This is a genomic window from Azospirillum sp. B510 (genome assembly GCF_000010725.1).
In the GTDB taxonomy this organism is placed as follows: Bacteria; Pseudomonadota; Alphaproteobacteria; order Azospirillales; family Azospirillaceae; genus Azospirillum; species Azospirillum lipoferum_B.
The window spans coordinates 167,932-280,431 of the sequence record NC_013858.1; the positions used below are offsets into that span (position 1 = coordinate 167,932).

General features: G+C 69.2%; 105 protein-coding genes and 2 tRNA genes (2 of these 107 cut by a window edge). 44 read left to right on the top strand and 63 right to left on the bottom strand.

The features are described 5' to 3' along the window. Positions 1–640: the 5' portion of a 2-dehydro-3-deoxy-D-gluconate 5-dehydrogenase KduD gene (kduD, locus tag AZL_RS28075; RefSeq protein WP_042446038.1), read on the bottom strand. 158 nt of this gene lie to the left of the window's left edge; only the first 640 of its 798 coding nucleotides appear in the window; the start codon lies at positions 638–640; the stop codon falls past the left edge of the window. Positions 641–655: 15 nt separating this feature from the next. Then, the gene (gene kduI / locus AZL_RS28080; protein ID WP_012977780.1) at positions 656–1,492 is read right to left on the bottom strand and encodes a 5-dehydro-4-deoxy-D-glucuronate isomerase; all 837 of its coding nucleotides are present in this window, start codon (positions 1,490–1,492) and stop codon (positions 656–658) included. A gap of 236 nt (positions 1,493–1,728) precedes the next feature. On the opposite strand from kduI, the gene AZL_RS28085 reads away from it, so the two are divergent. Continuing rightward, positions 1,729–2,190, top strand: a complete 462-nt coding sequence (locus tag AZL_RS28085) for a methylglyoxal synthase (RefSeq protein WP_012977781.1) — start codon at positions 1,729–1,731, stop codon at positions 2,188–2,190. A gap of 12 nt (positions 2,191–2,202) precedes the next feature. Here AZL_RS28085 and AZL_RS28090 read toward each other — a convergent pair whose 3' ends face one another. From AZL_RS28090 to AZL_RS28110, 5 genes are all read right to left on the bottom strand, one after another. Next, positions 2,203–2,958: a GntR family transcriptional regulator gene (locus tag AZL_RS28090; protein ID WP_042446041.1), complete on the bottom strand. Its 756-nt coding sequence runs from the start codon at positions 2,956–2,958 to the stop codon at positions 2,203–2,205. A gap of 168 nt (positions 2,959–3,126) precedes the next feature. Next, positions 3,127–4,143: an ABC transporter substrate-binding protein gene (locus tag AZL_RS28095; protein ID WP_012977783.1), complete on the bottom strand. Its 1,017-nt coding sequence runs from the start codon at positions 4,141–4,143 to the stop codon at positions 3,127–3,129. A 54-nt stretch (positions 4,144–4,197) separates the two neighbouring features. Further along, on the bottom strand, positions 4,198–5,313 hold the full coding sequence (locus AZL_RS28100; RefSeq protein ID WP_012977784.1) for an ABC transporter permease: 1,116 nt from the start codon (positions 5,311–5,313) through the stop codon (positions 4,198–4,200). Further along, positions 5,310–6,194 (bottom strand): ABC transporter permease, encoded by an 885-nt coding sequence (locus AZL_RS28105; protein ID WP_012977785.1) that lies wholly within the window; start codon positions 6,192–6,194, stop codon positions 5,310–5,312. The genes AZL_RS28100 and AZL_RS28105 overlap by 4 nt, the downstream gene beginning before the upstream one ends. After that, a complete protein-coding gene (locus AZL_RS28110; RefSeq protein WP_012977786.1) occupies positions 6,184–6,981 on the bottom strand; it encodes an ABC transporter ATP-binding protein in 798 nt (265 codons plus the stop codon). The genes AZL_RS28105 and AZL_RS28110 overlap by 11 nt, the downstream gene beginning before the upstream one ends. Positions 6,982–7,391: 410 nt before the next feature. On the opposite strand from AZL_RS28110, the gene AZL_RS28115 reads away from it, so the two are divergent. Further along, positions 7,392–8,045, top strand: a complete 654-nt coding sequence (locus AZL_RS28115; RefSeq protein ID WP_012977787.1) for a MarC family protein — start codon at positions 7,392–7,394, stop codon at positions 8,043–8,045. 2 nt (positions 8,046–8,047) lie between these two features. Here AZL_RS28115 and paaK read toward each other — a convergent pair whose 3' ends face one another. From paaK to AZL_RS28170, 11 genes are all read right to left on the bottom strand, one after another. Further along, positions 8,048–9,325 carry a phenylacetate--CoA ligase PaaK gene (gene paaK / locus AZL_RS28120; RefSeq protein ID WP_042446296.1) on the bottom strand — a complete coding sequence of 426 codons (1,278 nt, stop codon included), beginning with the start codon at positions 9,323–9,325 and terminating at the stop codon, positions 8,048–8,050. 164 nt (positions 9,326–9,489) lie between these two features. After that, on the bottom strand, positions 9,490–9,936 hold the full coding sequence (gene paaI / locus AZL_RS28125; protein ID WP_012977789.1) for a hydroxyphenylacetyl-CoA thioesterase PaaI: 447 nt from the start codon (positions 9,934–9,936) through the stop codon (positions 9,490–9,492). Continuing rightward, a complete protein-coding gene (gene paaH / locus AZL_RS28130; RefSeq protein ID WP_012977790.1) occupies positions 9,933–11,486 on the bottom strand; it encodes a 3-hydroxyacyl-CoA dehydrogenase PaaH in 1,554 nt (517 codons plus the stop codon). Before paaH ends, paaI begins: the two co-directional genes overlap by 4 nt. Further along, a complete protein-coding gene (gene paaG, locus AZL_RS28135) occupies positions 11,486–12,280 on the bottom strand; it encodes a 2-(1,2-epoxy-1,2-dihydrophenyl)acetyl-CoA isomerase PaaG (RefSeq protein WP_012977791.1) in 795 nt (264 codons plus the stop codon). The genes paaH and paaG overlap by 1 nt, the downstream gene beginning before the upstream one ends. Next, entirely contained in the window at positions 12,277–13,956 is a 1,680-nt protein-coding gene (gene paaN / locus AZL_RS28140) for a phenylacetic acid degradation protein PaaN (RefSeq protein ID WP_042446044.1), read from the bottom strand. Before paaN ends, paaG begins: the two co-directional genes overlap by 4 nt. A 26-nt stretch (positions 13,957–13,982) precedes the next feature. Then, positions 13,983–15,062, bottom strand: a complete 1,080-nt coding sequence (gene paaE / locus AZL_RS28145) for a 1,2-phenylacetyl-CoA epoxidase subunit PaaE (protein WP_012977793.1) — start codon at positions 15,060–15,062, stop codon at positions 13,983–13,985. A 50-nt stretch (positions 15,063–15,112) separates the two neighbouring features. Then, complete coding sequence (gene paaD, locus AZL_RS28150; protein WP_012977794.1) at positions 15,113–15,634, bottom strand: 1,2-phenylacetyl-CoA epoxidase subunit PaaD; 522 nt, start codon at positions 15,632–15,634, stop codon at positions 15,113–15,115. Positions 15,635–15,641: 7 nt separating this feature from the next. Next, the gene (gene paaC, locus AZL_RS28155) at positions 15,642–16,406 is read right to left on the bottom strand and encodes a 1,2-phenylacetyl-CoA epoxidase subunit PaaC (protein WP_012977795.1); all 765 of its coding nucleotides are present in this window, start codon (positions 16,404–16,406) and stop codon (positions 15,642–15,644) included. A gap of 16 nt (positions 16,407–16,422) precedes the next feature. Beyond that, positions 16,423–16,710, bottom strand: coding sequence for a 1,2-phenylacetyl-CoA epoxidase subunit PaaB (gene paaB, locus AZL_RS28160; protein WP_012977796.1), 288 nt, complete (start codon positions 16,708–16,710; stop codon positions 16,423–16,425). A 40-nt stretch (positions 16,711–16,750) separates the two neighbouring features. Next, on the bottom strand, positions 16,751–17,752 hold the full coding sequence (gene paaA / locus AZL_RS28165) for a 1,2-phenylacetyl-CoA epoxidase subunit PaaA (protein WP_012977797.1): 1,002 nt from the start codon (positions 17,750–17,752) through the stop codon (positions 16,751–16,753). Between the two features lie 362 nt (positions 17,753–18,114). After that, positions 18,115–18,945 (bottom strand): Crp/Fnr family transcriptional regulator, encoded by an 831-nt coding sequence (locus tag AZL_RS28170; RefSeq protein ID WP_371304262.1) that lies wholly within the window; start codon positions 18,943–18,945, stop codon positions 18,115–18,117. Positions 18,946–19,196: 251 nt separating this feature from the next. Here AZL_RS28170 and AZL_RS28175 point away from each other — a divergent pair, with 251 nt between their 5' ends. Further along, positions 19,197–19,442: a hypothetical protein gene (locus AZL_RS28175; RefSeq protein WP_042446049.1), complete on the top strand. Its 246-nt coding sequence runs from the start codon at positions 19,197–19,199 to the stop codon at positions 19,440–19,442. A gap of 58 nt (positions 19,443–19,500) precedes the next feature. Here AZL_RS28175 and AZL_RS37560 read toward each other — a convergent pair whose 3' ends face one another. The 6 genes from AZL_RS37560 to rimO form a co-directional block, all read right to left on the bottom strand. After that, on the bottom strand, positions 19,501–21,819 hold the full coding sequence (locus AZL_RS37560) for a hybrid sensor histidine kinase/response regulator (protein WP_148219699.1): 2,319 nt from the start codon (positions 21,817–21,819) through the stop codon (positions 19,501–19,503). Positions 21,820–21,827: 8 nt separating this feature from the next. Further along, complete coding sequence (locus AZL_RS28185; protein WP_247894534.1) at positions 21,828–22,949, bottom strand: ABC transporter substrate-binding protein; 1,122 nt, start codon at positions 22,947–22,949, stop codon at positions 21,828–21,830. Positions 22,950–23,205: 256 nt separating this feature from the next. Beyond that, positions 23,206–23,457, bottom strand: a complete 252-nt coding sequence (locus AZL_RS28190; RefSeq protein ID WP_012977802.1) for a hypothetical protein — start codon at positions 23,455–23,457, stop codon at positions 23,206–23,208. A 119-nt stretch (positions 23,458–23,576) separates the two neighbouring features. Next, positions 23,577–23,768, bottom strand: a complete 192-nt coding sequence (locus AZL_RS28195) for a hypothetical protein (RefSeq protein WP_042446052.1) — start codon at positions 23,766–23,768, stop codon at positions 23,577–23,579. Between the two features lie 71 nt (positions 23,769–23,839). Beyond that, complete coding sequence (locus AZL_RS28200) at positions 23,840–24,187, bottom strand: HNH endonuclease (protein WP_042446055.1); 348 nt, start codon at positions 24,185–24,187, stop codon at positions 23,840–23,842. Between the two features lie 22 nt (positions 24,188–24,209). Next, a complete protein-coding gene (rimO, locus tag AZL_RS28205; protein ID WP_247894535.1) occupies positions 24,210–25,580 on the bottom strand; it encodes a 30S ribosomal protein S12 methylthiotransferase RimO in 1,371 nt (456 codons plus the stop codon). A 309-nt stretch (positions 25,581–25,889) separates the two neighbouring features. Here rimO and AZL_RS28215 point away from each other — a divergent pair, with 309 nt between their 5' ends. After that, complete coding sequence (locus AZL_RS28215; RefSeq protein WP_247894536.1) at positions 25,890–26,462, top strand: MarR family winged helix-turn-helix transcriptional regulator; 573 nt, start codon at positions 25,890–25,892, stop codon at positions 26,460–26,462. 42 nt (positions 26,463–26,504) lie between these two features. Here AZL_RS28215 and AZL_RS28220 read toward each other — a convergent pair whose 3' ends face one another. The 4 genes from AZL_RS28220 to dnaE all read right to left on the bottom strand — a co-directional run bounded on the left by AZL_RS28220 (position 26,505) and on the right by dnaE (position 32,438). After that, positions 26,505–27,464 (bottom strand): DUF1624 domain-containing protein, encoded by a 960-nt coding sequence (locus AZL_RS28220; protein WP_042446060.1) that lies wholly within the window; start codon positions 27,462–27,464, stop codon positions 26,505–26,507. 84 nt (positions 27,465–27,548) lie between these two features. Continuing rightward, positions 27,549–27,950 (bottom strand): hypothetical protein, encoded by a 402-nt coding sequence (locus tag AZL_RS35920; RefSeq protein WP_148219700.1) that lies wholly within the window; start codon positions 27,948–27,950, stop codon positions 27,549–27,551. Between the two features lie 85 nt (positions 27,951–28,035). After that, positions 28,036–28,938 carry a hypothetical protein gene (locus tag AZL_RS28225; protein WP_012977806.1) on the bottom strand — a complete coding sequence of 301 codons (903 nt, stop codon included), beginning with the start codon at positions 28,936–28,938 and terminating at the stop codon, positions 28,036–28,038. Then, positions 28,935–32,438: a DNA polymerase III subunit alpha gene (gene dnaE / locus AZL_RS28230; RefSeq protein ID WP_012977807.1), complete on the bottom strand. Its 3,504-nt coding sequence runs from the start codon at positions 32,436–32,438 to the stop codon at positions 28,935–28,937. The genes AZL_RS28225 and dnaE overlap by 4 nt, the downstream gene beginning before the upstream one ends. Positions 32,439–32,574: 136 nt before the next feature. Between dnaE and AZL_RS28235 the strand changes: the two genes are divergently transcribed. The 7 genes from AZL_RS28235 (at position 32,575) to AZL_RS28265 (ending at position 38,387) form a co-directional block, all read left to right on the top strand. Beyond that, on the top strand, positions 32,575–33,243 hold the full coding sequence (locus AZL_RS28235) for a hypothetical protein (protein WP_042446063.1): 669 nt from the start codon (positions 32,575–32,577) through the stop codon (positions 33,241–33,243). Between the two features lie 76 nt (positions 33,244–33,319). Then, complete coding sequence (locus AZL_RS28240; RefSeq protein ID WP_247894551.1) at positions 33,320–33,814, top strand: nuclear transport factor 2 family protein; 495 nt, start codon at positions 33,320–33,322, stop codon at positions 33,812–33,814. A 100-nt stretch (positions 33,815–33,914) separates the two neighbouring features. Next, positions 33,915–34,796, top strand: a complete 882-nt coding sequence (locus AZL_RS28245; RefSeq protein ID WP_012977809.1) for an EamA family transporter — start codon at positions 33,915–33,917, stop codon at positions 34,794–34,796. 84 nt (positions 34,797–34,880) lie between these two features. Further along, positions 34,881–35,192 carry a YgaP family membrane protein gene (locus AZL_RS28250; protein WP_042446069.1) on the top strand — a complete coding sequence of 104 codons (312 nt, stop codon included), beginning with the start codon at positions 34,881–34,883 and terminating at the stop codon, positions 35,190–35,192. A 200-nt stretch (positions 35,193–35,392) separates the two neighbouring features. Then, positions 35,393–37,177: a gamma-glutamyltransferase gene (gene ggt / locus AZL_RS28255; RefSeq protein ID WP_012977811.1), complete on the top strand. Its 1,785-nt coding sequence runs from the start codon at positions 35,393–35,395 to the stop codon at positions 37,175–37,177. A gap of 203 nt (positions 37,178–37,380) precedes the next feature. Continuing rightward, positions 37,381–37,776 (top strand): hypothetical protein, encoded by a 396-nt coding sequence (locus tag AZL_RS28260; RefSeq protein ID WP_012977812.1) that lies wholly within the window; start codon positions 37,381–37,383, stop codon positions 37,774–37,776. Between the two features lie 179 nt (positions 37,777–37,955). Continuing rightward, positions 37,956–38,387: a hypothetical protein gene (locus tag AZL_RS28265; protein ID WP_247894553.1), complete on the top strand. Its 432-nt coding sequence runs from the start codon at positions 37,956–37,958 to the stop codon at positions 38,385–38,387. Positions 38,388–38,401: 14 nt separating this feature from the next. Here AZL_RS28265 and AZL_RS28270 read toward each other — a convergent pair whose 3' ends face one another. Beyond that, positions 38,402–39,463 carry an HD domain-containing phosphohydrolase gene (locus AZL_RS28270; protein WP_012977814.1) on the bottom strand — a complete coding sequence of 354 codons (1,062 nt, stop codon included), beginning with the start codon at positions 39,461–39,463 and terminating at the stop codon, positions 38,402–38,404. Then, entirely contained in the window at positions 39,460–39,957 is a 498-nt protein-coding gene (locus tag AZL_RS28275; RefSeq protein ID WP_012977815.1) for a response regulator, read from the bottom strand. Before AZL_RS28275 ends, AZL_RS28270 begins: the two co-directional genes overlap by 4 nt. A gap of 301 nt (positions 39,958–40,258) precedes the next feature. Between AZL_RS28275 and AZL_RS28280 the strand changes: the two genes are divergently transcribed. From AZL_RS28280 to AZL_RS28290, 3 genes are all read left to right on the top strand, one after another. After that, the gene (locus AZL_RS28280; protein WP_012977816.1) at positions 40,259–40,981 is read left to right on the top strand and encodes a LuxR C-terminal-related transcriptional regulator; all 723 of its coding nucleotides are present in this window, start codon (positions 40,259–40,261) and stop codon (positions 40,979–40,981) included. Positions 40,982–41,144: 163 nt separating this feature from the next. After that, complete coding sequence (locus AZL_RS28285) at positions 41,145–42,935, top strand: two-component hybrid sensor and regulator (RefSeq protein ID WP_012977817.1); 1,791 nt, start codon at positions 41,145–41,147, stop codon at positions 42,933–42,935. Continuing rightward, positions 42,935–46,342 carry a PAS domain S-box protein gene (locus AZL_RS28290; protein WP_012977818.1) on the top strand — a complete coding sequence of 1,136 codons (3,408 nt, stop codon included), beginning with the start codon at positions 42,935–42,937 and terminating at the stop codon, positions 46,340–46,342. The genes AZL_RS28285 and AZL_RS28290 overlap by 1 nt, the downstream gene beginning before the upstream one ends. Positions 46,343–46,621: 279 nt before the next feature. On the opposite strand, the gene AZL_RS28295 is transcribed toward AZL_RS28290, so the two are convergent. Beyond that, a complete protein-coding gene (locus AZL_RS28295) occupies positions 46,622–47,422 on the bottom strand; it encodes a cupin domain-containing protein (protein ID WP_012977819.1) in 801 nt (266 codons plus the stop codon). Next, a complete protein-coding gene (locus AZL_RS28300) occupies positions 47,419–48,048 on the bottom strand; it encodes a sigma-70 family RNA polymerase sigma factor (protein ID WP_012977820.1) in 630 nt (209 codons plus the stop codon). Before AZL_RS28300 ends, AZL_RS28295 begins: the two co-directional genes overlap by 4 nt. A gap of 216 nt (positions 48,049–48,264) precedes the next feature. Here AZL_RS28300 and AZL_RS28305 point away from each other — a divergent pair, with 216 nt between their 5' ends. From AZL_RS28305 to AZL_RS28320, 4 genes are read left to right on the top strand one after another with little or no spacing between them, the layout of a single operon-like run. Then, entirely contained in the window at positions 48,265–49,662 is a 1,398-nt protein-coding gene (locus AZL_RS28305; RefSeq protein WP_012977821.1) for an NAD(P)/FAD-dependent oxidoreductase, read from the top strand. Next, positions 49,662–50,477, top strand: coding sequence for a DUF1365 domain-containing protein (locus AZL_RS28310; RefSeq protein ID WP_012977822.1), 816 nt, complete (start codon positions 49,662–49,664; stop codon positions 50,475–50,477). The genes AZL_RS28305 and AZL_RS28310 overlap by 1 nt, the downstream gene beginning before the upstream one ends. A 24-nt stretch (positions 50,478–50,501) precedes the next feature. Next, positions 50,502–51,752: an SAM-dependent methyltransferase gene (locus AZL_RS28315; protein WP_012977823.1), complete on the top strand. Its 1,251-nt coding sequence runs from the start codon at positions 50,502–50,504 to the stop codon at positions 51,750–51,752. 30 nt (positions 51,753–51,782) lie between these two features. After that, positions 51,783–52,310 carry a DUF3833 domain-containing protein gene (locus tag AZL_RS28320; protein WP_012977824.1) on the top strand — a complete coding sequence of 176 codons (528 nt, stop codon included), beginning with the start codon at positions 51,783–51,785 and terminating at the stop codon, positions 52,308–52,310. Here the strand turns inward: AZL_RS28320 and AZL_RS28325 are convergent. Both AZL_RS28325 and AZL_RS28330 read right to left on the bottom strand, forming a co-directional pair. Next, positions 52,273–52,734 carry a nuclear transport factor 2 family protein gene (locus tag AZL_RS28325; RefSeq protein WP_012977825.1) on the bottom strand — a complete coding sequence of 154 codons (462 nt, stop codon included), beginning with the start codon at positions 52,732–52,734 and terminating at the stop codon, positions 52,273–52,275. The genes AZL_RS28320 and AZL_RS28325 overlap by 38 nt on opposite strands. Then, the gene (locus AZL_RS28330) at positions 52,731–53,510 is read right to left on the bottom strand and encodes an SDR family NAD(P)-dependent oxidoreductase (RefSeq protein ID WP_012977826.1); all 780 of its coding nucleotides are present in this window, start codon (positions 53,508–53,510) and stop codon (positions 52,731–52,733) included. Before AZL_RS28330 ends, AZL_RS28325 begins: the two co-directional genes overlap by 4 nt. A 430-nt stretch (positions 53,511–53,940) precedes the next feature. On the opposite strand from AZL_RS28330, the gene exbB reads away from it, so the two are divergent. The 3 genes from exbB to AZL_RS28345 are packed head-to-tail and all read left to right on the top strand — an operon-like array spanning position 53,941 to position 56,200. Next, entirely contained in the window at positions 53,941–54,870 is a 930-nt protein-coding gene (exbB, locus tag AZL_RS28335) for a tonB-system energizer ExbB (protein WP_063828257.1), read from the top strand. 5 nt (positions 54,871–54,875) lie between these two features. Then, positions 54,876–55,304: a TonB system transport protein ExbD gene (gene exbD, locus AZL_RS28340; protein ID WP_012977828.1), complete on the top strand. Its 429-nt coding sequence runs from the start codon at positions 54,876–54,878 to the stop codon at positions 55,302–55,304. Continuing rightward, a complete protein-coding gene (locus AZL_RS28345; RefSeq protein ID WP_012977829.1) occupies positions 55,301–56,200 on the top strand; it encodes an energy transducer TonB family protein in 900 nt (299 codons plus the stop codon). Before exbD ends, AZL_RS28345 begins: the two co-directional genes overlap by 4 nt. A 29-nt stretch (positions 56,201–56,229) precedes the next feature. On the opposite strand, the gene AZL_RS28350 is transcribed toward AZL_RS28345, so the two are convergent. From AZL_RS28350 to AZL_RS28365, 4 genes are all read right to left on the bottom strand, one after another. Then, positions 56,230–56,754: a hypothetical protein gene (locus tag AZL_RS28350; protein ID WP_012977830.1), complete on the bottom strand. Its 525-nt coding sequence runs from the start codon at positions 56,752–56,754 to the stop codon at positions 56,230–56,232. Positions 56,755–56,892: 138 nt separating this feature from the next. Then, positions 56,893–57,714 carry a phosphatase PAP2 family protein gene (locus AZL_RS28355; RefSeq protein WP_012977831.1) on the bottom strand — a complete coding sequence of 274 codons (822 nt, stop codon included), beginning with the start codon at positions 57,712–57,714 and terminating at the stop codon, positions 56,893–56,895. A gap of 26 nt (positions 57,715–57,740) precedes the next feature. After that, the gene (locus AZL_RS28360; RefSeq protein WP_012977832.1) at positions 57,741–58,694 is read right to left on the bottom strand and encodes a D-2-hydroxyacid dehydrogenase family protein; all 954 of its coding nucleotides are present in this window, start codon (positions 58,692–58,694) and stop codon (positions 57,741–57,743) included. Positions 58,695–58,709: 15 nt separating this feature from the next. Beyond that, positions 58,710–59,702 carry a phosphoribosylaminoimidazolesuccinocarboxamide synthase gene (locus AZL_RS28365; protein WP_012977833.1) on the bottom strand — a complete coding sequence of 331 codons (993 nt, stop codon included), beginning with the start codon at positions 59,700–59,702 and terminating at the stop codon, positions 58,710–58,712. A gap of 104 nt (positions 59,703–59,806) precedes the next feature. Here AZL_RS28365 and AZL_RS28370 point away from each other — a divergent pair, with 104 nt between their 5' ends. Then, complete coding sequence (locus AZL_RS28370) at positions 59,807–60,571, top strand: 4'-phosphopantetheinyl transferase family protein (RefSeq protein ID WP_012977834.1); 765 nt, start codon at positions 59,807–59,809, stop codon at positions 60,569–60,571. Between the two features lie 15 nt (positions 60,572–60,586). Here the strand turns inward: AZL_RS28370 and AZL_RS28375 are convergent, their stop codons facing one another. From AZL_RS28375 to AZL_RS28400, 6 genes are all read right to left on the bottom strand, one after another. After that, positions 60,587–62,014, bottom strand: a complete 1,428-nt coding sequence (locus AZL_RS28375) for a S41 family peptidase (protein ID WP_042446074.1) — start codon at positions 62,012–62,014, stop codon at positions 60,587–60,589. Between the two features lie 287 nt (positions 62,015–62,301). Then, positions 62,302–62,970, bottom strand: coding sequence for a sugar transferase (locus tag AZL_RS28380; RefSeq protein ID WP_052293797.1), 669 nt, complete (start codon positions 62,968–62,970; stop codon positions 62,302–62,304). Positions 62,971–63,156: 186 nt separating this feature from the next. Continuing rightward, positions 63,157–64,203, bottom strand: a complete 1,047-nt coding sequence (hypE, locus tag AZL_RS28385; RefSeq protein ID WP_012977837.1) for a hydrogenase expression/formation protein HypE — start codon at positions 64,201–64,203, stop codon at positions 63,157–63,159. Positions 64,204–64,249: 46 nt separating this feature from the next. Then, positions 64,250–64,492 (bottom strand): HypC/HybG/HupF family hydrogenase formation chaperone, encoded by a 243-nt coding sequence (locus tag AZL_RS28390; RefSeq protein ID WP_012977838.1) that lies wholly within the window; start codon positions 64,490–64,492, stop codon positions 64,250–64,252. Positions 64,493–64,508: 16 nt separating this feature from the next. After that, the gene (gene hypB, locus AZL_RS28395) at positions 64,509–65,573 is read right to left on the bottom strand and encodes a hydrogenase nickel incorporation protein HypB (protein WP_012977839.1); all 1,065 of its coding nucleotides are present in this window, start codon (positions 65,571–65,573) and stop codon (positions 64,509–64,511) included. Positions 65,574–65,680: 107 nt separating this feature from the next. Next, positions 65,681–66,877, bottom strand: coding sequence for a nickel-dependent hydrogenase large subunit (locus AZL_RS28400; RefSeq protein WP_148219701.1), 1,197 nt, complete (start codon positions 66,875–66,877; stop codon positions 65,681–65,683). A gap of 273 nt (positions 66,878–67,150) precedes the next feature. Here AZL_RS28400 and AZL_RS28405 point away from each other — a divergent pair, with 273 nt between their 5' ends. The 6 genes from AZL_RS28405 to AZL_RS28430 all read left to right on the top strand — a co-directional run bounded on the left by AZL_RS28405 (position 67,151) and on the right by AZL_RS28430 (position 71,861). Continuing rightward, on the top strand, positions 67,151–67,750 hold the full coding sequence (locus AZL_RS28405; protein WP_012977841.1) for a HupE/UreJ family protein: 600 nt from the start codon (positions 67,151–67,153) through the stop codon (positions 67,748–67,750). 193 nt (positions 67,751–67,943) lie between these two features. Continuing rightward, a complete protein-coding gene (locus tag AZL_RS28410; RefSeq protein ID WP_012977842.1) occupies positions 67,944–68,777 on the top strand; it encodes a DUF3618 domain-containing protein in 834 nt (277 codons plus the stop codon). 11 nt (positions 68,778–68,788) lie between these two features. Continuing rightward, on the top strand, positions 68,789–69,850 hold the full coding sequence (locus AZL_RS28415; protein ID WP_012977843.1) for a YihY/virulence factor BrkB family protein: 1,062 nt from the start codon (positions 68,789–68,791) through the stop codon (positions 69,848–69,850). A gap of 281 nt (positions 69,851–70,131) precedes the next feature. Continuing rightward, positions 70,132–70,332 carry a hypothetical protein gene (locus AZL_RS35925; RefSeq protein WP_042446076.1) on the top strand — a complete coding sequence of 67 codons (201 nt, stop codon included), beginning with the start codon at positions 70,132–70,134 and terminating at the stop codon, positions 70,330–70,332. Between the two features lie 198 nt (positions 70,333–70,530). Beyond that, positions 70,531–71,229, top strand: coding sequence for a hypothetical protein (locus tag AZL_RS28425; RefSeq protein WP_012977845.1), 699 nt, complete (start codon positions 70,531–70,533; stop codon positions 71,227–71,229). Positions 71,230–71,288: 59 nt separating this feature from the next. Continuing rightward, a complete protein-coding gene (locus AZL_RS28430) occupies positions 71,289–71,861 on the top strand; it encodes a HutD/Ves family protein (protein WP_012977846.1) in 573 nt (190 codons plus the stop codon). 124 nt (positions 71,862–71,985) lie between these two features. On the opposite strand, the gene AZL_RS28435 is transcribed toward AZL_RS28430, so the two are convergent. Together AZL_RS28435 and AZL_RS28440 are read right to left on the bottom strand one after the other, a co-directional pair. Then, positions 71,986–73,317: a GH1 family beta-glucosidase gene (locus AZL_RS28435; RefSeq protein ID WP_012977847.1), complete on the bottom strand. Its 1,332-nt coding sequence runs from the start codon at positions 73,315–73,317 to the stop codon at positions 71,986–71,988. Between the two features lie 29 nt (positions 73,318–73,346). After that, positions 73,347–73,685, bottom strand: coding sequence for an acyl carrier protein (locus AZL_RS28440; RefSeq protein ID WP_012977848.1), 339 nt, complete (start codon positions 73,683–73,685; stop codon positions 73,347–73,349). Between the two features lie 294 nt (positions 73,686–73,979). Here AZL_RS28440 and AZL_RS28445 point away from each other — a divergent pair, with 294 nt between their 5' ends. Then, positions 73,980–75,347: a nucleobase:cation symporter-2 family protein gene (locus tag AZL_RS28445; protein WP_042446079.1), complete on the top strand. Its 1,368-nt coding sequence runs from the start codon at positions 73,980–73,982 to the stop codon at positions 75,345–75,347. Here the strand turns inward: AZL_RS28445 and AZL_RS28450 are convergent. From AZL_RS28450 to AZL_RS36715, 4 genes are all read right to left on the bottom strand, one after another. Further along, positions 75,344–76,282 (bottom strand): aromatic amino acid exporter YddG, encoded by a 939-nt coding sequence (locus AZL_RS28450; protein ID WP_012977850.1) that lies wholly within the window; start codon positions 76,280–76,282, stop codon positions 75,344–75,346. The two genes, AZL_RS28445 and AZL_RS28450, sit on opposite strands and share 4 nt — an antisense overlap. A gap of 132 nt (positions 76,283–76,414) precedes the next feature. Next, positions 76,415–78,481, bottom strand: a complete 2,067-nt coding sequence (locus tag AZL_RS28455) for a putative bifunctional diguanylate cyclase/phosphodiesterase (RefSeq protein WP_012977851.1) — start codon at positions 78,479–78,481, stop codon at positions 76,415–76,417. Positions 78,482–78,818: 337 nt separating this feature from the next. Further along, positions 78,819–79,451 (bottom strand): LysE family translocator, encoded by a 633-nt coding sequence (locus AZL_RS28460; RefSeq protein WP_012977852.1) that lies wholly within the window; start codon positions 79,449–79,451, stop codon positions 78,819–78,821. A 173-nt stretch (positions 79,452–79,624) separates the two neighbouring features. Continuing rightward, positions 79,625–81,841: a hypothetical protein gene (locus AZL_RS36715; protein ID WP_012977853.1), complete on the bottom strand. Its 2,217-nt coding sequence runs from the start codon at positions 81,839–81,841 to the stop codon at positions 79,625–79,627. Positions 81,842–82,163: 322 nt separating this feature from the next. Between AZL_RS36715 and AZL_RS28470 the strand changes: the two genes are divergently transcribed. Then, entirely contained in the window at positions 82,164–82,973 is an 810-nt protein-coding gene (locus AZL_RS28470) for a DUF1194 domain-containing protein (RefSeq protein WP_042446082.1), read from the top strand. 27 nt (positions 82,974–83,000) lie between these two features. Here the strand turns inward: AZL_RS28470 and AZL_RS28475 are convergent, their stop codons facing one another. Continuing rightward, entirely contained in the window at positions 83,001–83,189 is a 189-nt protein-coding gene (locus AZL_RS28475) for a hypothetical protein (RefSeq protein WP_042446084.1), read from the bottom strand. Positions 83,190–83,445: 256 nt separating this feature from the next. On the opposite strand from AZL_RS28475, the gene AZL_RS28480 reads away from it, so the two are divergent. The 3 genes from AZL_RS28480 to eat all read left to right on the top strand — a co-directional run bounded on the left by AZL_RS28480 (position 83,446) and on the right by eat (position 87,076). Next, entirely contained in the window at positions 83,446–84,837 is a 1,392-nt protein-coding gene (locus tag AZL_RS28480; RefSeq protein ID WP_012977855.1) for an ethanolamine ammonia-lyase subunit EutB, read from the top strand. Further along, the gene (eutC, locus tag AZL_RS28485) at positions 84,837–85,601 is read left to right on the top strand and encodes an ethanolamine ammonia-lyase subunit EutC (protein ID WP_012977856.1); all 765 of its coding nucleotides are present in this window, start codon (positions 84,837–84,839) and stop codon (positions 85,599–85,601) included. Before AZL_RS28480 ends, eutC begins: the two co-directional genes overlap by 1 nt. Positions 85,602–85,663: 62 nt before the next feature. Further along, the gene (eat, locus tag AZL_RS28490; RefSeq protein ID WP_012977857.1) at positions 85,664–87,076 is read left to right on the top strand and encodes an ethanolamine permease; all 1,413 of its coding nucleotides are present in this window, start codon (positions 85,664–85,666) and stop codon (positions 87,074–87,076) included. Between the two features lie 78 nt (positions 87,077–87,154). On the opposite strand, the gene AZL_RS28495 is transcribed toward eat, so the two are convergent. The 3 genes from AZL_RS28495 to AZL_RS28505 form a co-directional block, all read right to left on the bottom strand. After that, a complete protein-coding gene (locus AZL_RS28495; protein WP_042446086.1) occupies positions 87,155–88,381 on the bottom strand; it encodes a polyhydroxyalkanoate depolymerase in 1,227 nt (408 codons plus the stop codon). Between the two features lie 252 nt (positions 88,382–88,633). Further along, a complete protein-coding gene (locus AZL_RS28500; protein ID WP_012977859.1) occupies positions 88,634–89,443 on the bottom strand; it encodes an endonuclease/exonuclease/phosphatase family protein in 810 nt (269 codons plus the stop codon). Then, positions 89,440–91,650 carry a VTT domain-containing protein gene (locus AZL_RS28505; protein ID WP_247894538.1) on the bottom strand — a complete coding sequence of 737 codons (2,211 nt, stop codon included), beginning with the start codon at positions 91,648–91,650 and terminating at the stop codon, positions 89,440–89,442. The genes AZL_RS28500 and AZL_RS28505 overlap by 4 nt, the downstream gene beginning before the upstream one ends. Before the next feature lie 351 nt (positions 91,651–92,001). Between AZL_RS28505 and AZL_RS28510 the strand changes: the two genes are divergently transcribed. The 4 genes from AZL_RS28510 to AZL_RS28525 all read left to right on the top strand — a co-directional run bounded on the left by AZL_RS28510 (position 92,002) and on the right by AZL_RS28525 (position 96,498). After that, complete coding sequence (locus AZL_RS28510) at positions 92,002–92,754, top strand: ABC transporter permease subunit (RefSeq protein WP_247894539.1); 753 nt, start codon at positions 92,002–92,004, stop codon at positions 92,752–92,754. A 29-nt stretch (positions 92,755–92,783) separates the two neighbouring features. After that, the gene (locus AZL_RS28515; RefSeq protein ID WP_012977862.1) at positions 92,784–93,584 is read left to right on the top strand and encodes an ABC transporter permease subunit; all 801 of its coding nucleotides are present in this window, start codon (positions 92,784–92,786) and stop codon (positions 93,582–93,584) included. 10 nt (positions 93,585–93,594) lie between these two features. Next, the gene (locus AZL_RS28520; RefSeq protein WP_012977863.1) at positions 93,595–95,301 is read left to right on the top strand and encodes an ABC transporter ATP-binding protein; all 1,707 of its coding nucleotides are present in this window, start codon (positions 93,595–93,597) and stop codon (positions 95,299–95,301) included. A 99-nt stretch (positions 95,302–95,400) separates the two neighbouring features. After that, on the top strand, positions 95,401–96,498 hold the full coding sequence (locus AZL_RS28525) for a sensor histidine kinase (protein WP_052293798.1): 1,098 nt from the start codon (positions 95,401–95,403) through the stop codon (positions 96,496–96,498). A gap of 57 nt (positions 96,499–96,555) precedes the next feature. Here AZL_RS28525 and AZL_RS37565 read toward each other — a convergent pair whose 3' ends face one another. After that, positions 96,556–97,167 (bottom strand): cold-shock protein, encoded by a 612-nt coding sequence (locus AZL_RS37565; protein WP_012977865.1) that lies wholly within the window; start codon positions 97,165–97,167, stop codon positions 96,556–96,558. A gap of 256 nt (positions 97,168–97,423) precedes the next feature. Next, positions 97,424–97,921 (bottom strand): YchJ family protein, encoded by a 498-nt coding sequence (locus AZL_RS28535; RefSeq protein WP_042446092.1) that lies wholly within the window; start codon positions 97,919–97,921, stop codon positions 97,424–97,426. Positions 97,922–98,102: 181 nt separating this feature from the next. On the opposite strand from AZL_RS28535, the gene AZL_RS28540 reads away from it, so the two are divergent. The 4 genes from AZL_RS28540 (at position 98,103) to lhpI (ending at position 101,350) form a co-directional block, all read left to right on the top strand. Further along, entirely contained in the window at positions 98,103–98,768 is a 666-nt protein-coding gene (locus tag AZL_RS28540) for a ribonuclease HII (RefSeq protein WP_012977867.1), read from the top strand. A gap of 89 nt (positions 98,769–98,857) precedes the next feature. After that, positions 98,858–99,940: a site-specific DNA-methyltransferase gene (locus AZL_RS28545; protein WP_012977868.1), complete on the top strand. Its 1,083-nt coding sequence runs from the start codon at positions 98,858–98,860 to the stop codon at positions 99,938–99,940. A gap of 86 nt (positions 99,941–100,026) precedes the next feature. Next, a complete protein-coding gene (locus AZL_RS28550; RefSeq protein WP_042446334.1) occupies positions 100,027–100,410 on the top strand; it encodes a dihydroneopterin aldolase in 384 nt (127 codons plus the stop codon). A 37-nt stretch (positions 100,411–100,447) separates the two neighbouring features. Then, the gene (gene lhpI / locus AZL_RS28555; RefSeq protein WP_012977870.1) at positions 100,448–101,350 is read left to right on the top strand and encodes a bifunctional Delta(1)-pyrroline-2-carboxylate/Delta(1)-piperideine-2-carboxylate reductase; all 903 of its coding nucleotides are present in this window, start codon (positions 100,448–100,450) and stop codon (positions 101,348–101,350) included. A gap of 72 nt (positions 101,351–101,422) precedes the next feature. On the opposite strand, the gene AZL_RS28560 is transcribed toward lhpI, so the two are convergent. Beyond that, positions 101,423–102,001, bottom strand: coding sequence for a hypothetical protein (locus AZL_RS28560; protein WP_173380530.1), 579 nt, complete (start codon positions 101,999–102,001; stop codon positions 101,423–101,425). A 163-nt stretch (positions 102,002–102,164) separates the two neighbouring features. After that, complete coding sequence (locus tag AZL_RS28565; protein ID WP_012977872.1) at positions 102,165–103,352, bottom strand: hypothetical protein; 1,188 nt, start codon at positions 103,350–103,352, stop codon at positions 102,165–102,167. A gap of 303 nt (positions 103,353–103,655) precedes the next feature. Between AZL_RS28565 and AZL_RS28570 the strand changes: the two genes are divergently transcribed. From AZL_RS28570 to AZL_RS28580, 3 genes are all read left to right on the top strand, one after another. Next, a tRNA-Asn gene (locus AZL_RS28570) sits at positions 103,656–103,731 on the top strand. 4 nt (positions 103,732–103,735) lie between these two features. Further along, positions 103,736–103,812: transfer RNA gene (locus AZL_RS28575), tRNA-Asp, on the top strand. Positions 103,813–103,985: 173 nt separating this feature from the next. Further along, positions 103,986–104,732 (top strand): glucose 1-dehydrogenase, encoded by a 747-nt coding sequence (locus AZL_RS28580; RefSeq protein WP_012977873.1) that lies wholly within the window; start codon positions 103,986–103,988, stop codon positions 104,730–104,732. Between the two features lie 17 nt (positions 104,733–104,749). Here the strand turns inward: AZL_RS28580 and AZL_RS28585 are convergent, their stop codons facing one another. From AZL_RS28585 to hppD, 5 genes are all read right to left on the bottom strand, one after another. Continuing rightward, a complete protein-coding gene (locus tag AZL_RS28585) occupies positions 104,750–105,547 on the bottom strand; it encodes a phytochelatin synthase family protein (RefSeq protein WP_148219704.1) in 798 nt (265 codons plus the stop codon). Between the two features lie 188 nt (positions 105,548–105,735). Continuing rightward, on the bottom strand, positions 105,736–108,888 hold the full coding sequence (locus AZL_RS28590) for a carbohydrate-binding domain-containing protein (protein ID WP_012977875.1): 3,153 nt from the start codon (positions 108,886–108,888) through the stop codon (positions 105,736–105,738). 185 nt (positions 108,889–109,073) lie between these two features. Next, positions 109,074–109,562: a glycosyltransferase gene (locus AZL_RS34915; RefSeq protein WP_148219705.1), complete on the bottom strand. Its 489-nt coding sequence runs from the start codon at positions 109,560–109,562 to the stop codon at positions 109,074–109,076. A gap of 397 nt (positions 109,563–109,959) precedes the next feature. After that, positions 109,960–112,131, bottom strand: coding sequence for a M48 family metallopeptidase (locus tag AZL_RS28600; RefSeq protein ID WP_148219706.1), 2,172 nt, complete (start codon positions 112,129–112,131; stop codon positions 109,960–109,962). A 154-nt stretch (positions 112,132–112,285) separates the two neighbouring features. Continuing rightward, positions 112,286–112,500: the 3' end of a 4-hydroxyphenylpyruvate dioxygenase gene (gene hppD, locus AZL_RS28605; protein ID WP_012977878.1), read on the bottom strand. Its footprint extends 859 nt past the window's final position; only the last 215 of its 1,074 coding nucleotides appear in the window; its start codon lies beyond the right edge, outside the window; it ends in the stop codon at positions 112,286–112,288.

Below are 112,500 nucleotides of genomic sequence, written 5' to 3' on the forward strand. Positions count from 1 at the left end.
CGGCGCGCAGGGCCGTGGTGTTGTTGGTCTCGACATAGCCCGGCGCGATGGCGTTCACATTGATGCCCTTGCCCGCCCATTCGCAGGCCAGGAGCTTGGTGAGGCCGGCGACGCCGCTCTTGGACGCCGTGTAGGACGGCACCCGGATGCCGCCCTGGAAGGACAGCATCGACGCGATGTTGATGATCTTGCCCTTGGCCTCGCTCTTGCCCCCGCCCTCGGCGGGCTGGCCCCGCGCCTGGCGGTCGAAGACGTGACGGCCGAAGGCCTGGCACAGGAAGAAGGTCGACTTGAGGTTGACCGTCATCACCTCGTCCCAATCGGCCTCGGTGAAGTCGACGGACTCGGCGCGGCGGATGATGCCGGCATTGTTGACCAGGATGTCGACCTGGCCCAGCCCGGCGATCGCCTCCGCCATGATGCGGGGGATCGGCTCGATGCTGGTGAAGTCGGCGGCGATGGAGACGAAGCGCCGGCCGGTCTCCTCCACCAGCGCCCGGGTCTCGTCGGGCGGGGTGCGGCCGGCGACCGCGACATCGGCGCCGGCCCGCGCCAGCGCCACGGCGATGGCCTGCCCGATGCCGGTATTGGCGCCGGTGACCAGCGCCGTCCGGCCGGAAAGATCGAAGGGGTTGATCATGGTGGCGGGCATCCTTCAGCGCAGGCGGTCGATGGCGACGAAGTCCATGTCGGTGAAGTCCTGGTTGTCGCCACCCATCGCCCAGATGAAGCTGTAGTTGCGGGTGCCGACGCCGGAATGGATCGACCAGGGCGGGGAGATCACCGCCTGCTCGTTGGCGACGACGATATGGCGGGTCTGCTCCGGCTCGCCCATCAGATGGATGACGCGGGCATCGTCCGGCAGGTCGAAATAGAAATACACCTCGCAGCGCCGGTCATGGGTGTGGCACGGCATGGTATTCCACATGTTGTTCGGCTTCAGCACCGTCAGGCCCAGCACCAGCTGCGCCGTGCGCACCACGTCCGGGTGGATGATCTGGTGGATGGTGCGCTCGTTCGACTGGGCCGGATCGCCCATATGCACCGCCTTGGCCTGGCCGATCGAGATCCTCATCGTCTCGAACCGGGCATGGGCGGGGGTGCTGTTCAGGTAGAATTTGGCCGGCTCGCGGCGGTCCAGGCTTTCGAAGGCGACGTCCTTGCTGCCCATCGCGACATAGAGGGCGTCGCGCGGCGCCAACTCGTACACCGCGCCATCGACCGTCACCCGGCCGGCGCCACCGACATTGACCACGCCCAGCTCGCGCCGGTCGAGGAAGTTCGGCGAGCCGATCTCCTTGGACGACTCCAGCCTGACCGGGCCGGCGACCGGCATGGCGCCGCCGACGACGAAGCGGTCGACCTGGCTGTAGGTGAAGACCGTCTCGTCCGCCTCGAACAGGGTGGGGACCAGGAAATGGTCGCGCAGGGTCCCGGTGTCGAAGCCGCGCACCGCATCGGGGTGGGAGGCGTGCCGGACGGAGATCTTCATGGCGGAGGTCCTTCGGAACTGTGCGGCGCCGGGGCGGCCGGCGTGATCCGGCGCCATAATACTAATATACCAGTAAGCCGGGCAAGGACTTATGGTTGAGGTCGGGACATTTCACCGGACGGAGGGTGCGACAAAGTCGTCCGCGATGGATGGGGGCGCGGCCATGGCTGGCGGCGCGTTGCGTTGCACGCTGTAGTAATATACTAGGGAGCGGTCCTTGACCGGAGTGTCCGTCCATGACCAGCCAGCAGACGAGCGGCCCGCAATCCCGCAAGCGCATCGCCCTTGTCGCCCACGATGCCCGCAAGGCGGATCTCATCGCCTGGATCGGCGCCAACATCGGGGTGCTGGACGGTCACGCCTTCTGGGCGACCGGCACCACCGGCAAGAAGGTGAAGGATGCCCATCCCGGCCTGGAGGTGACGCCGCTGAAGAGCGGCCCGCTGGGCGGCGACCAGCAGATCGGCGCGATGATCGCCGAGGGGCGGATCGACCTGCTGGTCTTCTTCGTCGATCCGATGACCGCCCAGCCGCATGATGTGGACGTGAAGGCGCTGACCCGGCTGGCGACGCTCTACAACATCCCAATGGCCTGCAACGAGGCCACCGCCGACATGATCGTCTCCTCCGCCCATTTCGCCAGCGGCTACGCCCCGCGCGCCACCAGCTTCACCGACTATGAGACGCGCAAGGTCTGAACCGATCGCGCTCTACGCCGTGAAATACTGCGGATAGCTGCGCTGGACGTCGGCGATGCCCAGTTGCAGGTCGGTCAAATGGTGGCGCAGTTCGCCGACGGCGCGGTCGGGGTCGCGGGCGGCGACGGCCTCGACGATGGCGGCATGCTCGCCCAGCGCCTTGTCCATCCGCCCGGCCGCCGGCAGCGTCAGATGGCGGTAGCGGTCGACCTGCCGCTTGACCTGCTGGGTCACCGCCCAGAAGCCGGGATAGCCGGAGATCTCGGCCAGCAGCGCGTGGAACGCCTCGTCGGCCTCGTGGAAGCCGTCGAGAGCGCCGGCCTCCTTCATCTCGCGCTGAAGCTCCAGATTGGCGCGCAGCCGGGCGATCTGGCTGCCGGTCGCCTGTTCGGCGGCATAGCGCACCGTCGCCTCCTCCAGCGCGCGGCGGATGACGATGGCCTCCGGCAGGGCGCTGACGGGGATGCGGGCGACGAAGGTGCCGGACTGCGGGAACACCTCGACCAGACCTTCGTCGGCCAGCTTCAGCATCGCCTCGCGCACGGGGGTGCGGCTGACGCCATAGCTCTCCGCCACCTCCTTCTCGATCACCGGCTCGCCCGGCTTGCGGCGCAGGGAAACGATGTCGTCGCGCAGATCGCGATAGATGGCGCCCGACACGGTGGCGCCGCGACTGGCGGGCCTTGCGCTGGCGCTGGCGGGCTGGCGGCGCCGGCGGCGGCGCGCCGGTGCGGCCACCCTGTTCGAATCGCCCGCGTTGGAATCCATGCTCGTCCCATTCATCTCGTGGGCGGCCGGTACCATCGGCCCTGAGCGCTAATATATCGCTGGGGTTTCGCGGGCGGGAAGCTTTTTGCCGTGGGCATTTCCGGGCGGCGGCGGCGGTTCCCTCCCCCGCGGGAGCGGGGGAGGGTTAGGGTGGGGGCGATACCCCCCTTACAGCTTCGCCGCCGCGTCGAACACCGCGTGGCTGTAGGCGCCTTCCGGCTTCTTGGAGATCACCGGGGCCGAGGCGCCCGACATCAGGATGCCGACGGTGCGGTCGAAATCGGCCGGGTCGAGATAGCCGGTGCCCTTGGCCCCGCCCTCGATCAGCTTGGCGACCTCCTGCATCATGGTGGTCTGGTGCTCCTCGGTCTGGGCGCCGGTGGTGTCGTTCTCCAGCACGATCTTCACCGCTTCGGCCTGGTTCTTGGCGGCGTACTCCCAGCCCTTGGCCGAGGCCTTGACGAACTTCGCCAGCTTCTCGACGGTCGTGGGGTCGGACAGCGCCTTCTCCGTCGCGTAGAGGCCGTCCTCCAGGGTGGCGACGCCCTGGTCCTGATATTTGAAGACGGTCAGCTCGGCCGGCTTCATCCCGGCCTCGATCAGCTGCCAATACTCGTTGTAGGTCATGGTGGAGATGCAGGCCGCCTGCTTCTGCAACAGCGGATCGACGTTGAAGCCCTGCTTCAGCACCTTGACGTCGGGAGTGGAGCCGGAGGTGGAGTAGCCCAGCTTGCTCATCCAGGACAGGAACGGATATTCATTGCCGGAGAACCAGACGCCCAGCGTGTTGCCCTTGAAATCCTTCGGATCCTTGATGTTGGCGTCCTTGCGGCAGGTCAGCATCATGCCCGACTTCTGGAAGATCTGGGCGATGTTGACCAGCGGCACGCCCTTCTCCCGGCTGGCCAGCGCCGACGGCATCCAGTCGACGATCACGTCGGCGCCGCCGGCGGCGATGACCTGGGTCGGGTTGATGTCGGGGCCGCCGGCCTTGATGGTGACGTCCAGCCCGGCGTCCTTGTAGAAGCCCTTGGCCGCCGCGACGTAATAGCCGGCGAACTGGGCCTGGGTGACCCATTTCAGCTGGAGCGTCAGCGCATCGGCGGCGGCGGCCGGACCCGCCCAGCCGGCGAGGCCGGTGAGCGCGGTGGCGGCGAGCAGGACGGCGGAGGCAAGGGTCTTCATCGCGTTCGATCCTCTTCTGGCTGGGTTTTGTTTGGCTTGAAGGACTGGAGGTGGTCAGCGTTTCCGGAAGGACGGGTGCCAGGCGGTGACATGCCGCTCCGCCAGTGCGAGCGCACCGTAGAGCAGCGATCCTGTCAGGGCGGCGACGGCGATGGTCGCCCACACGACGTCCAGATTCATCCGGGCGACCTGGGTGGAGATGCGGAAACCCATCCCCACCACCGGCGTCCCGAAGAACTCGGCGACAATGGCCCCGATCAGAGCCAGGGTGGAGTTGATTTTCAGTCCGTTGAACAAAAAGGGCAAGGCGCAGGGCAGCCGCAGCATCGCCAGCGTGCGCCAATGGCCGGCAGCATAGGACCGCATCAGGTCGAGCTGGATGCGCTCCGCACTCTGTAGACCGGCCAAGCTATTGATCAGCATGGGGAAGAAAGTCATCACCACGATGACGGCGGCCTTGGATTGCCAGTCGAAGCCGAACCACATCACCATGATCGGCGCGATGCCGACCACCGGCACGGCGCTGGCGAGATTGCCGAGCGGCAGCAGCCCGCGCGCCAGGAAGGGTAGGCGGTCGGCCAGGATCGCCACCAGAAAGCCGGCGCCGCAGCCCATCAGATAGCCGCGCAGGACGGAGACGAGGACCGTCTGGCGGAAATCGTCCCACAGGTCGGCGGCGTTGGCGGCGAAGGCGGTCAGCACCGCGCTGGGCGGCGGCAGCAGGATGCTCGGCACCTGGAAGCCGCGGGTCAGGATCTCCCACAGCAGCACCAGCGCCAGCCCGAACAGCGCCGGTCCGGCCAGACGCACCGGGCCGGTGAAGCCCGCCAGCAGGGCCAGCACCCGCCACAGCAGCAGCGTGCCGCCGGCGAGATAGAGCCAAAGCCCGCCGGCCTGGGCGAGGGCGTAGCCCTGGTTCAGCAGGATCAGCGGCGCGGCATAGGCGGCGATGACTCCGGCCAGCAGCAGCAGGGCCTCGCCCAGGGCGGAGCCGGGCAGGCGGCGGGCGAGGATCGCCGCGACGCTCAGGGCGAACAGGGCCGGCGCCAGGGGAAGCTGCGGCAGGAACAGGGCGGCGCCGTCCTGAGCGGCGAAGGGCAGGAGCGGGGCGGCCAGCATCACCAGCGGCCAGGGGGCCATGGTGGGGGGCGCCATGGTTGAGCGATTCATCGCGCGCCTCCCCGGCCGCCCGGCACCAGCGCCCGTTCGGCGAGGCCGACGGCGGCGACCAGCGTGACGCCCAACAGGGCGGCCATCACCAGGGCGCTCCAGATCTGCACGGTCTGGCCGTAATAGGAGCCGGACAGCAGGCGGGCGCCCAGTCCCGCCTGCCCGCCGGTCGGCAGCTCGGCGACGATGGCGCCGACGACGCTGGCGGCGACCGCGATCTTCAGGCTGGTGAACAGGTAGGGCAGCGAGGCCGGCAGGCGCAGCAGGCGGAAGGTCTGGGCGGTGCCGGCGCTGTAGGTGCGCATCAGGTCCAGCGTCAGCGGATCGGCGGAGCGCAGCCCCTTCACCATGCCGATGGTGATCGGGAAGAAGCACAGATACATGGCGATGATCGCCTTGGGCAGCAGGCCGGTGAAGCCCAGATTGCCGAGGATCACGACGATCATCGGCGCGATCGCCAGGATCGGCACGGTCTGCGAGGCGATGACCCAGGGCATCAGGCTCGATTCCAGCGTGCGCGCCTGGACGATTCCCGCCGCCAGCGCCACCCCCAGCACCACCCCCATGGCGAAGCCGGCCAGCGCCGCCCCGGCGGTGACGCCGGTGTGGTAGAGCAGGTTGCGGATGCTGGTCACCGGGTAACCGGTCAGGGAGTTGTAGAGGTCGAGCGCCACCTGATCCGGCGTCGGCAGGATCGGGCGCTTCATCGCCAGCGTGGCGCGGATCAGGTCGGCGGTGGTCCAGCCCTGGCCGGCACGGTTCAGCGCGTCGGCCGCCGTCGGCGCGTTCAGCCAGATGGCACCGGCGTACCACAGCGCCAGCACCGCCACCGCCATCACGGCGACGGGCACGGCGACGGGGAGAGCGGTCCTAGTCGTCATAGCTGTGGCCCTCCATCAGCCCTTCGCGGACGCGGTGGGCGATGCGCTGGAACTCCGGCGATTCGCGGATGTCGAGCGTGCGCTCGCGCGGCAGGTCGCGGTCGCAGTCGATGATGTCGAGGATGCGGCCGGGCCGCGGGCTCATCACCACGATTCTGGTCGAGAGGAACACCGCCTCGGCGATCGAGTGGGTGACGAAGATGCAGGTCTTGCGCGTCTCCAGCCACAGGCGGGTGAGCTGCAAATTCAGATGGTCGCGGGTGATCTCGTCGAGCGCGCCGAAGGGTTCGTCCATCAGCAGCAGGTCGGGGTTGAAGGCGAGCGCGCGGGCGATGGAGACGCGCTGTTGCATGCCGCCCGACAGCTGCCAGGGAAACTTGCGCTCGAAGCCCGACAGGCCGACGAGGTCCAGCTGTTCACGGGCGCGCTGCCGCCGTTCCGCCTTGGGCAGCCCCATGATCTCCAGCGGCAGCATGACGTTGCGCTCCACCGTGCGCCAGGGATAGAGCGCCGGGGCCTGGAAGACATAGCCGTAGGCGCGCTTCAGCCGTGCCTGCTCCGGCGTCATGCCGTTGACCGTCACCTCGCCGGAGGTCGGCTGTTCCAGGTCGGCGACCACCCGCATCAGCGTGGTCTTGCCGCAGCCGCTGGGGCCGATCAGCGAGATGAAATCGCCCTTGGATATGGCCAGGCTGACGTCGCTCAGCGCGTAGACCGGCTGGTCGGCGGCCTGATAGGTCAAGGTCAGGTTGCGGATGTCGACGATGGTGCGCGGCGCCGGTTCCACGGCCGGCGGAACCAGAGTGAGCGGTGCGGGCTGGGCGGCTGGCACGGCGGTCGTCCCTTCGCGTTGCGTCTGTCGGATGAAACGGGAGCAAGAAGCGAGCCAGACGGGTGTGGGGTCGGGAGATCGCCGATCAGAGCGTTGTTATTACTTGGAGAAAACCTGTCCATGAAGACAGGAACTGACGGGATGGACAGCGTTCCGGCCTGTGCGCTTTTCGATAGGCGCACAAATTCCGGGCTGAGTCCGGGTGGGTGGTGAATTTTCGGGCAGGGTTGGGGGCTCCTTCTCCCCAGGGGGGAGAGGGGACTCGGTGGCTGGGAAAGGGAAGCTATGCCCTTGCCAGTCCGGCCCCGTCCCCGCTAACTGTTCGGGCGGCCGACGCCCCCACGGCCGACCAACGCGCGGATGCCATGTTCGACAGTTTCCTGCTCGCCTTCACCGCTTTGTTCTCGATCGTCAATCCGCTGGCGATGGCGCTGATCTTCAGCCAGGTGACGGCGGACAGCAGTCCGCGCGACCGGGCTCGGCTGGCCGGGCTGGTCGGCCTCTATTCGGCGGTGGTCATGCTGACCGCCTTGTGGGCCGGCGCCTATGTGCTGAATTTCTTCGGCGTGTCGATGGCGGCCCTGCGCATCGCCGGCGGCTTCGTCGTGGCCGAGCGTGCCTGGGCATTGTTGACCGCCCCGGAGCGGCATGAGGCGCGCAAGCAGGAACAGGCCGCCGGCGATGGCGACGCGCTGGCGGAATCGGCCTTCTTCCCGATGACGATCCCCTTCACCACCGGGCCGGGCACCATCTCGGTCGCCATCGCGCTCGGCTCCACCCGGCCGACGCGGGGCGACGGGCTGATGGAGTTCTTTCTTGGCATGTCGGGGGCGGCGCTGGCGATCGCGGCACTGGTCTGGCTGTCCTACCGCTCCGCCGACCGCATCGTCGCCCTCCTGGGGCCGACGCGGGTGCGGGTGCTGACGCGGCTGTTCGCCTTCCTGCTGTTCTGCGTCGGCGTCCAGATCCTGCTGACCGGTGTCCTGGACGCCTTCCCGCTGCTGTCGCAGAAGGGCTGAGTTCAGCCCTTCGGACGAAGGTCCCGCACCCGCTTGGCCTTGCCGATGGACCGCGCGATGCCGCCGGGGTCGGCGACCTCGACGCGGGTGCTGATGCCGATCAGCGACTTGATCGAATGCCGGAGCTGGCGGGCATGGCCGTCCCACTCCGACGGGTGGACGCCGTCATGCATCTCGACCCGGACGGCGAGGTTGTCCATATGGCCGTCGCGCGTCACCACGAGCTCGTAATGCGGGGCCAGCGCCGGGATCTTGCAGATCAGTTCCTCGATCTGGGTCGGGAAGACATTCACGCCGCGGATGATGAGCATGTCGTCGGAGCGGCCGGTGATCTTGTCCATCCGCCGCATGCCGCGCGCCGTCGGCGGCAGCAGCCGGGTCAGGTCGCGGGTGCGGTAACGGATGACCGGCATGCCCCGCTTGGTCAGCGTGGTGAAGACCAGCTCGCCGTAGGAGCCGTCGGGCAGGACCTCGCCGCTGTCGGGATCGATGATCTCGGGATAGAAATGATCCTCCCACACCACCGGGCCGTCCTTGGTCTCGACGCATTCCGACGCGACCCCCGGTCCCATCACCTCCGACAGGCCGTAGATGTCCACCGCATGGATGTCGAAGGTGCGCTCGATCTCCTCGCGCAGCGCGCCGGTCCAGGGTTCGGCGCCGAAGATGCCGACGCGCAGGCTGGTGCCGCGCGGGTCGACGCCCTGGCGGCGCATCTCGTCGGCGATGTTCAGCATGTAGGAGGGTGTGACCATGATGATGGTCGGCTTGAAGTCCTGGATCAGCTGCACCTGCTTCTCGGTCTGGCCGCCCGACATCGGGATGACGGTGCAGCCCAGCCGCTCCGCCCCGTAATGGGCGCCGAGCCCGCCGGTGAACAGGCCGTAGCCATAGGCGATGTGCACCCGGTCGCCGCGATGGCCGCCGGCGGCGCGGATGGAGCGGGCGACCACCTCCGCCCAGACATCGATGTCGCCCTGGGTGTAGCCGACCACCGTCGGTCGCCCGGTGGTGCCGCTGGAGGCATGGACGCGCACGATGTCCTCCATCGGCACGGCGACCATGCCGAAGGGATAGGCCCGGCGCAGATCGTCCTTCACGGTGAAGGGAAACAGCGCCAGATCCTTCAGGTCCCTGAAGTCGTCGGGATGGACGCCCTTGGCTTCGCATTTGGCGCGGAAGGGGGCGACGTTGGCGTAGGAGTGGCGCAGCGACCATGCCAGCCGCTCCGTCTGCATCGCCGTGATCTCGTCACGGCTGGCGAACTCGTAGCGGTCCATGCCGGCTTCGTTCACGCCGGCTTCGTTCCTGCCGGCTTTGGCGCCCTGGCTGACGGCACCCCGGCCGACAGCGGCGTCGGTCATGATGGACATGGTGCGCTCCTCCCCTTCGTTCCGATGCCCGGCGCTTGGCGGCCGGTGATGCGGGTGTTGTGGTCAGGCGGTCACGGGGACGCCTCGGGAACCGGGATCACGTTGCCGCGCAGGCGCGCCGACTGGCCGCGGAACAGGCCGACGACCGTGCCGTCCTGGTTGGTGACGGTGACGTCATAGACGCCGGAGCGGCCGCGCTTGTGCACCTCGCGGCATTCGGCGGTCAGCAGGTCGCCGAGCTTCGCCGGGGCCGGAAAGGTGATGGAGCAGCCCGCCGCCACCGTCACCTCGTTCGCCGCGTTGCAGGCATAGGCGAAGGCGGTGTCGGCCAGGGTGAAGGTCATGCCGCCATGGCCGATGTCGTGGCCGTTCACCATGTCCTGGCGCACGGTCATCGCCATGCGCGCATAGCCGGGGGCGATCGCCAGCAGCTCGATGCCATGGGCCCGGGCGCAATGGTCGCGCTCGTACATGCCGCGGCCGACCGCCTCGGCCAGGGATTGCGGGGTGTCGGTCATGCGGGCAGGTCCTGGCTTCCCCCCTCTCCCCGGGCGGGAGAGGGGAGCCGGGAGGCGGCGATCCTTCTGCGCAGAAGCGCCGAGGCGCGGTAGCGGTCCTCGCCATAGGTGCGGGCCAGCGCGTCGAGCACGCCCAGCACATGGGGCAGCCCGATCCGATCGGCCCAGGCCAGCGGCCCCAGCGGGTAGTTCACCCCCCTGGTCATCGCGATGTCGATGTCGGCGGCGCTGGCGACCCCCTGCATCGCCGCGTCCGCCGCCTCGTTGGCGAGCATGGCGACGCTGCGCATCACCACCAGACCGGGGGCGTCGTCGATCACCGACACCGCCTTGCCCAATGCCTGGAACAGCCCGGCTGCGGCGGCGAGCGCCTCGGCCGGGGTGCCGTCGGCGGGGGCCAGCGCGATGCGGGTCGCCTTGGCATAGTCCAGCGCGAGGTCGAACAGAACCAACGGGGTGATGCCGTCCTCGGCCGCGCGGGCGGTGGCGCCGCGGCCATCGGTCAGCGCCAGCGTGACGCCGTCCACCAGCAGGACGCCGGGGCCGGGCGCTTCATCCACGGCGATTCCGGCCTCGCAGAGAAGCCCGACCAGAGATGCGGCGGTGCCGAGGCCGCCCTGGACGACCACCCGCCGCGGCCTCGCACCCGGCTCGGCGTCGCGCGGCGCCGGCCCGGCGGGGCCGGGGCCGTGCTCGTAGAAGCCGCGCCCGGTCTTGCGGCCGAGCCGTCCGGCCTCGACCAGCTCCTGCTGGATCAGCGAGGGCTGGAAGCGCGGGTCGCCGAAATAGGCGGCATGGACCGAGCGGGTGACGGCGAAATTCACGTCATGGCCGATCAGGTCCATCAGCTCGAACGGCCCCATGCGGAAGCCGCCGGCCTCGCGCATCACCGCGTCGATGGTGGCGGGGTCGGCCGCCCGCTCCTGCACCAGCCGCAGCCCTTCGGCGTAGAAGGGGCGGGCGACCCGGTTGACGATGAAGCCGGGGGTGGAGCGGCAGCGCACCGGGCTCTTGCCCCAGGCCGTCGCGGTGTCGACCAGCGTGTCGAGCACAGCCGCGTCGGTGGCGAGCCCGCTGACGATCTCCACCAGCGCCATCACCGGGGCCGGGTTGAAGAAATGCAGGCCCGCCAGCCGTTCCGGCCGCCGCACCCCGGCGCCGATGGCGGTGACCGACAGCGATGACGTGTTGGTGGCGAGGATGGCCTCGGGGTTGACGATGCCCTCAAGCTCGGCGAACAGGCGGCGCTTGACCTCGAGATCCTCGATGATGGCCTCGACCACCAGACCGGCGGGGGCGAGGTCCGACAGGCCATCGACGGCGCGCAGCCGGTCGATCGTGGCGTCGCACTCCGCCGCCGTCCGCTTGCCCTTCCCGACCAGCGCGGTCAGCGCCTGGGCGATGGACTCGATGGCGGCTTGCGCTGCGCCGGGGCGGCTGTCGACCAGCAGGACCGGATGGCCGGCCTGCGCCGCGACCTGGGCGATGCCCTGGCCCATGGCGCCGCACCCGACCACCGCGACGGTGACGGAGGGAGGGAGCGCCGCCATCACCGCCCCTCGAATGTCGGGGGGCGCTTGGCGACGAAGGCGGCCACACCCTCGAGGTAGTCCCGGCTGCGGCCGGCCTCGCGCTGGAGATCGCGTTCGAGGTCGAGCTGGCTGTCCAGATCATTGTCCAGCGAGACGTTCAGCGCCCGCTTGATCAGCGCGAGGCCATGCGTCGGCTGGGTGGCGAGCTGGCGGGCGAGCGCGCCGGCCTCTTCCGCCAGCTTGTCGTCGTCGACCGCCTTCCAGATCATGCCCCAAGCCTCCGCCCGCTCGGCCGGGATCTTGTCGCCCAGCATGGCGAGGCCCATGGCGCGGGCATGGCCGACCAGGCGCGGCAGGGTCCAGGTGCCGCCGCTGTCGGGGATCAGCCCGATCTTGCAGAAGGCCTGGATGAAGCTGGCCGAGCGCGCCGCCAGCACGATGTCGCAGGCCAGCGCGAGGTTGGCGCCGGCCCCGGCGGCGACGCCGTTCACCGCACAGACCACCGGCATCGGCAGCTCGCGCAAGCAACGGACCAGCGGGTTGTAGTTGGTCTCGATCGAGGCGCCGAGGTCCGGCGCCTCCTGTCCCGGTGCGACCGCGCGGTCGGACAGATCCTGCCCGGCGCAGAAGCCGCGCCCGGCGCCGGTCAGAAGCAGGCAGCGGACGGAGCTGTCCGCGCGCACGACGGCCAGCGCCGCGCGCAGCTCCTCATGCATCGCCGTGGTGAAGCTGTTCAGCCGGTCCGGCCGGTTCAGCGTGATGGTGGCGACGCCATCGGCGATGTCGAGCAGGATGGTCTTTTCCGTGGTCATTGCGCCGCCTCCAGCACCGGAACGCGGCTCTGCACCACGCGGAAGCGGCTGGCGACGAAGGCGAGGTCGCACAGCGCCGCGTTGGCCGCCGGGTTGGCGCCGGTGCCGTGGAAGTCGCTGAAGGCCGCCGACTGGTTGACGAAGACGCCGCCGGTCAGGTTCACCGACAGGGCGACGCCGGCCTCGACGAACAGGTCGGTTGCCCGCTCGATCAGTTGCGGGTCGGTGCTGTAGAGGCCGGCGGTGAGCGCCCCCTTGGTCCGGGTCAGGCGGGCGGCGCGTTCCAGGCTGTCGGCGGTGCCGTCGGTCTTGACGATGATGGCGATCGGGCCGAACAGCTCATGGCCGTACTTGTCCTCCTCGGCCGCATCCATGGTCAGGAGCAGCGGCGTACGGATGCGGGCCTCGGGGAACTTGGGATGGGCGATGGCGCGCGACGGCAGCGCGACGGTGCCGAGCGTCGCCGCCTCGTCGATGCGGGCGAGCGTGGCGTCGGACTGGATGGCGCCCAGCACCTCGACCGCGCGGTCCGGGTCGGACAGGAACCTGTCGACGCCGCCGGCCAGCGCCGAGACCACCTGATCGAAGCCCATATGTTCGCCGCCGGCCTGGATGCCGTCCTTGGGGACGAAGATGACCTGGGTCGTCGTGCACATCTGGCCGGAATAGAGGCTGAGCGTGAAGGCGAGGTTGCGCACCATGCCCTTGGGGTCGTCGGTGCCGTCGATCACCACGCTGTTGACGCCGGCCTTCTCGGTGTAGACCTGGGCGTGGCGGGCGTTCCGCTCCAGCCAGTCGCCGAAGCCGGTCGAGCCGGTATAGTCGATCACCGCCACCTCGGGCCGCAGGGCCAGATCCCTGGCGATGCCGTCGCCGATGGCCAGGGTGACGAGGTTGGGGTCGAGCCCGCACTCCGCCAGCACCTCGCGCGCGGTCTTCACGGTGATGGCGAGCGGCAGGATGGCGGTCGGGCCGGGCTTGACGATCACCGCGTTGCCGGTGACGAGGCTGGCGAACAGGCCGGGATAGCCGTTCCAGGTCGGGAAGGTGGCGCAGCCGATGACCAGCCCGACGCCGCGCCCGACCACCTCGAAGCGCTTGTCCATCACCAGCGGCGGGTTCTTGCCCTGCGGCTTCTCCCAGCGCGCCGCCGGGGCCTGGTCGGTCATCGCCTTCCAGCCATAGGCGACGGCTTCCAGCCCGCGGTCCTGGGCGTGCGGGCCGCCTGCCTGGAAGGCCATCATGAAGGCCTGACCGGTGGTGTGCATCACCGCGTTGGCGATCTCGAAGGAGCGCGCGTTCAGCCTTTTCAGGATTTCCAGGCAGACGCCGGCCCGGCCGTTCGGCCCGGCCTTGCGCCAGCCCGGCATCGCCGCCCTGGCCGCCGTCACCAGCGCCTCGGCGTCCGACACCGGATAGGTGATGCCGAGGTCGAAGCCGAAGGGCGAGCGTTCGCCCCCCACCCTGCCGGTGACGCCCGGCTGGTCCAGCGCGAAAGGCTTGTCGCGGTGGCCGGCGAAGGCCGCCTCGCCATCCGCCGCCGCCGTCTCGCCATAGGCGCGCGGGCTCGGCATTTCGGGGAAGGCCGACCAGTAGGCGCGGCTGCGGCTGGCCTCGACGGCTTTCCGCAGCATCGCCTCGTGCGTCTCGAACAGCGCTTGCGGGGTGGTGGTCATGGCTGGCGTTCCCTCATTGTCGTTGGTCAGGCGGCGTCGAAATCGATGACGACCCGTTCCGTCAGCGGGCGCGACTGGCAGGTCAGGACATAGCCGGCCTCGACCTCCCACGGTTCCAGTGAGTAGTTCTCGGCCATCTCGACCTTGCCTTCGCGGACCCTGGCGCGGCAGGTGCAGCAGACGCCGGACTTGCAGGAATAGGGCAGGTCGGCGCCATGCCGGTGGGCGGCGTCGAGGATGCTCTCGCCGCCAAGGGCCAGCGTGAATTCCTTGCGCTTGCCGTCCTGGAGGATGGCGATGGTCGCGGCGTCGGTGGGGGTGTCGATCGCCGCCGTCCTCGCGGCGGGGCGGGCGGCGGTCGCGGTGCCGAACAGCTCGACATGGATGTTGGCGGCGGGCGTGCCGCAATCGGCCAGCGCATCGCGCACCTCCTCCACCATCGGCTGGGGGCCGCAGAGGAAGGCGGCGTCGATATCCTCGGCTTTGAGAGACCCGGCGCAGAGTTCGCGCACCAGGGCGGCGCCGATGCGCCCGCCCAGCAGCCCGGCCTCTTCCGGCTCGCGGCTCAGCACATGGTGGATGGCCAGCCGGCCGATATGGCGGTTCTTCAGGTCCTCCAGCTCTTCCCGGAAGATGATGGAGGAGACGGTGCGGTTGCCGTAGACCAGGACGAAGCGGCTCTTCGGCTCCCGCGCCAGCACGGTCTTCAGGATCGACATCACCGGGGTGATGCCGCTGCCGGCGGCGAAGGCGACATAGGTGCGGGATGCCGCCGGGTCGATGGGGGTGTGGAAGCGCCCCATCGGCGTCATCACCTCCAGCACGGCGCCCGGCGCCAGCGACTGGTTGGCATGGGTGGAGAACAGCCCGCCGTCCACCGTCTTCACCGCCACCCGCAGCTCGCCCTCGCCCACGCCGGAGCAGATGGAGTAGGAGCGCCGGACCTCCTCGCCGCCGATGCGGGTCTTGAGGGTGAGATACTGGCCCTGGACGAAGCGGAAACGGTCGGCGAGATCGGCCGGCACGTCGAAGGCGATCGACACGGTGTCCGCCGTTTCCCGCCGGCACTCGCGGATGGTCAGCGGGTGGAAGCTGGGGCTGGTCATGGGGGGTCCTTGGTCGGGCCGGTTGGGGAGGGGGCCTTTGCCGAAGCCACTCAATGGCATTTGAACAGGTCGAACGGTTCGAGGCAGGCGTTGCAGGCGTGCAGAGCCTTGCAGGCGGTCGAGCCGAAGCGGCTGATCTGGCGGGTGTCCTCCGAGCCGCAGCGCGGGCAGGCGATCCCCTCGTCCGGTGCCGTCAGCGCCCGCTTGCCGGCGTGCGGCGGCGGGACGATGCCGACCTTGGCCAGCTTGTCCCGGCCGGTGTCGCTGATCCAGTCGGTCGTCCAGGGCGGGGCGATCACCACCGAGACGCGGGCGTCGAGCCCGGCACGGGCCAGCGCGGTTTCCGCCTCCAGCACGATGACGCCGGTGGCCGGGCAGCCGGAATAGGTCGGGGTCAGCGCCACCGACAGCCGGCCCTCGGCGTCGGCCGACACCGCGCGGACGATGCCGAGATCGACGATGCTCAACACCGGGATCTCCGGATCCATCACCCCGGCCAGCGCGTCCCAGGCGGCCTTCACCACCGCATCGGCGTCCGGTTCCGGTCCCCAGCGGCCCGCTGCCTCCGGCATTTCGCCCTCACCAGCTCGCGTCGGGATAGGCGCGCGGCAGGAACTGCATCTCGGCCAGCAGATAGCCGAGATGCTCGCTGTGCTCGCCGCGGCGGCCGCCCTTCTGCATCCAGCCGTCGGCCGGGCGGTCGAGCGTCGCCTCTTCCAGCACCGCCGCGACGCGGGTGGTCCAGGCTGCCTTCAGCTCGGCCGGGTCGGGGGCGATGCCGGCGGCGACCAGCGCCTGTTCGGCCTCGTCACGCTCGAACAGCTCGCCGGTGTAGGGCCAGAGCCGGCCGAGAGCGTCGGCCACCCTGGCATGGCTGACGTCGGTGCCGTCGCCCAGCCGGACCAGCCAGTCGCCGCTGTGGCGGACATGATAGCGCACCTCCTTGACCGCCTTGGCGGCGATGCCGGCCAGCGTGGCGTCCGTCGAGGCGCCGAGCCGCTCATACAGCTCCACCGCCCAGGAATCATGCAGGAACTGGCGGACGATGGTGTGGCCGAAATCGCGGTTGGGTTGTTCGACCAGCAGAGGGTTGCGGTAGTCGAAGACATCGCGCCGGAAGGCGAGACGGTCCTCGTCGCGGCCCTTGCCCTCCAGCTCGCCGGCATAGGTCAGCAGCAGGCGGGCATGGCCGACGAGGTCGAGCGCGACATTGGTCAGCGCGATGTCCTCCTCCAGCTCCGGCGCATGGCCGCACCATTCCGACAGCCGGTGCCCCAGCACCAGCGACGTGTCGCCCAGTCGCAGCGCGTAGCCGAACAGGGCCTCCTTGAGATCCGTGCTCATCGGGTGGTCTTCCGGCCTAGATGTTTTTGACGTCGGCGGGGATGTCGTAGAAGGTCGGGTGGCGGTAGATTTTGTCGTCGGCCGGGTCGAACAGGCTGGCCTTCTCCGACGGGTCGGACGCCGCGATGTTGGATGCCGGAACCGCCCAGATGCTGACTCCCTCGCCGCGGCGGGTGTAGACGTCGCGGGCATTGTCCAGCGCCATGCGGACGTCGGCGGCATGCAGGCTGCCGACATGCTTGTGCGACAACCCGTTCTTCGGCCGGATGAAGATCTCGAACAGCGGCCAATCCTTGCGGTCCATGGTCGGAACCTTCCTATCTCGTCCCCGCGGAATTCTTTGGTCAGCCGGCCTTCTTCAGGGCGCGCTGCTTGCGTTTGGCGGCATGGGCGACGGCGGCCTCGCGGACCCAGGCGCCGTCGTCCCACGCCTTGCGGCGGGCCTCGATGCGCTCGCGGTTGCAGGGGCCGTTGCCTTTCAGGATCTCGGTGAACTCGGTCCAGTCGATGGCGCCGAATTCGTAATGGCCGGTCCCGGCGTTGAAGCGCAGGTCGGGGTCGGGGATGGTCAGCCCCAGGAACTCGGCCTGCGGCACGGTGGCGTCGACGAAGCGCCGGCGCAGCTCGTCATTGGAGAAGCGCTTGATCTTCCAGGCCATGTTCTGGGCGGAGTGGGCGGACTGCTCGTCCGACGGGCCGAACATCATCAGCGACGGCCACCACCAGCGGTTCAGCGCGTCCTGCGCCATCCGTTTCTGGTCGTCCGTGCCCCGGGCCAGCGCCAGCATCAGCTCGTAGCCCTGGCGCTGGTGGAAGCTCTCCTCGCGGCAGATGCGGACCATGGCGCGGGCATAGGGGCCGTAGGAGCAGCGGCAGAGCGGCACCTGGTTCATGATCGCCGCACCGTCCACCAGCCAGCCGATGGCGCCGATGTCGGCCCAGGTCGGGGTCGGGTAGTTGAAGATGCTGGAATATTTGGCCTTGCCCGACAGCAGTTGGCCGATCAGCGCGTCGCGCGACACGCCCAGCGTCTCCGCGGCGCTGTAGAGGTAGAGGCCGTGCCCGCCCTCGTCCTGCACCTTGGCCAGCAGGGCCACCTTGCGGCGCAGGGTCGGCGCGCGGGTGATCCAGTTCCCTTCCGGCAGCATGCCGACGATTTCCGAATGGGCGTGCTGCGCGATCTGGCGGACCAGCGTGCGGCGATACCCCTCGGGCATCCAGTCGCGCGGTTCGATCTTCTCCTCGGCGTCGATGCGCTCCTGGAAAAGCCTGTCCTCCTCCGTCACCAGCCGGGGGGATGATTGAGCGGCTTGCTCGGTCTTGGCATCCAGGCCCTGCGTGTACATCGGCGCCCCCGAGATGGATTGCACGTCCAGCGAACAGTCTGTGATGGAAAAATATGATACATGTCAAAGACTGTAAAGATAATTTGTGTGTCGCTTTGGCGGCGGGGTAGGGTATGTGGAAAAAATAATTCAATGTCAGATATTTAACTGGTTTTATGGTGGCTATTCCTCGGCCGGAACTTGCTGGAAATATGCGCGACCAGGCAATCCGCGATACATAGCATGTGCGGGTATGCGGATTTTTTGCAATGCGGAATCGGCAGGCTGAAGCGGGGGAGGCGCTGCCGTGGGCTTGATTGATCGAAGCGGTCGGAGACTCCCCTTCCCCTGGGCGGGAGGAAGGTTGGGCCGGGGCTGAAACCCTACGCCTTGGCCCGGTCTTCGCCGCGGCCCAGCCCTGCGCCGTTCCGGTGGTGGTGCGTGCCGGAGAAGGCGCGTTCCAGGCGGCGGGGCGCGCGGATCAGGTGGAGATACAACTCGTCGAACTGGCCGACGGAGGCGAGTTGGCGGACATCGTTGACGGTGATGCGCTGGCCGTTCAGTTCGATCAGGCCGCTGTCACGCAGCCGCCGCAGGGTGCGGTTGATGTGGACGATGCTCAGCCCCAGCGCGTCGGCCAGGATTTCCTGCGTCACCGGCAGGACGAAATGCCCGTCGGTCACCATGTTGACGATGCTGAGGCGGCGCAGAAGCTCGACGATCAGATGGGCGGTGCGTTCCAGCGCGGTGCGGCGTCCGAGGCTGAGCAGGCGCTCGGCGACGATGGCCTCCTCGCGTGCGCCCGACCAGGCCAGCGCCGCGGCAAGGCGCGGAAAGGACCGGAACAATTCGCCGATCCGTTCCGGCGGGAAGCTCGCCACCTCCACCGGGGTCAGGGTGGTGACGCTGTGGTCGGCCGATTCGAACAGGGTGCAGGACATGCCGATGATGTCGCCGGGCAGGACGAAGTTCACGACCTGACGGCGACCGTCGGGCAAGGCCTTGTGTCGGATCGCCCAGCCGTCCCGCATGATCCGCACGTCGCGATACCGTTCCCCTTGCTGGAGAAGATCGGTGCGGGGGGCTTCGCGGGAGGTTGTGCTCTCCAAATCCGCAAGGTAGGCCTTTTCCTCCTCCGAAAGGATGAGATAGCTGCTTAATTTGAGCCACAGTGGAGTTGGGTCAAGCACGCGGCTCGCCAGGGCGCGAGTCATGATCGTCTCTTTGCCTTCTTCATCAAAATATTGGCGATCCGATAAACGGGCGCGCAGATACACGAGTTCCGCGTGATCTCGAACGTTCAGGGGTTTCGGCAAAGAGGGCTACAACATAAGTTAATCGGCGAAATATTTTTCTCGAACGGGCTGTGACGCGCAGCCGGCCCGGATGTTGTTCCCTATGCAATTGGGTGTACTGGCGGGACTGGAAAGGGCCGGGCCGGAAAACCGATCAGACGGGGGGTGGGATGATGGCGCAGGATGGGGCGGCGGGTCTGGCCGCTCTCTCGATTTGTGAATCGCTGGTGATCGCCATGGTGGAGAAAGGGCTGTTCACGGCGGAGGAGGCGCGTGGCGTGCTGGAGGATGCCGCCGCCGCCCATCGGCGGCAGGAATCCCCCGAACCTACGGCGCTGCGGCAGGAAATGGCGGCGCGCGTCATCGAACGGCTGGTTCTGCAGGTCGACGCCGCCGGTCAGAGCCAGCGCGGGTGACGCATCGCGGCTGACGGGGCGGCTGACAGGGCGGCTGCCGGGGGCCGGGCCGGCGCGCTCAGCCGCGCAGGCGGGTCGGGCTGCGCCGGGCGCCGCCGGTTGGAGCTTGGCCGGTCCGCTCCAGAAGGGCGTCGCTCAACAGTTGCGCGACTTCCTTGGCGGCGATGGGCTTGTGCAGGATGCGATAGCCGCTGGCCTCGGCATCGGCGATGCGTTCCGGTGCGGTGTCACCGGTCAGCACCACGCAGGCCGGAGCCGGGAGGCCACGGTCCGCCAGCGCGGTCTCGACCGCCCGCAGCGCCTCCAGCCCGGTGGCGCCGGCCTCCAGCCGATAGTCGGCGATCACCAGATCGGGCGCCTGCCCCTGGTCGCGCAGCAGGCGGAGCGCATGGCCGGCGCTGTCGGCGGCGGTCGCCCGCCAGCCGAAATCCTCGATCAGCAGGGTCAGCCCCTCGCGGACCAGCGGATCGTCATCGATCACCAGGGCGATGCCGCGTCCGGGCTCCGGCGCCAGCGCCACCGGTTCCACCGCCGATGGCGTGGCGACGGCCGGCGAGACCGGGGTCGGGATCTCCAGCGTGAAGCAGGATCCCTTGTTCGGCCAGGAGGCGACCTGGACGCGGTAGCCCAGCAGCCGCGCCAGCCTGTCGACGATGGCCAGCCCCAGTCCGAGCCCCTTGCCGCGGTCGCGGGTCGGGTTGGAGACCTGATAGAACTCGTGGAAGATGCGTTCCAGATGTTCGGGCGGGATGCCGATGCCGGTGTCGTGGACCTGGATGCGCAGCAACCCGCGGCCATGGCGGCAGCCGAGCAGGATGCGGCCATGGTCGGTGTAGCGGAGCGCGTTCTCCACCAGATTGCGGATGATCCGCTCCAGCAGGGCCGGGTCGGCGGTGAGCGTCGCGCCGGTGGGCACGCTGCGGAAGGCGACGCCCTTCTCCGCCGCGCGCAGGCGGTATTCCTCCTCCAGCCGTGCGAAGATGGTGCCCAGCGACACCGCCTGCACGGTGGGGGACACCGTCCCGGCATCCAGCTTGGAGATGTCGAGGATGGCGTCGAGCAGCCGGCACAGCGCGTCCATCGATGCCTCGATGCTGCCGACCAGTGACGCGGCGGGATGGTCGCCCAGCCGGATCGCCAGCGCCGAGGTCAGCAGGACCAGCGATTGCACCGGCTGGCGCAGGTCGTGGCTGGCCGCCGCCAGGAAATGGGTCTTGGAGGCGTTGGCGCGCTCTGCCACCATCAGCGCCATCACCGCCTCCTGGCGCGACCGCTCCGCCTCGTTGCGGGCGCTCTCGGCTTCGGCGCGGGCCTGCTCGGCCCGTTCGGCGAGCGTGCGCTGGATGGTGATCTCCTCCGCCGCGCGCATCTCCCGGTCCCGCTGAATGCCGGCGATATGGTCCAGCATGGCGTTGAAGCCGCGCGCCAGGGCCGAGACCTCGTCATTGCCGCGCACCCGGGCGCGCTGCCCGGTGAAGCCGTCGGTGGCGATGGCGCCGGCCAGCCGCTCCAGCTCGCGCAGCGAGCGGGTCATGTGGGTGCCGACGGCGCGGCTGCCGATATAGATTGCCAGCAGGGCGGCCAGCGCCACCAGCCCATAGGCGGGCAGCATCCAGGGCAGCAGCGCCGTGGTCGGCATCTCCGGCGCTTCCAGCCGCAGCGTCAGCCCGAGGGCCGCCAGCCGTTCCGGCACGGTCAGCGGTACCGTCACCGCCATCATTCCCGGCTCCGGCGGCGGCGGCGGCTCCCGGCCATGGAGAAGCTCCGCCTCCGGATGCAGGACCAGGGCGTCCAGCGGCACCTTGTAGAGCAGCGCCCCCTCCGGCGAGGCGGTGCGGGAATAGATCAGCATCTCCGCCGCCAGCAGGAACTGCGCGTCGCCCTGCCGCACCACGCTCGCGGCGGGCTTGCCGGTGGCGATGGCGGCGCGCAGCCAGGCCATGTCGGACGGCGCGATGGCCAGCGGGGTGGCATGGCGCCCGTTGTCGGCGATCGGCGCCCCTTCGAAGTCGGTGAAGACCAACGCCACCGGCACGCTGGCGATGTGGTTGAAGCTGCCCAGGAAGGGGACCAGATAGGTCTCCTTGCCCGCCGAATCGACCAGCGCGGTCGCCAGCATGCTGTTGTCCGCCAGCTCGCGCACCGTCGTCACCAGCGTGTTCAGCAGCCCTTCGGTCTGGCGGGCGGCGAGTTTGGCGTTGGCCTCGACATTGGCATGGTGCTGGCGGACCAGATGGCGGTTCGACACCCGATAGAGGCTGGCGCCGATCAGGATGGCGACCAGCACGCCCAGCATCAGCGACACCAGCGCGAAGCGACGGGCCAGCCGGCCGGAGGTCGGCATCCGCTGGGCGTTGCGGGGGGTGGGACCGGTCATCCGCGGCCTCACTCCACCGGGACCAGCACGCCGTCGGCGCGGAAACGGGCCATCAGCAGGTCGTCGGGACCGAGCGCCTCGTGCCGGTCGGGGGTGAAGGGGCGGTCGAAGTCGCGGGTCACCCCGCGATAGGGGCCGACCTGCTCCAGCGCATCGCGCACGGCGGCGCGGTCGGTGGTGCCGGCGCGGTCGATCGCGAGCGCCAGGATGCGGGTCAGATCATAGGCATGCAGGAAACCCACCGGCGACACGATGTCCTCCGGCCGGTGGATGCCGAACAGGGGGCCGGCGGTCCTCAGCACCGGGTCCAGCCGGTCGGGCGGGATGCGGAAGGGGCTGACCGTCTGGATCACGCTGAAATCGACCTCTTGCAGGGCCGGCCCGGCCTGTCCGGCGAAATCGCCGCCGGTGACGCCCCAATGGCTGAGGATCGGCAGCCGGCGCGCCGGCGGCAGGGCGGCCACCTCGCGCACCAGCACGGCGGCCTCGTCGTCGTTGGCGACCAGCAGGATCGCCTGGGCGCCGGCATCGGCCAGCAGCTGGTACTTGTCGATCAGCGAACGGTCGCGCCAGTTGTACCAGGCGGTGCCGACCAGCACCGGCTCCTTGCGGCCGGCGAGAAAACGGTTGGCGGCCTCCAGGTTGGAGCGCCCCCAGGCGGTGTTGGTCAGCAACAGCCCGACACGGGTCTGGCCGCGGTCGGCGGCCCGTTTCAGCAGGAAGGGCATCGCCAGCCCGTCGCGCAGCGACAGGCGGAAGACATAGTTGGGCTCCATGCGGTTGTCGACGATGGCGTCGGCCGACGACCAGGGCGCCAGGAACGGCATGCGGCTCTGCCGCAGGAGGGGCAGCTCCTCCATCACCACCGGGCTGAACCGGCCACCGAACACGGCGACCAGATCGGGGATGGTCGCCAGTTCACGGATGTTCTTGATGCCGCGGGCGGAGATCGACCGGTGTTCGCGGGTGATCAGCGTCAGCGGCCGCCCGCCCAGGACGCCGCCCTGGCGGTTGATGTCGTCGATGGCGGTCAGGATGCCCCGCTCGATCGATTCGGCGGAGGTGCTGTTGGCCAGCCCGAATTCGCCGTCCAGCGCCAGCATCACCGGCGCCGCCGGTCCGGCGGCCATCGCCCGCGCGGCCACGAGCGGGAGCGCGACGGCGAGCGGGAGAAGGATGGAGCGGAGAAGGCGGAGGGCTACGGCAAACATTGTCCGTCGTTCGATTGAAGCGGCGGACGGAAGGCGGTCTTCCGCGCGCGGAACGCGGCACTATGGGTGGGGGGAACCGGCGCGGTCAATCTGCCGTTTGGCCAAGCGGTTGGCCGGGCCGCCCAGCCTTTCCGCACCACCCCGGGATGAATCGGGGAAAGGCGGGGCGCCGGCTTCATGCCTCCTGCACCGTTTCGATCTCCGGCAGATCCGACAGGCGGCGGGCCAGCCGTTCGGTGCAGCGGACTTCGAGGATGCCGAAGCCGGCGTTGGGGGCGATGGCGTGCAGGTCGCCGGCCATGCCGTTCTCGCTGGCCAGCCGTCGCACCCGTTCGACCATGGCGTCCCGTTCCGGCCGTCCGGGACGCAGGCCGGGCAGCGGGCGGGTGAAATGCAGCTTGTAGCGCTTGAAGATCGAAGGGGCCATCGGGTCACGGGTGCGAGGTGGGGGCGGTCCCTTGGGCCTGGGGTCCGTGGGCGCCGTCCCCCGGATTTCGCACAGGCCGGCGCCGCGATGCCAGCCCGAAAACGGCTTGTCCGGCCGGCTTATTTCTTCGGCTCGACATTCTCGGCACCGGCGCGGGTGCCGCCGAAGCGGTCGGCGCCTTTGGCGTCGGGCGCGTCCGGCGCCTTGTGGTTGCCGGTGTTCTGCTCGCCCCCGGTGTGGCGGACGGTCTGTTCGGTATGGGGCTGCCTGGTCCGGGGGGTGTTCTGCCGGCTGCTCCGCTGGTCGGTCATCGGAGGACTCTCTCTTATATTAAAAGGTGTCCCCGGATAACCGTATCCGGCCGCTTTGGTTTCAGGAGCCCTCACCGTTGCCGGGCGATGGCCTGCGCCACGGAGAACCACCGCTGCTCTTCGTCCGCTCCCTCCTCCCCGTCGCGCAGCGCGCGCAAGGGCGGCCAGACGCCGAGCCGGCTGGAGCGGCGGAGCGAGAGGAAGCGGTCGAGCTCCTCGGCGGTCGGCAGCCGGTCGCCCTTGCGCTGGTTGCAGCGGCGGTGCGCCAGCACGATGTTGGCCGGATCGTCGATCCCGCCATAGGCCTGGGGGATCAGATGATCGAAGGTCGCCGTCTCGCCGACCGGCTTGTCGCAGAAGAAACAGCGCCCGCCCTGCTGGACATCCATCAGCCTGGCATCGTCCGGCGTCACGGGCATGGCGCTCTCCGGCAAGTCGGGGTTAGAGGTCGCGTTCGACGCTGCCCCACAGGTCGTACTCGTCGGCATGCTCGATGGTGACGTCGACCATGTCGCCGGGCTTCAGGCCGGTCTCGCCGTTCAGGAAGACGTTGCCGTCGATCTCCGGCGCGTCGGCGTAGGAGCGGCCGATGGCGCCCTCCTCGTCCACCTCGTCGATCAGAACGCCCAGCGTATAGCCGACCTTCTGCTGGAGCCGCTCGGCGCTGATCGCCTTCTGCGTCTCCATGAAGCGCTCCCAGCGCTCCTGCTTGACCTCTTCCGGCACGGCGCCGGGCAGGTCATTGGCGGTCGCCCCTTCGACCGGCTCATATTTGAAGCAGCCGACGCGGTCGAGCTGGGCCTCCTTCAGCCAGTCCAGCATGAACTGGAAATCCTCCTCCGTCTCGCCGGGGAAGCCGGTGATGAAGGTGGAGCGCAGCACCAGATGCGGGCACTCGTCGCGCCATTTGCGGATGCGGTCCAGCTGCTTTTCCTGGGCGGCCGGGCGGCGCATCGCCTTCAGCACGGTGGGCGAGGCATGCTGGAACGGGATGTCGAGATAGGGGAGGATCTTCCCCTCCGCCATCAGCGGGATGACCTCGTCGACATGCGGGTAGGGGTAGACGTAATGCAGGCGGACCCACAGGTCGAAGTTCGCCAGCTCGTTGCACAGGTCGAAGAAGCGGGTGCGGACCTCGCGGTCGTACCATTTCTCCGTCTTGTACTTGACGTCGACGCCATAGGCGCTGGTGTCCTGGGAGATGACCAGCAGTTCCTTGACCCCGGCGACCGCCAGCTTCTCCGCCTCGCGCAGCACCGAATGGATCGGCCGGCTGACCAGATCGCCGCGCAGGGACGGGATGATGCAGAAGCTGCACCGGTTGTTGCAGCCCTCGGAAATCTTCAGATAGGCATAGTGGCGCGGGGTCAGCCGCAGCCCTTCCGGCGGCACCAGATCGGTGAAGGGGTTGTGCGTCGGCGGTACGGCGTCATGCACCGCGCTGACCACCTGTTCATACTGGTGCGGGCCGGTGACGGCCAGCACGTCGGGGTGGATCTGCCGGATCAGGTCCGATTCCACGCCCATGCAGCCGGTGACGATGACCCGCCCGTTCTCCTTGATCGCCTCGCCGATGGCGTCCAGGGATTCCTTCTTGGCGCTGTCGAGGAAGCCGCAGGTGTTGACCAGCACGACGTCGGCGCCGTCATAGCTGGGGGAGATCTCGTACCCCTCGGCGCGCAGGCGCGTCAGGATGCGCTCGGAATCGACGAGCGCCTTGGGGCAGCCGAGGCTGACGATGCCGACCTTCGGGGCGCCCATGGTCTGGGCGGCGGCCGGCGATGCGGACTTCGGAACGGGAGAGCTGATCATCGCGCGCGTATACCGCCGAATCGAGGACCGCGCCAGAGAAACATCGCGGTGGCGGCGGTCGGCATGGCCGATATGCCGTGTCCGCCTGGAGCCGCAGGCTATCAGTCTGTCTCGGATCCTCAGCGGAATCCAGAGCATTGCTACAATTTACGACGAAAGGAGGACGTGTTGGAGGTTCCGTTTTTTGTTCGATGACGCTACCATATGGTTCGATCATAAGATCGACGTGGTTGCGGCCGCAGACGCGATGGTCGCCCGCCTTTACCGACGCACCCATCGTATAGCCACTATGCTTCATAGAGTGGAAAAATGGACTTTACAAAAGTGCGCGGCGCTGGTGCGGGCCGGGTGATGGTGCGGAACAACGGGCCGCTGGACCACGGATCTCTCGACGGGGCATCGCTGGATCGGCTGTCCATTGGAGCCGCCGCGGGCTTGGCCGATGCCGACCGCATGGGGGGCGCGTCACCCCAGGCCATCGCCGACGTCATGTTGCAGATCGCCCATATCGCCGACAGCCTTGGCTATACCCACGGCCTGAAGCCGTCGCAGTGGACAGCGCTGCGTTATTTCGCCGGCGCCAACAACAGCCAGCGCACGGTGTCGGCGTTCGCCGATTTCCATGCCACCACCCGTGGGGCCGCCTCGCAGATGGTGGAGGTTCTGGTGGGCAAGGGGCTTCTGGTCCGCGTGCCGGTTCCCGAGGACCGCCGTGTCACCCACCTGCATCCGACGCCGAAGGCGCTGGAACTGCTGCGCCATGATCCGTTGCAGGACTTCGCCGCCGTCATCGGCGGCCTGCCGGACGACGCCCAGTACAGGCTGGCCGAGACGTTGACCAGCCTGTTGCGCGGCCTGCTGGAAAAGCGGCAATCGACCTGATCCACCCGCCCTGACCCGCCGCCCCGATCCGCCCTTTGATCATCACGGCTTGTTGCAAGCCGCGACCGCCGCTTCCAGCCCGCGCTGGCCCCGTTCATCCAGGCGATTGGCCAGGCGATTGGCCAGGCGGCTGGCGATGACGCTGTCCCACGCGCCGTTCCGCACCAGCTCCGACCGCACGCAGCGGCAATTGGCGGCACAGGTCGCCGACGCCACGCCGGCACGTTCGCAGCCGGCAACGCAGGCCGCCTGATAGTCGCGAATGGCCGGCGTCTCCACCGGCATCACCTGCGCCGCCGCCCAGGCGATGCCGAACAGCAGCGGCTGATGCAGCAGGTAAACCGCAAGGCTGTGCCGTCCGGCCAGGGCCAGCAGGCGCCCGGCCCCGCCGGTCACCGCGATGCCGTCGCCCATCCCCGGCCACAGCCGGCCGATCCCGATCCCGGCGAGAATGCCGCCGATCCAGGGCAGCAGCGGGACGAAATCATTGGAGTTCGGCGCCACGCTGGTCAGCCCGATCCAGCGCAGCCATGGGCTGTCGAACAGCGGGAAGGACTGTGTCGTGCCGGCCAGCGCCGCCGCCGCCGCGACCGCCAGCGTCAGCGGGGCCGGCAAACGGATGAAGGCGAGGCCGATGACGCTCGCCACCGCGATGTGGTGCAGCACGCCGAAGAAGATCGGACTGTCGGGAAACAGGGCGTAGGAGACCGCCGACACCGCCGCGGCCCCCGCCATCACCCGGCCCAGCCGGCGCAGGAAGCGGCCCGGATCGAGTCCGTCGCGGGCCGCCAGCACCAGCCCGATGCCGGCCAGCAGCAGGAAGCTCGACAGGATCGCCGTGCGGGCGGCCAGCCACAGCGGGTCGCCCAGCAGGTCGAAGTCGGCGAAGCCAAAATAGGTGGCGTCCCAACTGGCGTGGTAAGCCGCCATCGCGACCAGCGCCAGCCCACGCGCCACGTCGATCGCCGGGCGGCGGCCTGCTTTTTCGATTAAGCAGGTCATCGATCTGTGATGTGAATCGCGAGTTTTTAGTGGCGGCATTGTTTTCTGGTGTATTTGATTTATATAATATGTTATTGTTTGATTTTAGAACATATCGGGGCGGTTGCTGTACATCCTTTCTCTATGTTTATCATCTTCAAGCTCTTCCATAATCTTCTGCATTCCAGTGTGAACGGCGTCATCGAATTTCGTGATGGGCTTTGTATTCATGTTGTCTTCATTGTAGGACGCTATGGTTTTGGCGTTAATCTCGCCTATGCTTTGCTGAACCTCGTCCTGTGCTGCTGCGATTTTCCCTTCAGTACATTTTCCAAATTCCGTCCATCGAGTAAAAAAGGCGCGTTCATTTTCACGTTCTCGGCTGATAAGTCTCGATAAAGCAAAATATAATGCTATGAAAAATGGCATCAACCAAGTGGGAAGAATTATAAACCCGAAAATCATAAAAAACAATAACAAACAAATCTTAAATATTTTCTCCAACATTTCCGTATTCTCTTAATGTTGTCGCGTATTATTAAGTGAATTAATTGAAAATATAGGGCGGAAATATTCTGCAATATGTCTTCGCTCATGATCCGCTCATCCCCACCCCGAAAATCCATCCCTCTTGCCGCCTTGCGGTGTCGTCCAGCTCCGGCGGTGCCCAGGCTCGCGGGGTGCCGGCAAGCCAGCGCAGGCCGGCGGCCGACACCAGCGCGTCACTGTCATGGTCGCTGACCATACCGGTTCGCTGCGAAGGGAGCGAGCCCAGCCGGCGCAACGCCCAGTCCAGCTCCGCACCGTCGCGGATCTTGCGCTGGCCGAAACCGGTGTGCTTGAGGAACAGGCGCGGGTAGATCTCCACCATCGCGCTGGTGCCCGGCGCGACCTCGTCGAAGGGCCAGACCGCCAGCCGTCCGGGCAGGGTGGCGCGCAGGGCGCGCAGCACCCGCATGCCGGCCAGCGCCCCCTTGCCGACTTGGCGCGACCCGATCAGCTTGTAGGGGCTTTGCGGGTGGCCCAGCCCGTCGGCGCGGCAGGCCCATTCGGTGGCGCGGTGCGGGTCCTCGTACCAGTCCGGCTGCGGCCCGCCATGCCAGAAACCCAGCCCGTGCAGCGGGTGGCTGGCGAAGGGGCCGCCGCCGAAATCGGACTCGCGAGCGCAAACCTCCTCCACCGCGTCCCACAGGTCGAACACCGTGGCCTCCCGGCCGGGAAAGCCGCGCGCCGCCACGGCGAAGGGCAGGGAGAAGGCGCAGTCGATGCCGACCAATGTCGGGCCGGCCAGGGCCGGTTCGCGCGCCAGTTCCACGCGCAGCCAGTCGAACACCGCCGTCCGCGACCACCAGCCGCCGGGACCCTCGACCAGCCGGGGAGCGGCGTCGCCCGCCGGGCACTCCGCCACCGCGATCCCGGCATAGCGCCTGCCACGGGCGCCGGACCAGTCGATGGCGATGAAGCGCCCGAAGGCGGGCGCCGCCGCGTCGCTCACAGCTCCGCCACCTCCACCACGCCCGGCACCGCCTTCAGGGCCGAGCGGCTCTGCGCGGTGATGGTGTAGCTGCCGGGCAGCTCGATCTCGATCTCCTTCAGCGGATCGACCTCGACCAGCACATTGATGCGGCTCTTGCCGCGCGACAGCCGGTCGAGCGTGGCGCGCAGATGCTCGATCGGGGAGGGGTCGCGCAGGACCACGCGCAACCCGGCGCTGACCGAGGCGACGGCCTCCTCCAGCGGCTTGATCTCCTGGCAGGTCAGCCGGACCTCCTCGCCGTTCAGCTGGGCGTCCACCGTCATCAGCACCGGCCGGCCGGGTTCCAGCAGGTCGCGGTTGGCGGCCAGCACCTCGGAGAACAGCGTCACTTCATAGCCGCCGGTGGCGTCCGACAGCTCGACGAAGGCGAAGCGGTTGCCCGACTTGGCGGTCTTCTCCTTCTTCGACACGATGATGCCGGCCATCTTGTAGCGGGTGGAGCCGCCCTTCGCGATGGCGGTCTGAAGCTCCGCCGAGCGCACCACCTTCATCCGGCCGAGCGGGCCGGAATAGGCGTCGAGCGGGTGGGCCGACAGGTAGAAGCCGATGGCGCCGAACTCGTGCTTCAGCTTCTCCAGCGGTTCCCAATCCTTGACCTTGGGCATCTCCGGTTCGGGCAGGCCGCCGCCCCCTCCTCCAAAGCCGCCGCCGAAGAGATTGCCGATGCCGCTGTCGCGCTCCGCCGCCTCGGCCTGGGCGTAGCGGATGATGGTCTCCAGCGCGGCATGGACCTGGGCGCGGTTGGGGTTCAGCCCGTCGAAGGCGCCGGCGCAGGCGAGATTCTCGAGCTGGCGCTTGTTGATGGTCTTCAGGTCGAGCCGGCGGGCGAAGTCGAACAGGCTCCTGAACGGGCCGTTCCTGCGCCGCTCCTCCACCACCGCCTTCATCGCGGGCAGGCCGACGCCCTTGACGGCGGCCAGCGCGTAGCGCACCGCCTTGCTCCCGTCGGCCAGCTGCTCCACCCCGAAGATGGAGTCGGACTTGTTGATGTCCGGGGTCAGCAGCTTGACCCGCAGGCGGGCCAGCTCCTGGCGGAAGACGTTCAGCTTGTCGGTGTTGCCGAGGTCGAGCGTCATCGACGCCGCCATGAACTCCACCGGGTGGTTGGCCTTGAGATAGGCGGTGTGGTAGGCGACCAGGGCGTAGGCGGCGGCGTGGGATTTGTTGAAGCCGTAGCCGGCGAACTTCATCACCTGGTCGAAGATCATGCTGGCCAGATCGGCCTTGACGCCGCGCGCCTCGGCGCCGTCGCAGAAGATCTTGCGCTGGTTGTCCATCTCCTCCTTGATCTTCTTGCCCATGGCGCGGCGCAGAAGATCGGCGCCGCCCAGCGAATAGCCGGACAGCACCTGGGCGATCTGCATGACCTGTTCCTGGTAGATCATGATCCCGAAGGTCTCCTTCAGGATGCCTTCCAGGCTGTCATGCATGTAGTCGGCTTTTTCCTCGCCGTTCTTCACCCGGATGTATTTCGGGATGTTGTCCATCGGGCCGGGACGGTAGAGCGACACCAGCGCGATGATGTCCTCCAGCCGGTTCGGCTTGAGCCGGCGCAGCACGTCGCGCATGCCCGAGCTTTCAAGCTGGAACACGCCGGTCGCCTCGGCCCGGCTGAGCAGCTGGTAGCTCTTCTCGTCGTCGAGCGGGACGGTGGTCAGGTCCGGCTTCTCGGGGATCAGGTCGACCGCCGTCTTCAGCACGGTCAGCGTCTTCAATCCCAGGAAGTCGAACTTCACCAGACCGGCCTGTTCGACATATTTCATGTTGAACTGGGTGACCGGCATGTCGGAGCGCGGGTCGCGATAGAGCGGAACCAGCTCCTGCAAGGGCCGGTCGCCGATCACCACGCCGGCGGCGTGGGTCGAGGCGTGGCGGTAGAGGCCTTCCAGCTTCAGCGCGATGTCGACCAGATGGCGGACGGTGTCGTCGCTGTCGCGGGCCTGGCGCAGCATCTCCTCGCTGTCGAGCGCCTGCTGGAGCGTCACCGGGTTGGCCGGGTTGTTCGGCACCATCTTGCAGATCTTGTCGACCTGACCGTAGGGCATCTGCAACACGCGGCCGACATCGCGCAGCACGGCGCGCGCCTGGAGCTTGCCGAAGGTGATGATCTGGGCGACGCGGTCGTAGCCGTATTTCTTCTGGACGTAGCGGATGACCTCTTCGCGGCGGTCCTGGCAGAAGTCGATGTCGAAGTCGGGCATTGACACGCGTTCGGGATTCAGGAAGCGCTCGAACAGCAGGCCGAAGCGCAGCGGGTCGAGATCGGTGATGGTCAGCGCCCAGGCGACGACGGAACCCGCACCCGAACCGCGGCCCGGCCCGACGGGAATGTCCTCGTTCTTCGCCCACTTGATGAAGTCCGACACGATCAGGAAATAGCCGGGGAACTTCATCTTGACGATGACGTCCAGCTCGAACTCCAGCCGCTCGAAATAGGTCTTGCGCGTCTCCTCCCGCTGTTCCGGCGTCATCTCGGGGGTGAAGACGACCTTCTCCAGCCGCATCTCCAGGCCGGCGCGCGACTGGGCGCGCAGCTCGTCATCCTCGGTGCGGCCGCCTTCGCAGGCGAAAGGCGGCAGGATCGGCTTGATCGGTTTCAGCAGGTAGGAGCAGCGCCGGGCGATGGCGACGGTGTTGTCCACCGCCTCCGGCAGATCGGCGAACAGCCGCCGCATCTCCTCGGCCGACTTGAAACGGTGGTCGGGGGTCAGGCGGCGGCGGTCGTCCTGGCTGAGATAGGCGCCCTCGGCGATGCAGAGCAGCGCGTCATGCGCCTCGTACATGTCCTCGGTGGCGAAGTAACAGTCGTTGGTGGCGACCAGTGGCAGGCCATGGGCATAGGCGAGGTCGATCAGCGCCGGCTCTATGGCGTTCTCCACCGCGGCGAACTGGCCGCGCCCGCCCTCGTGCCGCTGCAATTCGACATAGAGGCGGCCGGGGAAGAGGCGTTTCAGCCGCTCCAGAACGTCGAGCGCCAGATCCTTCTGCCCCTCGTGCAGCAGCCGGCCGACCGAACCGGCGGGACCGCCGGTCAGCGCGATCAGCCCGCCGGAATGACCCTCCAGCGCGTCGAGCGCCACCTGCGGCCCGGCGAGCGGGTCCGATTCGAGGAAGGCCTTGGACACCAGCGCCGCGAGGTTGCGGTAGCCCTCCTCGTTCTGGCAGAGCAGGACGAGCTGGTCGGGGGTGGCCGCCGCCTTGCCGGGCAGCCCCGGTTTCGTCTGGGCCGGGCCGACGCGGGTGATGCCCAGCACGGTGCCGATGATCGGCTGCACGCCGGCATCCGACGCCGCCAGGGCGAATTCCAGCGCGCCGAACAGGTTGCCGGTGTCGGTGACGGCGACGGCCGGCATCTGCTGCTTCAGGCAGAGCTTGACCAGCTCCTTCACCTTTATCGCGCCTTCCGACAGCGAATAGGCGGAATGGACGCGCAGATGGATGAAGTCGGCGTGGGGCATGGCAACCGGCGGCTTGCTGGGACGAAGGCCCCCGGTTCTAGCACAGGCGGGAGCGCTCCCGCGACGGTCGCGCGGATGCATGCGATCGTGGTATGGGAGTCGCCGCATAACCTTCAGGGATGGGGAGGACGCCGCGATGGATCGGCTGCACCTTGCACCCGTCGTCCACGCGCGGCCGGTTTTCAAAGACCGCCGCGCCGTCCGGGCGGCGACGCCATTCACCCCGCCGACCGGCGCCCTGCTGGCCGGCGCCCTGCTGACCGGTCTGGCGCTGGCGCTCGCCGGCTGCGAGACCGTGCCGCCGCCGGCCCCGCCCCCCGCCGCCGCCGGTTTGCCCGACGGACCGACCCGCCCCTTCAGCTCCGGCAAGGGCTGGACCGTCACCATCCACTCGCCTCCCGGCGGCAAGAGCTTCTGCCTCGCCGAGCGGGGAATACCGGTCGGCCAGAATGCCGCGCCGCGCCTGACCTTCCGCACCGCCGCCGCCGAATCGGGCTTCGTCCTGTCCGGCTTCACCCCGTCGGACAGCGGGGCGGCGGTGAAGCCCGGCGAACGCTACGACCTGACCGTCACCTCCGATCTGGGGTCGCGGCTGTCGCTGAGCGCCCGTGGCCTGCCGAACGGCGGCCTCTATGTCTCCGTGCCGACCAAGAGCTATCTGGAGGAGATGGAGCCGCTCGCCCGTGCCCATCGCATCGGCTTCCGCAGCAGCGGCCTGGGGGATCTCGGCACCATGCTGCTGTCGGGCTCGTCCTGGGCGATCAACGCGTCGGACGAATGCCGGATCCTTCATGCGGAATCGTGACCGGCTGATTCCGCGACCATGGCCTATAGAAGGGAAGAGCTTGACGATGAAGAGACTGTTCGTCGCGGCGGTGGCGATGGCCGCCGTCCTGGCCCCGCTGGCGGTGACCCGGCCGGCGATGGCCCAGGAGGCGGTTGCGGCCGCGAGCGACGCCGAGGCGCTGTTCACCAGCCCCGACCCGGCGCTGAACGCCAACAAGCAGGTGGTCTACGCCATCATCCGCGATCTGCTGGAGGCGGGCCATTGGGACAAGGCCGACCGCTATCTCAGCGAGGAATATGTCCAGCACAATCCCAATGCCGCCAGCGGCCGGGCCGCCGTGGTGGCGTTCTTCACCAAGGTGCTTCAGGTCAAGCCGCAGCCGATTCCCGCCAGGCTGAAGACGAAAATCGTCAGCGTCACCGCCGAGGGTGATCTGGTCATCGTCGCCTATCCCCGTCAGGTCAAGGACCCCAAGCATCCGGCCGGCGGCTACAGCACCACCTGGTTCGACATGTGGCGCATCCGCGACGGCAAGGCGGTCGAGCATTGGGATCCGGCCCTGGTCGGCGAGGTGCCGGATCTGCGATAGACCGGTTCGCGGCACGGCGGTTTCCGCGCGGCAGCCCTGCGGCTCGCATGGGGGGCCGACGGATTGACCGGCCCGGCGGCCAGCCGCTAGCCTTCCCGCCATGCGCGCTTCCCACATCCTGCTGGCCGTGGCGGTCGCCGCCGTCTGGGGCCTGAATTTCGTCGCGATCAAGGTCGGATTGCGCGATTTCCCGCCGCTGCTCTTCTCCTGCCTGCGCTTCGCGCTGGCGGCGCTGCCGCTGGCGCTGCTGGGCTGGGGCAAGGGGCCGCCGGTGCCCTGGCGTTACGTCATCGGCATCGGCGTGACGCTGGGGGTGGTGAAGTTTCCGCTGTTGTTCCTCGGCATGGATGCCGGCATGCCGGCGGGGCTCGCCTCGCTGGTTCTTCAGGCGCAGGCCTTCTTCACCGCCATCTTCGCCGCCTTCGCCCTGGGCGACCGGCCGGGGCCGCGTCAACTCGGCGGCATGGCCGTCGCCTTCGCCGGCGTCGGGCTGATCGCGCTGGAGATGCCGGCCGGCGATTCGCTGCTCGGCCTGGGGCTGACGATGGCGGCGGCGGCGGCCTGGGGCGTGTCGAACATCGTGATGAAGCAGGCCAGGGCCCCCGACCTGTTCAGCCTGATGGTCTGGGTCAGCCTGATCCCGCCGCTGCCGCTGCTGGCGATGTCGCTGGCGCTGGAGGGGCCGGAGCGCATCGTCCATGCCGTCACCACGCTGACGGCGGTCGGGGTCGGCTCGCTGCTCTACATCGCGGTGGCGGCGACGCTGTTCGGCTTCGGCGCCTGGGGCTTCCTGATGCGGCATTATCCGGCCAGCCTGGTCGCCCCCTTCTCGCTGCTGGTGCCGATCTTCGGCATGAGCTCCAGCGCGCTGCTGCTGGGCGAGACCTTCACCACGGCGAAGCTTGCCGGCGGGCTGCTGGTCTTCGCCGGGCTCGCCCTGTCGGTGCTGAGGCTGCCGGCGCCGCGGCGGGCGGGGGCCTGAGCGCGTCTTCCGCTCCAGGGAACCGGACCGGGGATCCCGGCGTTGGAAAGGCGATTTCCGTCGATTCGAACCCAGGGAGACATCATGAACGCCCAATCCACCATCCGCGACGCCTATGACAGCGTGTTCGGCGATCAACCCAACATGGGCATGGGCGAGCGCATCGTCTCGACCGGCCTCGGCCTCGCCGTCGCGGCCGGCGGCCTCCGAAAGGGCGCGAGCCTTCCCGGCGCCATCATGGGGCTGGTCGGCGCCGCCCTGGTCGCCCGTGGCATGAGCGGCCATTGCCCGGTCAAGGAACGCCTGTTCGGCCACCGACAGGACCGGCTGGGATATGGCGGAACCCATGACGAGTCGCGGCAGGCCGGTCAGCCGCGCATGGCGGAGACCTATTGAGCCGCGCCGGACAGGACCTTCGACACCGGGGCGGCCCCTTCAGGGAAATGGAAGCACCATTAACCATGATGGCCAATTGTTGAGCTGATCAGCGATCCCGGCGAAGACCGGCGGTCGCGGGTGTGGCATCCTGCCCGTCCGGGCGTCGGTCCCGACCCTGTCCATCGCTCATCTGCCGTCCCGCTCAGGAGAGGCGCCGCATGTGGTTTTCCGCTTTCCGATTACGGTCGTCCGTCGTGGCGGCGATGGCGCTCTGCGCCGGCCTGCCGGCGGTGGCGCCGATGCCGTCGCTCGCCCAGACGGCCGCTCCCGCCGCTTCCTCAGCCGCCCCGGCTCCGGTCCGCTACGACATCGGCTACAGCATCTTCCAGCCGGTCCGTGCCCGGAACGGGATGGTGGCGTCCGAGCACCGGCTGGCGACCGAGATCGGCATCGATGTCCTCAAGCGCGGCGGCAACGCGGTGGACGCGGCGGTCGCCGTCGGCTTCGCCCTGGCGGTGGTGCTGCCGAACGCCGGCAATGTCGGCGGAGGCGGCTTCATGATCGTCCATGAGGCGAAGAGTGGCCGCGACGTCGCCATCGATTTCCGCGAGATGGCCCCGGCCAAGGCCTTCCGCGACATGTATCTGGACCAGCAGGGCAGGGTCGTGCCCGAGCGCTCGCTCTACACCCATCTGGCGGTCGGCATTCCCGGCACCGTCGCCGGACTGGCCCATGCGCTGGAGAAATACGGGACGATGACGCTGGCCGAGGTGATGGCCCCGGCGATCAGGCTGGCGCGGGAGGGCTATGCCGTCACCCCGCAGCTGGCCGGGCTGCTGGAGGTCGAACGCGATCATCTGGCCAAATGGGAAGCCACCCGCGCCATCTTCTTCAAGGGCGACCGCCCGCTGACCGTCGGGGAGACTCTGGTCAATGCCGACCTCGCCAACTCGCTGGAGATGATCGCCCGGCAAGGGCCGAAGGCCTTCTACGAAGGGGCCATCGCCGACGGGATCGCGGCGGAGATGGAACGGCATGGCGGCGCCATCACCAAGGACGACCTGAAGGCCTACAGGGTGGTGGAGCGCGAGCCGGTCAGCGGCAGCTACCGCGGCTATACGGTCAAGTCGATGCCGCCGCCCAGCTCCGGCGGGACGCACATCATCCAGATGCTGAACATCCTGGAGCGCTGGCCGCTGACGGAGTACGGCCCCGACAGCGCCAGGTCGATCCACCTGATGGCGGAGGCGATGAAGCTCGCCTATGCCGACCGCTCCGAATATCTGGGCGATCCCGATTTCACCAAGGTGCCGGTGAAGGGGCTGACCTCGCGCGCCTATGCCGACGAGCTGGCGGCGAAGATCGATCCGGAGAAGGCGACCCCGGCCGGCACGATCAAGCCGGGCCGGCCGGCCCCCCACGAGAGCGACCAGACCACCCATTTCTCGGTGGCGGACAGCCAGGGCAACGTCGTCAGCACCACCTATACGCTGAACCTCAATTTCGGCAGCGGCATCGTCGCCGCGGGCACCGGAATCCTGCTGAACGACGAGATGGACGATTTCTCGGCCAAGCCCGGCGTGCCCAACGCCTTCGGGCTGGTCGGCGGCGAGGCCAACGCCATCCAGCCCTACAAGCGGCCGCTCAGCTCGATGTCGCCGACCATCGTGCTGAAGGACGGCAAGCCCTGGCTGGTCACCGGCAGCCCCGGCGGCAGCCGCATCATCACCACCACCCTGGAGACGGTGGTCGACCATATCGACTTCGGCATGAACCCGGCCGAGGCCGCCGCCCTGCCGCGCGTCCATCATCAATGGACACCCGACGAGCTGCGGTTGGAGAAGGGGCTGAGCGGCGACACCGTCCGGCTCCTGGAGCGGATGGGCCACAAGGTCGCGGTGAAGCCGACGATGGGCCGCACCCAGACCATCCAGCTGGGCGAGGACGGGCTGTCCGGCTTCTCCGACCCGCGCAACCCCGACGGACTGACGCTGGGTTATTGAGGGAGGATGGGCGCCCGGCGGCGGCCGGGTGGCACAATTCCCGTATACAAGGAAAAAAGGGCGTGCTTTGGTAACCTCCGATCCGCCGCGCCGGAAGGTGCCGGGTCGCGAAGGCTTGTGCCCGTCCTGATAAGACAACGGAACAGTTGGCTTAAGGCGGGCCGGTCGGTTAGCCTTTGCGGGAGAGAACCGGAGCATTAGCCGTGGATAAGGCCTTGGTCGAGAAGAACCGCGAGTGGACCTATCAGCGTGAGGGAAAGCAGCCCGTCACCATCCGGGTCGCCGATTTCGAGCGCGAGGGGAAGCGCATCGTCGCCTTCCTGGAACAGACCGACATCGCCAAGGCGGCCGGGGCGCCCAAACCGGCCGTGAATGACTGGCCCGGCATCGCCGAGGCCTATGCGAAGGAACAGGGCGTGTCGCTGGGCGACATCTATTGGTACGAACTGCATCCGCGCCGCTTCGCCAATGGCCGTCCCAACGTGTCCGAATACCGTCCCGGCATGGCCGAATGGCGGTTCGAGACCAGCATCCCGCTCGCCCGCGCCATCGTGGAGCAGCTGGGCTTCGACCCCGACAACCTGCCGCTCGACATCTGATCTTTCCGCATGGGCCCGCATGGCCCCTCGCATGGCCCCTCCCGCGCGCAACCTCTGTGATGCGCGGCGGGAGCGGTGTATGATGCCGGAAGGAACGAAGCGGCCGGCGGGCTTTCCGCCCTCTTTCACGCGCCTCATCTCGACAGGGGCGTGGGCCGCGGGCTGTGACCGGGAGACGGATGATGAGGACGGTGCGGAGGGCGGTCGCCCTGGGTGCTGTGGTGCTGGCGGCCGTGGCCGCCACCGCGGTGATGTCCGTTCCGGGTGCGGCCGAAGCACGCACCTCGGTGTCGGTCGGCATCGGCGTCGGCGTCGGGCCGGTTTTCCCGAGCTACGGCTATTACCATCCCTACCGCTATTACGCGCCTCCTCCTCCGGTGGTGCAATATTACGCGCCGCCACCGGTGGTGCAGTATTATGCGCCACCTCCGGTGGTCTACGCCCCGCCCGCGCCGGCTTACGGCGTCGACCCCGCCGGTCCGGTCTTCTATTCGCGCGGCGGCCAGCAATGCCGCGAATATCAGAGCAATGCCGTGGTCGGCGGCCGGGCGCAACCGGTCTATGGAACGGCCTGTCTCCAGTCTGACGGGACCTGGCGCATCGTCAACTGACGGCACATGGCGGTTTACGTGTCTTCCGGCGCCAGCCTCGGCAACTCGTCGGCGTTCTCGACCTGGATCCGGCACACCTCGTCCCAGCGTGACAGAAAGGCGTCGAGCAGGGCGGGGTCGAAATGCAGGCCGCGGTTCTGCTCCATGAAGGCCCGCGCCTCCTCCAGCGTCCAAGAGCGTTTGTAGGGACGGGCGGAGGTCAGGGCGTCGAACACGTCGGCGATGGCGACGATGCGGCCGGACAGCGGAATGGCCGAACCGGCCAGACCATCCGGATAGCCGCTGCCGTCGAACTTCTCATGGTGGCTGAGCGCGATTTCCGCCGCCAGCCGCAGAAGCGGGATGTCGCTGTCGGCCAGGATGCGGTGGCCGATGACGGCATGCTGGCGCATCACCGTCAGCTCCTCCGGCGACAGCCGTGCCGGTTTCAGCAGGATCATGTCGGGAATGCCGATCTTGCCGATGTCATGCATCGGCGCCGCTTTCATCAGCTCCTGGGCATAGGCGTCGCCGCAGCCGGCGGCCTCGGCGATGATCTTCGAATAGAGGGCCATCCGCTCGATGTGGGCGCCGGTCTCGGGGTCGCGGCATTCGGCGGCGCGTGACAGCCGGTGGACCAGTTCCTCCCCCTGGCGCTGGAGGGCGGCGGTCACCCGCTCCACCTCGGCGGCCAGCAGGGCGGCGCGGTCGCGCAGCAGGGCCCGGCTCTGGCGCAGGGCGAGCAGGTTGCGCAGGCGGGCCTGGACCTCCGGCACGATGACCGGCTTGGTCAGGAAATCGTTGCACCCCTCGTCCAGCGCCCGCACCCGGATATCGACCGCCGTGTTCGCGGTGATCATGACCACCGGGACGCTGTCCAGCCGCTGGTCCTTGCGGATATGGCGCAGCAGATCCATGCCGTCCATGTCCGGCATCATCTGGTCCAGCAGGATCAGGTCCGGCTCGTTCCGGCGCAGCCATTCGATGGCGTCGAGCGGGTTTTCCATGGTGACCGTTTTGGCATCGGCCAAGCGGCGTACGATGGCGGCCATGATCAGCAGGTTGGTGCGGTCGTCGTCGATGATCAGGATGTTCATGTCGCCGCATCCGCCCTGCGGGCGGCGATCAGCCGGCCGGCTTCGGCCATCAGCTCCTTCAGGTCGAGCGGCTTCTCGAACGCCGCGTCGGCGCCCAGCAGCCTGGCCATCCCCGGCAGTTCCATCCGCAGGCGCAGGCTGCCGCCGGTCACGGCGATCAATGGCGGGCGCGACGGGTGTTCCTTCAACCCCAGGATCACCTCGTACCCATCGGCTTCCGGCATGATGATGTCGGTCACGACCAGGTCGACCCGGTGGTCGGCCAGGATGGTCAGCGCGGCGTGGCCGTTCTCCGCCTCCCGCACGTCGTAACCCGCGCGCTGGAAGGCGATGCGCACCATGCCGCGAAAGTCGGGGTCGTCGTCGACCAGCAGGATGCAGCCGGCGGAGGCGGGGGCGGACGCGGGGGCCGCCACAGGGCCCGCCACGGGGTCAGCGGCCGGTGAGGGGGGGGAGGCGGTTCGCGCCCGCAGCTCGTAAAGGGTCATTTCCATGGTCGCCAATTCCGTCGTCCCGCAATTCGGCGGATCACGCTGGATGAAAAACTCCGACCGTCACCATAGCCGGTGGATGAGGTGCGCACCCGAACCGTCTGGGATAGCGGAACCGGGAAATAGGATAGCGGGGATATTATCCTGCGGCCGGCGCCACGCGGGGTGGCCGTGGTCTGTGACGCGACAAATATGACTGACGTGAAATATTATGAAAGAGCGGAAACTTAAGATTTTAGACGGCATAGCCGGGAATGTTGATATCATGGGACTTGCGGCGGTCGAGGGTGGCGGAGGCTGGTTGATGAAGATCTTGGTGGCGGACGACCATCCCCTGTTCCGGGACGCGTTGGAGCTGTCGGTTCGTCAGGCATGGCCCGATGCGGAGATCAGCTGTATCGGCTCGTTATTGGAGTTGCCGGCGGTTCGGGACGCGGCCGAGGGGGGCGCTACCCCGGCCTTGCGCTATGATCTGGTCGTTCTGGACTGGCGCATGCCCGGCGCGGAGGGAAGCAATCCCATCAGCGTGCTGCGGCAGACCGGGATCCAGGGGCCGGTCGCGGTCGTGACCGGGGCGGAGGATTCGCTCACCGCGCTGGAGGTGCTGCGTTGCGGCGCCGAAGCCTTCCTGCCGAAGACCACGCCGCGCCGTGTGCTGGCCCAGGCCCTGCGTCTGGTGGCGGAAGGAGGCAGCTTCGTGCCCAAAGACGTGGCGCTCGACCTGATGCATATGACCGAGATGTCGCTCGATATCGACGAGGCGGAGGAGAGCGAGGCCCCGGCGCTGGAGGGGGAAGGGGCGCCGGCGTCGCCGCTGACCGACCGCGAGCAACAGGTGTTGTCGATGCTCGCCACCGGCGCGACCAACAAGGAGATCGGCCGGAATCTCAGCCTTCAGGAGGTGACGGTCAAGCTTCACACCCGCCGCATCCTGCGCAAGCTTGGCGCCCGCAACCGCACCGACGCCGTGCGCCGCGCCCAGCAGGCCGGTCTGCTCTCGCGCAGCCTGGACGAAGCCGCTCCCTGAGGCCAACCCCCCTGGGTCGCCCCCCCGGCCGCCCTTGGCCCGTTGCGGCGACCGTCACGATAGGGCTGGTCCCAGCAGCACGGCCCCACCCTTTCTGGTAAGATGCCGTCATCCGGTCCTATGCCCCTCCGCCCGGCGCGGCAGAGACGGACGCAACCGCCCCATGGCGCATCCCGAGTCGCTGATGAGTCCATCCGACCATTCCCCGTCCGGGCCGCGAACGGACCGGCCGCAATCTTCGCAGGCGGGTGTCTCCGCCGGTCCGGCAAGCGCCAGCACGCCGCCGGTTCCGGTGGCGCCGGTTCTGGCCGCGTTGAGCGGTGCGGTGGTGCTTTTCCTGTCGGCGCTCGACCCGCTGCGCGCCTCCGCTCCCTGGCTGCTTCCGGCGCTCTCGGCGGGGAGCGGTGCCTTGGCCGGGCTGGCGATGCTGTCGGTCTGGCGGAGCAGGCGCCACCGGCCCGGTTTGGACGACATGGCGCCGACGCGTCCGGTCCTGCCGGTGGACGCGCCGGCGGGACCGGTTTGCGAAGCGGTGGTCTCGCGATCGCAGGGGGAGGAGACCGACGCCGCCCGCATCGCCCTGTTGGAGGAGGCGCTGCGGGAGACGGTACGGCAGTCCGCCGAGCGGCTGCGCCGTCAGCAGATCGTGGCGATGGATGCCCGCGCCGATCTCGCCGGCGCCATTGTCCATGACATGAACAACGCGCTGGGCGCGGTTTCCGGCTATGCCGACTTCCTCGTCAGCGACCTGCCCGCCGGTTCGCCCCAGGCCGATTACGCCAGCCGCGTCATCGCGGCCGTCGAGCGTGTCCGGCCCGGCCTGCGCCGGCTGGTGTCCGCCACCAGGGTGGAAACCATCCCCCTGCGGCTGGAACGGGCCGATGCCGTGCTGGACGAGGCGGCGGCGCTTCTGCGCGCGATGCCGGTGCCTCCGCTCGGCCTGACCGTCCAACGTGACGACGGCATGCCCGCGGCCATCTGCAATGCCGATGTGCTGGCGCGGACGCTGGCCGGCCTGGCGGCGGAGATTCTCGCCGGCGGCAGCGCTCCCCGGCTCGGCCTTCGGGCATCCGCCGGCGATTCCGCCGGGGCCGAGGGGGATGACGTGGTCGAGGGGACCGACGCGTCCAGCGACGGCTGGAGGGTCCGTTCCCTGCTGACGCCGCATGCGGGGCCGCACATCCTGTTCGAGCTGCGCGTCGAGGGGCTGCCGCTGGCGGCCGATCTTCTGACGACCCAGCTCGACCCCCTGCTCTCCGCCCGCGCCAGTTACCGCCGCGGACAGGCTGGCGGTGGTTGGGCCGCCGGGGAGCCGGAGGATGCCGGCCGCTGGCCGCCGGCCCTGATGACCGCGCGGAGCCATGATGGCGGTCTCAGCCTGCTGAGCCACCCGGTCCAGGGCACGGTGGTGCGGCTTCATATTCCTGCCGCGCCGGTGCCATCGGTGGCGCCATCCCCGCGGGATCGCGCCGCTCCGGCCCGGCCGGGACATGCCGGGACGCCGGCCTACAGGATTCTGGTGGTGGATGCGGACCCCGCCTCCGGCGACCGGTTCCAGGCGGGTTTGGAGCAGGAGGGCTTCGAGGTTTCGGTCTGCGAGGATCTGCGCGATGCGCTGGATGTCGTCACCGACGAACCCGGCTTCTTCGATGTGGTGGTCATCGGCCCGGGGCTGAGCGCTCTGCCCGCCGGGGTGGCGCTGGCGGTGCGGATGAAGGGCTTGCGGCCGGACCTGCCCTGCGTGCTCTACCGGGCGCCGGGCGATGCTGGCGCCATACCCGCCGCTTCTCCCGCCGGCTCCCCAACCGTTTCCGGGGCGTTGGAGCCGCGGGCCGCGGCTGGCGGACCGGCCGATCTGCTGCTGCCGCTGCCTGTCGATCTTCCCCGGCTGGCGCGCGGGGTGGCGGCGCTCGCCGCCCGGTCCGGTGGCGGAGCGGCCGGAGAGAGCCGCTGATGGGCCGGCGTCTTCAGTTGCAGGGCTTCATCCTCGCCATCTGGACGGTGACCCTGGCGATCACCGCCGGGCTGTGCATCGCCGCCCTGATGCTGGTCCGCTACGATGAAGCCGAGGCGATGGCGCGGGCCGAGCGCGACAGCGGCAACATCGCCCGCGTGGTCGCCGAGCAGGCGACCCGCACCATCGCCGAAGCCGATCAGAATCTCATGTTCCTGATCGACGATTACCACGACCATGGCGATGCCTGGAGTCCCAATGTCGGCCGGATGCTGCGCCAACTGGTCGAGCGGTCGGGCCTCCTGGTCCAGCTGGCGGTGATCGACGAGCATGGCGATCTCATCCACACCAGCGTGGAGGCGGCACCCGCCCGCATCCATCTGGCCGACCGCGAGCATTTCCGGGTCCATGCCAACAGCCGGACGGCCGGGCTTTACATCGGAAAGCCGGTCTTCGGCCGGGCGTCCGGCAAATGGTCGATCCAGCTGACGCGGCGCATCGAGAACAGCGACGGCAGTTTCGCCGGGGTCCTTGTCGCGTCGATGGATCCCTTCTTCCTCGGCCGCTCGCTGGAGGAGCTGGATGTCGGCCTCAACGGGTCGGTGGCGATCATCGGCACCGACGGCGTCCTGCGCGCCCGGTCCATGATGAACGACCGCATCATCGGCCGTGACATCGGCGAAGCGCCGATGCTGGTGATGGCGCGGCACCAGCCCGCCGGGTTCCTGCGCAGCGTCAGCGTGATCGACGGCATTTCCCGCCTTCAGTCCTTCCGCACCCTCTCCTCCTATCCGCTGATCGTATCGGCGGCTTTCGACGAGGCGGCCTTCCTGGCCGACACCTGGCGGCGGCAGCAAATCTATCTGCTGGCGGCGGCGGTCTGTAGCGCCTGCCTGATCGGCTTGGCGCTGCTGGCGACGCGGCAGACGGCGCGCCTTTCGACGCTGGCCCGGCAACTGGCGTCCAGCGAGGCGCGGTTCCGCGACCAGGCGGAGACCGCCTCCGACTGGTTCTGGGAGATGGATGCCGACCTGCGCTTCTCCGATTTCGCCGGTCCGCTGGTCCCGCATATCGCCAACGACACACTGCCCACCGGGTTGCGGCGGGAGGATGTGGCGCTGCGCGAGCCCGGCGACGCCGCCAAATGGGACCAGCATCGCCAGACTATGGAGCGGCGCGAGCCGTTCCGGAACTTCCGCTACCGGGTGATGACGGCGGCGGGCCTGCGCTATTTCAGCGTCAGCGGCCGTCCGATCTTCGGCCAGGATGGAGGATTCCAGGGCTATCGCGGGTCCGCCACCGACATCACCGAACGGGAACTGGCGGCCAACCGGCTGGCGTCCAGCGAGGCGCGCTACCGCGCCATGTTCGAGGCGGTCGGCCAGCCCATCGTCACCATCGACGAGCATGGGACCGTCGACGCCTTCAACCGCGCGGCGGAACGGCTGTTCGGCTATCGCGCCGCCGAGGTGGTCGGCGGGCCGATGACCCGGCTGATGCCGAGCGCCGTCGGCGCGGTGCATGACGGGCTGCTGGCGACCTACCGCGAGGGCGACGGCGAGGGCTCCATTCCGCGGGTCGGGATGCGCGAGCTGACCGGCCGCCGCAAGGACGGCGGCGAGTTCCCGTTGGAGGCGACGCTGGCCGGCTGGCGCGAGGGCGACCGCCGCTATGTCACCGGGGCGCTGCGCGACGTCACCGTCCAGCGCGAGATCGAGGCCAGCCTGCGCCGCGCCAAGGAGGCGGCCGATCAGGCCAACCGCGCCAAGGGCGAGTTCCTGGCGACGATGAGCCACGAGATCCGCACGCCGATGAACGGGGTGCTGGGGGCGCTCGCCCTTGTTGAGGGGCCGAACCTGAACGACGAGCAGCGTCAATTGCTGGACGTCGCCAACCGGTCGGGCAACGCGCTTTTGCAGATCATCGACGACATCCTCGATCTGTCCAAGCTGGAGGCCGGCAAGGCCGAGGTCGAACCGGTGGATTTCGAGCTGCGCGCGGTGCTGCGCGACAGCATCGACCTGCTGGAGCCGGCCGCTTGCGGGCGTGGCCTGTTCCTGACGCAGGAGGTGGAGCCCGCCGTGCCCGACCATGTGCGCGCCGACCTGCGCCGGATCCGCCAGGTGCTGGTCAATCTGGTGGGGAACGCGCTGAAATTCACCAATCGCGGCGGTGTCGCCGTCCGGGTCGGGCTGGAGGGCGACGCCGTGGCCGACGGATCCTTCCTTCTGCGTTTCGAGGTGGCCGATACCGGAATCGGCATCCCGGAAGAGGTGCAGCCGACCCTGTTCCGGCGCTTCACCCAGGCCGACAGTTCCACCACCCGGCGCTTCGGCGGCACCGGGCTGGGGCTGGCGATCAGCCGGGAGCTGGTGACGCTGATGGGCGGCACCATCGGCGTCGCCAGCGCCGAGGGCAAGGGCAGCACCTTCTGGTTCACCGTCCGTTGCGACCGGGCCGCCGCCGGACCGGCCGGCAGGTCGGCGATGCCCGGTGCTCCGGAACCGGCGGCGGCCGGTCGGCCGGTCGCGGAACCGGCGGCGGGCCTGCATGTGCTGGTGGCCGAGGACAACGAGATCAACCGCGACATCGTCGTCACCATGCTGTGCCGCGCCGGCCATCGCGTGACCGCGGTCGAGGACGGGTTGCAGGCGGTGCGGTTGGCGGAGGAGGGGGGCTTCGACCTCGTCCTGATGGATGTGCAGATGCCCGTCATGGACGGGGTGACCGCCACCCGGCATATCCGCGCCATGCCGGGCAAGGCCGGCAGCCTTCCCATCGTCGCGCTGACCGGCAACGTCATGCCGGCCCACCGTGCCGAATATCTCGCCGCCGGCATGACCGCCTATCTGACCAAGCCGATCGTGCCGGCCGATCTCCGCGAGGTTCTGGCGATGGTCGCCGGTTCCCGGCCGGCGGCCGGCATGTATCGCCCCGAGACGGCGGCGGTGCCGCCTGTTCCGGCCCAGACCGTTGCCGCGCCGTCTTCCGCCGTACCGGAGGCGGAGCCTTGGCACATGGCGCCGCTGTTGGATGCCGGGCAGGCCGACTCCCTGCGCGCGGTGATCGGCGAGGACGCCTGGGCGCGGACGGTGGCCGCTTTCCGGCGCACGGTCGCCGAAAACGTGGCAGCCATCGGCGAGGCCGCCCACCGGGAGGATGGACCCGATTCGGCGCTTCTGGCCCGCATCGCCCACATCCTGAAGGGCACGGCCGCCAACATCGGCGCCGTGCGCCTGAGCCGTCTGGCCGCGCATCTGGAACAGAGGACGCGGAGTCCTGGGGGCTTGTCCGCCGGCGACCCGCTGCCCGACGCCGTCGAGCCCGTCGCGGACGCCACCCTGGACGCGCTTTCCACCTACCGCCAGCCGGCGGCGATGTCCGGGGTGGAGCGCGCGCCAATCTGACGCAATGGAAGTTGCCGTCAGACCGAGCATCTGTCCGAGGTCCAGCGCGATATGCGGGAGGTGGTCGGGAGCACCGAGGTGGATCGCCGCCGCCGCCCGCGTCAAGTCCGGCGCCAACGGACGACTGCACGTGAAGTTCGAGCTGTCCGACACCGACCAGGAGCTGTTCGGCCACGAGGTGGACCGCCTGACGCGCGGGCTGACGCCGATGGAGATGGAGATGGCGGCCTGACCGGCCTGGCGACATGCCAGGGCCGGATACCGGGAGGAGACGGCCGACTACAGCCCGATGAAGGGCTGCATCAGCCGTCCCATCAGTCCGGTGAAGCGCAGCGGCGCGTCCGTCGCGATCAGGCAGACGCAGTCGCGGTGGCTGTCGGCGATGGGTTGGTGGTTGGTGTCGCCATCGACCTCCGCCAGATCGCCGGGGCCGTAGCGGCCGAGTTCGTCGGCGAAATGGCCGCTCAGCACCACGGTCAGCTCCAGCCCGCCATGGCCGTGATGGGGCAGGGCGGTGCCGGGGGCGATGCGCAGAAGCTGGGCCGCCCCGCCCGAGGCGGTGCGCGGCAGCAGCTCCACCCGGCGCACGCCGGGGGCCAGACGCTGCCAGCACAGCCCATCGAGAGACGGGTTGGTGAGAGACGGGCGGGCGACAGACGGGCGATCGAGGGACGGGTTATCCGGTGACGTGCCGTCCGGCAAGGGGATGTAGGCGCGCAGCGGGTGCGGCAGGGCCGGCGCCGTGCCGGTCGCGCGCGGATGCCTGGCCGCCGACACCGGCCGGCCGCGCGGCGGGGCGGCGGACATGGCCTTGCAGGGGTTGGCGGGCGCCTCCTCCCGGTCCAGGCGGTCGAGCATGGCGTCCAGTGACAGGCTTTCCAGCGGTTCCGGCGGCAAGTCCTCCAGCAGCGCGCCGCCCAGCGCCTCGACCTGCGCCAGCGTGGCGCGGCAGTCCGGGCAATGGGCGAGATGGACGGCCACGGCCAGCGACAGCCCTTCTCCCAGGCTGCCCGCGCCATAGGCCACCAGCAGCGCGTCGCTGGGGTGGTGGTTCGGCAGGAAGAGTTGGCGGGCGGTCATCGGTCGTCATCTCCCAGCGCCTTGCGGATCTTGAGCATGGCCAGCCGCAGGCGCGATTTCACGGTTCCCAGCGGAACATTCAGCCGATCGGCGATGGCCGGATGGGCGAGGTCGGCGAAGAAGGACAGCCGCACCACCTCCGCCTGTTCCGGCGTCAGCGCCGCCAGCGCGCCGCGCAGGCGGCGGGCCCGGCGGTCGCCGTCGACAAGCTCGTCGGCGCCCGGTCGGTCGTCCTCATGCTCCAGCAACTCGTCGTCCGAAACCTCCGGATGGCGTTCACGGCGCAGAGCGTCGATGCGCAGGTTGCGGGCGATGGTGAAGACCCAGGTCGCCGCCTGCGCCTTCGCCGGATCGTAGAGTGCCGCCTTGCGCCACACCGACAGCAGCGTATCCTGCGCCAGATCCTCCGCCCGCTGCGCCGGCATGCCCAGCTTCAGCATGTAGGACTTCACCCGCGGCGCGAAATGGGCGAACAGCCGGGCGAAGGCCAGCCGGTCGCCCGCCGCCACAGCGACCAGATCGGCCGACAGCGCCGCGGCCTCCTCGCACAGGCCGTCTGCCTGACCGGTTCCAGAGCGGTCCGGTCCGGCGGCGGGCGTCAGAAGGGTGGCCAATCGAGCGATCATGGCCTGAATACGCCCGCATTTCGGCTTCGGATCACCGGCTCCGCGTCTTTTCGCCGCTGCCCGTCCGTCCGTCCATCGGCTGGCGGCGATGCGTGGGCGGGGCGATGATCCAACCGAGTTCCGCCACCGTATCCGTATCATACGGGCAAGGGCCTACCCATTTCGGGCCGGTGCCGCGCCTGGACATCCTCAAGACCCCGGAGAGGGCCGTCCATCATGCCGCTTTCAGCGCCTTCCCCCTCCGCTCCGGGTCCGCTCGACATCGCGGTCGTCGGCGCCGGCATCGCCGGGCTGTCGGCGGCCTGGCTGTTGTCGAAACGGCACCACGTCACCCTCTATGAGAAGGAGGACCGGCCGGGCGGGCACGCCAACACGGTGGAGTCCGGCCCGCTGGAGGCCGGGGGCGCCGGTCCGGTCGATACCGGCTTCATCGTCTACAACGAACCCTGCTATCCCAATCTGGTGGCTCTGTTCGAGCATCTGGGCGTGGCCACGCGGGCGACGGACATGAGCTTCGCCGCCTCGCTCGACGGCGGGCGGGTGGAATATGCCGGCAGTTCGCTCGGTACCCTCTTCGCGCAGAAGCGCAACCTGCTGCGCCCGCGCTTCTGGCGGATGATCGCCGACCTGCTGCGCTTCTATCGCGAGGCGCCCGGTCTGCTGACCGATCCGGCGGCGGAGACGCTGACGCTGGGCGACGTGCTGGACCGTGGCGGCTATTCCGACGCCTTCATCCGCGACCATCTGCTGCCGATGGCCGCCGCCATCTGGTCGACCCCGGCGGAGTCGATGCGGGGCCATCCCGCCGCCGCCTTCATCCGCTTCTGCGAAAACCACGGGCTGCTGAAGATCACCGGCCGGCCGGTCTGGCGCACGGTGGAGGGTGGCAGCCGCAGCTATGTCGAGCGCATCCTGGCCGACATGCCGGGGGCGCTGCGCCTGAACCGCGCCATCGAGGGCATTGCCCGCGAGGAGGGCCGCGTGCTGGTGCGCGATCGCCGCGGCACGCTGCGCGCCCACGACCATGTGGTGCTGGCGACCCATGCCGATCAGGCGCTGGCCCTGCTGGAGGATGCCGGCGAGGAGGAGCGCCGGCTGCTGGGCGCCTTCGGCTACGAGCGCAACCTCGCCATCCTCCACACCGACGACAGCCTGATGCCGAGGCGCCGCGCGGTGTGGTCGAGCTGGAACTATCTGGCCGGGCGCGGGGAGAACGGCGCCGGGGACGGGCGCGACGCCGTCTGCGTCACCTATTGGATGAACCGGCTCCAGGGCTTCCTGCCGCGCGGGCGCGACCTGTTCGTCACGTTGAACCCGATCCGGCCGCCGCGCGAGGGCAGCATCCTGCGCAGCGTGCTCTACGACCATCCCATCTTCGGCATGGAGGCGCTGGCGGCGCAACGGGAGTTGTGGAGCCTGCAAGGCCGGCGGCGCACCTGGTTCGCCGGCTCCTATTTCGGCGCCGGCTTCCACGAGGACGGGGCGCAGGCCGGGCTGGCGGTGGCGGAGGCGCTGGGCGGCCTGTCCCGGCCCTGGACGGTGGCGAACCCGTCCGGCCGCATCCATGTCGGCCCGGCGCCGGAGCCGCGGGTGGCGGCGCTGGAGACGGCGTGATGGCGGCGGCGCCCTTCGCCTCCGGCCTCTATCTCGGCCAGGTGATGCATCACCGGGTCAGGCCGGTGCGCCATCGCCTGTCCTACCGGGTGTTCAGCCTGTTGGCCGATCTCGACGAGCTGCCCCGGCTCGACCGCGCGCTGCGGCTGTTCGCCCACAATCATTTCGGGCTGATCGGTTTCAATGACCGCGATTTCGGGCCGCTGGACGGTGAATACGGCGCGCTGAAGGGCTGGGCCGAGGGCCAACTCGCCGCCGCCGGGATCGAGGGCGGCGGTCCGGTGCGGCTGCTGTGCTTCCCGCGGGTTCTGGGTTTCGTCTTCAACCCGCTCTCCGTCTGGTTCTGCCACCGCCGCGACGGATCGCTGGCCGCCATCATCCATGAGGTGAGCAACACCTTCGGCCAGCGCCACGCCTATCTGATCCCGGCGGCGCCGGGTCCCGACGGGCTGGTGCGCCAGCGCTGCGACAAGGGCTTCTACGTCTCGCCCTTCATGGATATGGAGACCGCCTATCATTTCCGCATCCGCCCGCCCGGCGGCGAGGCGGGGGAGCCGCTGGCCGTCTCCATCCGCCAGACCGATGCCGAGGGGCCGGTGCTGCACGCCGCGCTGACGGCGACGCGGGTGGAGCTGACCGACGGCGCCATCCTCGGCGCCTGGGCCCGCCATCCGCTGATGACCGCCAAGGTGGTCGCCGGCATCCATTGGGAGGCGCTGCATCTGTGGCGCAAGGGGCTGGCGATCCGCCCGCGCCCGCCGGCGCCGGCGCATCCCGTGACCGTGGTCAAGGCCGTCCTTCCGACCCGTTCCTGACCGATTCCAAGAAGGTTTTTCCCCATGACCGACATCGCTGCGACCACGCTTCGGCGTCACCCCCGCTGGCTGCGTCTGGTGACCGGGCGCGACCTGTGGACCGGCATTCTGGCGCGGATGGCCAGTCGCGTCCGCCGGGGCGAGCTGACCCTGCGCCTGCCCGACGGGCGGACGATGTGCGTCGGCGACCCGGCCGGGGGACCACGGGCCGACCTGACCCTGCTGGACGATGCGGCGGCGCGGCGGCTGATGCTGGGCGGCGGCATCGGCATGGCGGAGGCCTATGGCGACGGGCTGTGGCGCAGCGACGACCTGCCGGCCCTGATCGAGCTGGCGATCCATAACGAGGCGGAGTTGGGCAGCGGGCTCGACGGCAGCCTGCTGGCCGGGCTGGTCAACCGGCTGTTCCACCGCAGCCGCGCCAACTCCCGCCGCGGCAGCCGCCGCAACATCGCCTTCCATTACGACCTGGGCAACGACTTCTACCGGCTTTGGCTCGACCCCGGCATGACCTATTCCTCGGCGCTTTACGAGGGGGAGGATCAGAGCCTGGAGCAGGCGCAGGACGCCAAGATCGCCCGCGCCGCCGATCTGCTGCGACTGGGTGTCGGTGACCGGGTGCTGGAGATCGGCTGTGGCTGGGGCGGCATGGCGGAGCATCTGGCGGCGCGCCGTGGCGCCGCGGTCGTCGGGCTGACCCTGTCGGCGGAGCAGTTGGCCTTCGCCGGCACCCGGATGGAGCGGGCGGGCTTGGCCGACCGGGTCGATCTGCGCCTGATGGACTATCGCGACGTCGGCGGCAGTTTCGACCGCATCGTCTCCATCGAGATGATCGAGGCGGTGGGGGAGGAGCATTGGCCGCGCTACTTCGCCACCTTGCGCGACCGGCTGGTCCCCGGCGGGGCGGCGGTGATCCAGGCCATCACCATCGACGACGCCCGTTTCCCGCTCTACCGCCGCAACTGCGACTTCATCCAGCGCCACATCTTCCCCGGCGGCCTGCTGCCCTGCCCGTCGGCCCTGCGCGCCGAGGCGGCGCGGGCCGGGCTGGTCGTCGATCATGTGGAAAGCTTCGGCGCCTCCTACGCCCGGACCTGCGCCGAATGGCGCCGCCGCTTCCACGCGGCCGAGGCCCAGGTGGCGGCGCTTGGTTTCGACGCGCGGTTCCGCCGTCTGTGGGACTATTACCTCGCCTATTGCGAGGCCGGCTTCCGCGCCGGGACCATCGATGTCGGGTTCTGGCGCTTCCGCCGGCCCGATACCCGCCAGCCGTGAGCCGGGGAGGCCGGCGATGAGGATCTGGCGATGAGGATCGGGGATTTCGCCGGCAACGCGCCGGAATTGCGGATCGAGCGCTATTTCGCCGGGCGCACCCAGGCCTGGGGCCAGTTCGAGGACCGTTTCGGCAGGCTGCGCCGCAGCTTCACCGTCGCCATCGACGGAGGGTGGGACGGGCGGGAACTGGTGCTGGACGAGCGGTTCCTCTATGCCGATGGCGAGACCGACCGCCGGGTCTGGCGCATCGTGAAAAGCGGCGAGGGCCGCTATGAGGGGCGGGCCGACGACGTGATCGGCACGGCGCGCGGCCAATCGGCCGGCAACGCGCTGAACTGGACTTATGAGATGGCGCTGAAGGTCGGCGGCGACCGCTGGCGCGTGCGCTTCGACGACTGGATGTGGCTTCAGCCCGGCGATGCGCTGGTCAACCGGGCCAATGTCTATCGCTGGGGCCTGTGGATCGGCACGGTCAGCCTGTTCTTCCTGCCCGAAGGCCGGTTGGCGCGGCCGGATGCCGTCACTCCGGCGGCACGGCCCCCAACCGCCGCCGAATGAGGCGCAGCGGCGCGCCCAGCAGCGGCAGGCGCAGATAGAGATGCTCGCCCGAATCCCAATGGTCGATATGCTCGCTCACCCGGCCGTCGTCAGCCTGCCGCACCTCGCTGGTGCCGATCACGTCCATCCGGCCGACGCCGGTGACCGTCGCCTCGAAGCGCCAGCGCAGGATCGCCAGATCGTCGGCGAACAGCCGGTGGGTGACGGTGAAGCGCAGATCGCGGCAGCCGTCGAGCGTGTGGAGCAGCACCGCCCGCAGCGCGTCGCGGCCATGGGCGTCGTTGAAGGGGTCGCGGAACCGCACCTCCGGCACCGTCAGCGCCGGCAGCCGGTCGAGCGTGGCGTGGCCGAGCGTCTCGAAGAAGCCGGCCCAGCCATCCAGCCCCTTCCTTCTGCGCTCCTGCCGTTCGATGTCGTCGGTCATGCTCCGGTCGCCTTGCGCAGCAGGGGGAAGTAAAGCCGATAGGGCAGGCAGCGCGCCAGCTTCAGCTTGCGGGTGAAACGTCTGGGAAAGCTGATCTCGAAGCCGTCGCCGTCAAGCCCGGCCGCCAATTCGCGGGCGGCATCCTCCGCCGCCATCAGGTCCGGCATGGCGAAGCGGTTGCGGGCGGTCAGCGGCGTGTCGATGAATCCCGGACAGACCAGTTGCAGCCTGATCCCGGCGCGGTCGCAGTCGGGTTTCAGCGATTCGCACAGGTTGATCAGCGCCGCCTTGGTCGGGCCATAGGCCGCCGCCGTCGGCAGGCCGCGATAGCCGGCGACCGAGGCGACCACCGCCACCTGTCCGCGCCCGCGGGCGCGCATCCGCGGCAGCAGCGCCTCCAGCCCATGGACCACGCCCATATAATTGACCTCGATCAGCCGGCGGGCGGTGTCGGCGGAGAAATCCTCCAGCGACATCGGGATGTGGGTGCCGGCGTTCAGCACCGCCCGGCCGATGGGGCCGAAGCCGCGCTCGATGGTCTCGACGGCGGCGGCGGTGGCATCGCGGTCGGTGACGTCCAGCGGGAACGGGCGCATCCGGTCCGGCACCGCCTGGACCGTGGCCGTCAGCGCCTCCGCCGAGCGGGCGGAGAGCGCCACCCGCGCCCCCGCGTTGGCAAGATGGATCGCCAGCGCCCGGCCGATGCCGCTGCTGGCGCCGGTGATCCAGGTGACGCCTTGCGGTTCGGCTCCGCGCCGCTCCGTTGTCGCATCCATGCTCTGCGCTCCGCGCGATTGGCCTGTCGGCGGTACGCAGCCATGGACCCGTCGGATCAGCGGGTGCGGCAGTGTGACCGGTTGGCGGGCTGGAAAGTTGCGCGTAATCGGTTCTATTTCGTCGGCGAAGGAGTGATAATTTACGCGACAGCGCGGCCAATTAGCGATAGTAAGACTTATTCGCATATTGTGCGCGGCTATGCCTCGCGGAGCTTGGGCAGGGTGGCGAACCGAATTCGTTGACCTGACGGTTCGGGACCACGCGGAAAACGCGGGACCACTCGCCCGTTGCCGACGATTTCGAGTGCGAGTGCGAGTCATTCGCACTATAACGCGGTGGGGTATCCGCTCCGGAGGGGATCGCTTCGGAGGGGCATCAGGATTTAGCATCGCGCGTGCCGGACACGCGCCGAGGGGGAGTTGGACCGCCATGCCGACATTGTTTCGCCACCGTCCCGCCCTGGCCGCCGCGTTCGCCGGCGCCGGCGCGTTGATGGCCGGTGCCGCCGCCCAGGCGCAGGAGGCTGCCGCGCCCGCCGCGGCGCCGGTGACGCAGGGTATGGCGCAGGGAACGGGACACGCGGCCACCGAGGCCGCGTCGGCGGCCCTCGCCTCGCTGCCGCATGACCTGTCGCCCTGGGGCATGTTCGTCACCGCCAGCCCGGTGGTGCAGGCGGTGATGGTGGGCCTCGCCCTCGCCTCGGTCGTCACCTGGACCATCGCCATCGCCAAGACGGTGGAGCTGTCATCGGCCAAGCGCAAGGCGCGGGCGGCGCTGGCGATGCTGGAGGAGGCGCGGTCGCTGTCGCAGGCGGCGGAAAAGGTCGGCTTCAGCCAGGGCACCGCGGCAACGCTGGTGCGCGCCGTGCTCGCCGAAACCCACCTGTCGGCCGACGCGCCGTCGCGCGAGGGGCTGATGGACCGCGCCGCCTCGCGGCTGGAGCGGATCGAGGCGGCGGCCGGCCGGCGCATGGCGCGCGGCACCGGCATCCTCGCCACCATCGGCTCCACCGGCCCCTTCATCGGCCTGTTTGGCACGGTGTGGGGCATCATGACCAGCTTCATCGGCATCTCCAGGGCGCAGACCACCAACCTCGCCGTGGTGGCGCCGGGCATCGCCGAGGCGCTGCTGGCGACGGCCATCGGTCTGGTCGCCGCCATTCCGGCGGTGGTGGTCTACAACGCCTGTAGCCGCGCCATCGGCGGGCACAAGGCGCAGTTGACCGACGCCTCGGCCGCCGTGCTGCGCCTTCTGAGCCGTGACATTGACCGCCATGCCCTGCCGCGCGCCCAGATCCATGGCCAGATCCATGGCCAGCTTCATGGGGTGCAGGGCCATGGCAAGCCGGCGGCGGAGTGACGGCGATGGGTGCGCGCCTCGGCTCCGGCAACGACGACGATCTGACCGAAACCCACGAGATCAACGTCACGCCCTTCATCGACGTCGTCCTCGTCCTGCTGATCATCTTCATGGTCGCGGCCCCGCTGGCGACGGTGGATGTCCCGGTCGACCTGCCGGCCTCCACCGCAACGCCGACGCCGCGGCCGGACAAGCCCTTGTTCCTGACCATCCAGGCTGACAAGACGCTGGCGCTGGGCGAGACGAAGACCAGCAGGGAAGGGCTGGGGGCGGCGCTGGACGCCGCCACCCAGGGCGACAAGACCCAGCGCGTCTTCCTGCGCGCCGACAAGAGTGTCGATTACGGCGCCCTGACCGAGGTGATGAACAGCCTGCGCGCCGCCGGCTATCTGAAGATCGGCCTCGTCGGGCTGGAAACGGCGCCGGCCCCATGAGCGCGGCCTCGGATCACGGCGCGGCCGACTGGTTCGCCGCCACCGCTGCCGCCACCGCCGACGACGAGCGTCCGGCGCGCGGCATCGCCCGCTGGGGCGGCAGCCTGGCGCTGGCGCTTGGCGTCCATGCCGCCGCCGGGGTGGCGATGGTCGCCTGGCATGTGCCGGTCATGCCGGCGGATGCCGATCCGCCGGCCGTCCTGCTGGACCTCGCTCCGCTGCCCACCCCCCAGCCCGAACCGGCGCCGGCCATCGACATTCCCGTGCCGCAACCGGTGCCGGAGCCGATGCCGGAACCGGTGACCGAGCCGCCCCCTCCCGAACCCCCTCCGCCCGAACCGGTGGTCGAGCAACCGCCGCCGCCGCCGGAACCGCCGCCGGTGGTGGAGCCCGAGGTGGTGCTGCCCAAGCCGCCGCCCGACCCGCCGAAACCCAAGCCCGAGGTGAAGAAGGAAGCGCCGCCGCCGAAGCCGGAAAAACCGAAGCCGGAAAAGCCGAAACCGCCCCGCCCGGTGGCCCAGCCGGTGCAGCAGGCGCAGCCCGCTCCGGTGGCGGCCCCTCCTGCTCCAGCAGCCCCCGCGCCGGCGGCGCCCGCCGCCGCCAGCCGGGCGATGCCGAGCTGGCAGGGCCGCGTCCTGGGTCATCTGGAGCGGAACAAGCGCTATCCGCGCTCCGCCCAGGCCCGCCGTCAGGAAGGGGTCGCCCAGGTCCGCTTCACGGTCGACCGCGAGGGCCGCGTGCTGTCGGTCCAGCTCGACCGCAGTTCCGGCGTCGCGGCGCTGGACGAGGAGACGGTGGAGATGGTCCGTCGCGCCTCACCCTTGCCGGCTCCGCCGGAGGAGATCGGGCAGGACCGCATTGAACTGGTGGTTCCGGTCCAGTTCTTCATCCGTTGAGTTGGGGGCGCCGAGATGGAGGCGCCCCGTCACTCCGGTGTCGGTTCCGACCGCTGGCCGACGCGGCGCTGCGAATCGACTGCGGCGCGCAGGCGGTCGCGGGCGGCGCTCCGGCTGCCGGAGGTGGCGGCCGGGCGCAGGCCGTTGAGGGCGGCCAGGAAATTGGTGCCGGCGCGGTCCTTCGGTTCGGCGGGGCGCCGGGCGGGGATCGCCGGGATGTCCAGCGCCGGGATTTCCAGCGTGACCACCTCCTCCTCGGCCGGCTGACCGGCCGCCTCCGGCCCCTTCGCCCCCGCCTTCCTCACCTGATCGCGGGTCTGCTGCGCCTCCAGCCGGGCCCGCGAGACGATGCGCTCGCGCAGATCGATGTCGAGCGTGCGGAACACCCGCGAGGCCTCCGTCAGCTCCCGCTCCCCCCCGCTGTCCAGCGTGCGGCGCAGGGCGTTCGCCAGCAGGCGGCATTCCAGGACGCCGGGCACCCGTTCACGCTCCACCGCGCGGGCGAGGACGCCGACGGCTTCGAGGGTTTCGCGGTCTAGAGAGCCCTGGGGCATGGTGGTACGGCCTGATCCGAAAGGGTTAGTCCCGACACTATCGGCGGGCAAGCGACGCTATTCAACCCGCTTGTTAACCTTTCGCGCGATATGGCGGCATCCTCTTCGCCCGATCGGCCCGGTCCTGTGGGCCTTTTCCTATCGGCCCACCGCCGTCTCGGGCCGGTCCTGCTCCACGGCCCCGCGGCGTTGCAGCCATTCGGCGATCATCCAGCACAAGGCCGCCCAGGCGGCGCCGACGCTCCAGCCCGCCAGCACATCGGTCGGCCAATGCACGCCGAGATAGACGCGGCTCGATCCGATGGCCAGCGTCAGCAGCATCGCCCAGATCAGCAGATAGGCCTTGGTCCGCCGCCCTTCGACGAACTGGGCCAGCAGGGCGCCCAACGTCAGATAGACCACCGCCGACAGCATGGCGTGGCCGCTGGGGAAGCTGGCGGAGAGCACCTCGTCGCCATGCGGCACCAGATCGGGGCGGGCGCGGTCGAAAAGCCGTTTCAGCACCGTGCTGAGCGCGCCGCCGCCGCCGATCGAGGCCAGAACCAGCAGCGCCGCCGCCCGCTTGCGCAGCAGGACGAGGAAGCCCAGCGCCGCGACGGTTAGGATGGCGAGGACGGTGGTGCTGCCGAGCGAGGTGATGTCTTTCGCCATCCGCGCCAGCCACCAGGGGCCGCCGGGCAGTTCCGGATTCACCGGGTCGCGCAGCACCAGCAGGATGCGCTTGTCGAAGGCGAAGGTCTCGCCCTCCATCACCTCGCCGGCCAGCTCGACGAAGCCGAACAGCAGGCCGGCGATCACCGACAGGCCGATCAGCAGGCCCGGCTGATGCCGGCTGATCCGTGCCCAGAATCCGCCCTGATGGACTCCGCCCTGATAAACTCCGCCCTGATCATGGACCGAACCGTTTCCGGCCCCGTTCCCACCAGTCCCGTTCCCACCAGTCCCGTTCCTCGACTGCACCGCCACCCTTGGCCTCCGTAGCCCGTTCAGGCGGGAGAGAGCAGCCGCACCGGTGATCCGGCCGTCCAGGCCAGGATGTCCTCCAGGGCGTCGCGGTAGAACACCGCGTAATTCTCCCGCGTCACATAGCCCAGATGGGGCGTCAGCACGGTGTTGGGAAGGCCAAGCCAGAGGCTGTCTTTCGGCAGGGGTTCGACCGGGAAGACGTCGATGCCGGCGCCGCCGATATGGCCGTGCCGTAGCGCATGGGCCAGCGCCGCCTCGTCGACCAGCCCGGCGCGCGAGGTGTTGATGAAGAGGGCGGTCGGCTTCATCGCGCCGATCTCCTCCGCCCCGACCACGCCCCGCGTCCGCTCGCTCAGCACCAGATGGACGCTGACCACGTCGGAGCCGGCGAAGAGGTCGCGCTTTTCGACGCGGGTCACCCCGGCCTCGGCCGCGCGTTCGTCGGTCAGGTTGGGGCTCCAGGCCACCACCTCCATGCCGAAGGCCTGCCCGACCTTGGCGACCTTGCAGCCAAGCTTGCCGAGGCCGACCAGGCCCAGCCGCTTGCCGCCGAGATCGCCGGTCAGGCCGGTCTGCCAGCGGCCCTCGCGCAGCGCCCGCTCTTCGGCCGGGATGCGCTTGGCCAGGGCGAGGATCAGCCCCCAGGTCAGCTCCGCCGTCGGCGCCCCGACCATGCGGGTGCCGCAGACCGGGATGCCGCGGGCGGCGCAGGCCTTCAGGTCGATGGCGTTGTTGCGGGCACCGGTGGTGACCAGCAGCTTCAGGTTCGGCAGCCGCCCGATCAGCGAGGCGGGGAACGGCGTGCGCTCCCGCATGATCACCAGCACGTCGAAGGGCTCCAGCGCCGCCGCCGCCGCGTCCTGGTCTGCGAGCGGTTGCTCGAAGACCGTCAGGCCGCTTCCCGCCGGAAGCCGCGACCAGTCGGCGAGGTCGCGGGCGACCCCCTGATAGTCGTCGAGAATGGCGACGCGCATGGAACCCACCCCGTCTTACTTGCTGAAGTAGGGCGCCAGGTTGGCGCGGATGCGGTCCAGCACCGGGACGGCGGTCGCCGGCACCTCGAACGGGCGGCCGGTGATGGTCTCGCCGGCCTCGATATAGACGCGGGCGGCTTCCAGAACCACGTCGCCGGGGATCTCGGGAATGTCCTGGGTGTAGGGATCGCAACGGGCGACGACCCAGTTGCGGACGAAATCCTTGTCGAAGCTCTCGGGCTTGCCGCCACTCTCGAACCGCTCCTGATAGCTGCCGGCGAACCAGTAGCGCGAGCTGTCGGGGGTGTGGATCTCGTCGGCCAGCAGGATGTTGCCGTCGGCGTCGAAGCCGAATTCGTATTTGGTGTCGACCAGGATCAGGCCGCGCTCCGCCGCCATCTTCTGGCCGCGGGCGAACAGGGCCAGCGCCTTCTCCGACACCTCGTCCCACTGGGCGCTGGTCAGCAGGTTGCGCCCGACGATCTCGGTCGCGGTCAGCTCCTCGTCATGGCCGGCGTCGAAGGCCTTGGTGGTCGGGGTGATGATGGGGGCGTCCAGCTTCTGGTTCTGGCGCAGCCCGTCGGGGAAGACGTGGCCGTACATCTCGCGCCGGCCCTGCTTGTACATCGACCAGATCGAGGTGCCGGTGGTGCCGGCCATATAGTCGCGGACGACGATCTCGACCGGCATGATGGTCAGCCGCTTCGCCACCACCACGTTGGGGTCCGGGTATTCCAGGACATGGTTGGCGCAGATGTCCTTCGTCGCCTCGAACCAGAAACGGGCGGTCTGGGTCAGCACCTGCCCCTTGAAGGGGATGGCGGTCAGGATGCGGTCGAAGGCCGACAGACGGTCGGTGGTGATCAGGATGCGCCGCGCCCCGTCGCCCTGGTCCGGAAGGTCGTAGTTTTCCCGCACCTTGCCGCGGTAATGATTGGGCAGCTCCGGGATGAAGGCGTCGCGAAGAACGTTGGTCAGGTGCGGGGCGAGCAGGGCGGTGTCAACCATGGGATCCTGGTCCGGATGCAGGGGCGGATGCGAGAGGCGCGCATGATACCCGAAACCCTCGGCGGAGCCAGGACGCTAAATTCAAGGGGGAGGATCGCGGTCCGATGCATGACGAGATCATTATGGCGCCGGCGGGCGGGCGGGCGGACGATCATGTCCCGGCGCCGGGGACCATCCGCGTCTGGTTCGCCGATCTGGCCGGTCTGGCGGCGTACAAGGGGGCGATGCGCGCCCTGCTGTCGGACGACGAGCGCGAGCGTGCCGGCCGTTTTCTGATGGAACGGCTGACCGACCGCTTCATCCTGCGCCGCGGGCTATTGCGGCTTCTGCTGGGCCGCTGCACCGGCCGCGATCCGGCCGGGCTGGTCTTCGATTACGGCACCCACGGCAAGCCGTCGCTGCCCGGCGGCCCGGCCTTCAACCTCAGCGACAGCGAGGACAGCCTCGCCATCGCCGTGGCGGCGGAGGGGCGGATCGGCGTCGACATCGAACGGCTGCGCCCGATCGAGAGCGCCGACGGCATCGCCGACCGCTTCTTCCACCCTGCCGAGCGGGCGGCGTTGCGGGCGCTGGAGCCGGCGCGGCGGGACGAGGGGTTCCTGCTGGCCTGGACGCGGAAGGAGGCCTTCATCAAGGCGGCCGGCGTCGGGCTGTCGATGCCGCTCGACCAGTTCGCGGTGGAGGTGACGCCGGGCGCCCCGCCGGCCATTCTGGAGATCGGCGGGGAACTGCGCGGAGAGGTCGGCGTTCCGGCGGACTGGAGCCTGTTCGACCGCCGGGTGCTTCCCGGCACCATCGCCGCCGTCGCGGCGCATGGAACCGGCTGGACGGTGGAGACGCGGGTGATCGATGCGGGATTCCTGGGGTAGAGGATCCCCTCTCCCTCACTCCCCGCCGGCCTGGGCGCCGGTCAGGCGGTTGCGGATGGCCGAGACGGCGCATTCCAGCGGACGGTCGTCGTCGGGCTTGGGCGCCTTGTCCATCACGTCGGGGCACATGTCCTGCGCCATCCACACCTGCGGCTTCGGCGGCACCGGGGCGTTGGGGTCGCAGGTGGCGGGGTCGGGATGGGTCTCCTCGGTGCTGCCGTGGGTCGGCTTGACCTCCAGGTTGGGGGAGACGCCGAAACAGTCCACCAGCGCCCCCGACGGGCGGTAGTAGCGGGCGGTGGTCAGGCGGATGCCGGTGTCGGCGCTGAGCGAGGAGATGGTCTGCACCGATCCCTTGCCGTAGGAGCGCGAGCCGAACAGCAAGGCGCGGTGATGGTCCTGCAGGGCGCCGGCCACGATCTCCGACGCCGAGGCCGAGCCGCTGTTGATCAGCACCACCACCGGCAGCCCGGCCAGCAGGTCGCCGGGGGTACCGCGGTAGGTGCGCGATTCCTCCGGATCGCGGCCGCGCACCGACACGATGTCCACCGTCTCCAGGAAGCGGTCGGCCACCTGCACCGCCTGCTCCAGCAGGCCGCCGGGGTTGTTGCGCAGGTCGATGACGGCGCCGGCCAGCTGGCCCCGCGCCTGCCGGCGCATGTCCTCGATCGCCGCGTCCAGCGCCGTCGAGGTCGACTGGTTGAAGGTGGCGATGCGGACATAGGCGACATTGCCCTCCAGCCGGTAGCGCACCGGCTGGATCTTGACGATGGCGCGGGTCAGCGAGACGCGGGTGCCGGCCTCGGTCGAGGGCGGGCGGCGGATCGACAGGGCGACCGAGCTGCCGACCGGCCCGCGCATGCGGGCGACGGCGTCGTGCAGGTTCAGCCCCTTCACCGCCACGTCGTCGATGCGGGCGATCAGGTCGCCGCTGCGCAGGCCGGCGCGGGCGGCGGGGGAGCCGTCGATGGGGGAGACGACCTTGATCAGGCCGCTTTCCTCGTCCATCGTCACCTCGATGCCCAGCCCGCCGAACTCGCCCTGGGTCTGTTCGCGCAGGTAGCGGTAGCGTTCGGCGTCGAGGAAGCTGGAATAGGGGTCGAGCGAGCCCAGCATGCTGTCCAGCGCCGCTTCGGTCAGCATGCGGTCGCTGGCGCGCGGGTTCTCCTCCTTCTTCTTCCTCAGCCCGTCCTCCGCCTTGTCGACCAGCACCTGCGGGTCGAAGGGCTTCACATGCTCCGTCAGGACGCGGCGCATCGCGTCGGAGAACAGGACGTAATTGCGGTCGGCGGTCGACAGCGAGCCATAGCCGCGGATCTTGGCGAAATCGCCGCGGTAGCGGTCGAGCGCCGCGACGGTGTCGGCCCGGCTGGTCGGCGCCACCGCGCAGGCGGGCCCGATCGCCACCATCATCAGCAGCAGGGCAGCCAGCAGTTTCGCCATCCTCGCACCCTCTTGACTGGCCGATCCGGCCGGCGGTCTCACGCGCATCGTTCACTTACACCAGTGTTTCGCCGGATGCCCCGACCCTAGCACGTCGTTTGTCCATTCTCAAAGTCCACCCCGATTTCGGCGGAAAGGCCGTGCCGGAGGAGGCATGGCGGGGCCGCGCGAAGGAGCGGCACTCCTGAAATGGGATGCGCGAACAAGGATGTCGCGCGCCCCGATGGGACGCGCGACGGATGCGGAGGGAGGAGCACCTTCGGAGGAGGGTGGGAGTGGGCGGGTGTTCAATAGGCGCCGCTGCCCTTCACCACGACGCGCACTGTGCGCAGCAGGATGCCGAGATCGCCCCAGAAGCTCCAGCCGACGACATAGGCGGTGTCGAGCTGGACGCGGCGCAGGTAATCGACGTCGCTGCGGCCGCTGACCTGCCACAGCCCGGTCAGGCCGGGGCGGCAGCGGGTGTAGAAGGGGAAGCAGGCGTGATAGTAGGACACCTCGTCGTCGATGATCGGACGGGGGCCGACCAGGCTCATGTCGCCGCGCAGGACGTTGATCAGCTGCGGCAGCTCGTCCAGGCTCGATTTGCGCAGGAAGCGGCCGACCGGGGTGATGCGCGGGTCGTTGCGCAGCTTGCGCGCCGCCAGCCATTCGGCGCGCGCCGTCTCGTCGGTGGCGAGCAGCCGTTCCAGAACCTCGGCGGAATTGACCACCATGGAGCGGAATTTCAGGCAGGTGAAGGAGCGGCCGTCGGCGCCGATGCGCCGGTGACCGAACACCGCCGGCCCGCCGTCGCGCGCCACCATCCAGGCCAGCACCAGCATCAGCGGCCCGAAGATGGCGAGCAGTCCCAGCGCGCCGACGATGTCGAAGGCGCGCTTGACGCGGTGCCGGTGCAGGGGCGGGCTGCCGGGAAGCCGGTCCATCGCCTGCATCGCCGACCGGGTTCCGGCCATCCGGCCGGGGTCCAGACGGGGAGCGCCCAAAAGAGCGATGTTTGACAATGCCATCTGTTCTCTCGTCGCTGATCGTCTCGGGTCAGAGCATAGGACCATCCGAGAGAGGCAACGGCCAGCGCGCGAAAGGGGTCCCGCCGATGGGACGGGATCCCTGGAGAGGGCGGGTTAGCCCGCCGGTACGGGTCAGCAAATGCGGGGAAGCTGTTCTCCGCTCAGCCAATCGACGATCCGGCGGCCGCCGAAGCGGGTCTCCATCTGGACGAAGCGGTGGGTGTCCTCCACCACCTGCCCGATGCAGGCGGCGTCGCGTCCCAGCGGGTGGTCGCGCATGACCGACAGCAGGCGGTCGCGCTCCTCCGGCGCGCAGATGGCGATCAGCTTGCCCTCGTTGGCGGCATAGAGCGGGTCTAGTCCCAGCAGCTCGCAGGCCGCCGCGACCTGCGCCCGCACCGGGATCTCGGCCTCGCGCAGCCGCATGCCGACGCCGGACTGGTGGGCGATCTCGTTCAGCGTCGTCGCCAGCCCGCCGCGGGTGGGATCGCGCAGCACATGGATGTCGGGCACCGCCGCCACCATCGCCGCGACCAGCCCGTTCAGCGCCGCGCTGTCGGACAGGATCGCCGTCTCGAATCCCAGATTGTCGCGGGTCGACATGATGGCGACGCCATGGTCGCCCATGGTGCCGCTGACCAGGATGGCGTCGCCCGGCCGCGCCCGGTCGCCCGAGGGGGCGACGCCGGGCGGCACCATGCCGATGCCGGTGGTGGTGATGAACAGGCCGTCGCCCTTGCCGCGCTCCACAACCTTGGTGTCGCCGGACACGATGGCGACCCCGGCGTCGCGCGCGGCGGCGGCCATGCTGTCGACCACCCGCTTCAGGTCGGCGAGCGGGAAGCCCTCCTCGATGATGAAGCCGGCGGTGAGGTGCAGCGGCACCGCGCCGGCCATGGCGACATCGTTCACCGTGCCGTGGACGGCCAGCGAGCCGATGTCGCCGCCGGGGAAGAACAGCGGAGAGACGACGAAGCCGTCGGTCGTCATCACCATGCGCCCGCCCGGCACGTCGAAGGCGGCCTGGTCGTTGCCCTGGTCGAGATACGGATTGGCGAAGGCGGCGGCGAACAGCTCGCGCACCAGCTGCGCCATCGCCTTGCCACCCGAACCGTGGGTCATGTCCACCGCCCCGCGGGCGATGTCGAGCTTGCGGGCGAACAGGCGGCGGTCGGTCATGGCGTGGGGTCCGGGCGGTCGGCGGGGGTGTCGGGAAGGGGAGGCGTCAGGCGGCCTCGGCGTCGCCCGCTTCGGCGGCGGCGACCTCGGCCAACAAAGCGAGCGTTCGCTCGGCCTCCTCGGCATCCAGGCGGGACAGGGCGTAGCCGACATGGACGATCACGTAATCGCCGACGGCGACCCCCTCCACCAGTTCCAGCGAACAGGTGGAGGTGACGCCGCCCAGGCTGACGGTGGCGCGGTCGTCGGGCAGCAGGGCGGTGACCAATGCTGGAACGGCAAGGCACATTGGGGCGGCTCTCCGGTCAGACGGCGGCGTATTGGGCGGCGGATTGGGGGGCGGCATGGGAGGCGCGGGCTTCCGCCAGCCCGTCGGCGATCCAGTCATACCACTCCTCCAGCCCCTGGCCGGTGGTGGCCGACAGCTGGATCACCGCCAGTGACGGGTTCAGGCGCTGGGCGTAGCCGATCATGCGCTCCACGTCGAAGCTGAGATGGGGCAGCAGGTCGATCTTGTTGACGACCAGCAGGTCGGCGCGGACGAACATGTCCGGGTATTTCAGCGGCTTGTCCTCGCCCTCCGTCACCGACAGCACGACGACGCGATGGGTCTCGCCCAGGTCGAAGCCGGCGGGGCAGACCAGATTGCCGACATTCTCGACGAACAGCACGCCGTCGCCGGCGAACCGCCCCTCGGCCGCCAGCCGGTCGGTGGCCTGCGCCACCATCGAGGCGTCGAGATGGCAGCCCTTGCCGGTGTTGACCTGCACCGCCGGGGTGCCGGTGGCGCGGATGCGGTCGGCGTCGAAGCTGGTCTGCTGGTCGCCCTCGATCACCGCGACCGGGAAACGGCCCTTCAGATCGGTCAGGCTGCGGGTCAGCAGCGTGGTCTTGCCCGAGCCGGGGCTGGACATCAGGTTCAGCACGAACACGCCCCGCTCGGCGAAGCGGCGGCGGTTGACGGCGGCCAGCCCGTCATTCTTGGCCAGGATGTCGCGTTCGATGGTGATCAGCCGCGGCTGGTTCAACGCGGCGCCGCCGTCGATGGCGTCGGCACGGTCGGGGGCGCGATTATGGTCATGGCTGTGGCCGTGATGGCGGTGATCATGCTCATGGTCATGCCCGTGGTCATGATGGCCGTGGCCGCCGTGGCTGTGGCGGTAGACCGTGCCGTCGGGGGCGACATGCTCATGAGCGCCCTCATGGGCGCCCTCAGGGGCGTCGTCGTGATGGTGATGGGCGTGGTGGTGCGCCTCGCCATGCCGGTGGCGGTAGACCTTGCCGTCCGGCCCGATATGCTCATGCTCGGCATCGGCGGCCTTGCCGTCGATCCGGGTCTCGCCCTCGCCGCATCCGCAAACCGTGCACATCCCGCGCTCTCCCGCTCAGTCGATCCGTACGCGCCAATCCGGCCTTCTTTCCCCGGCCCGCTTTCCCGACCATCATCGGTCCGCCCGCCGCCTTCGGCAAGCGATCGTCATTCGTGTACTTCTATGCCGCAGGCGACGCAGGGATCCAGCATCGCCACCAGCAGCCGCACCCGCAGGGCGGCATCGTCGCGGTCCCGCGCCGCCGCCCCCTCCAGCCCGCGCGCCAGCGGGCCGTCGGCGGCGAAATTCCAGTCGGTCGGCGCCACCATGCGGGCATCCGCCAGCCGCCCGTCGCCGTCCAGCCGCAGCCAATGGGCCAGCCGGCCGCGCGCCGTCTCGGCCACCCCGCATCCTTCGCCCAGTCCCGCCGATCCGGCGGCTGGCATGGTGACCGCCTCCGCGGGTCGCAGCTCGGCGATGGCCGCCTCCATCCGCCATGGCAGTCCCATCAGATCGGCGAGCCGCGCCGCGAACAGCCGGGCGAGCCCGTCGCCGAAGCGCTCCGTCACCGAGACGACCAGCGGATGCTCCGCCTGCCGCTCCAGCGGGCCGGTCAGCGCCGGGGCGCCGTCGAACCGGGGGCGGGTGGCGAAGGACGGGTCGCCCGACAGCGCCGCGGCGAAGCGGGCCGGCGAGCGTTCGGTCAGCAGAGCCACTCCGCCGGGGCCACGCGTGACCACTCCCCAGCCCGCCAGATCCGGCGACAGCAGCCGGGCCGCCAGCCGGGCCGCGTCGCTGCCGCCGCGCGCCGCCCAGGCGGCGAGGCCGTCGGCATCCCGCGGCGGCGGGCCGGCGAAGACGGCCTCCTCCAGCCAGCCGGCCATCCGTGCAAGCGCCGCCCGCAGGGCGGCATGATCCGGCCGCAGGGCGCCGCCGCCCGGCCGCAGCCCGTCCCTGGCGGGATAGAGCGCCGGCATGACCGCGGACACCGCCGCTCTCAAGGCGCGCAGATCCGCCGGCCGCGGCGGCGCGCCGAGGCGTGCCGGCCACTCGACCACCGCCTGCCAGCCATGGCTGTCCAGAGCCTCGGCATCGGTCAGCAGGCCGCGCGCCGTCTCGTGGGCGCCGGCATCGGTTCCCAGCGCCGCCTCGCAGGCGCGGGCGACGGCCAGTCCCTGGGCGCTGCCGCACAGGCTGAACAGCAGCGGCGCCAGCCGCGCCGCCTCCTCCGCCTTGCGCCCGACCAGGGCGGCGGCGGCGCGCGGGCGGCGGGTGGCGACCTCGGCCCGCCGGATGGTCCCGGTGCCGTCGAGCCACAGCCGGACGGACACCGATCCCTCTCCGGGCAATGGGGCTGCGCTCATCGAAATGTCCTGCGGGGAAAATCCTGCGGCGTCGGCGACCGGGGCCGCATCACGGCGTCCATCCTGACGGATCAGGATCATACCTCATTGACCTGCGTCAAAATACGTATGTCCGGCGGTGCCGAAATCCTGTCTCCTCCGTGGCCGAGGTGGCGCTTTCTGCTACACTCCGCATCAACCGTGCCCCGGCGCCCGGTCCTCCAGGCGCCTTTTCCACGCGTCGGGGAGGAGGATTCCGGGTGGGCGCGACACGACATCAGAGGATGCTTGTCCATGAAACGTTTCCCTCTCGCCTCGGCCGTCCTGCTGGCCGGGCTGGTGCTGCCGGCGGTCGCCGACGCCCACACCTTCGGTGCCCATGACGCCGGCTTCACCAACGGTTTCCTGCATCCGCTCGGCGGCTGGGACCATCTGATGGCCATGGTCGCGGTCGGGCTGTGGGCGGCGCAGCGCGGCGGTGCCGCCCTGTGGGCGCTGCCGGCGGCCTTCGTCACCGCCATGATGGGCGGCGGCCTCCTGGGCATGACCGGCGTCGCGCTGCCGGCGGTGGAGCTGTGGATCGCCGGCTCGGTGATCGCGCTGGGCGCCCTGGTCGCCGCGCAGTCGCGCCTGTCGCTGCCGCTGTCGCTGGTGGTGGTCGCGCTGTTCGCCCTGGCCCACGGCCATGCCCATGGCGTCGAGATGCCGGAGGCGGCGCATCCGCTGCTCTATGGTCTCGGGTTCGCGCTCGCCACGGCTCTGCTGCATGGTGCCGGCGTCGCCGCGGCCCTGTCGCTGCGCGGCGTCGCCCGCAAGGGCGCGGGCGCGCTCGTCCTGCGCGGCCTGGGTGCCGCCATCGGCCTGGGTGGCGTGGCGCTGGTCGCTCTCGCCTGATCCCACAACCTTCACCGGGGCCTTCATCCGGGGGTGGCCTCTGGCGGGGCTGGTCTCCGGGTTGGTCTCCGGGCTGCACAAGGGCCGGGCGGGCGACCGTCCGGCCCTTGTGCTGTGCGCGCCGTGTGTGCCGTGGGGAACAATCGGCCTCTCCCGCCGTTGCAAGCCGGCAGCCCCACAGGAGACGCCCGGCATGACTCATCCCGACGACGCCACACCGTCCGCCGCCTCTCCCGACACCACCACCCAGGCCCGCCGACCAGCCCGGCCCGACGAGATCGAACACGAAATCCGGTCGATCCGCGCCCGCATGGACCAGGTGATCGACGAGATCGAGTTCCGCCTGTCGCCCGGCCAGATGTCCGGTGGCGTGGCGCAGGTGGTGCGCGACGTGATCCAGGGCGGCGGAGACGGTCTTTCCGGCCGCATCGCCCGCGCGGTGCGCGCCAATCCGATCCCGGTGGCGCTGATCGGCGTCGGTGCGCTGTGGCTGGCCGCAGCGGTCGCCCGCAAGCCGGAATCGACGACGGAGTTCGATGATTACGCTCCGGATGGCCGCCGGCTCGACCCGCGCGGCCGCCATCTGCTGACCGACCTGATCGGCGCCTGCCGTGATGGCGCCGAGGCCTTCCGCCGCGCCGACATGACCATCGCCGATCCGTCGCTGTCCTCCCGGCTGGGCGCTCTGGCCGAGCAGCTCGACGGCAGCGCGTCGGCGCTGGACGGCGAGCTGCGGACCGGCGGCGGCTGGATCGAGACCGGCGGCGCTGGCGCCCGCCTCTGGTCGCCCATGCATGGCCTGGCGGCGGCCAGCGCCCGCGGCGTGATGGCCGGGGCCGGCGGGCCGGGCCGTCGCGGCGAGCTGCTGGCCCAGCTGGAAAGCGGGCTGGACGGCACGTTGTCGCTGTTCAGGGACGCCCTGCGCGACACGCCGGACGAGCATCTCCAGGTGGTGATCGGCGCCCAGTTCCACGCCATCGAAACCGTCCGCCACCGGGTCGGCGCGTTGCGCGAGGCGGTGGTCTGAGGAGGCGGGGCATGCTGGGATTGAGCCGCCGCCATCACTACGCGCACCGGAACCGCATGAGGGGGCTCCCCGCGGAGGACGCGGACACCGCGAATGACGCGGGCTGGAGCGGGGCCGGGCGGGGGCGGGGGGCGGACAGCCCGTCGGAGATTCCCAAAAAGGGCTGGAAGGACATCCTGCTGCGGGTGTGGGACGAGCAGAGCGGGGACAATGTGTCGATGCTGGCGGCTGGGGTGTCGTACTACGCCCTGCTCGCCATCTTTCCGGCCGTCGCGGCGCTGGTGTCGATCTTCGGCCTCGTCGCCGACCCGGCGATGATCGAGACCCAGCTGAGCCAGCTGCGCGGCCTGCTGCCGCCCGAAGCCCTGACCATCGTCAGCGACCAGGCGCGCAAGGTGGCGACGGCGCCGTCCCAGGGGCTGGGGTTCGGCCTGATCTTCGGCCTGCTGCTGACCCTGTGGAGCGCGTCGCGTGGCACCAACTCGCTGGTGACCGCGCTCAACATCGCCTATGGCGAGAAGGAGACGCGCGGCTTCCTCATGCTGGCGGCGCTGTCGATGGGGCTGACGGTGGCCGGGTTGCTATTCGTCATCGTCGCCATGGCTTTGATCATCGCCGTCCCCGCCGCCATCGCCATCGTCGGGTTGCAGGACACGCCGGCCGGCTGGATCGCCAACCTCGCCCGCTGGCCGATCCTGGCGGCCGCGATCATGCTGGCGCTCGCCGTCTTCTACCGCTATGCCCCCGACCGCCGCGAGCCGCGATGGCGCTGGGTCACCTGGGGATCGGCGATGGCGACGATGGTCTGGCTGCTGGGGTCGCTGGGATTTTCCGTCTATGTCTCCAACTTCGGCAGCTACAACGAGACCTACGGGTCGGTCGGCGCCGTCGTCATCCTGCTGCTGTGGTTCAACCTGACCTCCTATGTCGTGTTGCTGGGGGCGGAGCTGAACGCGGAGATCGAGCATCAGACCGCCCGCGACACCACCACCCGCGACGGCCGGCCGGCCCGTCCGATGGGCCGGCGCGACGCCTATGTCGCCGACACCGTGGGGGGGCGCAAAGCGGGGTGAAAGGGGCGTCAAATTGTCCCTTGGCAGGGCCGTGCCCACGCGCTATGGTCTGGACCATGCAACAGGCGCTTTCCATCGCGTCCTCCGGACGCTCCCGATACTTTGGCCGCTGGTTTCGTTCGGCGGCCTAGGAACGCGCATTGTCGCTCACTCCCGAAGCCGCCCGGACCGATCCGCGGCGGCTTTCGCGTTTGTGACTCTGGCCCTTGGCGGGCTTCACATCCTCAAAATCCGAACACGGGCGACCCGGGCGGCCTCACCACACGCCAAGAGAGGTTGTCATGTTCGATTTCGATGTCGTCACCGGCCCCGCCCAGCCGCCCCATTGCCCGCTTGCCGCCGAGATCGCCGCCGAGATCGCCGGCCAGTCCGGCGCCCTGGCGGTTCCCGAGTCGCTGCCGCAGCCGGCTTCCCCCGGCGCGGGAGCCGCCGGCCGCCGGCCGGACCGGCATCCCATCATGGAGGAAAAGCGGCGATCCTGAGCGGGATCGGGCGTCTACCGTGGCTTGCGGGTTCCGCATTCCAGCTTTCGACCAAAAAAATCACGAATCCCACCTATGTTCCGCCGGCTGTTGTCGTATACTGTGTCTGGGCGGACCTGTCCGCATGGCGGCTTCGGCCGGCGGGGGCCTTGGTGGGTCTCGGGTGTGATGGTCGGATCGGGAGAAGGATGACGGATCATGGCGGATGATGCTCTCTCAAGCGTCAACTCTATGGTTTCCAGCCTCAACGCGTCGATCAACAACGCGGTCGAGGCGATCAAGAAATCGCAGAGCAACCAGGCTGTCGGCGAGGTCCAGAGTTTCTCCAAGACGGTCAAGAAGTCGCCGCTGACCACCACGGGCGGCGCCACCGACATCGGCACGCTCGTCAAGAATGTCAGCCGCCTGAATGTCGCCAGCACGCTGGCGGCGAACGACAAGGTCGATTTCTACAAGTTCAAGGCCACGAACAAAGGCGAGCTGACGATGGGGCAGGTCGGCGATGACGGCGTGCGCATCCAGCTGATGAACAATCTGGGGCGCGTGCTGGCCGACAGCGACCCGAAGTCCGGTGACGACTACAAGGCCTTCAAGCAGATGCAGGCCGGCAACCTGACGATCGACAAGGGCGACTACACGATCCGCGTCAGCCGCGACAAGGGCCAGCCCGACAAGGACCCCAAGAACTACGCCATGCAGCTGGTGATGGGGAACTACAGCAAGGATTACGACACGGTCGCCAAGCAGCCGGCCAAGGGCGATACCGGCCTGTCGCTGTCCACCGGCCAGCAGGCGATGCTCGACGGGCTGAACCAGGCCATCGGCAGCATGAACTCCATTCCCACCGGCGAGACCGGCACGCAGAAACTGATGGGCAGCTTCAGCCTGTTCGTTTGAAGCGTGCCGCGGCATCCATGCTATGACGGAACGGAGCAGATCCGTTCCGGAGCATCATCGTGGCGTCCATCACGCGCCTGACCCCCGCCGACCATCGCCGCGTGCCCTGGAAGAATGGTGGCGGCGTCACCACCGAACTGGCGGTTGAACCGACTGCGGATGGCCGGTTCGCTTGGCGTGTCAGCATCGCCGACGTCGTCGAGCCCGGTCCCTTTTCCGCCTTTCCCGGTTATGACCGGCTGATCGCCGTGGTGGAGGGCGATGGCATGCGCCTGTCGGTCGATGGCGCGCCGCCGGTCGAACGCCGCCGTCTGGACCCCGCCTTCGCCTTCCCCGGCGAGGCGCCGGTGTGGTGCGAGCCGACCGCCGGCCCGATCCGCGACGTCAACCTGATGCTGGATCGCGCCTCGGCGGCCGGCACGCTGACCCTGCTTGCCGGAACGGCCGCTCGGCGGGTGGCCGGCGATGTGCTGCTGGTCCACGCCCTGGCCGGAGCCTTGACCGTGATCCCTGAGGGTGGAGAGGCTATGCCGCTTCCTGCCGGCCATAGCCTGCTGCTGCGCGATGCGGCGGCCGTGATCGAGCTGGCGGCGGGCGGCGAGGGCGTCTGCGCGGAGGTCCGGCGGCGTTAGAGTGCGTCTGAAGCGATCGCACTCTATAGCGTTGTGCGTTTAATATGAAACGCACAACGCTATAGCTTTATGTCTGACGATCGGATTCACGCTTCAAATCGATTCCGATTTTACGCGATCCGATCTAAGCCTTCGCCTTCCGGATCAGGTCGGCATACCAGCGCGCCGAGTCCTTCGGTGTGCGGGCCAGGGTCTGGAAATCGACATGGACGATGCCGAAGCGTTGGCCATAGCCGCTGCCCCATTCGAAATTGTCGAGCAGCGACCAGACGAAATAGCCGCGGACGTCGGCGCCCCGTGCCATCGCCTCGCGCATCGCCGCGTTGTAGATGGTCAGATAGGCGATGCGGTGCGGGTCGTGCACGGCGCCGTCGGGGCTGACGCTGTCGCTGCCGCCGCAGCCGTTTTCGGTCACCACGATGGGCAGGCGGTAACGGCGCTGGATGGTCAGCAGCTCGTCCCGGAAGGCGCCGGGGAAGATCGCCCAGCCGACGCCATGGGTCGGCGAATCGGGCGGGGCGTCGCCCCAGCCATAGCCCCAGATCCGGGTCGGGTCGGCCTTGGCGAAGATCGGGCCGTAATGGTTCAGCCCGAACCAATCCACCGGCCGGGCGATGCGGGCCATGTCGCCGGGCCGGACATGGGGTTCGATGGCGGTGGCGGTCTGCGGCGGGTAGTGGCCGAGGATCTGCGGGTCGCAGAACACCAGATTCCAATGCTCGTCCAGCAGGGCGGCGGCGGCGCGGTTCTCCGGCGTGTCGGTTTCCGGGATCACGACCTGCCGGTTGTGGATGGCGCCGATCGAGGCCCCCGGCACCATGTCGCGCAGCACCTCCACCCCGGCGCCATGGGCGAGGTTGACATGATGGATGGCGCGCAGATGCTGCGCCCGGTCGACGATGCCCGGCGCCGCCCAGGGAATCGCGTAGCCGAACAGGGTGAAGACCGAGAATTCGTTGAAGGTGATCCAGCGCTTCACCCGGTCGCCATAGCGCCGGGCGCAGAGTGCCGCATAGTCGGCGTACCAGCCGGCGCAGTCGCGCGACGACCAGCCGCCCAGGTCGTGAAGCGCCTGCGGCAAATCCCAGTGATAGAGGCAGAGCCAGGGCTCGATCCCCGACTCCAGAAGCCGGTCGATCAGCCGGTCGTAGAAATCCAGTCCCGCCTCGTTCACCGCGCCCTTGCCGCGTGGCATCACCCTGGGCCAGGAGACGGAGAAGCGGTAGGCGTCGACCCCCAGCCCCGTCATCAGCGCCACATCCTCCGGCATGCGGTGGTAATGGTCGCAGGCGACGTCGCCGGTGTCGCCGTTCATCACCCCGCCCCGGGTGCGGCAGCGCAGGTCCCAGATGCTGGCGCCGCGCCCATCCGCCGCCGCCGCCCCTTCGATCTGGTAGGCGGAGGTGGAAACGCCCCAGGTGAAGCCGGGCGGGTAGGGGGGAACGGCGTCCGTCATGTGGCGTCCGTCAGGCGCTGTTGGTCAGGTCAGGCGGCGATCTGGTTGATGTCGCGGCAGCGGGACTCGAAGGCGTCGGAGATGAATTCGGGGCGCTTGTAATAACCCTTGATCCAGCTCGCCAGAAGGCACAGCTCCTCCAACTTCACCAGCTCGTCCAGCGTTCCGTCCGGAAAGCGGATCTCGAAGCTTTCGGAGATGTATTCCAGCACCTGCTCGACCTGGTCGATGGAGAGCTGGATGTCGGTCTCCAGCGTCGCGTTCCGGGTCAGCAGAGCCTCGTCGACGCCATATTCGTCGCGGATCAGCTTCACGATCCAGCGGAACATGTGCATCCAGTTGGACACACCCTCGATCGACTTGCTCATCGCGACTGCTCGGCTTTCGGGGTTGCGCGAAAGGGGTAGGCGAAAGGGACTGTACGCACCGATGGTTAAAGAATAACGCAGCCCCTATGCGGGTCTCCAGCCGGACGCGGCAAAAAATCGCGCGGGATCTGCCACCTGTGGGGGCAAGGGTGGTGGGGCATGCCGCAATCTTGTGCAGCGGCGCTGCCGGGAGGCGGCCTGGGCGCTGCCTGGGCGCTGTCGGGGCCATGGTCCGGCGGGGCGGCACGCTCCATGCAGGATCGGACCGATCCATCGGACAGCGAGGCTTCCGCCATGACAAGCGCCGGCATCCCCCCTGACGTCCATCCCGTCGACGCGGTGCTGCCGCCCTGGCGGCTGCTGGCGTTGGGGGTGCAGCATGTGCTGGTGATGTATGCCGGGGCCATCGCGGTGCCGCTGATCATCGGCGGGGCGTTGAAGCTGCACAAGGATCAGGTCGCCATGCTGATCAACGCCGACCTGTTCGCCTGCGGCGTGGTCACGCTGATCCAGGCGGTGGGGGTCTGGCGATTCGGCATCCGGCTGCCGATCATGATGGGCGTCACCTTCGCCGCCGTCGGGCCGATGGTGGCGATGGCGGCCAACCCCTCGCTGGGGCTGCTGGGGATCTATGGCGCGGTGATCGGGTCGGGTGTCTTCGCCATGCTGGCGGCGCCGTTGGTCGGCCGGCTGCTGCCGCTGTTCCCGCCGGTGGTGACCGGCAGCGTCATCGCCATCATCGGCGTCTCGCTGATGCGGGTCGGGGTGGGCTGGGCCGGCGGCGGGGTCGGCAACCCGCGTTTCGGCGATCCCGCCTTTCTCGGCGTGGCGGCCTTCGTGCTGCTGGTGATCCTGGCGCTGATGAAGCATGGCCGCGGTTTCGTCCGCAATGTCGCGGTGCTGCTGGGGCTGGTGGCCGGGATGCTGCTGGCGATGGCGCTCGGCATGGTCGATTTTCAAGGGCTGGGGGAGGCGCCCTGGGTGGCGGCGGTCCAGCCCTTCCAGTTCGGGATGCCGGTCTTCGACCCCGTCGCCATCCTGACCATGGCGCTGGTGATGATCGTGGTGATGATCGAATCGACCGGCATGTTCCTGGCGGTCGGCGACATGGTCGGCCGCCCGGTGAGCCGGGAGGATCTGGTGCGCGGCCTGCGCACCGACGGGCTGGGCACGCTGATCGGCGGCGTGTTCAACACCTTCCCCTACACCTCCTTCTCGCAGAATGTCGGGCTGGTCGGGGTGACCGGCGTGCGCAGCCGCTGGGTCTGCGCGGCGGGCGGGGTGATCCTGCTGCTGCTGGGGCTGCTGCCGAAGCTGGCCCATGTGGTGGCGTCGGTGCCGGCCTTCGTGCTGGGCGGGGCCGGGCTGGTGATGTTCGGCATGGTGGCGGCGACCGGCGTGAAGATCCTGGCGCAGGTCGATTTCGCCGGCCGGCGCGAGAATCTGATCGTGGTGGCGGTCAGCGTCGGCGTCGGGCTGATCCCGCTGGTGTCGGAGAAATTCTTCTCGCAGATGCCGGCCATCCTGTCGCCGCTTCTGCACAGCGGCATCCTGCTCGGCACCCTGACGGCGGTGGCGCTGAACTGGTACTTCAACGGTCTGGCCGGCGCCGACCGCGCCCGCCAGGAGGTCGCCGCCGCCGCGCACGGGGTGGAGGCTTAAGCCTTGCCCCGCAGCAGATCGGTGCTGGCGAGCAGCGAGCCGCCGGCGATCAGGGCGCAGGCGACCCAGATGATCGCCGAATTGGCGGCGAGACCGAACAGGACCAGCAGCAGGGTGGACAGCAGCGGCGCCAGATAGGACAGCGCTCCCAGCGCCCGGATGTCGCCGTGGCGCACGCCATGATCCCAGACGAAGAAGGCCGCCCCCACCGGCCCCAGCCCGAGCAGCAGCAGCGCCCCCCAGCCGGTGGCGGTCTCCGGCCAAACCGTCCGTTCCAGTGCCAGATGGCAGAGCAGCGACAGCAGCGCGGTGACGAGACAGAAGGCGCTGACCGCGTCGGTCGGCGCCTCGCCGATCTGGCCCAGCCGGCGGCGCAGCACCGAATAGCCGGCCCAGGTGACGGCGCTCGCCAGGGCGGCGGCATAGCCCGGCAGATGGGCCGGGTCGATGGAGAAACCGCCCACCGCGCCGCCGCGCGCGATCAGCAGAACCGTGCCCGCCAGCCCGGCGACGGCGCCGCCGACATGCCAGGACCGCAGCCGCTCGCCCGGCAGCAGGGCGGAGAACAGCACGATCAGCAGCGGCCACAGATAGTTGATCAGGTTGGCCTCCACCGGCGGGGCCGTCCGCAGCGCCATGAAATAGAGGAAATGGAAGCCGAACAGTCCCCCCACCCCCAGCGCCCAGGCCGCGAGGGGCTGGCGGAAATAGCGCAGCGGATTGTCGCCGCGCGCGAAGGTCCAGCCGCTGCCGACCAGGAAGGCCAGCAGGAAGGAGGTCGCCACCAATTGGAACGGCGGCACCATCGAGGCCAGCGTCGCCAGCGGGGCCAGCGTCGCCCACATCAGGATGGCGGTGAAGCCGATCAGCGTGGCCCGGTTGGCGGAGCGGCGGTCGGGCCGGGCGGAGGGGGCGGCGGAGGAGGAGACGGTCATGGAGGGCATCGGTCGGTTGGCGGGGAGGCGGTTGGCGCAGGCGCCGACCATAGCCGGCCGGCGGCCGGCTGTCTTGACCGGGGCTCCGCCGCGCATTGACCGGTTCTCCGGCCCAACCTCAGGCCGTCTCCCTCAGGCCGTCATCGGCAGGACCTCGTCGCGGGCGAAGGCGGTCATCACCATCGCCTCCGCCGAGTCGGCGCTCAGCGGACGGGAAATCAGATAGCCTTGCAGGTAGTCGCAGCCGGCCTCGGCCAGCCAATGCCGTTGCTCGGCGGTCTCCACCCCTTCCGCCACGGTCGACAGCATCAGCCGCTGGGCGAGCGCGATGACGGTGGAGGCGATGTCGGGCGCATGCGGCAGGTCGTTGATGAAACTGCGGTCGATCTTCAGCACATCCACCGGCAGCTGGCGCAGATAGGCCAGCGAGGAATAACCGGTGCCGAAATCGTCGATGGCGATGCGCACCCCCAACCCCCGCAGGCGGTTCAAGGTCGGCAGGTGGTGGCGCACATCCTTCATGATCACCGTCTCGGTGATCTCCAACTCCAGCAACTCGGGCGGCGTGCCGTGGCGTTGCAGGATCTGCTCGACCTGCCGGGCGAATGCGGGATCGGCGAGCTGGTGGGCGGAGACATTGACCGCCACCGGCACCGGGCCATGGTCCAGCGCCCAGCGGGTGGCGGTGCGGCAGGCTTCCTCCAGCACCCAGTGGCCGATCTCGATGATCAGGCCGGTATCCTCGGCCACCGGGATGAAGTCGGCCGGCGAGATCGCCGCCCCTTCGTGCCGCCAGCGGATCAGGGCCTCGAACCCGGTCAGCCGGCCGCTCGCCGCCTCGATTTTCGGCTGATAGACCAGCTCGAAACACCGGGCCGCCACCGCCTCGCGCAGGCCGGATTCCAGCCGCAGCCGGGTCTGGGCCCGATCGGTCATGTCGCGGGTGTAGAAGACGAAGCGGTCGCCGCCGGCCGCCTTGGCCGCCTGCATCGCCGAATCGGCCATCCGCATCAGGTTGGTGCTGTCGGGGGAGTCCCCGGCCGGCGCCGCGGGATGGAGGGCGATGCCGATGCTGGCGGTGAGATGGACGCGATGCTCCCCCACCTCGCGCAGGGAGGACAGGTCGTTCAGCAGCCGCCGCGCCACCATCGCCGCCTCGTCGCGGTCGGCGACACGCTCCAGCACCACCAGGAACTCGTCGCCGCCGAGCCGGCCGACGGTGTCGCAGCGGCGCACGCTGGCGCCCAACCGCTCCGCCACCCGGCACAGCAGCAGGTCGCCGATGCCGTGGCCCAGGCTGTCATTGACGCGCTTGAAGCGGTCGAGGTCGACATACAGCACGGCCAGCCGGCCCGCACCCGACGCGCGCGCGCGGTTCGCCAGCTCGATGGCGTGATCGAGCCGGTCGAGCAGCAGGGCGCGGTTCGCCAGCCCGGTCAGTGGGCAGCGCGTCGCCATCCGCCGCAGTTCGTCATGCTCGCGTTCCAGCAGGGTCAGGGTGTGGTTGAAACGGGCGATGACGAAGCCCAGCTCGTCGTCGGCATGGCCGCGCGGCACCACCAGCGGCTGGCCATAGGGCTTTTCCGGATCGATGCGGGCGACGGCGCGGCCGATCTGTAGCAGCGGGCGGGTCAGAAGCCGGTGGAACACCGCCGCCATCGCCAGCCCGATCAGCAGGTTGCGCAGGGTTCCCGCCACCAGCGCCGCCGAGACATAGGCGAGGAAGCCGTTCGCCGCCCGTCCGGTGTCGATGCCGACGATCAGCCGTCCGATGCGCGGGGCGTCCGTCGTCCTGGGGGCGTCCGCCGGGAGCGTCAGGTCACGGATCACCGCCGGCCGGTCGAGGAAGAGCAGCGCCGTCGCCGCGCGCTCCAGCAGACCGGCCGGTTTTGCCGGACGCTCGCGGCGGGCCAGCAGCGTGCCGTCGCCCAAGCGGATCTCGGCCCAGGCGGCATTGGCCCGGACCATGCCCTGGAGAATCTGTCCCGCCAGCTCCTCGTCGATCAGCCAGGCGGCACTAGCCGCCGGTCCCTCGACCAGCGTGATGACATCCTCTACCTGCGTCACGGCCCGGGTCCGTTCGCGGCTGGCGCTCGAAGCGAATTCGACCGTGGTGATGGTCAGACCGATGACGAAGGCGGCGAGCACCGCATGAATCGCCTGCTTCAGCGTCAGGCTGCGCAGGACAGGGGTCGCCATCGCACCGTTCCTCGACCGGAGGTTCCATATCACCCTTCTGTCGGGAGTAACCCATTCGGCAGAGGTGGTGAACCGACGCATTAGTAGCGCGGGCGATTACTATAGAGCGGCGGTTTTATGAATTTTCTGTAACAGGCAGCCCCTTCCATTGCTGGCAATGCATATTGCCGCATGGCGCCATTCCCGCGACGCATGGCTACCATTCATCATTGGTAATACCAGTTCATGTGCGCCGCAGCATATTCTGGCCCCGCCCATTCTCGGGGCGTTTCCTCCCTAAACTTCAGGGCCGCGCGATTGCGCGGCCCTATTTCTTTGGGGTGGAGGGAGAGGGGGGTCAGACCCGGCGGGCGAGCGCCAGCAGGCCGCCGGCGCCGATCATCAGGCCGCCGGTCAGCCGGTTCAGCGATCTGGCCGCCGACACCGTGGTCAGCTTGGCCGCCAGCCGGTCGCCGCCGGTGGCATAGGCCATGATCCAGCCGAACTCGATCACCACCATGGTGGCGACCAGCGCCATCAGCTGGGGCGCCAGCGGGGCGGCGGCGTCGATGAATTGCGGGAACAGGGCGCCCATGAAGACCAGCGCCTTGGGGTTGCTGAAGGCGACCAGCGCGCCGCGCAGGAACAGGCGGACCGGCGTGCCCTCGCCCGAGGGGGCGGCGTCGTCGCGCTCGCCGGCCGGCTGGACCGGCGCCCGCCACGCGGCGATGCCGAGCCAGGTGAGATAGGCGACGCCGGCCCAGCGCACGATCTCGAAGGCCAGGACCGAGGTGGAGAGCAGGGCGCCCAGCCCGAAGGCCGACAGCGCCGCCATCACCGCCAGCGCCGCGCACATGCCGGCACCGCCCCAGGCGGCGCGGCGCGCACCGAAGCGCAGGCCGAGGCTCATCGCCAGCAGCATGTTCGGTCCCGGCGTCATCGAGATCACGAAGGCGGTGGCGAAGAAGAAGGCGAGCGTCTGCCAAGTCATGGTCGGGGAACCTCAACGACGGGAACAACGGGAAGGGGCGGCAATCGGCCCTTCCACAGCAGCATGCGCCCGGTTCCATCGCAAGCGGCCCCGGCGAAACACAGCCATGCTCGCCGTGCTCCGGCCGCGGGAGCAATCGGAGTGACCGATCAATGCGCCCGGCAGTGCGCCCGTCAGTGCGAAGTCGCCTGCACCTGCCAGGCGCGGAAGGCCAGATTGGCCGAATCCTGGTCCGGCCGCTTGTAGGAGGCGAAGCGGCGGTCGCGGATCCGGCCGCGCGCCTCTTTCCACACGGCGTCCCAGTCGATGGCGCCGTCGGTCAGCAGCCGCTCCTCCATGATGCCGAGCAGCGCCTCGTTGACCGTTGACACGCCGATGTTCTGCGTCGCCAGCACCAGCGCGTCGGGGGCGCGTTCCAGCGTCGCGCGCAGGCGCGTATGTCCGCCGCAGGAGCCCCAGAAGACGAGCGCCGTGCCCGGCGCGATCTCCGTCATCGTGGCGTCCTCGTGATAGCTGTGGCCGCGATGGATGACGATGGAGGGGGTCAGCCCCTCGCGCGCCATCCAGTCCCAGGCGGCGGCGCGTCCGGCCTCGCCGGCGCCGGGAATGTCGGCGACGATGATGATGCGGTGCCCGTTGCGTTCGGGGCTGATGGCGATGGCGAAGCCGGACTGGCCGTGCAGCGCCCAGCCCTTCGCCCGGTGCTGGCGCAGGAACCCGCGGAAGGAGGCCCGGCCGTCGGGATCGTCGTAGAAGGTCATCCGCTGCACGTTGATGCCGTTGCGGAACAGGCGCTGCCCGTTCAGGACCGGCAGGGCGGCCAGCGGATGGTGCTGGAGGAAGCGTTCCGCCTCGAAGGCCGGGGTGGCCGTCCGGCCGGACAGGCGTGCCGCGTGCAGACTGCCCGCCAACCCGATCATGCTCCGGGTCGGCGTCTCGCCGATCCCGCTCCGGGTCGGCGTCTCGCCGATCCCGCTCCGGGTCGGCGTCTCGCCGATCCCGCTCCGGGTCGGCGTCTCGCCGATCCCGCTCCGGACGGCAACCTGTTGGATCGCCGCTTTCGCCGGCGGTTCACCGCCGGCGCGGTACCAGGCGGCCAACTCATCCTCGAGCGCCGCGCGGATCGGGAGGCTGTCGAGGTCCATGGCGTCGGCCAGGGCGCCGATCACCGCCGCGGTGTCGATGGCGGAGGGCTTCCCGTCGGCCGGCAGCAGGGCCCGCAGGCTCGCGCGCATCAGCTCCCGCGCGATGGCCGGGTTGGTGCCGAACAGGCTCGCCGCCCGTCCGCCGCCGACCGTCGCGACGAAGAATTCCGCCCACAAGGGCCGCGTCCGTTCCTCACGCGCGAGTTCGAGGAAACTGCGCTTCTCCAGTTTCAGCTGGATCCGCAAAACATTGATCAGCCCGTCGAGCGAGGAGGTGTAGAGCTGCGGCCCGGTCCGCGCGATCAGTCCGACCAGATCCTCCGACGACAGCGCCATCGTGATGCGGAAGCGGTCGTCCGGCGGATCGTCGACCATGTCGTCGAGCAGCGCGCCGATCTTCGGCGCCACCGCCGCCGGATCGCGCGCCAGCGAGGCCGCCAGCGCCCTCGCCGCATGACTCTCCAGCGTCCGCAGATCCGGCTTCGGCAGGCGCTTGCGCAGCTCGTGCCGCGTCTCGTAGAAGGGCATGCCGCCGTCCAGCGAGCGCGTCAGCAGCCCGAGGTCGAGCGCGCGGGCGATCACCTCCTCCCCGCCGGGACGGGTGCCCAACTGGTCGGCCGCGCCGATCGCATCGAACGGGGCCAGCGGGACCGCGTCGCGCAGGGCGGCCAGCGCCGCGTCGCCGGGGAACAGGCTGGAACAACGGAACGCCTCGGCCGGGGAGCGGCGGGCCAGCTCGGCGAAGGCCGCATCCCCGCCGAACAGGGCGTCGAGAACCGGCTGGCTCGCCGGCTCATGGTCGGCGCAGGCGGTCTGCCCTTCGACCGGCCGGCTGTCGGCGGCCCGGCTGTTCATGATCTGCTCGTCGGCCGCCCTGGCTTCGGCGATCCTGGCGGCTCTCGCCGCCTTCACCGCGGCGGATTTGGCTTCGGCCGCCTGTGGATCACCGTTCAGCGCGTCGGGGGAGGTGGCCGATCGCGTGGCGGGAGGCTTGGTGGCGACGGGCTGTGTCCGAGCTTTCGCTGGCTTGGGCCGGTCTGGCGCCATCAGTTCCGCCGCACGGATGGGTGCCGGCGGTGTCGGCAGCTCCGCCACGGAGACCGGGGCGGTCGTCGCCAATGGCTCCACCGTGCCGAAAGCCGGCAGTCCGGTCGACAGCACGGCGCAGGCTGACAGCAGCAGCCGGCGGGTCCATCGCGACGATGACGCCGCGGCATAAGCGGAGAGCGAGCGACCGGTGAGCACGTCGATGGCAACTTCGAGGATTGACGACTGGCGGATCGGGATAGCGTCCGACCGACGCCTTACCCCTTAAGACTTACCATATTCAGGCAATTCCGGTTTTGTCACCCGTTACCCGCAGTCCGCCCGCATATTCTTGTGCCGGAGCCCGTCGAACCGGCGGCGGAGTACCCCGCCCTGGCCGTTGCTTGCCGGTTGAATTGCCCGGCCAAGCATGGACAGGAGCGCTTCGCGTACCAATCCTCAATCCTTCGTCCATTGCCGGGCCTCCCTGCCTTGGCTGGGGAGCCGCTTGCCGGATGGGCGGCAGGATGGAGGGTTGCGTATGCGTGCATACCGTCTCTTGGCCCATTTTCCGACCCGCGCGCCCGTGATCCGCGCGCCCGGCCGGGTTCCGATCCTCGTGCTGTCGTGCCTGCTGTCGTATCTGCTGTCGGGCCTGTCCTTCGTGGCATCCCCGGCCATGGCCCAGACGCCGGTGGACGTGGAGCTGGTGCTGGCGGTGGACGTGTCCGGCAGCGTCGATCCGGACGAGGCGAAGCTTCAGCGCAACGGTTATATCCAGGCCCTGCTGAACCCGAAGGTGCAGGCGGCGATCCGTGGCGGTCCCTTCGGCCGGATCAGCGCCACCTATGTCGAATGGGCCGGCGAGGGCTACCAGCATATGGTCGTCCCCTGGACCGAACTGAGCGATCCGGCCAGCGTCGACCGCTTCGCCGCCATGGTGGCGGAGGCGCCGATGATGACGGAGCAATGGACCTCGATCAGCGCCGTCATCGACTTCGCCATCCCGCTGTTCGGCAACAACGGGTTCGAAGGCACCCGGCGGGTCATCGACATTTCCGGCGATGGCGAGAACAACCGCGGCCGCCCGGCCGAGCTGGCGCGCGACGCGGCGGTCGCCCGCGGCATCACCATCAACGGGCTGCCGATCCTGAACGACCGCCCCAACCCCTGGGGCGGAGCGGCGCCGAACGACCTGGAGGGCTATTACCGCGACCATGTCATCGGCGGTCCCGGCGCCTTCCTGGTGCCCGCCCGCGATTTCGACGCCTTCGCCGACGCCATTCTTGCCAAGCTGCTGCTGGAGGTGTCGGGCCTCCCACCGAGCGGGCGGGATGTCGCCGTCCGCTGAGCGGGGACAGGATGGCAGGAGCCGGGATCAGTTCACCGTCCGGTCGATGGCGCGGCCGGCCTTTTCCGCCGGACCCGGCGGGTCGATGGCGTCCTTCACGCTCTGGCCGGCGTTGTCGATGGACTTGCCGGCCCTTTCCGCCGGGCCTTCCTCGTGGCAGGCGGCCACGGCGACCAGCGGCAGGACCAGGACGGCGGCGCGCAACAGCGTCAGCATGGAGTTTTCCTTCGCTTGTGGGGGGCGCGCCGTCCGCGGACCGGCGGCGCGCCGCGATGCGGAGGGAACGCCGCGGCCGGGCTTCGGGTTCGCCGGCCCCGCCATTTGCTCCGCCGACGCCCACGCCTGGGCCGGGCCGTCGCCATTTCGATTACCCCCGGCCGCCATCCCCCTCATTTTGTGTTCTACGGTCAACTCCCCGCCGCCCGTCCCGTGCCACTCTCGCGTCCAGGGATGAAACGGGTGGGAGGCCGGCATGGCGGGGTACCATTGCGATCTGGGGCGTCAGCGCCACCGTTTCGACGATCTGAAGGCGGTGATGGCCTGCGCCTCGCCGCGGCGGTCGGGGGACGAGCTGGCGGGCATCGCCGCCGACAGCGACGAACGGCGGGTGGCGGCGCGCATGGTGCTGGCCGACCTGCCGCTGAAGATTTTCCTCGCCGAGGCGCTGGTCCCCTACGAGACCGACGAGGTGACGCGCCTGATCATCGACCGCCATGACGCCGACGCCTTCCGGCCGGTGGCGCACATGACGGTCGGGCAGTTCCGCGACTGGCTGCTGTCCTATCAGGCCGACACCGCGACGCTGACGGCGCTCGCCCCCGGCCTGACGCCGGAGATGGCGGCGGCGGTGTCCAAGCTGATGCGCAACCATGATCTGGTCTCGGTCGCCGCCAAATGCTCGGTCGTCACCCGCTTCCGCACCACGGTCGGGCTGCCGGGGCGGCTGTCGAGCCGCTTGCAGCCCAACCACCCGACCGACGATCCGACCGGCATCGCCGCCTCGACGCTGGACGGGCTGCTCTACGGTATCGGCGACGCGGTGATCGGCATCAACCCGGCGACCGACAATGTGCCGGCCTGCATCGCTCTGCTGGAGATGCTGGACGCCGTGCGCACCCGCTTCGACATTCCGGTGCAATCCTGCGTGCTGGCCCATGTCACCACGACGATGCGGGCGATGGAGCGCGGGGCGCCGGTCGATCTGGTGTTCCAGTCGATCGCCGGCACCGAGAAGGCCAATGCCGGCTTCGGCGTCACCCTGTCGCTGCTGGCCGAGGCGCAGGAGGCGGCCAAATCGCTGAAGCGCGGCACCATCGGCGACAACGTCATGTATTTCGAGACGGGCCAGGGATCGGCCCTGTCGGCCGACGCCCATTTCGGCGTCGACCAGCAGACGGTGGAAACCCGCGCCTACGCCGTCGCCCGCGCCTTCGACCCGCTGCTGGTCAACACGGTGGTCGGCTTCATCGGCCCCGAATATCTCTATGACGCCAAGCAGATCACGCGGGCCGGGCTGGAAGACCATTTCTGCGCCAAGCTGCTGGGCGTGCCGATGGGCTGCGACGCCTGCTACACCAACCATGCCGAGGCCGACCAGGACGACATGGACGTCCTGATGACGATGCTGGCGACGGCGGGCGTCAATTTCCTGATCGCGGTGCCCGGCGCCGACGACGTCATGCTGAACTACCAGAGCCTGTCCTATCACGACGTGCTCGGGCTGCGGCATCTGCTGAAGCGCCCGCCGGCTCCGGAGTTCGAGGCGTGGCTGGAGAAGGCCGGCTGGCTCGACGAGCAGCGCCGGCTGCCGCCCTGGCCCGACCAGAGCCTCGTCGTTTCCGCCCTGCTGGGGAGTGCGGCCTGATGAGCGAGAGTCCAAAGGATCCGTGGGCGCGCTTCCGCACCGCCACCCGCGCCCGCATCGCTCTCGGCCGCAGCGGCGACGCCCTGCCGACCCGGGCGCTGCTGGAGTTCCAACTCGCCCACGCCCGCGCCCGCGACGCGGTGCACAGCGCGGTCGATTTCGACCGGCTGGCCGCCGAGCTGTCGCCGCTGGAGACCATCCGCGTCCACAGCGCCGCCCCCGACCGCCCGACATATCTGCGCCGGCCCGATCTCGGCCGCCGGCTCGATCCGGCCGGCGCCGCGGCGCTGCCGGCGGGGGAGTGGGATCTGCTGTTCGTGATCGCCGACGGGCTGTCGGCCGCGGCGGTGCAGGTCAACGCCGCCCCGCTGATCCATGCCTGCATGGCGCGGCTGGGGCATCTGCGGATCGGCCCGGTGGTGCTGGCCGGTCAGGCCCGCGTCGCGCTGGGCGACGAGGTGGCGGCGGCGGTGGGCGCCCGGCTGGTGGCGCTGCTGGTGGGCGAGCGGCCCGGCCTGTCGGCCGCGGAATCGCTTGGGGTCTATCTGACCTGGGAGCCCAGGCCCGGCCGCGCCGATTCCGAACGCAACTGCATCTCCAACATCCATGCCGACGGCCTGTCGATCCAGACGGCCGCCGACAAGCTGTGCTGGCTCGCCACCGAGGCGGCGCGGCTGAAACTGACGGGGGTCGCCCTGAAGGAGGACGCCCCGTCCCTGGCCGGTCCGGACAACCACAACAATCGGCTGACCGGCCAGTCCTGAGTGCGCCGCCATCGGCACCAACGCCTTGAAACATACAGCCTTGAACAGGGGCAGGAGGCAACATGTCTGGGACCACGAAACCTGAATTGAGCAAGAGCCTGAGCGGGCTCCATCTGTGGGGCATCGCCGTCGGGCTGGTGATCTCCGGCGAATACTTCGGCTGGAGCTACGGCTGGGCGGCGGCGGGAACGCTGGGCTTCCTCGTCACCACGATCCTGATCGCGGTGATGTACACCACCTTCATCTTCAGCTTCACCGAGCTGACCACCGCCATCCCCCATGCCGGCGGCCCCTTCGCCTACAGCTACCGCGCCTTCGGGCCCAAGGGCGGCTTCGTCGCCGGTTTCGCCACGCTGATCGAGTTCGTCTTCGCCCCGCCGGCCATCGCGCTCGCCATCGGCGCCTATCTGAACGTGCAGTTTCCCGGACTCGACCCGAAGACCGCCGCCGTCGGCGCCTACATCGTCTTCATGGGGCTGAACATCGCCGGCGTGTCGATCGCCGCCACCTTCGAGCTGTTCGTCACCATCCTGGCGATCATCGAGCTGGTGGTGTTCATGGGCGTCGTCTATCCCGGCTTCTCCTGGGCCAACTTCGCCGCCAACGGCTGGGCGGGTCAGGCCAGCTTCGGCAAGGACGCCTTCGGCGGCATCTTCGCCGCGATCCCCTTCGCCATCTGGTTCTTCCTGGCGATCGAGGGGGCGGCGATGGCGGCCGAGGAGACCAAGGATCCCAAGCGCACCGTGCCGCGCGCCTATATCGGCGGCATCCTGACGCTGGTGGTGCTGGCCTTCGGCACGATGATCTTCGCCGGCGGCGTCGGCGACTGGAACGCGCTGTCGAACATCAACGACCCGCTGCCGCAGGCGATGAAGGCGGTGGTCGGTGAATCGAGCGGCTGGCTGCACATGCTGGTGTGGATCGGCCTGTTCGGCCTGATCGCCTCCTTCCACGGCATCATCATGGGCTATTCGCGCCAGATCTTCGCGCTGTCGCGCGCCGGCTTCCTGCCGCCGGTGCTGGCCCGCCTGCACCCGACGCGCAAGACCCCGCACTGGGCGATCCTGGCCGGCGGCGTGATCGGCATCGCCGCCATCTATTCCGACGAGCTGATCCAGATCGGCGGCCAGCCGCTGACCGCCAACATCGTCACCATGTCGGTCTTCGGCGCCATCGTCATGTACATCATGAGCATGGCGGCGCTGTTCCGCCTGCGCGCCACCGAACCGGCGCTGGAGCGCCCGTTCCGCGCGCCCTTCTATCCGGTGTTCCCGGCGATCTCGCTGGCCCTGGCGGTGCTGGCCCTGGTGACCATGGTCTATTACAACGCCCTGGTCTTCGGGCTGTTCGTGGCGCTGTTCGCGCTCGGCTACCTGTTCCACCTCGCCACCGCCGGCATGCGGGTGAAGGCCGGTGGCGGCGCCGGGCTGACGCACATGGACGCCTTCACCGAGGCGCGGACGATGGTGGATTGAGATGGTGGAATGACAGCTTCGGCTGGTTGACGTCGGAGAAGGGGGCGCCGGTGTTCGGCGCCCCTTTTCTGGTCGCCCTCACTCCCCGTCGTGGCTTCGGATGAAGCTGCGGATTTCCGGCAGGATGCTTTCGCGCCAGCGGCGGCCGTTGAAGATACCGTAATGGCCGACCCCCTTCTGGAAATGCGTCTTGCGCATGTCGTCGGGCAGGGACGCGCACAGGCGCTGCGCCGCGATGGTCTGGCCGGGGGCGGAGATGTCGTCCAGCTCGCCCTCCACCGTCATCACCGCTGTCCTGGTGATCGCCGCCGGCTCCACCTTGCGGCCACGCGACACCATGGTGCCGTTGGGCAGGGCGTGCTTCTGGAACACCGTCTCGATGGTCTGAAGGTAGAAATCCGCCGACAGGTCCATCACCGACAGATATTCGTCGTAGAAGCGGCGATGCTGTTCCGCCGAATCGCCGTCGCCGCGCACGAGATGGCGGAACAGCCCGACATGCTCGTTGATGTGGCGGTCGAGATTCATCGACATGAAGCCCGACAGCTGGATGAAGCCGGGATAGACGCGGCGGAAGGCGCCCGGATAATAGACCGGGACCGTGGTGATCACGCTGCGCTCGAACCACTTCAGCGGGCGTTCCATCGCCAGCTTGACCGGCACCGTCGGGTTGGCCATCGGATCGATCGGGCCGCCCATCAGGGTCATGCTGCGCGCCTGCACCGGCTCGTCCGCCGCCGCCATCAGCGACACCGCCGCCATCACCGGCACCGCCGGCTGGCACACCGCGATGACGTGGGTGTTCGGTCCGAGGAAGCGGATCAGCTCCGCCACCGTGTCGACATAGTCGTCGAAGTCGAAACGCCCGGCCGACATCGGCACCAGCCGCGCGTCGATCCAATCGGTGATGAACACGTCATGGTCGCGCATCAGCGCCTCGACCGTGCCGCGCAGCAGCGTGGCATGGTGGCCCGACATCGGGGCGACCAGCAGCACCCTCGGCTGGCGCGGCGTGCCCGCCGGCTTGGCGAAGTTCAGCAGCTTGCAGAAGGGCGACTGCCAGACGAACCGCTCGGTGACCGGCACGGTCCGCCCATCGACCACCGTCTCCGCCAGCCCGAAGGCGGGCTTGCCGAAGCGGCGGGTCGTGCGTTCCACCAGCTCCGCCCCGGCGGCGACCGCCCGGCCCAGCTTGGTGTAGGACAACGGCATCAACGGATTCTGGAAGGTATGCTGAGCGGCTTCGGCCCACAGGCGCATCGGCCGCATGGCGGCGTGTTGCATGTCGTACAGGTGATACAGCAAGTCAGATCCTCACGTCACGGCTAACCCCCGGTCGGCCAGGGTTGGTTATTCCTTCGATCGCATATTGATCGTATTACCAACCATATCCTTGGACAGGGGTGGCGTATAGGTCAAGAGCTTCTTCGCATTTGCAAAGCACTGTTGTTGAAAGAACATTGCAGTGCACAAAAAACTATCAATCGCAACGATCCCCCTATGGCCCCGGCGCATGAATCCGTTGGTCATACCGACGTTCCGTGAGGGAGCCGACGATCAGGGAATGGCGAGCACCGCGCGCACCGGCAGATGGTCCGAGGCCCGGCGGGTCAGGATGGTGCGGACCACCTCGAAGGCGGGAATTTGCAGGCCGCCCGTCACATAGATGCGGTCGAGTCGCAGGGTCGGCATGCGGGCGTGGAAGCTGCGCGGGTTGGCGACATCAGCGAAGGAGGAGGCCAACTGGCGCAGCCGGGGGGAACTGGGCGTCCATTCGTTCAGGTCGCCCATGAACAGGGTGGGCAGGGCCGGTTGCCGCTCCACCCGCGACACTATGTCGCTGACCTGCTTGGCCCGCTCCCAGGGGTCGAGACCGAGATGGGCGACGATCACCCGTACCGGGCGGCCCCGCACCTCGATCACCGCGTCGATGCCGCCGCGCGGCTCGCGCTTGCCGACGGACAGGTCGATGGGTTCCATCGACCGTACCGGCAGGCGGGTCAGCAGGCAGTTGCCGTAATGAGCGCGCGCGCTGTGCTTGGTCGGGGCGGCATAGGCTTTCAGCCCGGTGTGCTGCTCCAGGAAGGCGAACTGGTCCATCCCCGATTCGCCGCGATGGTGCCAGCCGACCTCCTGCAAGCCGATCAGGTCGACGTCGAGATCGCGGATCACCTGGGCTACCCGGTCCGGAGCGAAGCGGGCATCCAGCCCGACGCAGCTGTGGATGTTCCAGGTGGCGACGCTGAACGCCGTCATGCCGTCCGGAACGGGCGAGCTGCGGCGGTCGGCCGGGCGCGGGCGGCGGGTGCGGGCGGCGCGCAACGCGGCGGCGATGCGCTGGACACGGTCACGGCTGAAACGGATCACGGTTTCAAATTCCTTCCCTTTGGCCTTTCGTCCGCCCTCTCGTCCTGTCGGACAGGATTCCGCCCCCGCCCGAGAAGCCGGCCGGTCAGCCAGCCGAGCCCGATCGCCACCGCCGCCATCGCCGCCAGCAGCGCGACGTCGCCGGCGTCGGGATGGGTGAGGGTGCGTTCAAGCTGCCGTCCGAGCAGAGTGAAGGCAAGGATGCCGGGCGCAAGACCGACCATGGTGCCGATCAGGTAATCGTCGAAGCGCAGCTTCGAGGCGCCGGCGGCGAGGTTCACCACCGTATAGGGCGCCACCGGCACGGCGCGCACCCCGGCCACCGCGAGGATGCCGCCGTCCGACAGCCTTTGGTTCAGGCTGGCGATCAGCGGTCCGCCATGGCGGTCGAGCAGGTCGCGCCCCGCCACCCGCCCGGTCCAGAACATCGCCACCGCCGAGGCGACCGCCCCGGCCATGGCGGTGGGAAAGCCCCACCACGGCCCCATGACGATGGCGGTGGCGGCGATCAGCACGGTCAGCGGGAACATGACATAGCCGCCGGCGACATAGGCCAGCATCAACCACAGCGGTGTCAGCGGGCTGTCGCCCAGCCCGTGGAAAACCGCCAGCACGGCGTCCAGGGATGCCCAATCGCTCAGCGCGCCGTAGCGCCACATCCCCCACAGCCCCAGCAGGGCCAGGATACCGGCCAGCGTCAGCCAGTGGCGGGTGCGCGGGATGCGCGACGGCAGCACCCGGCGCACGATCTCCACCGCGTCCACCGGATGTTCGGGATCGAAGACGCGGGCGTCGGCGACCGCGGCGGCGAGCCCCTCCGGCTCGGGGTCATGCAGCGGTTCCAGCCGGCGCCCGACCGGCCGGCGCAGCGACGCGATGGCGGCCCCCAGCGAGCCCAGCCGCCGCCGCGCCGCCGCGACCTGTTCCGGGCTGGTGCCGAGATGCTCGGCGATCAGGTCGTCGCGGGTGTGGCGGATGGCCCGGCGGGTTTCCGCATGCTCCGGTCCCGGCCCGGCCTCCAGCGCCAGGTCGCATTCGGTGTCGAGGCCCATCGAGCGGTTGTTCAGGTTGGCCGAGCCGATGCGCAGCAGCCGGTCGTCCACCACCATCACCTTGGCATGCACGGTGATGCAGGCGCCGTTGTCGGTCAGGGCGGCGAACAGGTGGAAGCGGCCATGGCGGTCGGCCTCGCGCAGCTCGCGGGACAGCCGGGCGCGGACGCCCAGCATGACGGTGTTCTCCAGCCAGCTGGTGGTGCGCACCGGGTTGACGATGATCACCTCCGGCCCGTCCTCCTCCGACAGCCGGGCCTTCAGCGCCTCGGCCACCGCGGTGGAGGCGAAATACTGGCTTTCCAGATAGATCACCTCGCGCGCCGCGGCGATGGCCGCCAGATGGAGCGCCTCGACCTCGCGGACCTCCTCGCGCCCGTTGCAGGCGGGATCGGTGCGGGCGATGCCGACCCGCACATCGCGCAGCAGCGGCTCGAAGCCGGGCGGCCAGGGGTCGGCGGCCAGCGGGTGGCGCCGCGCCGGGCGGCCGGGCTTTGGCGCGGGGGGCGTCAGCCTCTCGCCCGTGGCCCGCGCCCAGCGGTCGCGGAACATCTCGCCCAGCGCGCGGGCCGCGTCGCCGTCCACCGCCATCATCACGTCGTGAAACGGCTCATAGGGCCTGCCGTCGGGCTGGCGCCGCCGCGGGTCGTGGCCGTGGTGGGCGCGGCTGTCCCAGCGGTTGGCGGTGATGTCCAGCCCGCCGCAGAAGGCGAGGCGGTCGTCGATGACCAACAGCTTCTGGTGATGGCAGGCGCCGGTCGGATGATCGCCGTCCAGCCGGTATTGCAGGCGCCGATGGGTCAGCCAGTTGCGCAGCATGAAGGGATGCGACCAGCGGGCGATATCGAACAGCTCGGCATAGTCCCACTTCAGCACATGGATGTGCAGGTCGGGGCGCGTCGTCGCCAGCCAGTTCAACAGCGTGCCCAGCCGGTCGGGCCGGCGCGGGCGGCGGGTCTGCGGCATCAGGCGGATGCGGGCGTCGAAATCCCAGGCGGTCAGATAGATGCTGCGCCGTGCCCGCCGCATCGCCGCCTTGGCCAGCGCGAAGTAGTTTTCGGCGTCGACGATCACGCCCAGCCGGCCGGTGTCCTCCACCCGCCAGCAGGTCCGCCCCGGTTGCAGGATCGGCCGCGCCACGGCGGCGGGCGCCACGGCATCGGACTCCGTGGCGGCGGGCATCGGTCCGGCGGAGAGGAGGGGGCGGGGCGACGGGGCGTCCATGGGGTCCGGGCGGCTGCTGAATCCTGGGTCATAACATCTGGGAAGGCCATTCCTTCCCCACCCTCAGCCATTTGGGGAAAGCGGCGGGGAATTGCAGCCACCCGGTCACGCCTCCGCTCGAAAAATCGGCGGGAAGCGCCGGATTTCGGGTATGGGCGCTAATTCTGTTGCCCGGCACGGGTGGGGCGCTTACGGTCGCATGTCGAACCAGCGACGGTTCCCTGTCGCCAGCTCCCATTCTCCAGACGACTTGCCCACGCCCCTGCCGAGATGCCGCGTCCCGTGATCCGCCGCCTGATCGATGCCGCGCCCGCCGCCCTCCTGCCGATGGCGGCGGGCATCGGGCTGGCGGCACTGGTGGCGCCGCAGCCCGATGCGGCGCTGGGGCTTCTGCGCGGGTTGATGGTGACCCTGCTGCTGACCCTGCCGTCGCTGGCGGTCGGCACCGCCATCGGCACGCTGGCCGGAGCCTGGGCGGCGGTGGCGCCGCGCTCCGCCGGTGGGCTGCTGGGCCGGGTGCTGGCGGGAGCGGGGCCGCTGCTGCCCGGCTTCCTGCTGGCGGCGGTCGCGGCGCTCGCGGTGCGGGCGGGGGCGTCGGCGGCGCCGCTGGGCTGGACCGTGCTGTCGATTCCCGCCGCCTGCCAGGCCGCCCGGCTGGCGCGCCCCGCCATGGAGCGGGCGCTGGGTGCCGGGCCGGACGGGGCCGCGGTGCGCATGGCGCGCGGGCTGGGGCTGGACGAACGCACGGTGCTGCGCCACCACGCCTTGCCGCAGGCGGTCGCCCCGGTGATGGCGGGCCTGCGCGCCGCGGTGCTGGCGGCGATGGTCGGGGCGGTGGCGCTGGAAAGCCTGCTCGACCTGCCGGGAGCGGGGGCGCTGATGATCGATGCCGCCCGCGCCGGCTCGGCCGCCGGGGCGGTGCCGGCCCTGGTGGCGCTGGGCGGGTTGACCGCCCTGCTGAACGCGTTGGGCCTTGGCGCCCGCGACTGGATCGACCCGGCCAACCACAGTTCGACGCCCTATCAGGGGGCGTGACCGCATAAGGACCCCGCACAAGGACCGCAATGGCCGAGTACGACCAACCGCCCTTTTCCCACCCGCTGCCGACCGAGCCGCAGCGCGCCGGCTTCGCCCGCGGGCTGTCGGGTACCGCCGTGCTCGCCGGGCTGGTGCTCGCCTGCGCCGCGGCGCCGCTGATGGCGGATGGCGGCGCGGTCCGCCGGCTGGATGCCGATCCGGTCGCCGCCGCGCTGTTCGACGGGCGCGGCAGCCTGTCCTTCGCGCTGCTGGTCGCGGTGCTGGGCGGGGCGTTGGGCATCGGCTGGGCGCTGCTGGCCGGGCTGCTCGGCAATCTCGCCGGCAGCCGGGCGGAGCGGCGCCTCGCCGCCGCCGCCAACCGGCTGTCCGGCTGGCCGCTCGCCCTGCTGGTTCCGCTGGCCGGCGGGCTGGCGGGACAGGTCTGGTCGCTGGCGCTGGTCTCCGCGCTGACCGTGGCCCCCGCGGTCGCCGCCCTCGCCCATGCCGAGCTGTCGGCCCTGATGCGGGCGGAGTTCCTGACCGCCGCCCGCGCCGCCGGTCTGCCCGAGGCCGAGCTGCTGCGCCGTCATCTGATCCCGAACCTGACGCGCCCGCTGCTGGCCGCCGCGACGCTGGCCCTGCCGCGCGTGTTGGCGGCGGAGAGCTTCGCCAGCCTGCTCGGCCTCGGCCTGCCGCCGGCGCTGGGCAGCTGGGGCGCCTCGGTCGGGCTGGCGGCGCGGCTGGGCGACCCGGTGGCCCTTGCGCCGCCGGCCCTGCTGCTGGCGCTCGCCCTCTGGGCCGCCTGCGCCATCGCCGACGGGGCGATGGCCGGGAATCGCAAGCCATGACCGACAAGCCATGAACCACATCGCCCCCCATGGCGCCGTCAAGGGCACAGCCAAGCCCGCGCCGGCCGAGGCCGAGGCGCTGACCCTGATGCTGGGCGACCGCGTCCTGCTCGACCGCGCCAGCTTCCGGGTGGAGCGCGGGCAGGTTCTGGCGATCACCGGCGGCGGCGGCAGCGGCAAGACCGCGTTGCTGGCCGCCCTCGCCGGCCAGCCGCCGGCCGGGGTGGATGTCGCCGGCTCCGCCCGCGTCGACGGGCCTCTGCTGATCGCCCAGGGCGGCCGTCTGGCGCCGCGCCGGCCCTTGGCGCTACAGGTGGCGGAGGTGGTCGGTCACCATCTGGGGCTGGATCTGCGCTCGGCGCTGCGCCGGATGGCCGATGCCCTCGATCGCATGGGCGTGCCGCCCGCCGCCCGCCGTTTCGACCTGCCGCCCGAACAGCTGCCGGACTCCCTGCGCTGGTCCTGCCTGTTCGCCATGGCGGTGGCGGTGGGGCCGGCGGTGTTGCTGGCCGACGCCCCGGCCGCCGGGCTGGATCCGACGGTGCGGCTGCGGCTTCTCCACCGGCTGGCCGACTGGGCGCGCTCGGACGGGGTGGCGCTGATCCTCGCCGGCCGGCCGGAGGATGGGTTGGCCGGCCCCGCCGACGGTGTGCTGACGCTGCGCCGCGGCCGCCTGCTGCCGCCCGTGCCGCCGCGCGGCGGACCGCTGGAGCCGCTGGAGCCGCCGGGCGCCGCCCGCCTGCATGCGCGCGGCGTCGGCATGTCCTATCCGCTCGCCCCCGGCCCGAAGGGGGAGGCGCGGTCCCTCGCCGTTCTGCATGGCATCGACCTTGATTTGCGGATGGGGGAGACGCTGGCCCTGCTGGGCGAGACCGGCAGCGCCAAGGCGACGCTCGCCCGCTCGCTGCTGTGCCTGCCGCCGCCGACGGCGGGGGCGGTGGTGTGGATGGGGCGCGACCTGACGGCCACCGCCGCACCGCCCGCCATGGGAGACGATCCCGACCGTGGCGGCCTGCGCCGGGCCCGGCGCGACCTCCAGCCCCTGTTCCCCGATCCGGCCGCCTCCTTCGACCCGGCGATGACCATCGGTGCCCAATTCGCCCTGCTTCTGGAAAACCTGCGCCCCGACATTCCCGCCGAGCGTCGCGACCATCATATCGACGAGGCGCTGGAGGAGGTCGGACTGCGTCCCGAGGCGGCGCTCCGCTGGCCGGCGGCGCTCGGCGTCGCGGAGGCCGTCCATGCCGGCCTCGCCCGCGCCATCCTGGCCGAGCCGCGCGTGCTGATCGCCGACGAACCCGCCGGCCCCCTGTCGGCGGAGGAGCGCGAGCGCTTCCTCGACACGCTGATGACGGTGCGCGACCGTCGCCGCCTGTCGCTGATCCTGGCGACGGACCATTACGACGAGGGGCTGCGCGACGCCCATCGCGGCATCGTGATGCTGGCCGGACGGGTGGTGGAGAGCGCCGACGCCGGGACGCTGCGGACCGCGCCGCTGCATCCCTACAGCCGCGCCATGCTGGCCGCCGCCCATGGCGGGCGCCCGGCGCTGGACGGCGACGCGCCGTCGGCCTTCAGCCTGCCTGCCGGCTGCCCGCTGCGCCGCCGCTGTCCGCTGGCGCGGGAATTCTGCGCCCAGGCGGTTCCGGTGCTGGAGGAGGTGGCCCCCGGACATCATGTCGCGTGCCATTACTGGGATACGCCGGCCGCGGCGTGAGCGGGGGCCGACGCAACGGCTGGCTGTCTTCATGCCATTGTGTTAGCCTTTCGGAACGCAATGTCCCCGATCCGGAACGACTGCCGCAGGGGAGCCGCGATGCCATCCCTGTCCCCCGATCAGAGCCCTCTGCCGGATGTGTCCCTGCTGGCCGGGCTTGCCACGCCGCTGTGGCTGGCGCGGGCGGAGGACGGGGTCGTGCTCTGGCTGAATGGCGCGGCGTGCCGGCTGCTCGACCCGGATGCGGTCGGCGGACCCTTGCGCTTCACGCCGGCCGGGCCGATGCGGGAGACCGCCGTGCCTCGCGACATCGGCATCCGAGGGAGCGGAGGCCCGTCGGTCGAGCTGACCGTCCGCATCGATCCGGCGCCGGGCCGGGGCCTGCTGCTGGTGGAGGGGCTGGCCGACGATACCGCCCACCGGGAGCTGGCCCGCCTGAAGGCGCGGGAGGCGGAACTGGCCGACACCAACCGCCGCAAGTCCGACTATATCAATCACTTGAGCCACGAACTGCGCACGCCGCTGACGGCGGTGATCGGCTTCGCCGAAATCCTGCGCGACCAGCTGCTGGGGCCGCCCGACAGCCCGCGCTATGGCGAGGCGGCGGCACAGATCGTCGCGGCCGGCGATTACATGCTGGAATTGATCAACAACCTGCTCGACCTCGCCCGCATCGAGGCCGGACGGCTGGACCTGCATGAGGAGGAGTGCCCGCTCGCCCTGATCGTCGATGCCACCCTGTCGATGATGGCGGTGCGGGCCGAACGTGGCGGCGTCGCCATGTCGGCCCGCCTGCCGGCGGATTCGCCGACGCTGTGGGCCGATCCGTCGCTGGTTCGGCAGATGCTGACGAATCTTGTCGCCAACGCGCTGAAATTCACCGCCGAAGGTGGGCATGTGACGGTGTCGGCCGAGCGGGACGCCGATGGCGGCCTGATCCTGGCGGTCGCCGACGATGGCCGCGGCATGGCGCCGGAGCAGATTCCGCGGGCGCTGACCGCCTTCACCCAACTCCATGATCCGGCGACGGTGGCGGAGCGCGGATCCGGCCTCGGCCTGCCGCTGACCGCGGCGCTGATCGCCCTGCATGGCGGCGGCATCGCCATCGACAGCGCGCCGGGGCGCGGAACCACCTTGCGGCTGCGCTTTCCGCCGGAGCGGGTGTTGGGACCTCCACTCCGGCCCATCCGGCCATGAAAAAGCCCCCGCTCCGATGGAGCGGGGGCCTTTCACATCACAACGACCGATGAGAGATCAGGCCATCTCGACGCGCTGGGCCTCGGGGCCCTTGGCGCCCTGGCGGATGGTGACGCGGACCTGCGCCCCGTCGTCCAGGCCGCTGATGCCCGACCGTTCCAGCGCACGGATGTGCACGAAGATGTCCTTGCCGCCGGTGGACGGGGCGATGAAGCCGAAGCCCTTCGACACGTTGAACCACTTCACCGTGCCGTCGACCAGCTCGCCGCTGTCCGAATCGCCGTAGCTGTCGGCGCCGTAGCCGCCGCGGCTGCCGCCGCCATAGCTGCCGCCGCCGTAGCCGCCGTCGTTGCCCCAGCTGTCACGCTCGCGCGGGGCGCGCGACGGACGGCTCGGGGCGGCGGTCGAGGTGTCGACCGCGTGGATGGTGGCGACCTGCGGGCCCTTCGGGCCGCGCGACAGGTCACAGGTGATGGTGGCGCCTTCGGGCAGGCTGTCATGTCCGCAGAACTGCAGAACCGTGGAGTGCAGGAAAGCGTCGGGCGACCCATCGTCGGGGGTGACGAAGCCGAAGCCCTTGGTGGCGTTGAACCACTTGACGGTGGCGCGGATGTCGCGCTGGGTGATTTCAGGAGCGCGGAAGGAGGAGCGCTGCGGACGGTCGAACATCAGTTATCGTCTCATCTGTCGTGTTAAACCCCATCCCGGCAAAAACCAAAGAAGGGACACCCGGAACAGGGCCAGCGAAGGATGATCGGTTCCGCCCCATAATTCAATCAGGATCGCGAATTTTCCCCATAAGCGCACAACAAAATCGCCGCCGCCGCCCGTCGGAGGGGCGGGCGGGCGGGCGGGGCGGGCCCATTTCATCATTTTTGTGCGGGTGCGGCGGGACGACTCCGCCGCGACTCACGGCCTGAACCGGTCAGGCGCCGTGGCACTTCTTGTATTTCTTGCCGCTGCCGCAGGGGCAGGGATCGTTGCGGCCGACCTTGGGGCCGCTGCGCGGGCGGGCGCCCAGCTGACCCTCGACATAGTACCAGCGGCCGTCCTGATGGGCGAAGCGGCTGGTCTCATGGTGGGTCATCGGCTTGCCGTTCATGCTGAAGCGGGCGACGAACTCGACGATCCCCTCGTCGTCGCCGGGCTGGCCGCCCTCGGCCGAGCGGATCTCCACCCCGGTCCAGACGCTGTTCTTCGCCCAGGTCTCGATCTCTTCCCGGTTGAAGTCGTCGCGGGTGCTGGGCAGCAGCGTATCATGCAGATAGTCGATATTGCCGGTGGCGAAGGCCGAATAGCGCGAGCGCATCAGCGCCTCCGCCGTCGGGGCGGGCATGCCGGCCAGATAGGGTCCGCAGCAGGCGTCCAGCGGCCTGCCGGAACGGCAGGGGCAGTCGGCGGCGGTCTGGGTCGTGTCGGTCATGGCCTGCTCTCGGGTGATGGCTGGGCGGGTGATGGCGGGGCGCATCCATAGCGCAGCCGCGCGCCGCTTCTCAAGAGGCTGGTTGACGCGAATGGCTGCAAACCGGCCCGGTCTTGCGCCGGGACTCCGGCCCGGTTATCAAGCCGCCCCATTCCATCCCCGTCCGGAAGGCCGCCCGCCGATGCCCGCCAAAGCGCCCCGCAAAGCCGCCATCCCCCGGCAGCGCCCCGACCTGTCGCTGGAGGCCGGCTTCGGCGCCGGCCGCCGGGTCTGCGGCATCGACGAGGTCGGGCGCGGCCCGCTCTGCGGCCCGGTGGTCGCCGCCGCCGTGGTCCTGCCGGCGGAGGGCTTGCCGCCGGAGATCGCGGCGCAGATCGACGACAGCAAGGCCGTCACCCGCCGCCTGCGCGAGGAGATCGAGCCGGCGATCCGGGCCCATGCGCTCGCCTTCGCCATCGCCGAGGCGTCGGCCGCCGAGATCGACGAGCTGAACATCCACAGGGCGACGCTGCTGGCGATGAGGCGGGCCTATGAGGCGCTGCCGGGGGTGCCGCCCGACGCGGCGCTGATCGACGGCAAATTCACCCCCGACATCGCGTGCGAGCGGGTGGCGGTGGTCAAGGGCGACAGCCGCAGCCTGTCCATCGCCGCGGCCTCTATTCTCGCCAAAGTGGCGCGCGACAGCGAGATGTTGCGGTTGTCGGCGGTGTATCCCCACTATGGATGGGACCGAAACGCCGGATATCCGACACCGGAGCATCTGGACGCCCTGACCCGCCATGGTGTCACGCCGCATCACCGAGTCAGTTTTGCACCAGTGAAACGTCAAAAGGCGCTAAGCGGCTGACCCGCCGTCACTTGGCGAAGAAAGCTGTTGACGGCGACTCGGCCGCGACTCATTGTCCGGCCAAGTTCCAGTTCTTTGCCGGTCGTGAAATGCTCCCTGAAAACCGTATCCTGGTCGGCGATTGCATCGCTCTCATGAACGATCTGCCGCCCGCGTCGGTGGATCTCGTCTTCGCCGATCCGCCCTACAACTTGCAGTTGGGTGGCGAGCTGCTGCGGCCGAACCATACCCGCGTCGCCGGGGTGGATGACGAGTGGGACAAGTTCGACGATTTCGAGGCCTATGACCGCTTCACCCGCGACTGGATGACGGCCGCCCGCCGCATCCTGAAGCCGGAAGGCTCGCTGTGGGTGATCGGCAGCTATCACAACATCTTCCGCGTCGGAGCCACGTTGCAGAATCTGGGATTCTGGATTCTGAACGACATCGTCTGGCGCAAGACCAACCCGATGCCGAACTTCCGCGGCACCCGCTTCGCCAACGCGCACGAGACGATGATCTGGGCGGCCCTCGACAAGGACGCACGCTATCGTTTCAATTACGACGCGATGAAGAACCTCAACGAGGATCTTCAGATGCGCAGCGACTGGCTGCTGCCGATTTGCAGCGGCGGCGAGCGGCTGCGCGACGAGGAGGGCAAGAAGACCCACCCGACGCAGAAGCCGGAATCGCTGCTGTACCGGGTGATCCTGTCCTCGTCGCGTCCCGGCGACGTGGTGCTGGATCCCTTCTTCGGCACCGGCACCACCGGGGCGGTCGCCAAGCGGCTCGGCCGCAAATGGATCGGGCTGGAGCGCGACGACACCTATGTCAAGGCCGCCCAGGCCCGCATCGACGCGGTGGAGGAGGCGCCCGACACCGCCATCCTCGACACGCCGCCCAAGCGCTCGGCCCCGCGCATCCCCTTCGGCTGGGTGGTGGAGCGCGGGCTGCTGCGCCCCGGCTCGACCCTGTTCGACCAGCGCCGCCGTGTCGCCGCCCGCGTGCGTGCCGACGGCACGCTGATCGGCTCCGGCCCGCGCGGCGACCATCGCGGCTCGATCCATCAGGTGGGGGCGGCGATGGCCGGGCTGCCGGCCTGCAACGGCTGGACCTTCTGGCATTATGAGGAGGGCGAGGATCTGCGCCCGATCGACGTGCTGCGCGAGCGCATCCGCTCGGAGATGCACTGAGTCCATCCCAGATCTGTCCGTCCGGCATGGACGGCGCCGGACGGCGGCTTGGCAGCGGTGGCGCCGCCGTGCTAGGGCTGTCGCCCATGAACAAGCTCTTCGCCACCGTCACCGCCCCGGTGCCGCGTTCGGCCCCGGCGACGCTGTCCACCCGTTGTTTCGTGCGTGATCTGGTGATGGACGCGCTGATCGGCGTTTATGCCCATGAACGGCTGAAGCCCCAGCGCATCCGCCTGAACCTGGATCTCGAGGTGATCGCTCCCGGCGTCACCGGCGAGGACATGGCGACCATCGTCAAGGGCGTGGTCACCCAGGGCCATGTCACGCTGGTGGAGACGCTGGCCGAGCGCATCGCCGCGCGCTGCCTCGCCGATGCGCGGGTGACGGTGGCCAAGGTGCGGGTGGAAAAGCTGGACGTCTTCCCCGACGCCGCCAGCGTCGGCGTGGAGATCGAGCGCGCCCGCGCCTGACCCCGCCCCCCTCCCTTCCAAGAGGAAGCCGCCGCCCGTGTCCCCGCTCGCCGTCCTCACCGCCGACCAGACCGCCGACCGGCTTCCCTTTCCCGCCCTGTGCGACGCCGTCGCGGCGGCCGCCCGCGACTATGCCGCCGGCCGCATCACCAGCCCGGAACGGCAGGTGCTGCCGCTGGCGGAAGGCGGCGTGCTGCTGTCGATGCCGGCGACGGCGGCGGACATCGCCATCCACAAGCTGGTCAACGTCACGCCCGGCAACGGTGCCCGGGGATTGCCGACCATCCACGGCGTGGTCAGCGCCTTCGATGCCGTGACCGGCGCCCCCCGGCTGATCCTGGACGGGCCGACCGTCACCGCGCGGCGCACCGCCGCCGTGTCGATGCTGGCGATCCGCAAGTTGGCCCCGGCCCCGCGTCATGTGGCGCTGCTTGGCGCCGGCACCCAGTCCGCCGGCCATGTGGCGGCGCTCGCGGCGCTCCATCCCGGTATCCGCATCGACATCCACAGCCGCAGCCTCGCCAGCGCCGCCGCCTTCTGCGCGGCGCAGGAGGGGCAGGGGGTGGAACTGCGTCCGATGAACGGCCCGGTCGATCCGGCCGCCGGGGTGGTGATCGCCCTGACGACCAGCCTGTCGCCGATTTATGACGAGACGCCGCGCCCGGACCGGCTGCTGATCGGCGTCGGCGCCTTCAAGCCGGAGATGGTGGAGTTCGGCCCGGCCGCCGTCCATGGCAGCGATCTGTTCGTCGACGACCCCGCCGGCGCCCGCCACGAGGCCGGCGACCTCATCCAGGCCGGGGTGGAGTGGAGCGGCGTCAAGTCGCTGGTCGACGCGCTGGACGGCCAGGCGACCGATGGGCGCCCGCGCCTGTTCAAGAGCGTCGGCTGCGCCGCCTGGGATCTGGCCGCCGCGCGCTGCGCGTTGGGGCAGGGCTAGAGCGCGATCGCTTCAGACGGAATCGTCTGAAGCGTGAATCGCACGGAAAATCGAAAGGCTAGAGTCGCTGCCTCACCGACGCAGCGGCGCCGCGCGCTTGACCAGCCGGCGGTCCATGTCGGTGCTTTCCACCGTCGGTTCGCCCAGGCTGCGCAGGGCGAAGGCGAAGGTGTCCATCACCCGGTCCAGCACGATCTCCTGGTCGTCCGGGCGGCGGCTGACCGACACCACGGCATAGCCGGCGGCGCGGGCCACCGCCGGATCACCGCGCAGGCCGCGCACGCCCCAGCCCGCCAGCGCATCCTTGCAGCGGAACAGCTCGGCGGCGAAGCCGCCCGCCGACTGGGTGCGTCCGACCACATAGGCGGCGGCGACCGCCAGCGGCGCCAGCAGCCCGTCCCAGTCCAGGCAATCCTCGCGCCCGACCCACACTCCGCCGACCGAGCAGGCGGCGGGACCGATCGCCTCGCCGATCCCGGTGCGGAAGGCGCGCAGGGTCGCGACGGCTTCGGCCGCCGGCATCGGCTCCACCCGCCGCCCCTCCGGCATCAGCATCAGCCGGCCCGCCCATTGTGACGATGGCGGCAGCTGTTCGGTCAGGCGTGCGAGCAGCGCCTCGCGGGCGGCGGCGAAGGGGACGACCTCGGACATCGGGGCCTGCGGCGATGGTGGGAAGGCGAGGGCGAGAAAAAGCCCGAGAAGCACCGGAATGTCAAGGGCAAGCCAATGGTTGCGACTTTTGGTCGTGTAACATCCCGCCGGCATCCGGCAAACGGGATGCTCCGGCCCGCGTCAACGCATGGCGGCGGAAATGTCAAACCACGGTATCGGTCCGCGCGCCCTCGATCGTGGAAGAGGCGGGGGAGACGCCGGACTTCAGCGATCGAGTCAGCGCTTCGAGAACAGCGTCCTTTTCGGTGGCGTCCTTGCTGGTGGCAGTGCCGGCGCCGGCCGCTGCCGCTCCCGTGGTTGCTGGCAGCGGCTGGAGGGCCGGATAGTCCTGACGGCTGTATGTGGCGTTCGCATTGGCCTTCAACAGGGCGACCATCGGGTCCTCCTCCCCCGTCTTCTTGGCGTTCATCGCGCTTGCCGCTTGCCATGCCGCATCCAACTGGGCTTTGCCATCGGAATAGCCGGGAGGCAACCTGTCGGTGGCGGCCTGCTTGGACTGGGGCAGGGCGGGGGGCCGCTGCAAATCGGGGATCCCGTTGAAATCCGTTTCCGCGGCGAACGCAGTCGCGGCATCCCGATAAGCCGCCGGCCGGAATCCGGCATTGAACAGTTTCTCGACGGCTTTCGAATCTGACGGGGAGAATATCGCCGGATCGTCTTCGCCGGAAAATATGTCCGAATGGCGGAGGTTGTTGCCGAGGCGCCGCATCATGAAATTGCCATCGACCTCCTCCCCATCCTTCATGACCTTCTCGTCAAGGGGGCCATAGCTCTGAACGAAGTTTTTTTTATGATCCTCCAAGGCTGCGGTCATTTCCTTTAAGAGAGAGCCGCTTGCAGCCGGTATGCTTTCACCGGAATTGTCATTATTTACTTTTCCCATTCTCTTAAGGAATGAATCGGATATGCGCGCTTGCTCGGCATTGAATCTCATTTTATTATCACTGATAGATCGAATTTTTTCACCGACCTCGATTTCCTCCTGGGTGCGCGGCGCTTCCCTGAAGTATCGATTCTGAACCGCCTCCTTGGCGATGCCGCGAAGCCCCTTGACCACATCATCGGCCGTCAACACCCCCGCCTTGACGGACTCCTCCAGCATGCTGCGCGCCTTGCCATCCAGCTTTTCGAAGACCTTGGCGGCCACGCCGGTCAATGCCTTGCCGAGGGGACTGACGTCCACGCTGTCGGCGGCTTCGGCGGACGGTGGCGAAAACGCGGAGGCGACCAGGCTCTTGCTCTTGCCGACCGCCGCGCCCACAGGCTTCCATGTTCCCGCCTGGCTGGTGGCGGACAGAGCTGAGAACAGGCTGCTTGCGTTATGAGACATGGAGGTCTCCTGGTTTGGCGGCGGATGGGGGTGCTGACGGAAATGACAAATCCTTATGGGGGTTCATACTGTATGTATATTCTCCATAATGAATCATTAATTCCATCAGATGCCGCTATAAATGGTAAAATGCTTCGATGCCTATGCATCTTGAGGATGCCGGCCCGCTGCCGTTTCCGCCTTCGACAATCCTGCTGTCAGGTCGACGATGACGGCGGTTCACTCCGATCTCCAAAAAAATGCGAGGCTTTGCGTTTTTCCGCTTGCCAGGGTCCGTCAACGTTTTTATAAAGCGGCCTCCGTTCCCGGTTAGCTCAGTTGGTAGAGCAGCGGACTGTTAATCCGCTTGTCGCTGGTTCGAGTCCAGCACCGGGAGCCATCGCGCGGGTGTAGCTCAGTTGGTTAGAGCGCCGGCCTGTCACGCCGGAGGCCGCGGGTTCAAGTCCCGTCACTCGCGCCATTCTCCTCATGGTATCCAAATCGACGCATCGGCTGATCGCGACTGCCCCACCGGGCGGCTTCGCGCTATCATGCGTTCTTCGCCGCGTTCACGATGCGGCCGATGGCGCCGGTTCCCTGTTGTACGGGTGCCCGCGCGCCCAACGGCCGCGCACAGCCGGGGAGGAACCGCTCATGCGTTTGTCTGACAAGGTCGCCGTCGTCACCGGTGGCGGATCGGGCTTCGGCGAGGGCATCGCCCGCCGTTTCGCCGCCGAGGGGGCCCGCGTCATCGTCGCCGACCTGGACGAGGCCGCCGCCGGCCGCGTCGCCGACAGCCTGGGCGAGACGGCGCTCGCCGTCCGCGCCGACGTGGCGGTTGGCGAGGATTACGAGGCCATCGTCTCCGCCGCCCTGGGGGCGTTCGGACGGCTCGACATCCTGATCAACAATGCCGGCTACACCCACCGCTACGGCTCGATGCTGGAGGTCGACGAAGCCACCTTCGACCGCATCTATGCCGTCAATGTGAAGTCGCTCTATCACGGCGCCATCCATGCCGTGCCGGTGTTCCGCGCCCAGGGCGGCGGCGTGATCCTGAACATCGCGTCGACCGCCGGCCTGCGGCCGCGGCCGAACCTCACCTGGTACAATGGCTCCAAGGGGGCGGTGATCACCCTGACCAAGTCGATGGCGGCGGAGCTGGCGGCCGACAATGTCCGCGTCTGTGCCATAGCACCGGTGGCGGGTGAGACCGGCATGCTCCACCGCTTCATGGGGCAGGACACGCCGGAGCGCCGGGAGCAGTTCCTGCGCAGCATCCCGCTCGGCCGCCTGTCGACGCCGGATGACATCGCCAACGCCGCACTCTATCTCTGTTCCGACGAGGGATCCTTCCTGACCGGCGTGTGCCTGGAGGTCGATGGCGGGCGGTGCATCTGAGGGGCCGGCGGTATCGTTCAGCCAGACACCCGGCGGGCGCGGACACGGATCAGGCCGCTGCCCTCGGGATCGCCATGGTCCGGCTTCAGCATGGCTTCCAGCAGCCGGGCGTCGCTGGTCCAATAGGGCACGTACCAGCTGCGGTCGGGGTCCATCACCAGCGCACGCCTCGTCGCGGCGTCATAGGCGCCCAGCGGGGCGATGTGTCCGACGCCGACATCGCCGGTCAGCGTGCCCTGGTCGAAGGCCAGCAGGATGATGTCGTCGGCGCTGCGCTCGTTATCGATCAGGATGCGGCGCAGTTCCGCCAGCGTGGCGGGGGAGGTGTCGCGCGGGCGCCAGACCTCGACATCGGCGTCGATGCCGTAGGCGCTCAGGCTGCGGCGGACATAGGTGATCAGCTCGCCGAAGGAGATGCCGTCGCCATCGTCGTCGGTGGCCTCGCGCCAATGGTCGTCGTCCAGCCGGTCCAGCAGCTGCTTGGCGGTGACCAGCCGTTCCGATGCCAGCCCCGGCAGCCCGCGCAGCGCGTTCAGCATCATCGTCACGCTGGCCACGGAACAGGCGGCGCCGGTCGTCTGCGGCACGTAATAGGGGCTCAGCGCCCAATAATCCGGGGCGGGGGTGGTGCGGAGATAATCGGTGGCGCGGGTGATCGGCAGCGCGTCGGGGCCGAATTTCGGCTTGCGGTCGTCGGCGACGCCCTGGGCCAGCGCCGATCCGGCGGTGAGGGCGGTCACCAGCAGGAGGCCGGCTCCCAGGGTTCTCGCCGCCGCGGCCGCCAGGGCTCCCGCGTTCCACTTCGCTTGCGTCATCGGAAAGGGTCTCGGTCTGTCCGGTCGTGGATGAGAATGCGTCGCGTTCCTTCCGGGCCGCGGCGCAGCAGGCATATGGTGCCGGAACAGGCGGGAGCCAAGCAGGATGCGCATAAACATGCATGGCGCATCGGGGACGTACCCCCGATGCGCCGGAAGAGCAGGTCCGGACAGGCCGGATCGCGCGGTCAGACGCCGTCCCAGAAATGCTCCAGCCCGACCTGGGCGACGCCGTCGGCGCCCATCTTCGTCCAGGCAAGGTCGTGGATGCCCATGGCGAAGGCCGGAGAGGTGGCTTGCAGCGAATAGTCGCCCCAATAGGGGTTGTTGAACATCGGCTTGCCGATCACGTCATGGTCGCCATATTTCGGCACGTTGTAGACGAGGTTGTTGTCGATGACGAAGTCGTTGGCGCTCAGCAGCTCGATATAGTCGTCGAGCGGCAGCGTCCCCATCACCACGTTCTTGGTGATGGTGTTGTTGTGCGGGTCGCCGGCGGGCCCATGCACCGGCTGCCATTCGATGCGGATGAAGTCCTCCTTGTTGCTGGCGATGACCGCGAAATTGTTGGTCACGACGTTGTTGTCGCCGCCATGGATCTGCACCGAGGCCCAGTCGGCGTCCTTGATGAAGTTGTCCTTGACGGTGATGCCGCCGGCCATGTCGTCGAGATAGATGCCGAAGCCCTTCTGGCCGGGCATCCAGGCATCCTGGGCGTTGGTGGCCAGACCGTTGGCATGTTCGATCCGGTTGCCCTGGATGATCATGCCGGTATCGACGCTGGAGCGGCCCAGGATCTCGATGGCGCCGCCGTCGGCGGTCTCCAGGCCGGTGTGGGAGATGGTGTTGAACTGGATGATGTTGTTGTGGTTCACCGTGTTGGTGGTGCCGCCGTAATCCTTGAACGAGATGCCGTAGCGGGCGCTGTGGTCGATGTCGTTGTTGGAGATCAGGTTGTTGTCCACCCCGGTGCCGATGATGCCGGCCACCGCCTTGTGCACCTCGCCGATGTTGCTGATCGTGTTGGCGTAGATGCTGTTGCCGTTGCTGCGGCCGTCCATCTCGATGCCGTTCTCGGCCAGATGGTTCAGGCTGTTGTGGGCGATCTGGTTGTTGGACGAGCCCGAACCGAGATGGATGGCGGTGCCGACATTCAGAAAGCTGTTGTCGCTGATATGGTTGCCGCTGGCCTTCAGCAGGTCCAGGGCGTTGCCGCCGGTGGTGGTGTTCTTGAAGGTCAGCCCGTCGATGGTGACGTCGCTGGCGCCGTTCAGCCGGACCAGCGTCCCCAGCCGCGGCACCTCCACGCCCGAGGAGGCGAAATTGGAACTGGCGGCCTTGTACAGCAGGGAGCCGTCGCTGGTCCGCCAGGCGAACTCGCCGGCCTGATCGACATAGGCGGGGTTGTTCAGCAGCTTGTAGGTGGTGCCGTCGGCGAAGGGCAGGGAGGCCCCGTTCTTCAGCGTGATGGTGTGGGTGGCCGCATTGAAACCGGCGATGCTGGTCAGCGTGTCGCCCAGCCGTTCGGCATCCATGATCTGGATCAGCGTGCCCGGCTGGATGTCGGTGGCGGTCACCTCGCCGCCGTGGGAGCGGATGGCCCAGCCGCTGGGTCCCCCCGACGCGGCGTCGGCGAAATGCCAGCCGCTGGTCACGTCGGCGCTGTCATAGGCGTATTTCTCGGCCAGATGCTGGCGGACGTCGCCGACGATCAGGTCGAGGTTGCTGGCGGTGGCGAGCTTGGCCGAATAGAGGCCGTCGCCCTCGCTGGTGAAGCTCTTCACCACCTCGCCGCCGCTCAGCACCGGCTTTTCGCCCGGATAGTTCTGGAAGCTGTGGCCGTTGTCGAACGCCGTCAGTTCCAGCGTCCTGGTCAGGTGATAGGTGCCCTCGCGGACATAGGTGGTGTCGATGCCGTGGTCGGCGCGCATGGCGGCCTGGGCCTTCTCCAGGCTGGCGAAGGGACCGTCGGTGCCGTCGGCGTTGGGGGCCGCCAGCTTGCCCGACCAGCTGTCCTTGCCGTTGGCGGCGACATAGAAGGCCGGCTTGGTCGGAGGGGTGGGGGGCGTCGTCGGGATGGACGGGGTATCGCCGAACAGGTCGGCGCCGGCCTTGACGGTCAGGGCGCCACCCCAATAGAGACCTTCCTGGCCCTTGACCACGTCCTTGCCATCGACCGCCCCCTTGTCATAGGTGACGATGCTGTCGGTGGCGGCGACGCTATGGCCGTTGATCGAGACCGATTTGACGAACAGGTTGCGGTCGACGCCGTTCACGGTGGCGTCGTTGTCGTACCAGACCTGGACCGTGTGGGCTTTGGTCGGATCGATGTCGGTGGTGAATTTGTAGGCGGTGGAGGTCGCGGCCGCCTTGGCGTCGCCGATCACCCGCCCGTCGACCAGCAGCTTGAAATGCGCCGCCTGCCCGCCGGCCGAGGTGCCATGGGCGTCGACGACGATATCCACCGACTTGGAGGGCGGCGGCGGGGGCGGCGGAACATAGGGTCCGCCGAAATACTCCTCCGGCACGCCGAAGGTCAGGGCGCCGCCCCAATAGAGCCCTTCCTGACCGGCGACGACGAATTTGCCGTCCACCGCGCCCTTGTCGTAGGAGGCCATGTCGGAGGTCGCCGCGATGGTCTGGCCGTCGATGTTGATCGACTTGACGAACAGGTTGCGGTCGACGCCGTTCACGGTGGCGTCGTTGTCGTACCAGATTTGGATCTTGTGGGCCTCGTTCGGGTCCACCTTGGCGGTGAAGCTGTAGTCGGTGGGGGAGGTGGCGCTGACCCAGGCGTCGCCGACCACCTGGTCATCGACCAGCAGCTTGAAATGGGGGGCCTGGCCGGCGGCGCTGACGCCATAGGCGCTGACCTTGATGGTCGTGGTCATGACGGAGGCCTGCTCACCGTCCGGAGCGGTGGCGGTGGACGAGAAGTAGGAAGCGGGCAGCGGCACGTTCAGCGCGCCCGGCCAGAGCATCTCCGTCTGGCCGGCGATGACGTTGAGCCCATCGATCTTGCCGGTGTCGTATTTCACCGACTGGTCGATCGACAGGATGGTCTTGCCATTCACCTCGAACGACTTGACGAACAGGTTGCGGTCCTCCCCGTTGACCGTGTCGTCATTGTCGTAGACGAGTTGCAGCGCGTGCGCCTTGTCGGCCGGCACGGTGGCGGTGAAGACGTAACGCGACTGGGTGGCGGAGGAGACGGTGGCTTCCCCGATGCGGGCGCCATCCACAAGCAATTGGAAATGCGGCCATTTTCCGCCGGCGGGCGTGCCCCAGGCATTGACCGCGAAGGTGACCTGGATCGTACCGTCGGTGTTGGTGGTAGCCATTTTGGAACTCCGCTTTATGGGTATCGCCTTGTTCCGCAGGCTCGTCTCTTAGGCTTAATCGGGTACTAACACTTATGGTTAGGAAATTATGAATGAGGGGGTTTCCCGTGGCATTGATGAGACAAAAAAGAGTTCCAGGATTTTCAATAGAATCACGGAAAAATGAAAATTCCGACACTCGATCGCTATGGACAGTCCCTGATCGGCAATTTTTTCCCAATCACCCGGAGCCCTGCCCTTCCCATTTGATGAGAAAGGGCAGGGCATCGTCGGACGGTCCGGTTTTTGGCTCGCTGACTTGAGAGGGAATCCTGTCGTGGGTGGCTTGGATTTCCGTGCGATTCCGCGCGATGTTCATATGCCACGCGGGCTCCGTGCCCAGTGATGTGCGCGGTCACGATGCAGCCCTCGCGCTCATCGGTGAAGAGGTCGCGGGCGCCGATGTGCTCCGAGGCTATCACCGGGCAGCCGCAGGCCATCGCCTGGGCCATGACGTATCCGAAACCATCTTCCAATGATGGCAACATCAGGACGCTGGCGCGCGACACCTCACGCTTGACCTCCGACCAGGGCTGACGCCCCAAACGTTCCAACGGCTCGACCGGATAGCGCTTCAGAAGAATCTCGCCCTCGGGGGAGGTCGCACCGACCAGCACCAGCCGAGCGTTCGGCAAGGAGCACTATTTTAGCTTTGCGCCTACAACACAAAGACACATAATGTATATTATGGAAATAAATATAGGAGGATTGCTCATGTCAGGAACGTCAGATATCTAACCGCTCTGCGCGTTTGATCCCTGTTGCTGACAGGCTTACCCTGAGGCTGTCAGCAACGTGCCAGGTGCGTCATGCACCTTCAGCGTATCGTGATGCCTTCGGGCTTGGTCAGTTGGACGGCTTTCGACGGCCACGGTGGGTGGTTCCGGAAATTCCAGGTGTCGCCTGACAGAAACGCGCCGGCAAATGGGGGCCGGGTAGCAACGGAACAGAAACTCCGATTGAGGCGGAATGGCTGTACGGAAATCCTCTCTGCGAAGGTTTCCGCACATCCGCTCTTGCGGGCGCCGTCGGTCAGGCGCCCTCACTCTCGCTGGCAAGCCGGCGGCGGGCATAGGCGGCGGACAGGTAGCGGCTCAGCAGCGCCTCGAAATCGACCGCTTTCAAGCCGCGGATGCCCATCGCCTCCAGCACCACGATCCGTTTGCGCCGGTTCACCTTGTTGTAGATGGAAAAGCCGATCCGGTTGGGCAGCGGCGCCTGCTCGTGCAGGGCAAGCACCAGCGCCAGCCGCTGCGACGCCGTCACCCGCATCGCGGCGACGTCGGTCCAGGCGATGCCCTCCCGCAGCCGCGACGACATCAGCGCCTCGGGGGTGAGGATCATCAGCGGCGTCTTCGTCTTGTGGCGGATCCAGGCCGCATAGAGCAGGGCGCTCACGGCCCCGGCGGCGGTCAGCACCGCGATGAAGGTCGCCGTCGCCGGATCATGGCCAATGCCGAGAGCCGGCGCGAAGAAGAGGACGCCGATGGAGAAGGCGATGAACAGGGCCGCGATGAGGGCCATGGCCCAGATCATCGGCCTGCCATTCTCGTAAAGCACCGTGTGCTCCGCCGGGATGGCGGCGGCGGCCATCTCCAGCTCTTCCCGGCTCAGCCGGTGGGCCTGACGGGCCTCGTCCAGGAACGCCGCGGACAGCGTATGGCAAAGGCCGGTCCAATCGGCGAACAGCCGATGCGGCAGGTCGGTGTCCTCCGTCGCCGGTCCGCGGGCGGCGCGGGCCAGCAGGCGCTCGTCGAGCGGGACGCCAAGGGTGCTGATCCGCAGGGCGGTCGGCGGATGACGGTCGGTCGGGTGGGGCTGGCACTCCTCGATGCGGGCGGCGGGATCGGGCACACCATCCCCGGCCCGGCGCAGGATCTCCGCCACCAGATCCGGTGCGACCGTGTCGGGGGAGGAAAAGGCGTCGTCCAGCGTCCCGACGATGATGGGGGCCAGTGCGGCGGTGCGAAGCAGGGCGAGGGGCACGCTCTCCGGGCCGCTGACCAGACTGCTCCGGCGGTCGGCCTCCAGTTCGCGCTGCCGCGCGTGCTGGGCCACGGCGAGATCGAAACTCTCCAGCGTGTGGAAGCCGAGGTGCAAGGCGGGGGTGAGCACGAAGCCGCCGCTGCCGCCGCGCTCGCCGAGCGCGGTCATGGTTCGCCACAATCCGGCATGGATCGGGGCGAAGCGGCGGCTGTAGGCGGTGTCTCCACCCGAGAAATGGGCCAGTTCATGCCCGATGACGGCGGCCAGTTCGGTCTCGCCGATCAGCGGCAGGTAGGGGGCCGGCAGGTGAAGGGTCCGGCCGGACAGTATTTTCTCCTCCCCGCTCGGCCGGACGGGCGCCTCGGTCACGAAGAAGCCCTCGGTCAGTCCGATCAGGATGCTGTCCGGCATCAGCGCCTCGTGCCGGGCCGCCAGATCCTCGACGAAGCGCCACAGGCCGGGCGCCTGCTCGCGGTCGACCACCACGCCACGGACGTCGAGCGGTTCCATGGTGTAGAGGTTGAAGACGCGGCGCATGGCGATCACCGCCGTCACCGCGCTGTAGGCGGCGAAGACGGCGAGCGCCACGCCGACGCCGAACAGCTTGACACTGCCGGTGGACAGATGGTCCCAGAACCACAGGCCCGCCGCTTCGAACAGCGAGGCCGAGATGCCGGAAAGGCTGAGGCCGACGAGCAGGCCGGCGAGCGTGAAGGGCAGGAGCCGCCTCAAGCGGTCGAAGCTCCGCACCAGGGCATCACGCGACCCCCGTGCCCGCGACGCCGCGATCCGGGCCGCCAGCAATCCGATGAGCCCGGCGAGGAAGGCCAGCAGTCCGCCGGCCATCGTGCCCCAGCTCAAAGGGTAGCGGATCACCGAGACCTCGACGCCCTCCTCCACCGTGCCGATGGCGCTGCGGACGCGGGCGACGGCCAGGGAGACGACCATGCTGGTGCCGCCCGGCCCGCCCATGGTCACGACGGCCGACGGAGTCTTGGCCTCGATCCGCTGGAGTTGGGCAAGCGTCTCCGGCAGTTCCTGCGCCGCCTGCCGGTACTCGTCGCGCGTCGCGGCACCACGCCGCTCCTGCCAGACCCCGAGCGCCACCAGCGCCAGCGGAACGATCAGCAGCCAGACGACCAGAGCGACCCCCGGCGAAAGACGAAGAATACGGCGGCCGGGCCCGGCTGCATTGCTTGAAAGGATTGTGCTCGCCACGCCCGGATCTCCTTCATCGACGCATCGGGCCGGAGGATCGCGCAGGGCGCGCATCGAAGCCAGACGCCCGGAAGGGGTAGCGATTTCAGGTCATGCTCCTCCGCCAAACATGGATATGACCCTGAATATGAATATGGCTCGTGGCGAACGGCGATCAGGCGGCATCCTCGTTCAGCACGCCACGGCGGATCTGGTCGAGTTCGATGGACTCGAACAGCGCCTTGAAATTGCCCTCGCCGAACCCCTCGTTGCCGATGCGCTGGATGATCTCGAAGAAGATCGGGCCGATGACGGTCTGGGTGAAGATCTGCAACAGCAGGCCCTTCCCTTCCGTCGGGGCGCCGTCGATCAGGATGCGGTTGGCCTGCA

Excerpts from the sequence above, each read along its gene's own strand:
- kduI (WP_012977780.1), bottom strand. The coding sequence starts at position 1,492 with ATGAAGATCTCCGTCCGGCACGCCTCCCACCCCGATGCGGTGCGCGGC.
- AZL_RS28085 (WP_012977781.1), top strand. The coding sequence starts at position 1,729 with ATGACCAGCCAGCAGACGAGCGGCCCGCAATCCCGCAAGCGCATCGCC.
- AZL_RS28090 (WP_042446041.1), bottom strand. The coding sequence starts at position 2,958 with ATGGATTCCAACGCGGGCGATTCGAACAGGGTGGCCGCACCGGCGCGC.
- AZL_RS28095 (WP_012977783.1), bottom strand. The coding sequence starts at position 4,143 with ATGAAGACCCTTGCCTCCGCCGTCCTGCTCGCCGCCACCGCGCTCACC.
- AZL_RS28100 (WP_012977784.1), bottom strand. The coding sequence starts at position 5,313 with ATGAATCGCTCAACCATGGCGCCCCCCACCATGGCCCCCTGGCCGCTG.
- AZL_RS28105 (WP_012977785.1), bottom strand. The coding sequence starts at position 6,194 with ATGACGACTAGGACCGCTCTCCCCGTCGCCGTGCCCGTCGCCGTGATG.
- AZL_RS28115 (WP_012977787.1), top strand. The coding sequence starts at position 7,392 with ATGTTCGACAGTTTCCTGCTCGCCTTCACCGCTTTGTTCTCGATCGTC.
- paaK (WP_042446296.1), bottom strand. The coding sequence starts at position 9,325 with ATGGACCGCTACGAGTTCGCCAGCCGTGACGAGATCACGGCGATGCAG.
- paaI (WP_012977789.1), bottom strand. The coding sequence starts at position 9,936 with ATGACCGACACCCCGCAATCCCTGGCCGAGGCGGTCGGCCGCGGCATG.
- paaH (WP_012977790.1), bottom strand. The coding sequence starts at position 11,486 with ATGGCGGCGCTCCCTCCCTCCGTCACCGTCGCGGTGGTCGGGTGCGGC.
- paaG (WP_012977791.1), bottom strand. The coding sequence starts at position 12,280 with ATGACCACGGAAAAGACCATCCTGCTCGACATCGCCGATGGCGTCGCC.
- paaN (WP_042446044.1), bottom strand. The coding sequence starts at position 13,956 with ATGACCACCACCCCGCAAGCGCTGTTCGAGACGCACGAGGCGATGCTG.
- paaE (WP_012977793.1), bottom strand. The coding sequence starts at position 15,062 with ATGACCAGCCCCAGCTTCCACCCGCTGACCATCCGCGAGTGCCGGCGG.
- paaD (WP_012977794.1), bottom strand. The coding sequence starts at position 15,634 with ATGCCGGAGGCAGCGGGCCGCTGGGGACCGGAACCGGACGCCGATGCG.
- paaC (WP_012977795.1), bottom strand. The coding sequence starts at position 16,406 with ATGAGCACGGATCTCAAGGAGGCCCTGTTCGGCTACGCGCTGCGACTG.
- paaB (WP_012977796.1), bottom strand. The coding sequence starts at position 16,710 with ATGGACCGCAAGGATTGGCCGCTGTTCGAGATCTTCATCCGGCCGAAG.
- paaA (WP_012977797.1), bottom strand. The coding sequence starts at position 17,752 with ATGTACACGCAGGGCCTGGATGCCAAGACCGAGCAAGCCGCTCAATCA.
- AZL_RS28170 (WP_371304262.1), bottom strand. The coding sequence starts at position 18,945 with ATGACTCGCGCCCTGGCGAGCCGCGTGCTTGACCCAACTCCACTGTGG.
- AZL_RS28175 (WP_042446049.1), top strand. The coding sequence starts at position 19,197 with ATGATGGCGCAGGATGGGGCGGCGGGTCTGGCCGCTCTCTCGATTTGT.
- AZL_RS37560 (WP_148219699.1), bottom strand. The coding sequence starts at position 21,819 with ATGACCGGTCCCACCCCCCGCAACGCCCAGCGGATGCCGACCTCCGGC.
- AZL_RS28185 (WP_247894534.1), bottom strand. The coding sequence starts at position 22,949 with ATGGCCGCCGGACCGGCGGCGCCGGTGATGCTGGCGCTGGACGGCGAA.
- AZL_RS28190 (WP_012977802.1), bottom strand. The coding sequence starts at position 23,457 with ATGGCCCCTTCGATCTTCAAGCGCTACAAGCTGCATTTCACCCGCCCG.
- AZL_RS28195 (WP_042446052.1), bottom strand. The coding sequence starts at position 23,768 with ATGACCGACCAGCGGAGCAGCCGGCAGAACACCCCCCGGACCAGGCAG.
- AZL_RS28200 (WP_042446055.1), bottom strand. The coding sequence starts at position 24,187 with ATGCCCGTGACGCCGGACGATGCCAGGCTGATGGATGTCCAGCAGGGC.
- rimO (WP_247894535.1), bottom strand. The coding sequence starts at position 25,580 with ATGATCAGCTCTCCCGTTCCGAAGTCCGCATCGCCGGCCGCCGCCCAG.
- AZL_RS28215 (WP_247894536.1), top strand. The coding sequence starts at position 25,890 with ATGGACTTTACAAAAGTGCGCGGCGCTGGTGCGGGCCGGGTGATGGTG.
- AZL_RS28220 (WP_042446060.1), bottom strand. The coding sequence starts at position 27,464 with ATGACCTGCTTAATCGAAAAAGCAGGCCGCCGCCCGGCGATCGACGTG.
- AZL_RS35920 (WP_148219700.1), bottom strand. The coding sequence starts at position 27,950 with ATGTTGGAGAAAATATTTAAGATTTGTTTGTTATTGTTTTTTATGATT.
- dnaE (WP_012977807.1), bottom strand. The coding sequence starts at position 32,438 with ATGCCCCACGCCGACTTCATCCATCTGCGCGTCCATTCCGCCTATTCG.
- AZL_RS28235 (WP_042446063.1), top strand. The coding sequence starts at position 32,575 with ATGGATCGGCTGCACCTTGCACCCGTCGTCCACGCGCGGCCGGTTTTC.
- AZL_RS28240 (WP_247894551.1), top strand. The coding sequence starts at position 33,320 with ATGGCCGCCGTCCTGGCCCCGCTGGCGGTGACCCGGCCGGCGATGGCC.
- AZL_RS28245 (WP_012977809.1), top strand. The coding sequence starts at position 33,915 with ATGCGCGCTTCCCACATCCTGCTGGCCGTGGCGGTCGCCGCCGTCTGG.
- AZL_RS28250 (WP_042446069.1), top strand. The coding sequence starts at position 34,881 with ATGAACGCCCAATCCACCATCCGCGACGCCTATGACAGCGTGTTCGGC.
- ggt (WP_012977811.1), top strand. The coding sequence starts at position 35,393 with ATGTGGTTTTCCGCTTTCCGATTACGGTCGTCCGTCGTGGCGGCGATG.
- AZL_RS28265 (WP_247894553.1), top strand. The coding sequence starts at position 37,956 with ATGATGAGGACGGTGCGGAGGGCGGTCGCCCTGGGTGCTGTGGTGCTG.
- AZL_RS28270 (WP_012977814.1), bottom strand. The coding sequence starts at position 39,463 with ATGAACATCCTGATCATCGACGACGACCGCACCAACCTGCTGATCATG.
- AZL_RS28275 (WP_012977815.1), bottom strand. The coding sequence starts at position 39,957 with ATGGAAATGACCCTTTACGAGCTGCGGGCGCGAACCGCCTCCCCCCCC.
- AZL_RS28280 (WP_012977816.1), top strand. The coding sequence starts at position 40,259 with ATGAAGATCTTGGTGGCGGACGACCATCCCCTGTTCCGGGACGCGTTG.
- AZL_RS28285 (WP_012977817.1), top strand. The coding sequence starts at position 41,145 with ATGGCGCATCCCGAGTCGCTGATGAGTCCATCCGACCATTCCCCGTCC.
- AZL_RS28290 (WP_012977818.1), top strand. The coding sequence starts at position 42,935 with ATGGGCCGGCGTCTTCAGTTGCAGGGCTTCATCCTCGCCATCTGGACG.
- AZL_RS28295 (WP_012977819.1), bottom strand. The coding sequence starts at position 47,422 with ATGACCGCCCGCCAACTCTTCCTGCCGAACCACCACCCCAGCGACGCG.
- AZL_RS28300 (WP_012977820.1), bottom strand. The coding sequence starts at position 48,048 with ATGATCGCTCGATTGGCCACCCTTCTGACGCCCGCCGCCGGACCGGAC.
- AZL_RS28305 (WP_012977821.1), top strand. The coding sequence starts at position 48,265 with ATGCCGCTTTCAGCGCCTTCCCCCTCCGCTCCGGGTCCGCTCGACATC.
- AZL_RS28310 (WP_012977822.1), top strand. The coding sequence starts at position 49,662 with ATGGCGGCGGCGCCCTTCGCCTCCGGCCTCTATCTCGGCCAGGTGATG.
- AZL_RS28315 (WP_012977823.1), top strand. The coding sequence starts at position 50,502 with ATGACCGACATCGCTGCGACCACGCTTCGGCGTCACCCCCGCTGGCTG.
- AZL_RS28320 (WP_012977824.1), top strand. The coding sequence starts at position 51,783 with ATGAGGATCGGGGATTTCGCCGGCAACGCGCCGGAATTGCGGATCGAG.
- AZL_RS28325 (WP_012977825.1), bottom strand. The coding sequence starts at position 52,734 with ATGACCGACGACATCGAACGGCAGGAGCGCAGAAGGAAGGGGCTGGAT.
- AZL_RS28330 (WP_012977826.1), bottom strand. The coding sequence starts at position 53,510 with ATGGATGCGACAACGGAGCGGCGCGGAGCCGAACCGCAAGGCGTCACC.
- exbB (WP_063828257.1), top strand. The coding sequence starts at position 53,941 with ATGCCGACATTGTTTCGCCACCGTCCCGCCCTGGCCGCCGCGTTCGCC.
- exbD (WP_012977828.1), top strand. The coding sequence starts at position 54,876 with ATGGGTGCGCGCCTCGGCTCCGGCAACGACGACGATCTGACCGAAACC.
- AZL_RS28345 (WP_012977829.1), top strand. The coding sequence starts at position 55,301 with ATGAGCGCGGCCTCGGATCACGGCGCGGCCGACTGGTTCGCCGCCACC.
- AZL_RS28350 (WP_012977830.1), bottom strand. The coding sequence starts at position 56,754 with ATGCCCCAGGGCTCTCTAGACCGCGAAACCCTCGAAGCCGTCGGCGTC.
- AZL_RS28360 (WP_012977832.1), bottom strand. The coding sequence starts at position 58,694 with ATGCGCGTCGCCATTCTCGACGACTATCAGGGGGTCGCCCGCGACCTC.
- AZL_RS28365 (WP_012977833.1), bottom strand. The coding sequence starts at position 59,702 with ATGGTTGACACCGCCCTGCTCGCCCCGCACCTGACCAACGTTCTTCGC.
- AZL_RS28370 (WP_012977834.1), top strand. The coding sequence starts at position 59,807 with ATGCATGACGAGATCATTATGGCGCCGGCGGGCGGGCGGGCGGACGAT.
- AZL_RS28375 (WP_042446074.1), bottom strand. The coding sequence starts at position 62,014 with ATGGCGAAACTGCTGGCTGCCCTGCTGCTGATGATGGTGGCGATCGGG.
- AZL_RS28380 (WP_052293797.1), bottom strand. The coding sequence starts at position 62,970 with ATGGCCGGAACCCGGTCGGCGATGCAGGCGATGGACCGGCTTCCCGGC.
- hypE (WP_012977837.1), bottom strand. The coding sequence starts at position 64,203 with ATGACCGACCGCCGCCTGTTCGCCCGCAAGCTCGACATCGCCCGCGGG.
- AZL_RS28390 (WP_012977838.1), bottom strand. The coding sequence starts at position 64,492 with ATGTGCCTTGCCGTTCCAGCATTGGTCACCGCCCTGCTGCCCGACGAC.
- hypB (WP_012977839.1), bottom strand. The coding sequence starts at position 65,573 with ATGTGCACGGTTTGCGGATGCGGCGAGGGCGAGACCCGGATCGACGGC.
- AZL_RS28400 (WP_148219701.1), bottom strand. The coding sequence starts at position 66,877 with ATGAGCGCAGCCCCATTGCCCGGAGAGGGATCGGTGTCCGTCCGGCTG.
- AZL_RS28405 (WP_012977841.1), top strand. The coding sequence starts at position 67,151 with ATGAAACGTTTCCCTCTCGCCTCGGCCGTCCTGCTGGCCGGGCTGGTG.
- AZL_RS28410 (WP_012977842.1), top strand. The coding sequence starts at position 67,944 with ATGACTCATCCCGACGACGCCACACCGTCCGCCGCCTCTCCCGACACC.
- AZL_RS28415 (WP_012977843.1), top strand. The coding sequence starts at position 68,789 with ATGCTGGGATTGAGCCGCCGCCATCACTACGCGCACCGGAACCGCATG.
- AZL_RS35925 (WP_042446076.1), top strand. The coding sequence starts at position 70,132 with ATGTTCGATTTCGATGTCGTCACCGGCCCCGCCCAGCCGCCCCATTGC.
- AZL_RS28425 (WP_012977845.1), top strand. The coding sequence starts at position 70,531 with ATGGCGGATGATGCTCTCTCAAGCGTCAACTCTATGGTTTCCAGCCTC.
- AZL_RS28435 (WP_012977847.1), bottom strand. The coding sequence starts at position 73,317 with ATGACGGACGCCGTTCCCCCCTACCCGCCCGGCTTCACCTGGGGCGTT.
- AZL_RS28440 (WP_012977848.1), bottom strand. The coding sequence starts at position 73,685 with ATGAGCAAGTCGATCGAGGGTGTGTCCAACTGGATGCACATGTTCCGC.
- AZL_RS28445 (WP_042446079.1), top strand. The coding sequence starts at position 73,980 with ATGACAAGCGCCGGCATCCCCCCTGACGTCCATCCCGTCGACGCGGTG.
- AZL_RS28450 (WP_012977850.1), bottom strand. The coding sequence starts at position 76,282 with ATGACCGTCTCCTCCTCCGCCGCCCCCTCCGCCCGGCCCGACCGCCGC.
- AZL_RS28455 (WP_012977851.1), bottom strand. The coding sequence starts at position 78,481 with ATGGCGACCCCTGTCCTGCGCAGCCTGACGCTGAAGCAGGCGATTCAT.
- AZL_RS28460 (WP_012977852.1), bottom strand. The coding sequence starts at position 79,451 with ATGACTTGGCAGACGCTCGCCTTCTTCTTCGCCACCGCCTTCGTGATC.
- AZL_RS28470 (WP_042446082.1), top strand. The coding sequence starts at position 82,164 with ATGCGTGCATACCGTCTCTTGGCCCATTTTCCGACCCGCGCGCCCGTG.
- AZL_RS28475 (WP_042446084.1), bottom strand. The coding sequence starts at position 83,189 with ATGCTGACGCTGTTGCGCGCCGCCGTCCTGGTCCTGCCGCTGGTCGCC.
- AZL_RS28480 (WP_012977855.1), top strand. The coding sequence starts at position 83,446 with ATGGCGGGGTACCATTGCGATCTGGGGCGTCAGCGCCACCGTTTCGAC.
- eutC (WP_012977856.1), top strand. The coding sequence starts at position 84,837 with ATGAGCGAGAGTCCAAAGGATCCGTGGGCGCGCTTCCGCACCGCCACC.
- eat (WP_012977857.1), top strand. The coding sequence starts at position 85,664 with ATGTCTGGGACCACGAAACCTGAATTGAGCAAGAGCCTGAGCGGGCTC.
- AZL_RS28515 (WP_012977862.1), top strand. The coding sequence starts at position 92,784 with ATGGCCGAGTACGACCAACCGCCCTTTTCCCACCCGCTGCCGACCGAG.
- AZL_RS28520 (WP_012977863.1), top strand. The coding sequence starts at position 93,595 with ATGAACCACATCGCCCCCCATGGCGCCGTCAAGGGCACAGCCAAGCCC.
- AZL_RS28525 (WP_052293798.1), top strand. The coding sequence starts at position 95,401 with ATGCCATCCCTGTCCCCCGATCAGAGCCCTCTGCCGGATGTGTCCCTG.
- AZL_RS37565 (WP_012977865.1), bottom strand. The coding sequence starts at position 97,167 with ATGTTCGACCGTCCGCAGCGCTCCTCCTTCCGCGCTCCTGAAATCACC.
- AZL_RS28535 (WP_042446092.1), bottom strand. The coding sequence starts at position 97,921 with ATGACCGACACGACCCAGACCGCCGCCGACTGCCCCTGCCGTTCCGGC.
- AZL_RS28540 (WP_012977867.1), top strand. The coding sequence starts at position 98,103 with ATGCCCGCCAAAGCGCCCCGCAAAGCCGCCATCCCCCGGCAGCGCCCC.
- AZL_RS28545 (WP_012977868.1), top strand. The coding sequence starts at position 98,858 with ATGCTCCCTGAAAACCGTATCCTGGTCGGCGATTGCATCGCTCTCATG.
- AZL_RS28550 (WP_042446334.1), top strand. The coding sequence starts at position 100,027 with ATGAACAAGCTCTTCGCCACCGTCACCGCCCCGGTGCCGCGTTCGGCC.
- AZL_RS28560 (WP_173380530.1), bottom strand. The coding sequence starts at position 102,001 with ATGTCCGAGGTCGTCCCCTTCGCCGCCGCCCGCGAGGCGCTGCTCGCA.
- AZL_RS28565 (WP_012977872.1), bottom strand. The coding sequence starts at position 103,352 with ATGTCTCATAACGCAAGCAGCCTGTTCTCAGCTCTGTCCGCCACCAGC.
- AZL_RS28580 (WP_012977873.1), top strand. The coding sequence starts at position 103,986 with ATGCGTTTGTCTGACAAGGTCGCCGTCGTCACCGGTGGCGGATCGGGC.
- AZL_RS28585 (WP_148219704.1), bottom strand. The coding sequence starts at position 105,547 with ATGACGCAAGCGAAGTGGAACGCGGGAGCCCTGGCGGCCGCGGCGGCG.
- AZL_RS28590 (WP_012977875.1), bottom strand. The coding sequence starts at position 108,888 with ATGGCTACCACCAACACCGACGGTACGATCCAGGTCACCTTCGCGGTC.